Raw genomic sequence first — 99,894 nt, 5'->3', positions numbered from 1 at the left:
GGTGCCGTCGTCCCCGCCTGACGCTGCCGCGTCCATCGCATCCCGCCCCGCGGTCGTGACGATCGCGAACGCCCCTCGCATTCGGGGCGGGACGACTAGGAATATAATCTTGGTGGGGGAGGGAGTCAAGCGGGGTGACGGCGGCGTGCGCAGGGCAAGCGGGGGTAGCGATCGCGTGACAACGAGCACGATAGCGTGGAGCGCAAGATCAAAACAGACCGTCATTCCGGGGCGCGAGAGCGATAGCTCGAGCGAACCCGGAATCTTGCAGCACGCCCGGCGCTTGCATCCGCAGCGAGATTCCGGGTTCGCTCGGCCTGCGGCCTCGCGCCCCGGAATGACGGCCGGAGGTGGATGGGTGCTGTGCTGTGCTCAATGCCGGAAGGCACGCAGGAAAGCACGCAGGACGTGCCGGTCAACGACCGTCATCGCGGTGATGGCGTCCAAGGGCGAGGACCTCGACGCGGCGGGCAGCGATCAGTCTCGAACAAGCACGCAACTTCTCTCCGTCATGGCCGGGCTTGTCCCGGCCACCCACGGAAACCGGCACGGCATCGCTTGGGAGCGTGGATGGCCGGGACAAAGCCCGGCCATGACGTGTTGACCGAAGTGCCTCCGCAGCAGGTCAGTACGACGTGGTAGGGCGGCTTGTGTGCTCGCAGCCCATCCTTCGAGACACCCGGCTTCGCCCTGCGGGCTGCGCCGGGGTTACTCAGGATGACGGCGATGGTGGAGTGAGCGCAAGATCCAAATCAGGCTGTCATTCCGGGGCGCGAGAGCGATAGCTCGAGCGAACCCGGAATCCAGTATTGCAGGGCGGTGAGTACTGGATCCCGGGTTCATTCGCAGCTTCGCTGCTCATGCCCCGGGATGACAGCTTTGGAGGGATCCTCGCAATGACGAACTTAAGCAAACGTAGCCCGTTAAGCAAACGTAGCCCGGCTAAGCGAAGCGACATCCGGGGCCTTGGCCACCCTGGATATCGCTGCGCTGATCCGGGCTACAGGAGCGACCGTAGCCGTCGGCTTACGCCGCCAGCATGTCTTTCAGATCCTGCTCCGGCGAAGTGATCAGCTTCAATCCGAACTGCTGATTGAGGATGCCGACCAGGTTCGGCGTGAGAAAGCCCGGCGCGGTGGGGCCGACGCGGATGTCCTTGATGCCGAGCGCCAGCAGCGTCAGCAGGATCACGATCGCCTTCTGCTCGAACCACGACAGCACCAGCGACAGCGGCAGTTCGTTGACGCCGCAGCCGAACGCATCCGCCAAAGCCAGCGCCAGCTGGATCGCCGAATAGGCGTCGTTGCACTGCCCGACGTCGAGCAGCCGCGGAATGCCGTTGATGTCGCCGAACTCCAGCGAATTGAAGCGGAACTTGCCGCAGGCAAGCGTCAGGATGAGGCTGTCCTGCGGCACCGATTGCGCGAGCTCCTTGTAGTAGGAGCGCTCCATCTTGTCGCCGTCGCAGCCGCCGATCAGGAAGAAGTGCTTGATGTTGCCGGCCTTGACCTGATCGATCACCGCCGGCGCCGCCTGCATCAAGGCGTTGCGGGCAAAGCCCGTGGTGGTGTAGTGCGCAGGCTCGTCGGCGGCGAAGCCCTGCAGCGCCAGCGCCTTGTCGATCGCGACGGAGAAGTCGCTGCCTTCGATGTGCTGCACGCCGGGCCAGCCGACGATCGAGCGGGTGTAGATGCGGTCGCCATACTGCCCGACATTGGGATCGATCAGGCAGTTCGAGGTCATCACGATGGCGCCGGGGAAGTTCGCGAACTCCTTCTGCTGGTTCTGCCAGGCGGTGCCGTAATTGCCGACCAGGTGCGGATATTTCTTCAGTTCGGGATAGGCGTGCGCCGGCAGCATTTCGCCGTTGGTGTAGACGTTGATGCCGCGGCCTTCGGTCTGCTGCAGGATCAGTTCGAGATCGTGCATGTCGTGGCCGGAGACCAGAATGGCCTTGCCCTTGACGGCCTTCAGGTTGACGCGGGTCGGCTCCGGGTGGCCGAAGGTTTTGGTGCCACCTTCGTCGAGCATTTCCATGATGCGGTAGTTGAGATGGCCGATGTCCATCGCGCATTTGAACAGCGCGTCGATCTCGCCGGGATCTTCGCCGAGATACGCCATGAAGTCATGGAAGCGCGCATAGACCTCGACGTCGGTCTGCCCGAGCACGCGGGCGTGCTCCATATAGGCGGCGGCGCCCTTCAGGCCGTAGAGGCAGAGTAGCCGCAAGCCCAGCGCGTCCTCGCCGATCGACGCCTTGTCGGCGTTCAGCGCGACGCGGCCGGCCTGCGACAGGATCGCCGCGCGCTCCTCGGGCAGCTCGTAATCGGCGGCGAGCGGCAGCACCTGCGGCGTCACGCCCTGCTCGGCGCAGGCGGCGAGATAACGGCTGCGCAGCCGGTCGCGCAACGCGACGGCGCGGCGGCTGAACGCGATGATGCGCGCGGCGTCGAAATTGACGTTGGTCAGCGTGGCGAAGAAGCCCTGCGGCACATAGCCGTCGACCTCGTCGTCGACGACGCCGACGCTGCGCGCCGCCTTGGCGTACATCGACACGCTCTGCAACAGCCGCACCAGCATGTCCTGCAGGTCGGAGATCTCGGCGGTCTTGCCGCACATCCCGCGTTGATAGCTGCAGCCATTGCCTTTCGGCGCGCGAATGGTGTGTTCACATTGGATACAATACATCGGGCATTCCATGGGTGCGGGGACTGCTAGAAACGCAATCGCGCCAGAGGGTTATGGGGGCTTGCGGGGCCGGCCGGGGTTGCGGATGCGGTTATAGGCGCGCAAGCCGCCGGCTCTTTGTGCTGGCACAACCTCAGCGGCGAGAGCCGGCTGCGCGGGACGGCGACGGACGTCACTTCAGCGCCGTTAGGGGCGCCCTCTCCCCGTCATGGCCGGGCTTGTCCCGGCCATCCACGGAAACGGGCACGGCATCGCGTGTGGGCGTGGATGGCCGGGACAAGCCCGGCCATGACGTGGTGAGCGAAGTGCCTCGACGGCACGGCCATTAATGAGAAGTGCCCACCTCGGTTGCACGGCCTCGCAATGGGGAGCACGGCGCAAGTGCGCCTTCCCCACCCTCCATTCTACATTCTCACGGGAAGAACACGGCCAGCCACACCGTCGGCGGATCGGCTTGCGTCGCCTCGACGCGGTGGCGGGCGTGCGCGGGGATTTCCACCAGAGCGCCGGCGCGCAGCGCGATCAGCCGGTCGCCGTCCGCAAAGCGCAGCGTCGCCGCGCCCGCCAGCAGCACCACGACTTCGGTCTCGGCCTGGTCGTACCAGAACCCCGGCGGGCTCGCCTGCCCGGTCGAGACGATGCGCTCGAAGCGGACGTCGCCGCGGCTCAGCAACGTCTCCAGGCTTTCGTCCGGCCCCGGTGGCGGCAATGGGTCGAGCAGGTCTTTGACGATCATCCGCGCTCCTCGGTTCAGCCCCCTTGTTAGCACGGCGATCGCCGCGGCGCAGGCGGTCGCCCTGCCGCGCCGCAGCACGGCGACCGGCATTTTCCGCGCGGCGGGCGGCCGCCGCCGCCGACATCCGGCTATCCAAAGCCGCGAAAACTTGCCACAACATCGGCGTGGATTGGTGCGGAGGCGAGATGAAGCGCTATGTGATTTTCGCGTTGATCGGCCCGTCGCTCGGCGGCTTCCTGCTGCTGATCGCGACCACGGTGATGTCGGGCTATTGGGACAAGACCTCGCTGTCCGAAGTCGGCAAGCTGTTCGTGATCCTGTTCTCGACGCTGCAATACAGCTACCTGTTCGGGCTGTTGCCGTCGCTGATGATGGCGGCGATCGACGACATCCTGGCGCATGTCAAGGGGCTGCAGCTGCCGCTGCGGATGGCGATCGGCGGCGCCATCGGCTTCGTCGCCACCGCGCTGATGTATGGCGGCCGCGGCGCCGATAGCGGCGTCAAGCAGTTCGTGCTGTACGGGCTGGTCGGCCTGGTGCCGACGCTGCTGAATTCCTGGCTGTCGCGCAACGTCACGCCGAAGGAGGCGGTGGCCAAGGCGTGAGCCGCGTCGGGAGCAGACGGCGGCCGCGGCGACGCAAGTGAGGCGCATCTCAAGGCGATGCAAGTGGAGCGCATGCAGAGGGGATACAAGTCGTGCATCGCCGTCCGCCCATACCGCACGGCGGTATCGTCATGCGCTCGGTTCGGCGGCCGCTAGGCCTTAAGGCCGCGCCTTGCGGACTCGCTGCCTGAAAGCCCCCTGCCGCCACCCTCCGCGCCGAGGCTGCCGCGTCCACCGCACCCGGCCGGGAGGAGTGACGATCGCGAGCCGCCCATCGTTAAGTGGACCGGAATGAATAGGAATATAAGCATCGCTAGACACTTAGTCAATGGGACTTTTCTCGATTTTTCTCTCTGGTCGTCTAGTTCTACAAACGACGGTCACGCACCGACGCGAATCGCTACAGACCGCCATGGGCGGGCCGTTTATGAGCGGAGTTCAAGATGCCTAAGTTAGCTGGGGATCATTTAAGAGATCGCGTCGCCGGCCTGCTACGAGTGAAATTTCAAACGGTAGAAGTCGAAAAGCGGCTAAACACAACAACAGCGGATGTGTTCTTTGTTGATGATACGAGCCCGATATTTCCTCGCCGGATAGCGGTCGAAGCTAAAGATTGGAGCAAAGGGCTCACGAGCGCCGATATTGCCTCAATCCACACCCTCTATGCACCCGCATTGTCACAGCGGACGATCGACAATCTTTGGATCATCGGCAAACACCAGCTTTCCGGATCCCCCCGAGCATCCGTGGCATCTCTTACCAACGTGCAATATTCGACGTTCGAGGAATTTCGAGCGTCACTGATGAATTTTACCGCACTACTAAATCATAACATTCTTGCTTTTGAACAAAGCGATGCATCAAAATTCTTCGTCGATACACGAGTTCGGAATAGCGACAAAAAGCTATTTGACTATGTAATGAAATGGATGGAGCTCAATCGATCTGGCTTAGTCGTATTCGGCGGATATGGACTTGGAAAAACCACCTTCAGCCTCTACGTAGCAAGCATACTTTCAAAACGATACCTGGACGGCACATTCGATCGAATTCCCATTAGAATCCCACTAGGAGGGATGTACTCCAAGCAAGACGTGGTCGCTCTTATCTGCTCAGCTCTAAGCGGAGCCGAGAGTGGCGTTTCAGTCAAAGATTTTTCTTACACAATGTTTCTGGAGATGAGCCAGCAGGGACAATATTTGTTGATTCTAGACGGCTTCGACGAGATGCGCCATGCAATGGATCTAGAGGACTTTGTTTATACGTTCGAACAAATGAAGCCCCTTTTTTCCGGGAAGGCGAAAGTGATAATTTTAGGGCGCCCGGACTCCTTCCTCTCAAACCAAGAAGAGGAAAAGATCTTATCTTCTCTCTTTGACGGCGATTCCGAAAGACAAAAGCGACTACAGACCGTGGACGTAGCATTCTTCAATGGCCAGGAGACCGAGGCATATCTCGGCAACTTTCTCTCCAAAAAGAAGCCACCACTGTCCAAGGAGCAACACGCTAAATACACTTCGCTTCTCCGGCAACTTCCCGATTCTGACGCGAACATCCTTCTTCGACCTGTTCAACTGAAGATGTTCACATCGATAATTGACGAGCTTCTAGATCTAGACGCGCCCCTAACCAGATATGAGCTATACAGAAAGTTTATTTATGGCTTCATTGTAAGAGAGTCCAGAAAATGGGCAAGGCAACCTCCTGCGGAAGTACTCAACAGCAAGAGTCTGCGCGACGATCGAATGACCTTCATGCAATGGATGGCATGGTGGCTGCTAAACACCAAGAAAGAGAATCGGTTTTACGCTGAGGAAATCCCCATCGAAATAATCCCAGCCGGAATGCGAGTGAAACAGAACAACAATGCAGCAATCAGAGAAGCGCTAGTCGGATCAGTCATCGAGCCTGTAAATCAATCTGGCGTACTGAACAACAAGGCCAAGCGCTTCTATTACTTTCCTCACAAAAGCTATCTTGAATTCCTCGTTGCAGATTATTTTGAAAATGCAAGATTCAGACGCGACGACTATCGGGATTTTATGTCGAACGTGAATGCTGAGATTCTTTCTTTCATCGAAGAAGGCCCTGGAGGCGGAATTAGTAATCTTCGGGAAGGATTAATGCACGACTTGGGCGTAGTGGACGCGCGCATATTAGAAGTTTGCGCCAAAGATAAGAAGATCGCTTCAGAGGTCGGCGACACCAGAAGAGGAAACCGACATCAAAGCAATATCTACGCACACTATTTTTATCTACGAAAGAATGGATTAGACACAGAGCCATACCTACTGGCACGCCTTAGCGACTCAATTACATTGAATTCCGTTCTCGCGACCTACAATTGCATTGCAAACGAGACCCGGATTTCCGGCAGAACAACACTTGTGAAAGCTATACTAGCCAGTGCTATTACTGGCATTTCGCACCATAAAATCAGAAATTATTTGGAGAGCTCGCAGCCAATTGAATTTTATCAAGCCGACATTGAAGCCTTACGCGCTTCAGTTCTGTCGTCTTGTGTGAAATATCAACACCCAAAGAAACAATTCAGATTCTCCATAAGCGCCCTCCTAGTTCTAATTGAAAGGGCAGCTCGTGGATCGATGTTCGTTCATCTCCCCGACTCTGGATACCAGCTTGAAGAGATGCGATTTCTAGCAAACGAGATCCTGGAGACTATCGGGGCTCATTCAGCCGTACTAACTAGCCTTCTGAACAAGGGTGGGGCTAATGGAATCATTATCGCTGTCTCGCTACGGGGTGACGCCGCTGAACGGTTTGACTAGCAAGCGCAGCAAACGTAGCCCGAATGAGCGCAGCGATATGCGGGGCCGGGGCCCCGGATGTCGCTTCGCTCATCCGGGCTACAGGGCTGCGACAAGCGCGAGTGGGAGTGACCGTAACGCAAAATCGGCGGGCCTTGGCCCGCCGTTTTTGGATGGATGGCCGGGGCAAGCCCGGCCATGACAGTCAGTATTGATTGATCGTCTCAGTTATCCAAAAAGCTCCTGAGCTTCCTGCTCCTCGACGGATGCTTCAGCTTCCGCAGCGCCTTGGCTTCGATCTGCCGGATGCGTTCGCGGGTCACCGAGAACTGCTGGCCGACTTCTTCCAGCGTGTGGTCGGTGTTCATGCCGATGCCGAAGCGCATGCGCAGCACGCGCTCTTCGCGCGGGGTGAGCGAGGCCAGCACCCGCGTGGTGGTTTCGCGCAGGTTGCTTTGGATCGCGGCGTCGATCGGCAGGATCGCGTTCTTGTCCTCGATGAAGTCGCCGAGATGCGAATCCTCCTCGTCGCCGACCGGGGTCTCCAGCGACAACGGTTCTTTGGCGATCTTCAGAACCTTGCGCACCTTCTCCAGCGGCATACCGAGCTTTTCGGCCAATTCCTCGGGAGTGGGTTCGCGGCCGATTTCGTTCAGCATCTGCCGCGAGGTGCGCACGATCTTGTTGATGGTCTCGATCATGTGCACGGGAATACGAATCGTGCGGGCCTGGTCCGCAATGCTGCGGGTGATCGCCTGCCGGATCCACCAGGTGGCGTAGGTCGAGAACTTGTAGCCGCGGCGATATTCGAACTTATCGACCGCCTTCATCAGACCAATGTTGCCCTCTTGAATGAGATCGAGGAATTGCAGGCCGCGGTTGGTGTATTTTTTCGCGATCGAAATCACCAGACGCAAATTCGCCTCGACCATTTCCTTCTTGGCCTGGCGCGCCTCGCGCTCGCCCTTCTGCACGCCGTGCACGATCTTGCGGAATTCGCCGATCTCGAGCCCGGTGAGCGCCGCCAGCGACTGGATCTCGCCGCGCAATTCCTTGATGCGGTCCTTCTCGTGGGCGACGAAATTCTTCCAGCCTTTGGCGGACAGTTTCGACACCCGGTTGAGCCAGCGCGGATCGAGCTCCGAGCCCTGGTAGTTGCGCAGAAAGTCTTCGCGGGCGACGCCGTGGCTGTCGCCGAGCCGCAGCAGCCTGCCTTCGAACGACACCAGCTTCTTGTTGATGTCGTAGAGCTGCTCGACCAGCGAATCGATACGCGCCTGGTTCAGCCGCAGCGACTTCACCTCGACGATGATCTCGTCCTTCAGCTTCTTGTACTTGCGCTCCTGCGCCGGCGACAGCGTCTCGTTCTGCAGCTGGTTGGAGATGTCCTGTTCCTGCAGGCGGCGCAGCTTCTTGTAGTTCTCGGCGATCTTGTCGAAGGTCTCCACCACCTTCGGTTTCAGCTCGGCCTCGATCGCGGCGAGCGACATCTGGTTTTCGAACTCGTCGTCGTCGGCATCGCCATCGGCGGATTCCGCGCCGTCCTTGGTTTCGTCGGCGGCGGCCGCGGCGCGCGGCGGCGCGGCGCGGAACGGGGTCGGCTGCGGCGGCGCGGCCGGCGGTGCTGCGACCGCCTCCGGCCCATCGGCGGCTTCGCCGTCGGCGGCGGCCGGGGCTGCGATCAGCGCCGGGTTCATGTTGTTCTTGGCGTCCGGACCCGCATAGGTGGCTTCAAGATCGATGATGTCGCGCAGGAAGATCTTTCCTTCGTTCAATTCATCGCGCCAGATGATGATGGCCTGGAACGTCAGCGGGCTTTCGCACAGCCCTGCGATCATCGCCTCGCGGCCGGCCTCGATCCGCTTGGCGATGGCGATTTCGCCCTCGCGCGACAACAGCTCGACGGTGCCCATTTCGCGCAAGTACATGCGGACGGGATCGTCGGTGCGCTCGCCGGGCTCGGACTTCTTGGTTTCGGTGACGGCCTTTTGCGTCACCTCGACCAGTTCGTTATCGGGCTCTTCCTCGGCCTCTTCCTTGGAGTCGTCCTCGTCGCTGTCGGCGTCGTCGGCCTCGGACACGTTGATGCCCATGTCGGAGAGCATCGACATGATGTCCTCGATCTGTTCGGGCGAGGTGGTGTCGGAGGGCAGCACTTCATTGAGCTGATCGAAGGTCACGAAGCCGCGCTTCTTGGCCTGCTTGATCATCTTCTTGACGGCAGCGTCGGAGAGGTCGAGCAACGGCGACGGCGCGTCCGGGGCGTCCTTCTCCGGCGCGTCGACGACCTTGTCGTCCTTGGAATCCTTGGTCTGCAGCGTCTTTGCCTTGGTGGCCATTCAATGCTCCTGAAACGCGCTCACGCCGGGGGCGTCGCCCACCCCGCTATGAATTACACTCCGCCTTGACGCGGAAAGGGCGGCGCCCGACCGCGCCACCCCGAAATCAATCTCGCCGATGTCGCACGTTGAGAATTTTTCCCGCCGTTCGCCGGATCTCTCACCTAGCCGGAAGTGTTTAACTCTCGCTTAACCCTGTTTCTGCAGCCAAATCCCGGATTTGGCGAGTCTTTTTCCGGTTCCGGGGGCCGCCGTCAAGCTGCGAATCAGACGCTGCGCTGGAATCGGCCCGAGGACTCGCCGAAGCCCTCGATCAGCGCTTCGGTGCCGTCAACCTCCGCCAGCCGGGCCTTGACGTCGCGCAGCCAGCCAAAATTCGCTTCGCTCTGCTGGTCGCCCAGCGCCAGCTCGGCGTCCTTCAATTCCCTAAGTAATGAGTGCCACTGCCGATGCAAGGCAACCAATTGATGCCACGTCGAAAGAACGTCTTCCGGCGCCGCGCCGGGCGCCGCGGCCCACACATCGTTGGTCGTGATCGCGCGTTCAACGCGTTGAAGTTGCTCGGACAATCCTGCGGCCGCGAGATCGGCGCGGAGTTTCGCGCTGGGCTCGCCGGGCGCGGCGGTATGATGATGGTCGTTGGCGAAGGCTGCTATGATACCGGCGCGCAACCGATGCGCTTCCGGATGCGCCAGTTCCAGCGCCGCCACCTCCTCCAGCCGGTCGTCCAGCAGCCAGGGATGATTGATCAGGGTTAACAAAATCAGCGCCTCGCGGCGCGAGATCGCGCTGCGCTGGCCGCGCATGATCGGGCTGGAAGCGAGGTCGGGGCTCGCCACCTGGTAGGGGCTGCGGTTGATGGTCTGGCTGCCGGCCGACGCCGCGCCGCGGCCGAAGCGCGGCTGAATCCGGCCGGCGGCGCCCGGGGTAAAGGCGGACCGCTGCGGAAAGCCGCGGCCTGATTCGCCGCCGAAGCCGCCGGCCCGCGGCCCGCCGCGAGCGGCATAGCCGCCGCGACCGCCGAAGCCGCCCTGCGGCGCGAACGCCGCGCGCAGCCGCTCCGCCATGTCCTGGCGATAATAGCGCCGCAGCACCTCGTCGCGGATGCCGTTGGTGAGCTCGTTGATCCGCGCCTCGAGGGCGGCGCGGCGTTCCGGGGTGGCGAAGCTGCCGCTCTGGATCTCGCGGGTCCACAGCACGTCGGCGAGGCCGCGGGCCGAACCGATCACCTCCTCGATCGCGGCGCGGCCGCCGGAGCGCGCCAGATCGTCGGGGTCCTGGCCTTCCGGCAGCAGCGCAAAGCGCAGGCTCTTGCCCGGAGCGAGATGCGGCAGCGCCATGTCGGCGGCGCGCCACGCCGCCTTCTGCCCGGCCTTGTCGCCGTCGAAGCACAGGATCGGCTCGTCGGCCATCTTCCATAAGAGCTGCAGCTGGTTTTCGGTGAGCGCGGTGCCGAGCGGCGCCACCGTGGCGGCATAACCGGCGCCGACCATGGCGATGACGTCGACATAGCCTTCCACCACGATCAGCGGCGCGCCGTCATGTGCGGCGGCGCGCGCCACCGCGAGGTTGTAGAGATTGTCGCCCTTGTGAAACAGCGGGGTTTCCGGCGAGTTCAAATACTTCGCCGGAACGTCCTTTTCCAGCGCGCGGCCGCCGAACGCGATCACCCGGCCGCGCACGTCGGTGATCGGAAACATCACCCGGTCGCGGAACCGATCGAACGGCACCGGGATGTCTTCGCCTGCGATCAGCAGCCCGGCCTCGACCATGTCGTCGACCGGAATGCCGAGCTTGCCCAAATGCTCCTTCAGCGCGAAGCGTTCGCCGGGCGCATAGCCGAGGCGGAATTTCAACTGCGTGGCCGGCGACATCGCGCGGTCGGCGAGATAGCCGCGGGCGCGGGCGCCCAGCCTTGAGGCCAAGGTGTCGGCGAAGAACTTCGCCGCCAGATCCATCACGTCGTAGAGCGATTTGCGGCGTTGCTCCTGCCGCGCGGCGTCCGGCGTCACCGCCGGCAGCGGGACGCCCGCCATCTGCGCCAGCCGCTCCACCGCCTCGGTGAAGCCGCAGCCGTCGGTCTCCATCACGAAGCTGATGATGTCGCCGTGCTTGCCGGACGAGAAGTCGTGATAAAATCCCTTCTGGTCGTTGACCGTGAACGACGGCGATTTCTCCTGCTGGAACGGCGACAAGCCCTTCCACTCCCGCCCCGCCTTCTTCAATTTCACGCGGCGGCCCACCACTTCCGAAACCGGAAGCCGGGCGCGCAGTTCGTCGAGAAATTGCGGGGTGAAGCGCATCAGGGTTTTTCGGCTCGCGGGGCATGGCGGGCTGTCGCCAACCGATCATGGATATAGGGTTTGCGCCACGAAAGCGAAGGGCGGCGGACTTGTCCCGGATATACACAGGGGGACCGCACCGCCGTCAGGGCTCCTCGGCTCCCCGCTCCGTGCGACTGATGGTCACCAAGCGAAACTTCCCGCTGTCGTCATAGCCGCGCGCGCTCGGCGTGAGGCTGCGCCTCAGGCGCCTCGCTCACGCCGGCACCACCTCGTCGGTCACCACGACGAATTTGACGAGGTCCATGCGGCCGAAGCTGGTGGTCAGCGCCACGTCGGCGGCGTCGCGGCCGGTGCCCATCAGGATGCGGCCGATCCGCGGATGGTTGTGGCGGGCGTCGAAGGTGTGCCACTGGCCGGATAGATAGGCCTGAAACCAGCCGGAGAAATCCATCGGCGCTGGATCGCGCGGCACGCCGATGTCGCCGAGATAGCCGGTGCAATAGCGCGCCGGGATGTTCATGCAGCGGCAGAACGTCAGCGCCAGATGGGCGAAGTCGCGGCAGACGCCGGCGCCCTCTTGATACACGTCATGCGCCGATTTCATGTGATGGGCGTGCTGATAGCCGAAGGTGACGTGGTTGTGCACGAAGTCGGTGATCGCCTTGACGCGGGCGAAGCCGGGCGGCGTGTTGCCGAACAGCGACCAGGCGATGTCGGTGAGCTTGTCGGTCTCGCAATAGCGGCTCGGCATCAGATATTGCAGCATCTCGTCGGGCAATTGCTCGATCGGCACCTGCTCGGCGGTCGGCACCATCGCGTCGGGCAATCCTGAGTCGCGCACCAAGGCGTTGCCGTAGAAGGTGATGCCGCCGGCCGGCGCCACCAGCCGGCCGCAGACATTGCCGAAACCGTCGCGATAGAACCCGATCGGCACGTTGGGCTGCGTGACGATGGTCTCGGTGCCGACGATGTCGGCAAACCGCGACGGGTGAATGCTGAGCATGATCACCATCGGCGTCGGATTGATCGCCGCGTAGCTGATTTCGAACCCGACCTTGATTTCCATTGCTACTCCCTCTCCGGCTCGCCGGCTGAGACCACGCGGATGGTGACATCCATCCCGATGAATTCGTCGGCACCGCCGAGATAGCTGCCGTGCAGCGGGATCGCCTGGCTGGGATCGCGCGCCACCGCGACGCGCACCAGATCGCGGCTGCCGATGATGCCGTTGGTCGGATCGAACTCGATCCAGCCGGCGCTCGGCAGATAGACCTGCACCCAGGCATGCGTCGAACCGCCGCCGACATAGCCGTGCGCGCGATCGCCGTGCACGAACAGATAGCCGGAGACGAAGCGCGCCGCGATGCCGAGCCTTCGCAGCGCCTCGATCATCAGCAGCGCGAAATCGCGGCAGGTGCCGGAGCCGGTCTGCAGCGTATCGAGCGGATGCTGGGTGCCGCGCTCGTGCCGCTTGCGATAGCTGAACGAGGCGCGGATGCCGTGGGTCATCTCGCTCAAGATCTTGAAGGTCGGCGTCGGTCCGTCGGGGTCCAAGTAATTGCGCGCCCAGGCCGACAATTCGCCATCGGGGTCGCCATATTGCGGACGCACGAACTGCACCAGGTCGGGAAATTCTTCGTCGTCGTAGCGGAACGGATAGAAATAAGCGGCGTCGTCCGGCGTCAGCGCGAATTCGTCGGTCGGCTCGTGCTCGACGGTGGCCACCGAGTTGAAGGTCAGCGTGGTCGAGCGCTCGTCGAAGGTGGCGATGGCGACGCTGTTGCCGAACACGTCGTGGATCCAGCGCAGCGCCATCGGCGGCGGCGTAATATCCAACTGGCCTTTCAGCACCCGCAGATCGTGGCCGTCGCGCGGCCGCAGCATGATGCGGTGCTCGCCGAACGCAACGGGCTGCGAATAACGATATTCGGTCTTGTGATGAATGGTCAGCAGCGGCATCTTTGAAGCAATCATCTCGTGACTTTATGCCCTCAAATCTGTACCGATGCCTGCTTAATCGCAAGCCGATCTGCTGCTTCGACAGGCATCGTTAAGCCCATCATCCAGGACAATGCGCGTATGCCAGTTCTACGTTTCGGAACCGCGGATGTTCCGGTGATCGAGAAAAATCCGAATGGCGGCTCGCCGTTTCTTTTGACCTGCGATCACTATGGCCGGCTGATTCCGCCGCAACTCGACAATCTCGGCGTCGCGGCCAGCGAACTGACGCGCCACATCGCCTGGGACATCGGCATCGCCGGCGTCGCCGAGCGATTGTCGGCGGCGCTCGATGCGCATCTGATCGCGCAGCGCTATTCGCGGCTGGTGATCGACTGCAACCGGCCGCCACGCGCGGCGAGTTCGATTCCGCTGGTCAGCGAGGCGACCTTCATCCCCGGCAATCAGGGGCTGACGCAGGATCAGGCCGCGGAGCGCCGGCAGTCGATCTTCGATCCCTATCACCAGCGCATCGGTGAGGCGATCGACGCACGGCTCGCCGCGGGCCACGCCACCGTGCTGGTGTCGCTGCACTCGTTCACGCCGAGCTATGCGGGCGTCGCCCGGCCCTGGCACATCGGCACGCTGTACCACCGCGACACCGTGCTGCCGCCGCTGCTGCTGGCGGCGCTGCGCGAAGAGCCGGGGCTGGTGGTCGGCGACAACGAACCCTACGGCGTCGATGATGCCACCGACTACACGATTCCGGTTCATGGCGAGCAGCGCGGGCTGATCAACAGCGGCCTCGAGATTCGCCAGGATTTGATCGAGAGCGAGCAAGGCCAGCGGCAATGGGCGGAGCGGCTGGCGCGGGCGTTGACTGAGATCGAGGCTGCGCTGCGTGCGCGCGGGCTGATCGGCTAGTTGATCGATCCGCGAGGGGATGTACCGCGCATCTGGTCGATGCGGTTCGTCACAACGCGCCTGTCATCCCGGGGCATGAGCAGCGAAGCTGCGAAATGAACCCGGGATCCAGTAATCACCGCCCTGGAATACTGGATTCCGGGTTCGCTCGCCCTGCGGCCTCGCGCCCCGGAATGACGGCTGGTGTGGTTAAAGACGAACGAGCCGACTGCGATTCACCTTGCCCGCGACAGCGCCAGCCACAGCCCGCCGCCGATCATGAAGCCGCCGGAAATCCGCGACAGCAGCCTGGTGCGGCGCGCCGAGAAGAAATGCCGGGCACGCCCCGCCAGCACCGCGTAGATGCCGTCGGTGACGCCGGCGATCACCATGAAGGTGGCACCGAGCAGCGCCACCTGCGGGAAGTGATCCTTTTCCATGTCGACGAATTGCGGGATGAAGGCGCCGAAGAACACCAGCACCTTCGGATTGCTGAGCAGCACCAGCAGCCCCTGCAGGAAGAACCCGCCGCGCGGCGGCGGCGGCGGCGTGTCGGCCTCGAGCGCGTGCGCCGGGGCGCGGATCAGCGCGATGCCGAGCCAGATCAGATAGGCGGCGCCGGCCAGCCGCACCCAGTCGAACCAGTAGCCCATCGTCGCCATCAGCGAGGTCAGCCCGACCGCGACGATGCCGATCACGATGGTGAAGCCCAGCTGCGCGCCGGCGACGTTGGTCAGCGCCGGGCGGGTGCCGTGGCGCAGCCCGTTGGCGATCACCAGCGTCACCATCGGACCGGGCAACAGCGCCAGCCCGACGCAGGCGGCGACGAAGGCGAGATAGACTTGCAGCGACATGGGAAGCTCGGATGCGGGGGATCGAGCCGCGATTATGCATGGCCGCGGCGGCAATGAAAACCGCGGATTGCGCAGGGCGAACCAACGCTGAGGTTATGTGCCACTGCGCAAGGCTTGGTGTCCCGGTTCTGCGGAGCAACACCCTTCGCGTTGCTCCGCAGAACCGGGACCGTTCCAAGCGCTGTGGTCCGTTACGGCCCCGGATCTGCAGCGGACCACGCCGCAAATGCGGCGCGCTGCACTGCGTCCGGGGCACAAACGTCGCGCGCGCGACCCTGTCAGGCCGACCCGCCGGAGCGAACCGGGTCGCCGTCGCCGCGCGGCGCAGGCTCCGCCGGGCGCGGCATCGCGATCACGGTCCCGCCGCTTTGGCCGGGTTGCCGCGCCACGGGCTCCGTTTCTGCCGGCGCCACGACCGCGGCCACCGGCTCGACGATGCGGCGATACAGATGCCAGGTGGCATGGCCGAGCACCGGCAGCGTCACCAGGAGGCCGAGGAAATACGGCAACGCGGAGATCGCCAGCAGCAAGACGATGACCGCGGCCCAGCCGATCATCGGGCCGGGGCTGGTCACCACCGCGCGCACGCTGGTGACCATCGCGGTGACGAAATCGACGTCGCGCTCCAGCAGCAGCGGAAACGACACCACGGTGAGCGAGAACAGCACCAGCGCCAATGCTGCGCCGACGCAATTGCCGACTGCCAGAAACAGCAGTCCCTCATTGGTGGTCAGCAGCACGGTGAGGAATTCGCTCAGGCTGCCGAACGAGGCGTTGAGCCCGAGGATCAGCGCGATCAGAAGCCGCACCTGGTACATCCAGACGATGAACACGAACAGCGTGACGAACGCCATCCAGCCGACCTCGCCGCGACTGCGCACCGTCGACCAGATCGCCCGCAACGACAGCCGCTCGCCGGCCTCGCGGCGGCGACTGACTTCGTAGAGCCCGACCGCGACGAACGGCCCGATCAGCGCGAAGCCCGCCGCCAGCGGATAGGTCAGATAGACCATGCCGAAGGCGGTGACGCTGAGGGTGATGATGATGCCGCCGAGCGCGTAAATCGCGCCGAAGCCGAGGCCGTAGAGCGGCGCGGCCTGGAAATCGCGCAAGCCGCGGCTCAGTGCTTCCGCGACGTCGGCGACCGTGATGCGCCGCACAACGGGATCGACTTTGCCGGAGATCGAGGACATCGATTCCTCCCTGATTAGTCTTGTTGTTAGTCGCGATTGTTCGCCGGACGCCGCGCTGCGTCAATCACATGCTGATCGCAAATGCGTGTTGCTGCACCGCGGTGCGAGGCAATCAGTCCCGGGCGCGAAGTTCCCGGCGCAGCACCTTGCCGGTCGCGGTCATCGGCAACTGCTCGGCGAATTCGATCAGCCGCGGATATTCATGCGCGGCGAGCTGCACCTTGACGAAATCCTGGATGGTTCGCGCCAGCGCGTCGCTCGGGGAAAAGCCCGGGCGCAGCACGATCCAGGCCTTGATCGCCTCGGTGCGGATCGGATCGGGCACCCCGACCACCGCGGCGAAGGCGACTGCGGGATGTTTCAGCAGCGTGTGCTCGATCTCGGAGGGGCCGATGCGATAGCCGGCCGAGGTGATGACGTCGTCCTCACGGCTGACGTACCAGAAGTAGCCGTCTTCATCCTGCACGCCGAGATCGCCGGTCAGCAGGAACTCGCCGGCATATTTCGCCGCGGTCGCTTCGGGGTTGTTCCAGTAGCCCAGCATGGTGCAGGGATTGGGCTGCCGCACGCCGATGATGCCGCGCTCGCCGCGCGGCAGCTCCTCGCCGCTTAGACTGACGATGCGGACGTCGAAGCCGGGCGTCGGCTTGCCCATCGAGCCCGGCCGGATCGGGAATAATCGCGCGTTGTTGCCGACCACCAGATTGCATTCGGTCTGGCCGTAGATCTCGTGCGCGTCGATGCCGAACGTGGCGCGGACCCACGCCAGCAATTCGCCGCCGAGCGATTCGCCGCCGCTCAGGATGCTGCGCAGCTCGACGCCGGGATGGCTGACGCCGGCCTGCCGCATCAGTTTCAACGCGGTCGGCGGCAGGAACACGCAGCGCACCGCGTGTTCGGCCATCAGCCGCATCGCGGCCTGCGGCTCGAACTTCTTGGCGCGATGCCCGACCACCGGGACGCCGTGGTACCAGGCCGGAAACAGCGCGTCGAACAGCCCGCCGATCCAGGCCCAGTCCGCCGGGGTCCAATACACGTCGCCGGGCTTCGGGAAGAAGTCATGCACCATCTCGATATTCGGCAGATGGCCGAGCAATACGCGGTGCGCGTGCAGCGCGCCCTTCGGATTGCCGGTGGTGCCCGAGGTGTAGATGTTGATTGCGGGGTCATCGGCGGCGGTGTCGAGCGTGGCGAACGCGGCCGAGGCGTCGCGCAGCGCCGGCCAGAACGCGGTGGCGCCGGTTGCACCATCGCTGGTGACGTAGATGTGGCGCAGCTCCGGCAGCCGGTCGCGGATTTTTTGCAGCTTGGCATAGCCGCCGGCGTCGGTGACGATCGCCTTGGCGCCGGAATTGGCGAGGCGAAACTCCAGCGCGTCCTCGCCGAACAGCGTGAACAGCGGCACGGAAACGAGCCCAGAGCGGAACGCCGCCAGATGCGCGATCGGCAGCTCGATCGACTGCGACAGGAAGATCGCGACGCGGTCGCCACGGACAAGCCCGGCTTGCTGCAGCACAGTGGCGAAGCGCCGCGAGGCGTCGGCGATCTCGTCGAACGACAGCCGCGTGGTGGCGCCGTCCTCGTCGACATAGATCAGCGCGAGCCGGCCGGAGCCGTCGGCGTGGCGGTCGCAGGCGGCGGTGGCGATATTGAAGCGCGGCGGAATTTGCCAGCGGAAGTCGCGATACAACGTCTCGTAGTCCGAGGTTTCGGCGAGCATCGGGGCCTCCCAGAGACTTCTGTTTCTGCGCGCGGCTTGTGCCGCGCGTTCAGCCGTCATTCCGGGGCGCGGGCAGCGTGAGCCGCGCGCGAACCCGGAATCTTGCGCCGATGGCACGCGCAATGTCGGCGAGATTCGACTGTCGCGAGATTCCGGGTTCGCTCGCCTAACGGCTCGCGCCCCGGAATGACGGGCTTCAAACAGAGCCGCCCGCCGCTCTCGCGCCGCCGGCTAGCCGCCGGTCAGCGCGGCCTTCACCAGGCCGCTGGCCTTGCCGAAATCCATTTGGCCGGCGTATTTCGCCTTCAGCGCGCCGATCACCTTGCCCATGTCCTTGATGCCGGCGGCGCCTTGCTCGGTGATGGTCGCGGCGATCGCCGCCTTGACCTCGTCGTCCGACATCTGCTGCGGCAGATAGCCGGAGATCACGGCGATTTCGGCGCGCTCGGCGTCGGCGAGTTCGGCGCGGCCGCCCTTGTCGTAGAGCTCGACGGATTCCTGGCGCTGCTTGATCATCTTCTGCAGCACGCTGAGCAATTCGCCGTCGGTGAGCGGCGGCTTGCCCTGGCCGCGCGCCTCGATGTCGGCGTTCTTGATGGTCGAATTGACCATCCGCAGCGTCGACAGCTTGCGCTCATCCTTGGCCCGCATCGCGTCCTTGACGGCATTGTTGATATTCTCACGCAACATGAAAAACTCCTCTGGCAGCGCATCCGCGCCGTGTTGCGGCTGATTTAGGCCGTCCGGCGAAGTGTGACAACTCAGATCCGCAACCAGTCCAAGAGCGCCGCGGCAGTCTCCTGCGGCCGCTCCAGCTGCGGCAGATGCCCGCAATTGGCGATCGTCACCAGCTTGGCGCCTGAAATGCCCTCGGCCATTTCCACCGACAGCGCGTTCGGGATGGTGTTGTCCTGGTCCCCGGTCAGCACAAGCGTCGGGCAGCCGATCTTGGCCAGCGTGGCGCGGGAATCCGCGCGTCCCATGATCGCGGTGAGCTGGCGGGCGAACGCCTCGGGCCCGACGTCGGCGGCCATCGCCTCGACCTCGGCCAGCAACTCGGCGTCGTCATGCCGCGACGGATGCACGAAGCCCGGAAACAGCGCGCCCACCGCCTCGCTATAGCGGCCGGCGTTGATGCCTTCGATCTGGCGGCGGCGGCGTTCTTTGGCTTCGTCGCTGTCCGGCCGCGCCTGGGTGTTGAGCAGGGCGAGCTTCGCCACCCGCTCCGGCGCCTGCCGCATGATCTCCAAGGCGATGTAGCCGCCCATCGAATGCCCGGCCAGCGCGAAGCGCGGCGGCGCCTCGGCGAGAATCCGCCGCGCGATCGCCCCGATGGAGTCGTCGCGGAGATGGTTGGCGACCGTCACCGGGCCGTGGCGCCACAGCTGCGGGACCACCGGGGCGTAGATCCGCGGCGAGCCGCCGAGCCCCGGAACGAGCAGAATCGGCATCGGATTGTCCATTTGGCCTCCCGCACCGGCGAACTTTCGGCGAATCCGCCGGGTCGCCCGGCGGGGCAGCCTAGAGGGCAACGCTCCCCTGTCAAATCTCGCCGAAACCGGGAAATCCCCGGCTTCCGGCTTTGACGGGCGCGGGGCCGGGCTCTATGTAATGGGCTCATGACAACCTCAGAAACCAACAAAGCCTGGCCGGACCACAAACCGACCGCGCTCCTCGTGCTTGCCGACGGCACCGTGTTCGAGGGCTTCGGCCTCGGCGCGGAGGGCCACGCGGTCGGCGAAGTCTGCTTCAACACCGCGATGACCGGCTATGAGGAGATCCTCACCGATCCGTCCTATGCCGGGCAGCTGATCACCTTCACCTTCCCGCATATCGGCAATGTCGGCACCAACGACGACGACATCGAGACGGTGAACATGGCGGCGACGCCGGGCGCCCGCGGGGTGATCCTGCGCGCGGCGATCACCGATCCGTCGAATTATCGCTCCTCGCGGCATCTCGACGCCTGGCTGAAGGCCCGCGGCATCATCGGCCTCAGCGGCATCGACACCCGGGCGCTGACCGCGCTGATCCGCGGCAAGGGCATGCCCAACGCGGTGATCGCGCATTCCCGCAGCGGCGAATTCGAGCTGCACGCGCTGAAGGAGGAAGCCCGCGAATGGCCCGGCCTCGAGGGCATGGACCTGGTGCCGATGGTCACCTCCGGCCAGCGCTTCACCTGGGACGAGACGCCGTGGATCTGGAACGAAGGCTTTGGCCGGCAGACCGCGCCTGAATTCAACGTGGTGGCGATCGATTACGGCATCAAGCGCAACATTTTGCGGTTGCTCGCCGGCGAAGGCTGCAAGGTCACCGTGGTGCCGGCGACCACCTCGTCGGAAGATATTCTGGCGATGAATCCCGACGGCGTGTTCCTGTCGAACGGCCCCGGCGATCCGGCGGCGACCGGCCAATACGCCGTGCCGGTGATCAAGGACGTGATCGCGTCGGGCGTGCCGACCTTCGGGATTTGTCTCGGCCACCAGATGCTCGGGCTGGCCCTCGGCGGCAAGACCGTGAAGATGCACCAGGGCCATCACGGCGCCAACCATCCGGTCAAGGACATCACCACCGGCAAGGTGGAGATCACCTCGATGAACCACGGCTTCGCGGTCGACAAGACCACGCTGCCGGGCAATGTGCAGCAGACCCACGTCTCGCTGTTCGATGACTCGAATTGCGGCATCGCGCTGGCCGACAAGCCGGTGTTCTCGGTGCAGTACCACCCCGAAGCCTCGCCCGGCCCGCGCGACTCGCACTATCTGTTCAAGCGGTTTGCCGAGCTGATGCGGGCGAAGAAGAGCGCGTAGGCGTTTCGGCTGACTGCGGCGCCGCCGTCGCCGCGGCGCCGCCCCAATAACGACCGTCATTCCGGGGCGCGAGAGCGAAGCTCGAGCGAACCCGGAATCTCGCGGCAAGCGCAAGCATTCCCAGCAGCAAGATTCCGGGTTCGCTCGCCTGACGGCTCGCGCCCCGGAATGACGGCCTTGTTAGATCACCCGCCGTGCTGATCGCACGATGCGCCGCCGCCCTTGCACGAGCTTTTTGTCATCGCGAGTCGTCATCCTGAGGAGCCCGGCTGAGCTCGAAGAGCGAAGCCGGGCGTCTCGAAGGATGACCGGCCACGAGTGCCCGCAGCGCATCCTTCGAGGCCGCGTGGACGGCGCTTCGCGTCGTCCACGCGGCGCCTCAGGATGACGCCGTTGATGTCGAGGCGCCCAGCTGGGCCACCGACACTCCTCCTCGCCAAATTCGCTGGCGCCATGGCCCGCCATTTTGTATGATGACCATCATCATACCAGATCGCCATCATAACAAACCTCGGGAGCACGCCATGGACGACCGCCCCTCGCCTGTCAGCTACGACGTCACCCCGCCCCACATCATGGCGGCGATGCCGGGGGTCGCGTTCGTCCGCGCGATGTTCGACGGCCGGCTGCCGTCGCCGCCGATCATGCAGCATATCGAGCCGTTCGACTGCAGCGCCGAGCCGGGCGTGGTGGTGATCCACAGCACCCCCGCGTTCCGGCACTACAATCCGATCGGCTCGGTGCATGGCGGCTACGCCGCGACCTTGCTGGATTCCGCGATGGGGCTCGCGGTGCATTCGATGCTTCCGCCGGGCCAGGGCTACACCACGCTGGAATTCAAGGTCAGCTTCATCAAGGGCATGACCAAGGACAGCGGCGCGGTGAAGACCGAGGGCCGCACGCTCAATGTCGGCCGTCGCACCGCCACCGCGGAAGCCCGCATCACCGATGCGCAGGGCCGGCTGCTGGCGCACGCCACCACGACATGCCTGGTGTTTCCGCTTCCAACGGGAACGCCCAGCGGCGCCTGAGGTTAGTCCATTGAGACTGACCGGAGCCCAGATGAGCGAGACCCGCGACCATATCAAGCCGCAGACCTTCGTCTTCGAGGACGACGGGCTGGTTCCCAACAACGTACTGCCGCTGGTGATCTACAAGCGCGCGATCGAGGTGACGCGCGCCGATCCGGCGCAGTCGATCGAGGACGTGTTCGAGCGCAACGGCTGGGGCCAGCGCTGGCGCGACGGCATCTACGATTTCCAGCACTACCACGCCACGGTGCATGAGGCGCTGGGCGTGGCGCGCGGCCACGCGCTGGTGCTGTTCGGCGGCGAGCGCGGCGAAGCGGTGCAGCTCGGCGTCGGCGACGTCGCCATCCTGCCCGCCGGCACCGGCCACAAATGCCTGTTCGCCAGCCATGATTTTCAGGTGGTCGGCGCCTATCCGCCGGGCGACACCATGCAGATCACGCGGCCGACGCCGGACAATCATCGCCGGGCGAAGCAGACGATCCCGCAGGTGCAACGCCCCGCCAGCGATCCGCTGCTCGGTGAGAGCGGCCCACTGATGCGGCTGTGGCGCTGAGCCGCAGCATTCCGGCCGATGTCGCTTTCCCGCGCCCATACGCAACGATGCCCGGGACCAGCCCGGGCATCGTCAGAGAAGTGACGCCTGACGATTGTTGTTGTCGTTAGATCAGGCGGAAGGACGCGTCCTTACCCCTCGTTGCCGCCCTCCTGACGGCTAGCTTCGAACAGGAACCAGGTGCGCCGCTCGGTCTCGTCGATGAAGTTTTCCAACAGGCTGGCCGAGGCGACATCCTCGAGTTCGTCGATGATCTTGTGGGCGGCGCGCATCGCCGCGGCGACTTTCTTGTTGTCGTTCATCAATTCAACCAGCATCTGCTGCGGCGGCACATAGCCGTCGTTGTTATCCTGCAGGGTCTGCAACTTGGCGATGTGACCGATCGAGCGCAGCGTGGTGCCGCCGATCTTGCGAACCCGTTCTGCCAAGAGATCGGTGGTCGCCAACACCTGGTCGGACTGCTCGTCGAGCATCAGGTGATAGTCGCGGAAATGCCGGCCGCTGACATGCCAATGGAAATTCTTGGTCTTCAGATACAGCGCGAAGGCGTCGGCGAGCAGCACGTTGAGCGCCGCGGAAATCTTGTCGACCGCGGGCTGCGGCAGGTCGGAGGGGGTGTCGAGTTCAGCGGCGATATCGGATGATTTGGATTTGGTCACGAGTTACCTTCCTATTGACATGGTACAAAACGGAACATTCGGCGAGCGCGGCTGATCTCGCCGTCACCCGACCGAGCTATTGCGTCAAATTTCTCAGAGCAAGCCGACGCTTTCACAAGGCGTCGAAACGCTCTAGACCTCAACGTGCCAGGACATAGTGAGTTCCGTGAATGGAACAAGATTCCCGCGGCACTTTTTAAACGGGCAGGCATGATGGATGACTGGATCGACTATTACGACTCCACCCACACGATCTACGTCAGCAAACTGCACCGGGACGTGCATTTCCGTCAGATCGCCGAGGACATCGCGGGTTATATCCCCTCCCCCGACGCCACCGTGCTGGATTATTCCTGCGGCGAAGCGCTGTCGGCCGGCCGGGTCGCCGACGCCTGCGGCCGGCTGATCCTGGCGGAGCCGGCGCCCGGGGTGCGCGGCCGGCTGATCGCCCGCTTCGCGCCGAATGTGAAGATCCGGGTGCGCTCGCTGGACGATTTGCGCAACATGGAAGAGAATTCCCTCGATCTGGCGGTGATGAATTCGGTGGCGCAATACATGACGCCGCAGGAGCTCGACACCGCACTCACCGTGGTCGGCCGGTTGCTGAAGCCAGGCGGGCAGTTGGTGCTCGGCGACATTCTGCAGCCCGACGTCGGCATGGCGCAGGACGTCATCGCGCTGTTGCGCTTCGCGCTGGCGCACGGCTTTCTCGCCGACGCGCTGTGGGGCCTGGCGCGCACCGCGCTATCCGACTACCGCGAATTGCGCAGCAAGATCGGGCTGCGGCGCTACAGCGAGGCCGAGATGATCGGCAAGCTCACCGCCGCGGGCTTTGCCGCCTCCCGCGCGGCGCAGAATATCGGGCACAATCCGTCGCGGATGACGTTTGTGGCGAGGAAGCCGGGATAGATTCAGTCCGGTTGGGGACGGCTCATACACAACGCGTCCGTCATTCCGGATTGCGAGTTCGTTAGAACGAGCAAGTCCGGAATCCATATATTCCCTGCAGGGGTTAAGGATCCCGGGCTCTCTCGCAGCTTCGCTGCTCGAGCCCCGGGATGACGGCTTGTGATTGTCAGATGACTCAAATCACGATGCTGAGCCGCTTCGCGGCGCGGGTGATGCCGGTGTAGAGCCAGCGGGCGCGGCTTTCCTGGAATGCGAAGCTTTCGTCGAACAGCACCACGTCGTCCCATTGCGAGCCTTGGCTCTTGTGCACCGTCAGCACGTAGCCGTAATCGAACTCGTCATAGGGCTTGCGCTGCTCCCACGGGATCTGCTCGATCGCGCCGCCGAAGCAATCGCCGCGCACCGACACCTTGGTGACGCGGCCGCCGAAGTCTTCGTCGGGCGACAACCGCATGGTGATGATTTTCGATTTCGACGCCGCGCGCGCCTTGACCCGCCATAGCCCGCCGTTGAACAGCGCCTTCTTGCGGTTGTTGCGCAGACAGACCAGCTTGTCGCCGGCCACCGGCAACGGATCCTCGATGTCGAGCCGCAGCCGAAACCTTGTGTTGTAGGCGCGGCGCGTGTTGTTGCGCCCGACCAACACCTGATCGGCGTTCATCACCCGCTGCGGATCGAGCTCGGTGCGCGAGATCACCTCGCTCTCGCCGTAGCGGCCGATGTCGAGGTCGCGGCCTTCGCGCACGTCCATCGACAGCCGCACGATCGGATCGTCCTGGGCCTGGCGATGCACCTCGGTCAGCATCACGTCGGGCTCGCAATCGGTGAAGAAGCCGCCGCCCTGGATCGGCGGCAGCTGCGCCGGATCGCCCAGCACCAACAGCGGGCAATCGAACGACATCAGGTCGCGGCCCAACTCCTCGTCCACCATCGAGCATTCGTCGATCACGATCAGCTTGGCCTTGGAGGCCGGGGCGTCGTCCCACAATTCAAAGCTCGGCTGTTCGACGCCGCTCTCGCGGGTGCGGTAGATCAAGGAATGGATGGTGGAGGCGTTGTCGCAGCCCTTGTTGCGCATCACCAAGGCGGCCTTGCCGGTGAAGGCGGCGAATTTCACCTCGCCGTTGACGCCGTCGGCGATGTGGCGCGCCAGCGTGGTCTTGCCGGTGCCGGCATAGCCGAACAGCCGGAATACCGGCGGCGTCGAGCCGCGACCGGGCTTGGCCTTCAGCCAATCGGCGACGGCCTTCAGCGCGGAGTCCTGATGCGGCGTGAATGTGGGCATGCGGTCTCGGGGATGCGATCCCGGCAGGGAACTGCCGCGATTCGACTCCCGCAAGCTAACCATTCAGGCGGGCAGCGCAAGCCGCCGATCGGCACAACGACCGTTCCCCGGATGCAGCGCAGCGCGCCGCAGTTTGCGGCGTGGTGCGCTGCTGATCCGGGGTCGTTACGAACGCAGGTGCTCGTGACGGTCCCGGTTCTGCGGAGCAGCGCTGCGCGCGGCACCGCGCCCGGGACACGAGGCTGAGGGATGGACTCTTACTGCCAGCCGGGCACGCCGCGCATGTCGGGCAGATGGTGGGCGATGCCCTTGTGGCAATCGATGCAGGTCTTTTCCCCGGTGAACAGGTAACGCTGATGCGCGACGGAGGCGCGCGGCGACTGCTTGGTGATGTCCATCGACGCCGCGCTGTGGCAGTTGCGGCATTCCAGCGAATCATTGGCCTTGAACCGCGACCATTCGTGCATCGCCAGCTCCAAACGATTTTCGCGGAATTTGTCCGGGGTGTCGATCGAGCCGAACAGATGGCCCCAGACCTCTTTGGAGGCCTGCATCTTGCGCGCGATCTTGTCGGTCCAGTTGTGCGGGACGTGACAATCCGGGCAGCTGGCGCGCACGCCGGAGCGGTTCGAGAAGTGGATGGTCGGCTTCAACTCGGCGAACACGTTGTCGCGCATCTCGTGGCAGCCGGTGCAGAACTTTTCGGTGTTGGTGGCTTCCAGCACGGTGTTGAAGCCGCCCCAGAACACGATGCCGGCGACGAATCCCGCCAGCACCAGCGCGCCGAGTCCGAACACCGAGCTCGGCCGCAACAGCACCTGCCACAGATCCTTGATGAACTGCCAGGCCCGCGCCAGCAACGAGCGGCGCGGCGCCGAAGGGTCGATCGCAGTCATCGCCGGCCCCCGGGCGCCACGTGGCTCAGCACAGAATCAATGTCGGTGAAGTCGTTGCCGACCGGCGGCTTGGCGGTGTGCTGCGGCACGTGGCACTGCGTGCAGAAGTAACGCCGCGGCGACACCGAGGCCAAAAATTGCCCGTCGCGATCCATGAAGTGGGTGATGCTGACCATCGGCGCCTTGGATTCCGTGGTGCGGGCGCGGGCGTGGCACGACAGGCATTTGTTGCCGTTGACGTCGATCTGATAGCCCTCGGTGGTATGCGGAATCACCGGCGGCTGTTCCGGATAGTTGCGGGTTTCGCGTTCCGACGAATTGCGCTGCGGCGTCATCAGAGCCGCCGGGCCTTCTTCGTTGAGCGGGGTGTCGCCGCGCAGCCCGGACGAAACATTCTGCGCCAACAGCGAGGTGGAGGCCGCCGCCATCACGACGACCACAGCGAGCAGGAAGGATTTTCGGATCATGACGCGGTCACCCGTTCGATGCGCACCGCGCATTTCTTGTAGTCGGTCTGCAGTGAAATCGGATCGGTGGCGTCGAGCGTCACCTTGTTGATCAGTTGCGCTTCGTCGAACCACGGCACGAACACCAGCCCGCGCGGCGGCTTGTTGCGGCCGCGGGTCTCGACCCGGGTGCGGATGAAGCCGCGGCGCGACTGCACCTTGATCTCGTCGCCGCGGCGCAGCTTGAGATCGGCGGCGTCGTCGGGATGCATGAAGCAGACGGCTTCGGGGAACGCCTTGTAGAGTTCGGGGACCCGCCGCGTCATGGTGCCGGAGTGCCAATGCTCGAGTACGCGTCCGGTGGAGAGCCAGAACGGGAAGTCGGCATCGGGGGCCTCTGCCGCGGGCTCATACGGAAGCGCGAAGATCCGCGCGCGGCCGTCGGGGAAGCCGTAGAACTGCACCCCGGCGCCCTGCTTGACGTAAGGATCCGAGCCCTCGCGGAATCGCCAGCGGGTTTCCTGGCCGTTCACCACCGGCCAGCGCAGGCCGCGCTCGCGGTGATAATCGTCGAACGGCGCCAGGTCGTGGCCGTGGCCGCGGCCGAACGAGGCGTATTCCTCGAACAGCCCCTTCTGCACATAGTAGCCGAACGCCTTGGATTCGTCGTTGAGATAGCCGGCCTCGATGTCGGACGCGGGATACTTGTCGACCTGGCCGTTCCTGTACAACACGTCGTACATGGTCTTGCCGCGAAGCTCCGGCTTCTTCGCCAGCAGCTCTTCGGTCCACACCTCCTCGATCTTGAAGCGCTTGGCGAATTCCATCAGCTGCCACAGATCGGAGCGGGCCTGGCCGGGTGCTGCGACCAGCTGATGCCAGAACTGGGTGCGGCGCTCGGCATTGCCATAGGCGCCTTCCTTCTCCACCCACATCGCGGTCGGCAGGATCAGGTCGGCGGCGAGTGCCGTCACCGACGGATAGGCGTCGGAGACGACGATGAAATTGTCCGGATTGCGGAAGCCCGGATAGGTTTCCTCGTTGGCGTTGGCGCCGGCCTGCAGGTTGTTGTTGACCTGAACCCAATAGGCGTTGAGCAGGCCGTCCTTCAGCATCCGGCTTTGCAGCACGGCGTGATAGCCGGGCTTATCGGGGATAGTGCCTTCGGGCAGTTTCCAGATCTTTTCGGCGATGTCGCGGTGCTTCTTGTTGGTGACCACCATGTCGGCCGGCAGGCGGTGCGAGAAGGTGCCGACTTCGCGCGCGGTGCCGCAGGCCGAAGGCTGCCCGGTCAGCGAGAACGGGCTGTTGCCGGGCTCGGAGATTTTTCCGGTCAACAGATGCAGGTTGTAGGCGAGGTTATTGGCCCAGACGCCGCGGGTGTGCTGGTTGAAACCCATGGTCCAGAAGCTGGTGACCTTGGTGTTCGGATCGGCATAGAGCTCGGCCAGCGCTTCGATCTTGGCGGCGGGCACGCCGGAAATCTGCGACGCCTTCTCGATGGTGTAGTCGGCGACGAAGGCGGCGTATTCCTCGAAGCTCATGTCGGTGGCGTCGTTGGCCTTGGCGGCGCCGGTGGCCGCCTTCTGCAACGGATGCTCCGGGCGCAAGCCGTAGCCGATGTCGGTCTGGCCGCGCTTGAAGGTGGTGTGCTTGGCGACGAACTCCTTGTTGACCCGGCCGGTCTTGATGATGTGGTTGGCGATGGCGTTGAGGATCGCCAGATCGCTCTGCGGCTTGAACACCAGGCCGAGATCGGCGAGGTCGAACGAGCGATGCTCGAAGGTCGACAGCACCGCGACCTTGACGTGCGGCGCCGACAGCCGGCGGTCGGTGACCCGGGTCCACAACAACGGATGCATCTCCGCCATGTTGGAGCCCCACAGCACGAACACGTCGGCGGCCTCGATGTCGTCGTAGCAGCCCATCGGCTCGTCGATGCCGAAGGTGCGCATGAAGCCGGCGACCGCCGAGGCCATGCAGTGCCGCGCGTTGGGATCGATGTTGTTGGAGCGGAAACCGGCCTTGAACAGCTTTGAGGCGGCGTAGCCTTCCCACACCGTCCATTGCCCGGAGCCGAACATGCCGACGCCGCTCGGGCCGCGCTTCTTCAGCGCCGCCTTGAACTTCTCCGCCATGATGTCGAAGGCTTCGTCCCACGACACCGGCTCGAACTCGCCGTTCTTGTCGTAGCGGCCATCGGTCTTGCGCAGCATCGGCTGGGTCAGCCGGTCATGGCCGTACATGATCTTGGAGAGGAAGTAGCCCTTGACGCAATTGAGCCCGCGATTGACCTCGGACTTGGTGTCGCCGTGGGTGGCGACCACGCGGTTCTCCTTGGTGGCGACCATCACGCTGCAGCCGGTGCCGCAGAAGCGGCACGCCGCCTTGTCCCATTTCAGTTCGGAGACCGCGCGTTCGGTGACGAGATTGGCCGCGCCCGCCGGCATCGCGACGCCGCCGGCCAGCGCCGCCATTGCGGCGGCTTCAAGTTTCAGCACCTGACGGCGATCGAGTTTCGGAGTTGTCATGACGTTTCCTTGCCGCAGCAGAGGGTGAGCTGATTGTTGGAAGAGGAAGTGCGCCTAGCCGGCTTCGATGGCGTGGAACACCAAGGCGGCGGAATACACGTTGGGCAGCGCCGCGATGGCGTTGAGCGTCGAGCCGATCACGCCGGAATCCTCGGCGTCGATCACCACCACCAGCTTGCCTTGCGGATCGCGGGCGAACACTTCGCAGCCGGCGAAGGCTACGATCGCGGCGGCGACCTCGTCGAGCCGTTCCGGACGAGCCTGCACCAGGATGCTGGCGATCTCGCCGCCGGGCGGTCGCACCACGGCGTTCGGATTCTTGAAGCGGCCGGAGAACAGCGCGCGGCGATCGAGGACGGGATTATTTGGCACGGGAACCTCCGTTGGCAGGGCGGGCGTCACTTGGTCGGCGGACCGGCGATCGACTGATAGATCCACACGGTGAGCCCGTAGCTGCCGACGGTCGCGACCGCGAGCGCGGGCATCAACACAGCGACGAGCAGAAAGAAGGCGAACACCTCCATGCGTCGACGACGCAGGTGGGTGCCCTTGTCATGGCCAACAGCCGACATGGGTGATCTCGATTGAAATGTGAATGATTACGGCTTCAGGGCCGCGCCCGCGGGGACAATGCCCAGAAATTGCCCCCGGCGAGCTTGATCCAAATCAAATCCGCTAACAACTCGGTCGGCACCGAGGTGATCATGCTGAAATGATGCCATCAGGCGAACGGGAACTCGTCGACGACGCCGAACAATAACGGCGCGAGCTTGCGCTGCGACAACGACAGCGCACAACGTACAACGCGGCGCCCTGAACACGCAGCACAGAGCCCAGAGCACGGAGGATCAAGCACTGAGCCTCATGCACTGCGACCACGAATGGCCGCTGCATTTCAACGCGTCGTCCCTGCACAAGCAGGGACCCCTACGGCGCGGACTCTCATTTACAGCGGAGCGGAGGTTAGTTTTTCACCACGGACGCCAGGGGTGATGGGTCCCTGCGTACGCAGGGACGACCCGTTGAGAGCCATTGCCGGATCGCTGTGATCGCTGCCCGGCGACGCCTCGGAGGTTAGCGCGCGGCGGCGACCGCCTCTTCGGCCGGTTCGACGATCTCGTCGGTCCACACCTTGAAGCTGACCAGATGATTCGGCCCGAAGGTCTGGGTGATCGGCACGTCGGCGGCGTCGCGGCCCTGCGCGATCAGCACGCGGCCGAGCCGCGGCACGTTGTTGCGCGGATCGAAGGTGTGCCACTTGCCGCCGAGATAGGCTTCGAACCAGCCGGCGAAGTCGCCGACGCCCCACGGCTGCGGCGTGCCCATGTCGCCGAGATAGCCGGTGCAGTAACGCGCCGGGATGTTCATGCAGCGGCACAAGGTCAGCGCCAGATGCGCGTAGTCGCGGCAGACGCCGCGGCCTTCCTCATACGCCTCATAGGCGGTGCGGGTGGCGCGGGCGTGCTGATAGTTGAAGGCGATGTGGTGGTGCACGAAATCGCAGATCGCCTGCACCCGCGCCCAGCCGGGCGGGGTCTTTTCGAACAGTTTCCAGGCGATGTCCGACAAGCGGTCGGTCTCGCAATAGCGGCTGCCGAGCAGATACACCAAGGTGTCCGGCGGCAGGTCTTCGACGGCGTGCTGGATCGCGTCGGGAACCAGCGGATCGGTAACGCCGAGGTCGCGGACGATGCCGTCGGCGAAAAGCCGCAGCCGTCCGGGCGGCGCGACGATGCGGCTGCACCAATTGCCGAACATGTCGCGATAGGGCGTGATCGGCACCGCCGGCGTCACGGTGAGAAAATCCGGCACGATCACGTCGGAGGCGCGGGTGAAGTGCACGCCGAGCACCATGATCATCGGGGTCGGCTGCTGAAAATCGTAGATCATCTCGTAACCGACGCGAAGCTTCATGATGACTATCCTGCGTGACAAGGGGCGGTGACGACCGGCGGCCGCGCGCCCGACCCCGGATCAAGCGCACCGAGTATCAGCCGCGCCGATCGAAACCGCCATTTCGCGTTGAGTATCTTCAACAAATGGCGATAACAGGATTCAAAAGCAAGGCTTTTGCGGCGGCAAAGTGCGGTTCACAACATAGCCATGGCTATTGCGGGGGAAACGGCGCATGATCGCCGGGCGACATCCGCTCCGTTGCGCTTGCGATCACGCTGCCTCCGGCATGCAGGAAGGTCTTCATGACCATGCGATCGCGCCGCGAAACCATTACGTTCCGCAATCCGTTCCAGCTCGCGGGGATCGACCGCGTGCTGCCGGCCGGCGCCTACGAGGTCGTCACCGACGACGAGATGATCGAAGGCCTGTCGTTTCCGGTGTTCCGCCGCGTCGCCACCATGATCACCGTCCCGGGCGCGCCACCGCATCGCTCGTCGCTGGAACTGATCGCGATCGCCGCCGGCGATCTCGCCGAGGCGCGCCGCCTCGACGCGGTGGCGCAGCCGACGTGACGCTCCGCCTTCAACACTGAAGCTGTCCCGCGTCGCGCTCGACGCTCATCGAAAGGCCCGTACCATGCAGAATCTCTCTCCGCGCCATGTCCGCACCGAGGAATCGCTGCGGCTCGGCGTTGAAGCCGGCTGGTACAGCACCAAGGTCAGCGGCACCTTCGTCTCCGGCCCGCACCCGACCGAAGCCGCCTGCCGCACCCGGATCGACGAGATCGACCCGCCGCCGGCCAAGAAGAAGCGATAACAGGCGCCGCCGCCGGGCTCACGCGGCGACGCCCTGCGGCTTTTGCTCGACCACCCCCAAGGAGATTCCGATGGCGCTTACCAGCGGCAAGTTCCGCAGTTACGATTGCGACCGCTCGGTCGTGCTGTTTTCGATGATGGACGAAGCCACCGAGATCGATTGCGCGGTGTCCACCACCGCGATGGACGCGCTCGACGGCGCGGCGCGCACGCCCGCGAACCAACGCGAGCCGCAGTTCATGCGGCTGCGCGCCAGCATCGAGGCGCTGGCGGCGCAGAAGTTTTCCAAATCCGAACTCGAAGGCCATCCCGCCGGGATCATTCTGCGCAGCATCGACGTCCGCAAGTAGCGCGCAGCCCCGCGCGGCGGATTTGCGCTGGGACGCCAGGCGTCGCGGGGCTATAAGGGCGACCGCATTTGTGAATTTGCGGAGTGCTTGATGAAACGCGTCGCGACCTGGCTGTTCTACGCGATCGGCGCGCTCGCGATTGTCTATCTGGCGCTGTACGCCTACGCCGTGCTGACCGCGCCGAAGCTGACGCCGGGCGAGCCGATCCGGATCTTCCGCAATCCGAATGCGCCGGATTATTCGTGAGGCCGGCTCGTTGCCGATGGCAATGCCTCTTTCCATTGAGCCGATGCGCCTGACAAACCAGACATCGTCGTCCCGGGGCGCGAGCAGCTTTAGCTGCGAGTGAACCCGGGATCCAGTATTCACCGCCCTGGAATACTGGATCCCGGGTTCGCTCGTTCTTGCGAACTCGCGCCCCGGGATGACGGCTTCTTTTGGACGGACGCACCGAGCCATCGAATGCGCTGCATCCGGTGCACCATAAAGTCTGACTCTGCGAGCCGCTCCCGCGCCGTTACGCCGTCGCCACGAAAGCCCGGAATTCGCCGGAGCCGGCCGGCGTCACCGGCAGGCCGCCGTCGGCGTATTCGTTCAGCTTGTTGCGCAGGGTGCGGATCGAGATGCCGAGAATGTTCGCCGCGTGGGTGCGGTTGCCGAGGCAATGCTTCAGCGTCTCCAAAATCAGATCGCGCTCGACGTCGGCGACGGTGCGGCCGACCAGCGCGCGGGTGACCTGTTCGGCCGCGAGCGTCGCGTGCGCCACCGCCGGCGGCGTCTTGGCGAGATCCAGCCGATCGCCGTCCGGCGAAATGATCGCCTCCGGGCCGATCTCGTCGCCCTGCGCCATCAGCACCGCGCGGTGAATGGTGTTTTCCAATTCGCGGACGTTGCCCTGCCAGCGGTTGCTGCTCAGCACGCGGCGCGCATCCGCGGAGATCGGCCGCAGCGGCACGCCATTGGCGGCGGCGTATTTCTTGGCGAAATGCTGCGCCAATTCGAGAATGTCGGCGGGCCGTTCGCGCAACGGCGGGATCTTCAGATTGACGACGTTGAGCCGGAACAGCAGATCCTCGCGGAACGTGCCCTCGCGCACCACGTCGGCGAGATTGCGGTTCGAGGTGGCGATGATGCGGATGTCGATCGGCACCGGGCGGGTGCCGCCGACGCGGTCGATCACCCGCTCCTGAATCGCGCGCAGCAATTTCGATTGCAGCCGGACATCCATCTCGGAGATTTCGTCGAGCAACAGCGTGCCGCCGGTGGCCTCTTCGAACTTGCCGATGCGCCGCGCCACAGCACCCGTGAAGGCGCCCTTCTCGTGGCCGAACAGTTCGGATTCCAACAGATGCTCGGGGATCGCCGCGCAATTGATGCTGATGAACGGCTTCTTGGCGCGGTTGGAGCGGCTGTGCACGTAGCGCGCCAGCACCTCCTTGCCGGTGCCGCTCTCGCCGGTGATCATCACCGAGGCGTCGGAGCCGGCGATCTGCTGCGCCAGCTTGATCACCTTGGCCATCGCCTCGTCGCGATAGATCAGCTCGCGGGAATCATTGGCCACCGCGGCCAAGACCGCGGCGATCAGTTCCGGATCCGGCGGCAGCGGGATGTATTCCTTGGCGCCGGCGTGGATCGCGGCGACCGCGGCGCGGGCGTCGTTGGCGATGCCGCAGGCCACGATCGGCACGTGGATGTGTTCGGCCTCGAGCCGCATCACCAGGTCGCGGATGTCGAGCGCGACGTCGACCAGCAGCAGGTCGGCGCCCTTGCCGCCGCGCAGCACCCGCATCGCCTGCTCGTTGTTTTCCGAATGCGTCACCGAGGCGCCGTTGTCCATGGCGATCTTGGTGGCGGTCGTGAGCTGACCCTTTAACGTGCCAACGATGAGAAGCCGCATGGATGTCTCCTGTCAGTCTGCCGCGCCCGTCGCGCCCGGCCGGTTCATTTCCGTTAGGCGCGCTCGGCCTTGATGATTTCCGTCATGGTGACGCCGAGCTTGTCCTCGACCAGCACCACCTCGCCGCGCGCCACCAGGCGGTTGTTGACGTAGATGTCGATCGCTTCGCCGACCTTGCGGTCGAGTTCGAGCACGGTGCCGGGCCCGAGCTTCAGCAATTCGCCGACGTCCATCTTGGAACGGCCGAGCACGGCCGAGACCTGCACCGGCACGTCGAACACCGCTTCGAGATCGGCGGCGATCCGCGAGACCTGTTCGTCGTCGCTGTAGCCGACGTCGCCGAGCGGCGGCGCGTCGGTGGAATTGAGATCGGGCAACGGCACCTGGCTGTCATTGTCGGCCATCGTTCAAGTCCTCATTGTCCGGGGGGATCGTTGCGCGACGCCATGTAGCGTCCGACCAGTTCGCTGATTTTTGCCTCGGTGGCCGCGCGCTCCAAGAGCACGCCGCCGTCGGCCCATTCGATCTTGCAATCGCCGCTGGCGATCTCGGGCTCCGCCATGATCACCAGGCGGCCCTCGAAGCCGCTCTGCTTGGCGAGCCGTTCGATCCGCTCGTGGGCTGCGTCGTACAGCATGTCGTTGATCCGGATCACGATGTGCGGCGTCGACACCAACTGCCGGAAGCAATCGCCGATCAGCGCGGTGACTTCGGTGAGCGGCTCGGCCGCGATCAGGTCGCCGCACAATTTGCGCGCCACCGCCACCGCGACGTCGACCGCCTCGGTTTGCAGCCGCATCTCGACGCCGGAGAACCGCCCCGCGATGCCGCGGATCGAGATGGCGATTTCCTCCAGCGCCAGCGCCACGCGGCGGTCGCTCTCGGCCTTGGCCTCCTGCTGGCCGGCGTCGTAGCCGGCGCGATAGGCCGCGGCCTCCGCGGCCGCGACCTGCGCGGCGATCTCGGCGGGCGTCGCGGCCTTTTCGCGCGCCGCGTCGGGCGCGCCGAAATCAACATCGAACAGAAATTTTGCAGGAGCAGCCATCAATACACCAGTTCGTCGTCGGCGCGGTTCTTGGTCAGCACGATCTCGCCCTTGGCGGCGAGGTCTTTGGCAAGGTTGACGAGCAGCGCCTGCGCCTCGTCGACGTCGCGCAGCCGCACCGGGCCGAGCGCCGCCATGTCGTCGAGCAGCATCTTGCCGGCGCGGGACGACATGTTGCCGAGGAAGAACGAGCGCACCTCTTCGTTGGCGCTCTTCAGCGCGATGCCGAGCTTGTCCTTGTCGACGTTGCGCATCAGCGTCTGCGCCGAGCCGGCGTCGAGCTTCACGAGATCGTCGAAGGTGAACATCAGCGCCTTGATGCGTTCGGCGGCTTCGCGGTTGTCTTCTTCCAGCGAGGTGAGGAAGCGGGTCTCGGTCTGGCGGTCGAAATTGTTGAAGATTTCCGCCATCACCTCGTGGGCGTCGCGGCGCCTGGTCTGCGACAGGTTGGACATGAACTCGACCCGCAGCGTCTTCTCGACGCTCTCGATCACTTCCTTCTGCACCGCTTCCATTTTCAGCATCCGGCCGATGACGTCGAGCGCCATGTCTTCCGGCAGAATCGACAGCACCTTGGCGGCGTGTTCGGACTTCAGCTTCGACAGCACCACCGCGGTGGTCTGCGGGTATTCGTTCTTCAGGTAGTTGGCGAGCACCTCCTCCTGAACGTTGGAGAGCTTTTCCCACATGTTGCGGCCGGCCGGGCCGCGGATTTCTTCCATGATGCCGCTGACCCGGTCGGACGGCAGATACTTCTGCAGCAGCCGCTCGGTAGCGTCGAAATTGCCCATCAGCGCCCCGGACGCCGACATCCGCGACACGAATTCCAGCAGCAGGTCCTCGACCACCTCCGGCTCGATGGTGCCGAGCGACGACATCACCGACGACAGTTCGCGCACCTCGTCGTCGTCGAGCAACGCCCAGACCTTGCCGCCATATTGCTCGCCGAGCGCCAGCATCAGCATCGCGGCGCGCTTCGGGCCGCTCATCGGCTTGCTGGCGGGACGATTGCCCTGGCGCATCGCCAGATTGGCGACCACGCTGGCGATGTCTTGGTTGCTGGCGTTGACGGTCTGCGGAACGGCCATGTCAGGTCACGCTGGCTCCTGAAGCCACTGGCGAACAATGGCGGCGGTTTCGTTGGGGTTGCGGTCGGCCAGTTCGCCGACGCGGTGCACCGACTGGGCGTGGACCTGGCCTTGCACCTGGGCGATGTCGATCATGCTGGGGCCCGGCGCCGGCAGGGCCTGGCCGTCGGGGCCGACCACGTTGCCGCTGGCGTCGGTCAACGCCGGCACCGAGCCGAGGGCGGCGGCATCGGCCGCCAGGATCCGGCGCACCAACGGCCGGATCACCATGAACATCACCACCAGGCCGAGCAGCATCATCACCGCGAGCTCGATGACATACATCACATCATCCTTCGTGAACTGCACCATGCCGAGCAGGCCGCCCGGCTCGGCGACCGGCGGCACGCTCGGAGCCTCGGCGAACCGCAGGTTGACGACCTCGACCTGGTCGCCGCGCTTCTGATCGAAGCCGATCGAGGAGCGCACCAGCGCCGCGATGCGGTCGAGCTGCTCCTTGCTGCGCTCCTGATAGACCAGCTCGCCCTTGTCGTTCTTGGCGTAGATGCCGTCGACCAGCACCGCGACGGAGATTCGGTTGACCCGCCCGGCCTCGGTGATCTCGGTCTTGGTGACGCGCGAAATCTCATAATTGTTGGTTTCTTCGCTCTTCTTGGTCTGATCGCGGGCCACCGCGCCGCCGCCCTGCTGATTGCCGGGCAGTTCGTTGTTGACCGTGACCTGACCGTCGCTGGCACCGGCGGTCGCCGAGGATTCCTCGCGCGACTGGCTGGAGCGCAGCACCCTTCCTTCGGGATCGAACTTGTCGGAGGTCTGCGTGACCTTGTTGTAGTCGAAGTCGGCGGTGAGCTGGACCCGCGCCCGGCCGCTGCCTACCACCGAGGAAACAATCGCCTCGACCTGGTTACGCATCCGTTTCTCGAAACCGGCGCGGCGCTCGTCGCCGGTGGCGCCGTCGCTCGCCGGATCGCCGGCGGCGCCGTCGGCGAGCAGCTGCCCGGCCTCGTCGACGATCGACACCCGCTGCGGCTTCAGCCCGTTGACCGCCGAGGCCACCACGTGGCGGATGGCGCGGACCTGCTGCGGCTCCAGCGCGCCGCGCACCCGCAGCACGATCGAGGCCGACGGCTCCGGGGTCTCGCGCGAGAACAGCGGCCGCTCCGGCAGCACCAGATGGACGCGGGCCGCCTGGATGCGGTCGATGGCGCGGATGGTGCGGGCGAGTTCGCCTTCCAGCGCGCGCAGATGGTTGATGTTCTGCACGAAGCTGGTGGAGCCCAGCGCATCCGACTTGTCGAAGATCTCGTAGCCGACGCCGCCGCCCTTCGGCAGCCCGCCCTCGGCGAGCTTCATCCGCAGCCGGGTGACCTTGTCCTTCGGCACCATGATCACGCTGCCTTCGTTGCGCAGCTCGAACGGGATGCCCTGGCGCTCCAGGTCCTTGATGATGCCGGAGGAATCCTCGACGCTGAGGTCGGTGAACAGCGTCGTCATCTGCGGCGTGGTGACGCGCATGATCACAAAGGCGAAGAATCCGATCAGCGCAGCGGTGACGGCGATCATCGCCATCAGCCGGGCGGCGCCCAGACCTTTCAGAAAGCTCACCAGACCTTGCACCAACCAGCCCCTCAGCTTCGGCACGATCGCAGCCGACTAGGCAAATCTTGCCTATGGGATGGTTTCAATATCGTTAACGATCCTTAACGCCGGTAAAGAAATCCAGACGCAGCAAACCGGGCGTCCCTCGCGGGAGCCCGGTTGTCAGAGAACGCGACGATCTAGGGTTGAATTTATTGCCGGTATTGCTGGATCCGGGTGGTGCGCAGCCCGGCGAGACCATGCTGGTCAATGGAAAACTGCCAGGACAGGAATTCGTCGACGGTCAGCGTATAACGGCTGCAGGCTTCTTCGAGGGACAAGAGGCCACCGCGAACGGCGGCGACCACTTCGGCTTTACGGCGGATGACCCACCGTTTTGTCCCGGGCGCGGGCAGATCCGCAATCGTAAGCGGACTGCCGTCAGGCCCGATGACATACTTGACCCTCGGGCGATGGGGCTCTGTCATGGCGTACTCACAAACTCTCAACCACTCAACTCTGAAAACCAGAATACCCCCAGCGACTTAAAATTTGCCTAAGCGTCACACAGCAATTTGAATCTCGTTACGGCGACGCTACGTGGCCAAGATCAGGGCGCGCCGGCACCGACTATTAACCTTGCTTATCAAGTGATGAAGACGAAAGTTGTCGAAAGGTTAAGCCGCACGGGGGCGTTGCCGCCTCCTGGCAACGCGGATGCCACCGCCCCGCGGCTCGCGAGCCCGTTGGATGCGCGCCAAACACGCGGCGACGGCGCAGCGGACGGCGCCAAAGCGACCTGTCAAATCTCCTTGATGAAAACGAGTTGTTAGTTCGCGCGTAGCAACACGAAGTCGCGACGCTGCGTTAGAACATTCTTCGATCGCTGCGCTACAACATCCCCAAGCGTCATTCCGGGGCGCGAGCAGCGTCAACTGCGAACGAGCCCGGAATCCATAACCCCTGCAGGGGATATGGATTCCGGACTTGCTCGTTCTTCGACTCGCAATCCGGAATGACGACGGGACTTCGATTGGATGCTCAATCCCAACCGAACGAACGTCAGCGGATCGAGAACCGCACCGGAACCGTGAAGCTCAGCGATCGCTGCGGCATCTCCGGCGGAAACGCCGGCAGCGGCTGGGCGCGGCGGATCATCGCCATGGTCTCGGCGTCGAGCGACGCGGAGCCCGATGATCGAGCGAGCCTGGCGCCGAGCACCTGGCCGCCGCGGCCGACGGTGAAGCTCAGCATCGCGGTGCCCTGCACGCCGGCCGAGCGCGCCTCCGACGGATATTGCTTGAAGCGCTGCAGATGCGCGGCGAGCCGGTCGCGATACGACGGCAGCGCCGCGGCGGCCGCAGCGCCGGCGGTGGCCGCCGCGGCGGCGCGCGCCTGACGCGCGGCGGCCGGCGGCGCGCTGGTCTGCGGCGCCGGCGTCTCCGCCGGCTTCTTCGCCACCCGCGGCTCGCGTTTGGGTTTCTTCGGCTCACGCTGAGGCTGCTCGCGCACGATCTGCGTCGGCGCGGGCTTTGGCGGCGCCGGCTCGGCCTTCGGCTCCTGCGGCGCCGCGACGTCGGGCTTCTCCTGCACCGGCGTCGGCGGCAGCGCCTGCTCGGGGGGCGGCGGCGCCACCGGCTCCGGCTCGGGCGGCGGAGGCGGCGGCGCTTCGGCCTCCTGCATCTGCGGTCCCGGCGGCAGGTCGAGCGGCTGCAGCTGCGGCGCCGCGGAGGACGGCGCCATGTCGACCATGATCGCCGGGATTATCGCGCCCGGCGGCGGCGACGCCGTGTACCACGCGATCGCCGCCGCGATCAGCCCGACATGCAGCGCGACCACGACGAGCGCCGACAGCGCCCAGCGCCGCAGGCCGGAGCGATCCTCCGCAGTATGCAGCGTGAACGCGTTCAACTCACTCGCTTCGGCCATCGAGGCCCACCAGCGCGATCTTCAGATAGCCGGCGTCGCGCAACAGGTTCATCACCGCCATCAGCTCGCCGTAGCTCACCGCCTTGTCGGCGCGCAGAAAGATCCGCTCGTCCTTCTGGCCCTTGGTGGCGGCGTCGAGCGTGCCCGGCAACGCCTCGCGGGCGATGATATCTTCGCCGACCGCGACCGACAGATCCGGCTTCAAGGTGACGAACACCGGCTGCTCGGGCCGCGGCTGCGGCTCGACGGTGGAGGCCGGCAGATCGACGCCGAGATCGACGGTGGCGAGCGGCGCCGCCACCATGAAGATGATCAGCAGCACCAGCATCACGTCTATGAACGGCGTGACGTTGATTTCGTGGGCTTCGACGAGGTCGTCGTCGTCGCCGCCGCGCCTGCCGCCGCCGAGCCTCACGCCCATGATGCTGCGCCCATGATCACTATGCCCGTCCGAGCCGCGCGCCGCGGCGGCCCTTGTCGCGGCTGAGCAGCAGCAACAGCTGCGCCGAGGCGTCGCCGAGCAGCGCCCGATAGGACGCGATCACCCGCGCCAGATGATTGTAGATCACCACCGCGGGGATCGCGGCGACCAGGCCGAGCGCGGTGGCCAGCAGCGCCTCGGCGATGCCCGGCGCCACCACCGCGAGGTTGGTGGTGTGCGCCTCCGAGATGCCGATGAAGGCGTTCATGATGCCCCACACCGTGCCGAACAGCCCGATGAACGGCGAGGTGGCGCCGATCGTCGCCAGGATGCCGGTGCCGCGGGCGATCCGCCGCGACATCGCGCCCTCGACGCGTTCCAGCCGCAACGCCACGCGCTCCTTGAAGGCGTCGTCGAACACCCCGCCCGACAGGCTGGCCTCGCGCGCCGCCGACTGGATCAGCTGCGCCACCGCGTCCTCGGCGCCGGCGCAGTCCTGTTCGATGTCGGGCAGCGCGGTGTCGCTCTCGAGCTGCGTGATGCGCTGCAGCGCCAGCGCGCGTTCGCGGCGCAATTCGAGGGTCTTCGACAGCCACACCGTCCAGGTCGCCAGCGACGCCAGCGCCAGCCCGACCATCACCACCTTCACGACGATGTCGGCGTTCTGAAACATTCCCCAGGGCGACAGGTTGCGCGGCAGTGCGGCGACATCGACGGCGGCCAGCGCCAACGTCGGCAGGCCGGTCAGTGCCAGCGCCAACAACGCAGTACCGGCGCTGCGCAGCCGCCGGGTCGTCCGCGGCCGGAACTCAGTGCGGTCGGCCGACGGCTCGTGAACAAATCTCATGCGATGGAATCCAGTGACTGCGGCGAGAGGGACAGCGAAGGCGAAGGCCCCGAGCGGGACGCGACGACGACGGTTGAAAACTCAGCAAGAATACCGGCTTCTTCATGGTGATGAACAGCCCGGAAACACAAGTTCAACTTTCACCCGAGTGGTTTTTCAGGTACACACTTATTTATGATCAAGCAAACCGACGCGAAGCAGGGGAAATCAGGCGAGCGGCCGGCTACAACGAAATCCTGCGAGACAATCCCGGCGCAATTGCAGCCGCAGACCCTGGCGGCGCTCGACGAATGGGCGGCGCACAATCAGGTGTCCCGCCAAGAGGCGGTGCAGCGGCTGGTGCAGCTCGGGCTGTCCGTCGGCTCGCCCGGCAAGCCCGGCAAGGCGATCCGCAACGCCCGGGCGATCGAACTCGCCGCCAGCCAGATCGATAAGCTGATCGACCCGGAAGCGCCCTCCGAGGAGCGCGATCGCCGCATCCACCGGCTCACCGAAGGCCCGCCGGAATTCGTCGAGGCCAGGGTCGATCTGCCGAAGCGCCGGCGCTGAGGCGACACGCGTCGCCAATCGCCATCAAGGCCTCCCGCGCACGCAGGGAAGCGTGCCCCACAAAATTGTACGCGAACGAACTTGTGTCCCGGACACGGAGCAGCGCCTTGGCGCTGCGCCGTGAGCCGGGACCGTTCCAAGCGCTGCGTTCTGGTACGGCCCCGGCTCTGCAGCGCACCACGCCGCAAGCGGCGTAGTGCCCTGCGTCCGGGGCGCGCTTCCGTCATTTCGATCTATTCTAAAGACTTTTCGAGTTGGATTGATGCGCTTCAAGATTTCCCCCGCTGTCATTCCGGGGCGCGAGCAGCGTCAGCTGCGAGCGAGCCCGTAATCCATAACCACCGCAGGGGTTATGGATTCCGGACTTGCTCGTTCTTCGAACTCGCAATCCGGAATGACGGCCGCGTTTGGGTTGGATGCTTCAATCTCAACGAAATGCACTAACCGGCTTGATCGGCCGGAGCGCCGATCAAGCCTTGGCGTCGGCGCGCGCGAGCAGCGCCAACAGCCCCTGCAGGATCTGCAGCGGCGGCGGCGGGCATCCAGGAATATGCAGGTCGACCGGGATCACCGCGGCCACCCCGCCCTCCACCGCGTAGCTGCCGGCGAAGCAGCCGCCGTCGCGGGCGCAATCGCCCAGCGCCACCACCCATTTCGGCGAAGGCGTCGCCTCATAGGTCGCCTTCAAAGCGTCGCGCATGTTCTTGGTCACCGGCCCGGTGACCAGCAGCACGTCGGCATGGCGCGGCGAGGCGACGAAGCGGATGCCGAAGCGCTCGACGTCGTAATAGGCGTTACTGAGCGCGTGGATTTCCAACTCGCAGCCGTTGCAGGAGCCGGCATCGACCTCGCGGATCGACAGGCTGCGGCCGAGCCTTTGCCGCGCCAGCTCGCCGAGCGAGGTCGCGAGTTGCTCGACCGCGACCGGATCCAGCGCCGGCGCGGGCTCGGTATGCGGCCGGCGGAACAGGCCCTGAAACAACAGATCACGCATCCTGGCGTCCCCTCACAGATCCGGCCCGGAATAGGAGCAGTTGAACGATTTGTTGCAGAGCGGAAAGTCGGCGACGATGTTGCCCTCGATCGCGGCCTCCAGCAGCGGCCATTGGAACCACGACGGATCGCGCAGATGGCAGCGCGCGATCGCACCAGCGGCGAGCCGCAGCCACACCAAGATATCGCCGCGAAACCCTTCGACCACCGCGATGCCCTCGCCGTCTGCGGCGATCGCCGGCAGCGGCGCGAGCAATTCGCCGGCGGGCAGATTGTCGAGCAACTGGTCGATCAGCGCCATGCTCTGTTCGACCTCGCGAATCCGCACCCAGACCCGGGCGTTGACGTCGCCCTCGGTCAACACCGGCACCTCGAAGCGCAACTGATCGTAGGGCGGATAGCACAGCTGCCGCCGGGCATCGAAGGCGCGGCCGGAGCCGCGGCCGACGAAGCCGCCGGCGCCATATTGCGCGACCAGCTCCGCACTCACCACGCCGGTGCCGACGGTGCGGTCCTGCAGCGAGGCGGTCTCGTCGTAGAGTTCGACCAGCGCGGGGAGCTGCTGGCGGATCGACACCAGCGCGGCTTCGATGGCTTTGCGGCCGTCGGCGCCGAGATCGCGCCGCACCCCGCCCGGCACGATGAGATCGCGCATCAGGCGATGGCCGAAGGCGATGGCGGCGGCGCGCAGCACGTTCTCGCGCAGCACGCCGCAATGCGCCAGCATCAGCGCAAACGCCGCGTCGTTGCAGATCGCGCCGATGTCGCCGAGGTGATTGGCGAGCCGCTCCAATTCGGCCAGCAGCGCGCGCAGCCACACCGCGCGCGGCGGCACGGCGAGTTCAAGCGCGGCCTCGGCGGCCAGCGAGAACGCATAGGAATAAGCCACGGTGCTGTCGCCCGACACCCGGCCGGCGAGCTTAACGCCCTGCTGCAGCGAAGCGCCGCTCATCAGCCCTTCGATGCCCTTGTGGACATAGCCGAGCCGCTGCTCGAGCCGCACCACGGTTTCGCCCGAGGCGGTGAAGCGGAAATGCCCGGGCTCGATGATGCCGGCATGCACCGGGCCGACCGCGACCTGGTGCAGCCCCGCGCCATCGACCGGCAGGAACGGATACGGCGGCTGCGGCGTCGACGGCGTATTGGCGCCGAGCGGCGCGGTGACGCCCCATTGCCCGTGATCGAGCCACGGCCTTGAATCCGGCGAGCCGACCGGCTCGAGGCCGAACAGATCGTGGAGGCTGCGTTCCAGCCGCAGCGCCGGCGGATGCTGCGCGCCGACCGAGGGAAACCGCCCGCTCGGACAATTCAGGCTGATCACCGCGACCTCGGCGGTGGCCTGTTCCAGCAGCGCCATGTGCACCGCGCCCGCCTCGCCCCACAGCGCCAGCAGCGTCATCCGGCGCTCCGCGACCGAGGTGGCAGCGCCGCTCCACAGCACTTCGTCGACGATGATGCGCGGCCATGGCCGCTGCTGCGGCGCGAGGAGGCCTTCCCGCTTCAGGTCGCTCAGCGACGGCATGGGGTCCTCGCGCTATCCAAGGAGGTGGGCGACATGCTGAAACCAGACCACGATCGGCGCCGGCAGGTAAACGCCGGCGACCAGCACCAATGCGAGATGCGCGAACATCGGCAGATAGGACGCTTCCGCCGGCCGGGTCGGACCGCGCGGCTCGCCGAAGGCGACGCCGGTTAGCCGCAGCGTCAGCGCGCCGAACGCCACCAACAGGCCGAACACCAGCAGCAACGCCAGCAGCGGCTGCCGCGCGAAGGTCGAGCTGACCACCAGAAATTCACTCATGAAGATGCCGAGCGGCGGCAGGCCCGCGATCGCCACCACGCCGGCGACGAAACCCCAGCCGAGCGCCGGATGGGTCTCGGTGATGCCGCGGATCTCGTCGAGCGTCTGGGTGCCCTTGATCTGCACGATGTGGCCGACCGCGAAGAAGATCGCCGACTTGGTCAGGCTGTGCATCACCATGTGCAGGAGACCAGCGAAATTCGCCAGCGGCCCGCCCATCCCGAACGCGAACACGATGATGCCCATGTGCTCGATCGACGAATAGGCGAACAGCCGTTTGATGTCGCGCCTTCGATACAGCATGAAGGCGGCGAAGATCAGCGACGTAAGCCCCATCGTCACCATCAGCGTGCCCGGCGCCATGGCGCCGGGATTGGCGGTCATCAGCATCTTGAAGCGCAACAGCGCGTACAGCGCCACGTTCAACAACAGCCCGGACAGCACCGCCGAGATCGGCGTCGGGCCCTCGGCATGGGCGTCGGGCAGCCAGGCGTGCAGCGGCGCCAGGCCAACCTTGGTGCCGTAGCCGAGAAACAGGAACACGAAGGCGACGTTGAGCAGGGCGGCGTCGAACTGCGAGGCGCGCTCGATCAGCAGCGTCCAGATCATGGCGTCCTGGCCTTCGCCGATGATCGGCCGCGCCGCCATATAGACCAGGATGGTGCCGAACAGCGCGAAGGCGATGCCGACGCTGCCGAGGATGAAATATTTCCACGCGGCTTCCAGCGCCGCCTCGGTGCGATAGATGCCGACCATCAGCACCGTGGTCAGCGTCGCCACTTCGACCGCCACCCACATCAGCCCGATATTGTTCGACACGAACGCCAGATTCATGCCGAACATCATGGTCTGGTACATCGCGTGGTAGAACCGCAGATAGGCCGGGGTCAGCCGGCCGGTCTCGAGTTCGTGGGCGATGTAGCTGGCGCTGAACACGCTGGTGGTGAAGCCGACAAAGGTGTTCAGCACGATGAAGACGATGTTGAGGTCGTCGACCAGCACATAGGGCCCGGGCGTCGGGCGCGGCAGGATCAACAGCAGCACCGCGCAGACGAAGGTGGCGAGGCTCGCCAGAACGTTGAGCCGCGCAGTCAGCCGATAGCCCGGCAAGGCCGCCAGCAATGCTGCGGCGAAGATCGGGATCAGCACTACGCCGAGCACCGGGTTGAACGCCGCGAAATTCATCGGCGTTCTCCGCGGGATTCGTCGAGTGCGGCGACGTCGACCGAATCGAAGCGTTCGCGGATCCGGAACAGGAAGATGCCGATCACGATGAAGGCGATCAGGATCGAGAACGCGACCGAGATTTCGACCACCAGCGGCATGCCCTTGGCGCCGGTGGCGGCCAGCACCAAGCCGTTCTCCAGCGACATGAAGCCGACCACCTGGGAGACCGCGTTGCGTCGCGTCACCATCACCAGCAACCCGAGCAGCACCACCGACAGCGCGAAGGCGAGGTCTTCGCGTGCCAGCGCGTCGGCCTCGGCGGTGACCCGCAGCATCAACACCATCGACAGCGCCACCAGCCCCATGCCGGCCAGCATGGTCGGGCCGATGCCGACCGCGGTCTCGATGTCGCGGTGAATGCCGAGCTGGCGGATGATGCGATGCAGCGCCACCGGGATGATGATCGCCTTGAACACCAGCGCGATCGCCGCGGTGACGTAGAGATGCGGCGCGTCCTGGATGAAGGCCTGCCAGGTCACCGCCAGCGACAGCGTCACCGCGTGCAGCGCGAACACGTTGAGCAGCGAATAGAGGCGATCCTGATACAGCATCATGAAGCTGATCAGCACCAGGCCGCCGGCCAGCGAGTGTGAGATATCGAAATCGAGACTGTGCATCACAAGCTTTTCGATACGAACAGGAGCAGCGTGCCGAGCAGGCCGAGCATCAAAGCTGCGCCGAGGAATTGCGGAACGCGGAACACCCGCATTTTCGCGGTCGCGGTCTCGAACACCGCCAGCAGGAAGCCGGCGATGGTGACTTTCAAGAGATACATCGCGGCGCCGATCACATAGGACAGCGGCCCGGCGCCGAACACCGCAATTTCCCACGGGAAAAACAAACAGGCGATCAGCGAGATATACAACAAAAGCTTGAGGAAGGCGCCGAACTCGATCAGCGCCAGATGCCGGCCGGAATATTCCAGGATCATCGCCTCGTGCACCATGGTGAGCTCGAGGTGGGTCGAGGGATTGTCGACCGGGATGCGGGCGTTTTCCGCCAGCGCCACGATCACCAGCGCGATCATCGCCATGCCGAGCGAGACGCGGAGGCCGACCTGCGACGAGGCGATGAAATTCGCCACCGTGGAGAGCTGCGTCGAGCCCGCCACCAGCGCCACGCAGAACACGATCAACAGCATCGCAGGTTCAGCCAAGGCCGCGATCATCACTTCGCGCGATGAGCCGAGGCCGCCGAACGCGGTGCCGACGTCCATGCCGGCCAGCGCCAGGAAGAACCGCGCGGTGCCGAGCAGCGCCACGATCACGATGAGGTCGGCGGTCCAGTTGAACAGCAGCCCGGTGGCGAAGGTCGGCACCAAGGCGGCAGCGACCCAGATCGCCGCGAAGGTGAGATAGGGCGTGGCGCGGAACAGCCAGGAGGCGTTGTCGGCCAGCACCACTTCCTTGCGCAGCAGCCGCAACAGGTCGCGATAGGGCTGCAAGATCGACGGCCCCTTGCGGCGCATCAGCCGCGCCTTGACCTTGCGGATGAAGCCGGTGAGCAGCGGCGCCAGCAGGAACACCAGGAGCATCTGGATGCCCTGCACCAGGATGTCGGAGATCACGACCATATCGCGAGCACCAGCAACAGCGTGACCAGGGTGGCGAACACCAGGCTGAGATAGCCGCGGATCGTCAACAGCTGCCAGCGATCGAGCCTTTTCGACGCGGTGTCGACCGCGCCGGCGATGCGCCCGTACAGCGTTTCCCAGACCAGATCGTGGATCTCGACCGAGAACCGCGCAGGCTTCACGCTGCCCGGCGGCGGCATCTCGACGTGCTCGCGGGCGGCGAACAATAGCGTGCCGAATACCCGGCGCAGCGGCTGCGCGAAACTGTCCGGCGAATATTGCGCCTGCGGCACCGCATCGGAAAAGCCGCAGCCCCAGGCCGGGCCGCGGCGTACCGCGTGCGAGGAGAACCGCCGGATCGCCAGATAGCCGAGCGACGCCGAGATCGCGATGAACACCAGCACCAAGAGGCCATTATAGGAGCCGCGGCGCTCGGCGATCGGGATGATCGAGAGCCACGGTAAGTGCGATTGCGCGCCGAGCCGGCTGTCGAGGATCTGCTGCGTCACCGGCGACAGCGCGTCGATCACTAGGCCCGGGAAGATGCCGGCGAACAGGCACAGCGACGCCAGGATCACCATCGCGGCCAGCGAAAAGTGGTCGACCTCCTGGGCGTTCGCCGCCGCCTCGCTGCGCGGCCGGCTGAGGAAGCTGACCCCATAGGCCTTGACGAAACACGCCGCCGCCAGCGCCGCGGCAAGCGCCAGCAGCGCGCCGATCGCCGGCACCATGATCTTCAGGCCCCATTGCGGCAGGCTCGGGCTGAGCAGCACGGCCTGAAACATCAGCCATTCCGAGACGAAGCCGTTGAACGGCGGCAGCGCTGCGATCGCCACGCAGCCGATCAGGAAAACCACGCTGGTCACCGGCATGCGGTGGATCAGCCCGCCGAGCTTGTCCATGTCGCGCGCCCCGGTCGACACCAGCACGGCGCCGGCGCCGAAGAACAGCAGGCTCTTGAACAGCGAATGGTTGAAGACGTGAAACAGCGCCGCGGTGAGGGCCAGCGATGCGGCCAGCGTCTGGTTGTTGGCCTGAAACGCCAGCGCCAGCCCAAGGCAGACGAAGATGATGCCGATGTTCTCGATCGTCGAATAGGCCAACAGGCGCTTCAGGTCCTTTTCCAACAGCGCGTAGAGAATGCCCATCACCGCGGTGACGCCGCCGAGCGACAGCACCAGCACGCTGGCGGTCCAGTTCGGCGGTCCCAACAGATCGAACACCACGCGGATGAAGCCATAGACCGCGACCTTGGTCATCACCCCGCTCATCAACGCGGAGACGTGGCTCGGCGCCGCGGGATGCGCCAGCGGCAGCCAGACGTGCAAGGGCACTAAGCCCGCTTTGGAGCCGGCGCCGAGCAGCATCAGGATCAGCACCATTGTGGCTTCGCCCGGCGCATGCGGCATGGCGCGGATCGCCGCGAAGCCGTAGTCGCCGGCGGGACCCGCCAGCAGGCCGAATGCCAGCAGCAGCGCCAGCGTGCCGAAGCTCGCCATCAACAGATAGACATAGCCGGCGCGGGCGTTGCCGGGTTCGCGATGATGCGTCATCACCAGCGCCCACGACGCCAGCGACATGAACTCCCAGCACAAGAGATAGGAGAACGCGTCGTCGGCCAGCACCACCAGATTCATCCCGGCCAGGAACGCCGGAAAGAACGGCAGCACCCGCTGCGGCGCGTGCTCGTGCCGGCCGTAGCCCAGCGCATAGAGGCTGGCGATCGCGCCGCCGAGATTGACCACGGCGAGGAAGAACGCCGCCAGTGCATCGAGCCGGAAATGCGCGCCGAGCCACGGCAGGCCGATCGGCAGCACGATCTCGTCGGCGCCCGTGCCCGCGAGCAGGGCGCGCAGCGCGCCGATCAAAGCCAGCGCACAGACGATCAGGGTGGCGCCATAAACCAGCGCGGTGGCGGCTTTGGCGCGGCTCAGCGCCACGGCGAGCACGGCGATCCCCAGCAGGGCCGCGACGCAGACAAGTTGCGCGGCCACTGCGGTCAGCACCAGAGCGTCCTCGCAAGGCGCCGGGCACGCTCCGACCGTCCAGGCGCAGCACCGCATGCGTTCGCCCATAGCGGCGCACGCGCGTCGGCCATCCTGGTCAAGAACCGGCTCATGATGCAATTAACATGATGTCTGATCTATTAAACATCTTCTAGGGGCAAGCGAATCCGACTTTCGCAGCATGGCATCTTCCGAGGGGATTTTCTTGCGCTGGCGCAATCGAGCATCGGCGCCATATCACCGCCGGCCGCCCGTTGAACAGGAGAGGTTCCATTGCACCGTCAATGGGCATCAACGCTGCCTTTGTATGCAAACACCAGGCACGGCATGGGGCGAGCGAGTCGGCGGCTGATAGAATTCCACGATTGCCGCCTGATCAGTCTTGGCTGACCCTGGCACGATGTTTGCCAATCGTTCGCTGAAAAAATCCGTGGCGCGGCCGGCGTCCGCGATTCACCCGAGGGCCTCAACGGCCGCGCGCGGCGAGAGCGCCGCCCTCTTAACTTACGAGATCGTGAGTGACCGATGCGCCTGCCTGACCCTCTCGACGCCTATATCGACGCCGTCGGCGCCGCGCTGGCGCTGCCGATCAAGCCCGCCTGGAAGCCCGCGGTGCGCGCCAATCTCGAGATTACGCTGAAATTGGCGCGGCTGGTCGAAACGAATTCCCCCTGCCCGACGGCGTTGCAACAGGCCGGCGTGGCGTTGGCGCCGCGGCCGAAAGCCTCTCCATGAACGTCGGCAAGCTGACCCGCGCCGAGGACCTGCGCCGGCAACTCGCCGACGACATCGTGCGCGGCACGCTGCCGCCGGGATCGGCGCTCGACGAGACCGAGATCGCGCAGCGCTTCAAGGTATCGCGCACCCCGGTGCGCGAGGCGTTGCGGCAGCTCGCGGCCTCCGGCCTCGTGGAGTCGCGCGCACACCGCGGCGCGGTGGTGGCGCAGCCCTCGGCGCAACGGCTGGCCGGAATGTTTGAAGCGATGGCCGAGCTGGAAGCGCTGTGCGCCGGTTTCGCCGCCGAGCGGATGCCGCCGATTGAGCGCCAGGCGCTGCAGGCCACCCACGAGGAGGCGCGGCTCGTCAGCCAGGCCGGCGATCCGGATCGCTTCCACGAGGTCAACGAGCGGTTTCACAACGCGATCTATGCCGGGGCGCAGAACGACTACATCGCCGAAATGACGCTGGCGACCCGGGTGCGGGTGCAGCCGTTCCGCCGCGCCCAGTTCCGCAATCTCGGCCGGCTGGCGAAATCCCACGCCGAGCACGACCGCATCGTGCTGGCGATCCTGCGCGGCGACCGCAACGGCGCCGCCGCGGCGATGCGCGCCCATATCGATCTGGCGCGCGACGAATACGAACTCTACGCGGTGTCGGTGTAACGCCGCCCCGCCCTGTTCGGCCGAGGCGGCGTTGCACATTGCAGCGGGATCGCGCTTCTTCGAAACCTCATCCCGCAGCCAATCGATCAATCGTCGCGGACGTCCGGTCCGGGCCTTCGGCGCTGCCGTCGCCTGGTTACGACTGGCGCGGGCGGCGGATCCGGGTCGGCTGCTCGCACAACATCACGGTCGAACAGTCGTCGTCGGATTCGCCTTCGCCGAGCGCTGCACCGCAATGGCGGCAAGCGCGGATGCGGATCGCCGCCCCGGATCGACGCAGTTGGTAGCCGACGAAATCGACGACATTCTGCGCGCGCGTTGTTACTTTCTCAACCATGGCTGTCCTCGCTCTTGAGGCAGCTTTATCGCAGCAACAGTTCTGTCAATTGTTCAGTCGAACGCTCAAATTTTACCGTTGCCGACAACGCTTCGGTCGCACGCGATGCGGGTACTAAGCGCCTGCTACGCACCTATCCGAGATGTTTGTGGAAAAACTCCGCGGCGCGGCCCCAGGCCAGCTCGGCGGCTTCGCGATCGTGCACCGCGGCGCGCTGTTCGTTGACGAAGGCGTGGTCGGCTTCGTAGCGATAAAATTCGGCGGTCTTTCCCGCGGCCTTCATCGCGCTCTCGAAGGCGTCGACCAGTTGCGGCGTGCACCAATCGTCGCGCGTCGCGAAGTGGCCCTGCAGCGGCACCCGGACGTCGGCGGGCTTCGCCGCCTGCTCCGGCGGGATGCCGTAGAACGCCACCGCGGCGCCGAGTTCGGGAATCTTGCAGGCGCCGATGATGGTGACCGCGCCGCCGAGGCAGAACCCGGTCAGCCCCACCTTGGCGCCGTTGCGGCCGAGATATTGCGCCGCGCCGCGCACCGTCTGGGTGGTGGCATCGATGAAGTCGAGCGAGCCCATCTCTTTGTTGGCGGCCTCGGTGTCGTGATACGGCACCACCACGCCGTTGTAGAGATCGGGCGCCAGCGCATCGAAGCCGGCCAGCGCGAAGCGATCGGTGAGCCCCTTGATCTGCTCCGACAGCCCCCACCATTCCTGGATCACCACCACGCCGGGCGCGTTGCCCTGCGCGGCGTTGGCGAGATAGCCGTGGGCTTCCTTGCCGTCGGGACGCTTGAAGGTGATGTGGGTGCCCATGGGGTCCTCCGAAGATGTTTTGCAAAGCGATTTGCTTGAGTGCGATTTTGACCGCTGCGGCCGCCGGATGCAATCGCCACTGAGGCGCGATGGCGTGTCGATGCGTGGCCGAGCGCCGGCTAGCGCCGCACTACTTAACCTCTCCCCGCTTGCGGGGAGAGGTCGACCTGGCGGAGCGAAAGCGAAGCCGGGTCGGGTGAGGGGGCGCCTCAACATAACGAGGCGCCCCCTCACCCGGCGCGACAAGCTTCGCTTGTCACGCCACCCTCTCCCCGCAAGCGGGGCGAGGGGCCGACGCCGCGCCGCTCGGATCGAGTTCGACACAATCAGCGCGAACCGCTCATCCAACCGGGTCGGTCAGGCTCAGGGCCAGGGTCAGGAGCGCTGCCGAAATCGCAATGCCGGATTTCGGGCAACAAAAAAGCCCCCGCAGGGGCTTTTCCGTTTTTGCAGTGAGCGGCGCTTAGTGGGCGTCGGCCCAGATCCGCTGCTTGGTGAAGTACAACAGGCCGGACAGGATCAGCAGGAAGATCATCACCTGCAGGCCGAGCCGCTTGCGGGCCTCGAGATGCGGCTCCGCGGCCCACATCAGGAACGCAGAGACGTCGTTGGCGTATTGCGCCAGCGTCTGCGGCGAACCGTCGTCGAACGTGACCTGCCCCTCCGACAACGGCGGCGGCATCTTGATCGAATGGCCTGGGAAGTACTTGTTGTAATAGGAGCCGTCGGGCAGCGTGAAGCCTTCCGGCGGGGTGTCTTCGAAGCCCTGCAGCAGCGCGGCGATGTAGTTCGGGCCCTGCTCCTGGAACTGGGTGAAGAAGTCGAACACGAACTGCGGGAAGCCGCGCTCGTAGGAGCGAGCCTTCGCCATCAGCGACAGATCCGGCGGGGCGGCGCCGCCATTGGCGGCACGCGCGGCCATCTCGTTCGGGAACGGCGACACGAAGCGGTCGGCGACCCGGCCGGGACGGTCGAACATGTCGCCGGCGTCGTTCGGGCCATCCTTCACGGTGGCTTCGGCGGCGACCGCGGCGGCCTGCTCCGGCGTGAACGACGGTCCACCCGGATCGGCGAGGTTGCGGTAGGCCAACAGCTTCAGCGAGTGGCAGGCCGAGCAGACTTCCTTGTAGATCTTGAAGCCGCGCTGCAACTGCGCCCGGTCATACTTGCCGAACGGGCCCGCGAACGACCACTGCTGCGACGCCGGGATGTTCTCCTCGGTCGCGGCCTTGGCGTTCTGCAGGCCGCCCATCACCAGGGTGCCGGCCAATCCCAGCACCACGGCGATCGACGCCACGGTCTTGCCGAGGCTGCTGTCGGATTTCGACAGCACGTCGTCGGAGATCGAGTTCGGCAGCGGCAACGTCTTCTCCATCCGCGACAGCAACGGCAGCACGATCAGGAAGTAGGCGAAGTAGGCCGCGGTCAGGAAGCGTGCCAGGATGGTGTAGATGCCTTCCGCGGGCTTGCCGCCGAGCCAGCCGAGCAGGATGCAGACGACGACGAAGGCCCAGAAGAAGCGCTTGCCGAGCGGGCGATAGCGCGACGAGCGCACCTTCATGCTGTCCAGCCAGGGCAGGAACAGCAGCACGATGATGGCGCCGAACATCGCGACGACGCCGAGCAGCTTATTGGGGATCGAGCGCAGGATCGCGTAGAACGGCAGGTAGTACCATTCCGGAACGATGTGCGGCGGGGTCACGCCGGGATTGGCCTGAACGTAGTTTTCCGCGTCGCCGAGATAGTTCGGCATGTAGAAGATGAACCACGAGAAGAAGATCAGGAACACCGAGGCGGCGAACAGGTCCTTCATGGTCGCGTAGGGAGTGAACGGCACCATGTCCTTTTCGGTCTTCGGCTCGACGCCGGCCGGGTTGTTCTGGCCGGTGACGTGGACTGCCCAGACGTGCAGGATGACCACGCCGACGATCAGGAACGGCAGCAGATAGTGCAGCGAGTAGAACCGGTTCAGCGTCGGGTTGCCGACCGAATAGCCGCCCCACAACAGCGTCACGATGCTGTCGCCGACGATCGGGATCGCCGAGAACAGGTTGGTGATCACGGTGGCGCCCCAGAAGCTCATCTGACCCCAGGGCAGCACGTAGCCCATGAAGCCGGTCGCCATCATCAACAGGTAGATGATCACGCCGAGGATCCACAGCACTTCGCGCGGTTCCTTGTACGACCCGTAATACAGGCCGCGGAACATGTGGATGTAGACCGCGATGAAGAACATCGAGGCGCCGGCGGCGTGGGTGTTGCGCAGCAACCAGCCGAAATTGACGTCGCGCACCAGCGCCTCGACCGAGGTGAAGGCGAAGTCGACGTGCGGGGTGTAGTGCATCGCCAGCACCACGCCGGTGATGATCTGGATCACCAGCATCATCGACAGGATGACGCCGAACGTCCACCAGTAGTTCAGGTTGCGCGGCGTCGGAAAGGCAATGAAGGAGGAATGAACGAGGCCGACGATCGGCAGGCGGTCTTCCAGCCACTTCATGACGCCGGGTCGTGGCTGATAGGTCGAAGGTCCACTCATTGGGGCGATCCTGGAATTATTGCAGAGAGGCTGAGGGAAGGGCAGCGTCAGCCGATTTGAATCTTGCTGTCGGAGACGAACTGATAGGGCGGGACGGGCAGGTTGGCCGGGGCCGGCCCCTGACGAATGCGACCGGAGGAGTCGTATTGCGAACCGTGGCACGGGCAGAAGAAGCCGTCATACTTGCCTTCGTGCGCGATCGGAATGCAGCCGAGATGGGTGCAGATGCCGATCACCACCAGCCACTGCTCGTGACCCTCTTTGGTGCGGTCCTGGTCGGTCGCCGGATCGGGCAGGCTCGACAGCTCGACGGCGCGGGCCTCTTCGACCTGCTTGGCGGTGCGGTTCATGATGTAGATCGGCTTGCCGCGCCAGAACACCTTGATGTCCTGACCGGAGGCGATCGGCGCCAGATCGACCTGGATCGGCGCGCCGGCGGCGATCGTCGAGGCATCCGGGTTCATCTGCGCAACCAGCGGCCACACCGTGGCCGCTGCACCTACGGCGGCAACCGCGCCGGTGGCGATGTAAAGAAAATCACGGCGTGTCGGGTCCGACGAAGCCTCTGTGGTCACGATAAAAAGCCCTTTCTCGTCTCAAACCGGTCAAACCGCCCAGCCGGTTCGCATGATCAGTGCGCCCGGGAGCGGCTACGACATCCGCATCCCCGAGGGGAGCGGCAAAACGACCTATTGAACCGCAACGGCCTTTGGCACAGCGGTCCAGAATCGTTCTATTGGCACCCTTGCCCGGGGAGCGCAAGCCCGCTATCGACCTAGTCCAAATAGCTTGCCCGAAAACTACGCAGCCCAATGATTGGTCTCAGCTTTCGTGGCTGACGATGAAGGCGCAGCACGGAATGCGGATTGCACTCTTCCAACCCGACATTCCGCAGAATACCGGAACGATCCTGCGGCTCTGCGCCTGCCTTGATGTCGAAGCCCATATTATCGAGCCCGCCGGGTTTCCAATTTCCGATCGTCACTTCCGCCGCGCCGGCATGGACTATCTCGATCAGGTGACAATCATACGGCACGATTGCTGGTCGAATTTCGAGCAGTGGCGCGCTGCAACAGGATGCCGGCTGGTGTTGCTTACGACCAAAGGACTAACGCCCTATCTGGAATACCGCTATTCTGCGTCCGATGTGCTGTTGCTGGGGCGGGAATCCGTCGGCGTGCCGGACGACGTCGCCGCGGCGGCCGATGCGCGGCTGGTGATTCCGGTGCAGCCGGGGCTGCGTTCGCTCAACGTCGCGATGGCGGCGGCGATGGTGCTCGGCGAAGCGCTGCGGCAGACCACACCGGGCAGCGAGGTTTCGTGAGCTACGCCGTCAAGGAAATCTTCCTCACATTGCAAGGCGAAGGCGCCCATGCCGGCCGGGCGTCGGTGTTTTGCCGGTTCGCCGGCTGCAATCTGTGGAGCGGGCGGGAACAGGATCGCGGCGCCGCGACCTGCCGATTCTGCGACACCGATTTCGTCGGAACCGACGGCACGCTGGGCGGCCGCTACGCCTCGGCCGACGCGCTCGCCGATGCTATCGCCGGGCAATGGAGCGGCGACGACAAATTCCGCTACGTGGTATTAACCGGCGGCGAACCGCTGCTGCAGCTCGATGCCGCGCTGATCGCTGCGCTGCACGCCCGCGGTTTCAGCATCGGCGTGGAAACCAACGGCACGTTGCAGCCGCCCGACGGCATCGACTGGCTCTGCGTCAGCCCGAAGGCCGGCGCCGAACTGGTGCTGCGCCAGGGCCAGGAACTCAAACTGGTGTATCCGCAGCCGGGCGCCTTACCCGAGCGATTCGAAGGTCTCGGCTTCGAACGATTTTCGCTGCAGCCGATGGACGGCCCGGACGCCGCCGCCAACACCGCAAGCGCGATCGATTATTGCCTGGCGCATCCGCAATGGCGGCTCAGCCTGCAGACCCACAAGACGCTCGGCATCAGGTAGCGGCTCTTCGAGGGCGCAATTCCGTGGCGCCACCAACTCCGCACCGTCATTCCGGGGCGCGCGAGCGACAGCTCGCGCGAACCCGGAATCTCGCAACGGTCCGGCGCTCGCAACCGCAGCGAGATTCCGGGTTCGCTCGGCCTTTCGGCCTCGCGCCCCGGAATGACGATGTCTTTCTCATTGAGGGCGACATGCGCGTGCACGCTGAGGGCGGCAAGCCTGGATGTGACGCCGCCGTGTTCGGCTTGTCATGACGAATCGCTACCTTGAGCTCGCGTCAACAACCAACGCGAGGAGAGGCTCATGGAACTATCACCGGGCGACGTCGTGATGCTGAAGTCGGGCGGCCATCCCTTGACGGTGGCCGAGGTCAAGGATGACGCGGTGGTGTGCGTCTGGATGGGTGAGGAAGGCGATCTGTTCCGCGAGACGCTGCCGCGCGCGGTGCTGGAACGCGCCGACCTGCTGGCCGCGGAAGACGATGACGGCGACGACGAGCCGTCCGACGAGAACGAAGACGAGACCGAGGACGAAGACGACGCGCAGGACCACAGCAAGGTCGCCTAACCGCAACTGACGTCGCGCCGCGACGACGCCGGCCCGCGCGGCCGGCTGCTGTCGCGCATCAGACAAGGCCGTGTCCCGGGCGCGGTGCAGCGCGCAGCGCTGCTCCGCAGAACCGGGACCGTTACGAAGGCAGCATCCGTAACGGCCCCGGATCTGCAGCGCACCACGCCGTAAGAGCGGCGCGCTGCCCTGCGTCCGTGGCATGACTCTGCGTTCAGCGACCCGCGTAGCGACTCGGCATTCAGCGACCCGCGTTCAGCGACCTTGAGGTCAGTTCAACTATAATCGGTGGTCGCGGGTGAACCGCGCCACCGTCTGATCGGCGATGTGGGTCAGCGTCGATTCGTCGAGCGCGAAATCCGAGGCCAGCCAGGCGTCTTCGGCGAGCGCGATGATTTGGCCCAGCGCCGGGCCCTGCACCACGCCGCGGGCGATGAAATCCGCGGCCTTCAGCGGAAACGCCGGCGCCTGCCAGCGCTGCGGCAGCGTCACCAGATCGAGCCACGGCACCGGATCGGCGCCCTGCCCGGCGCGCGCCCAGGCCAGCATCATGCGATCGTGATAGCGGGCTTCGCCCAGCCGATACAGCCGCCGCTTGGCGAGCGTCTCCTCCATGCCGCGCAGCCGCCACCAGCGGTGGCCCATCGAATCCAGCCGCTTGCACTCGGCGTTCGACAGCCGCAGCCGCTGCGTCAGCCGCCGCGCATCCTCGGTCACCGCGACCGCCAGCGCGCCGAGCCGGCGGATCGCGTCGGGCGCCAGATCCAGCCTGCGCTCCGCGGCGATCATCGCGGCGAACGGACCGTGAAACGCGACGCCGCCGAACACCCGCAGCAGCAAGCCGGCCTCGCCCATCGCCGCCACCGCCGCGCAGGCGCCGGGCGCCACCATCAGCTTCAGCATCTCCATCCGCACCCGCTCGGCCGATAGCTCAGCCAGCCCGTCACGGCCGCGGATGCAGGAGAGGTAACCGTCGCGGTCCGGCGCGCCCGCGCCATAGGCGGCGTGAATCCGGAAGAACCGCAGGATCCGCAGATAGTCCTCGGCGATGCGCTGGTCCGGATCGCCGATGAAACGCACCCGCCGGGCCTCGACGTCGTCGAGCCCGCCGACGTAATCGTGCAGCGTGCCGTCGAGCGACACCGACAGCGCGTTCATGGTGAAGTCGCGGCGCTGCGCGTCGGCGGCCCAATCGTCGCCGAACGCCACCTTGGCCTTGCGGCCGAAGGTCTCGACGTCCTCGCGCAGCGTGGTGATTTCGAACGGCTCGCCGTCGGCGACCAGCGTCACGGTGCCGTGCTCGATGCCGGTCGGCACGCTCTTGAAGCCGGCCGCGTCGGCGCGGCGCATCACTTCATCGGGGAGCGCCGTGGTGGCGATGTCGATATCGCCGGTCGGCAGCCCGATCAGCAGGTTGCGTACCGCGCCGCCGACCACGCGCGCCTCGGCGCCATCCTGGTTGAGCAACGCCAGCACCCGTGCCGCGGGGCCGCAATTCCACGGCGCATCGTCAAGCCTTCGCACCGAACTCACGTCCCGCCTCCGTCACTTCTCGTAGCCCGGCACCAGCCGGCCGTTTTCAATATGCGCGGGAACGTAGGTCGCATTCGGCGGCGCCCCGGAGTAATGCGCCAGCAGCAGCAGGCTGACGATGGTCAGGACCAGCGCGCCCAACGCCAGCTTGCCCAACACATGCAAAGGCCACGAGGATTGCTTCAGCACGCCGGAGCGGCTCGCCAGCAGATAGAGCGCGTAGATCGCGAACGGGATCAGGAAGATCCCGATTTCGGTGAGCACCGGACGAATCATGGCAGATAAACCCGCTCGTACAGCACCCGCAGAATTCCTGCGGTGGCGCCCCAGATGTAACGTTCGGCGAACGGCATCGCGTAGTAGCTACGCTCGGCGCCGCGAAATTCCTTGCTGTGCAGCTGATGATTGGCCGGGTTCATCAGGAACGACAGCGGCACCTCGAAGGCGTCGTCGACCTCGGCCTTGTTGACGCGCAATTCGAAGCCCGGCCTGACCCGCGCCACCAAGGGCAGGATGCGAAAGCCATAGCCGGTGGCGTAGAGATCGAGATAGCCGATCGGATCGACATAGCCGCGGTCGAGCCCGATCTCCTCCCAGGCCTCGCGCAGCGCGGCGTCGCGCGGCGAGGCATCGATGGCGTCGATCTTGCCGCCGGGAAATGCGATCTGGCCGGCATGGTCGGTGAGATGCGCCGCGCGCATCGTCAGCAGCACGGTCGGCTCGGCATGGTCGACCACCGCGATCAGCACCGCGGCGGGACGGACCGGCCGCTCCTGCGCGATGATCTGCCACATCCGGTCGGTGCCGGCATCGCCGCTGGCGGGCACCAGGGTCGGATCGGTGAGCGCGGGCGGAACGTCGAACCCCAGCCGTTGCCGGGCGCGGCCGAAGAATTCCTCCGAGTCGATCCCGACGACGCCAGGACCGGTCTCCAGCACAGGCTCGTTCAAAGCGCTCCCCTCACCTGCTCCGCGTCGGCCATCGCAAAATACGCGCCGCCGGAAGCAATGCCAAACATCGCACGGCCATCGACCACCCGCTCCTCACCAATGTCAACCAGATCGTAATACAGCGCCCGCGTCACCTTGGCCCACAGTTCGGCGCGAACGTGCAGATACGGCATCAGCCCGCCGTCGGCTGCGACCTCGAACCGCAGCCGATGCTCGGCATCGCAGGTCACCCAGTCGTCGACATTGGTGCGAAACCGCAGCAGCGGTGCGTCGGCTTGGACCTCGCGGACCATCTCGACGGCGAGAAACGGCGCGTCGTCGACGGTGATGCCGACCTTTTCCACCGGCGTCACGAGAAAGTGCTTGCCGTCCTCGCGCTTCAGAATCGTCGAGAACAGTCGCACCAGCGCCGGCCGACCGATCGGCGTGCCGAGATAGAACCAGGTGCCGTCGCTGGCGATTCGCATGTCCAGATCGCCGCAGAACGGCGGGTTCCACAGATGCACCGGCGGCAGACCCTTGCCCGGCTTGCTGGCGGTGGTCGCCGCCGCGGCGAGGCCGTCGAGATTTTGAATCGGGCTCTGCCCTTGCTTCGCCATGGTTACCTGACCTGCTGTTCGAGTTTGGCACGATTGGTGCAAAGATCGAAACGCTCTAGGGTTGTCTAACTCTCCATATCGTGATGCGGTTCGCGGCTTTGAAGCCGCATAATGCGGTGAAAGTTTATCTCAACGAATACATGGCCTTCGTGTCTCTACGAGGCAGACGAAGGTGGCACGGCGCAGAGGCTGCGCCGCACGCAGGGAGTGACGGATGGCTGGCGCAGAGACTGTCGAGAAGCTGGAAGACGTGATCGTGCGCTCGGCCGAGCAAGTCTCGGGCGAAATCCGCATCGCCCGCGACGCCATCGCCACGGTGATCTTCGGCCAGGACAAGGTGGTGGAAAACACTTTGGTCACCATCCTGTCCGGCGGCCATGCGCTGTTGATCGGCGTCCCCGGCCTCGCCAAGACCAAGCTGGTGGAAACCCTCGGCACCACGCTCGGGCTGGACGCCAAGCGGATCCAGTTCACCCCCGATCTGATGCCGTCCGATATTCTCGGTGCCGAGGTGCTGGACGAGAGCGTCACCGGCAAGCGCTCGTTCCGCTTCATCTCCGGCCCAGTGTTCGCGCAGTTGCTGATGGCCGACGAGATCAACCGCGCCAGCCCGCGCACCCAATCCGCATTGCTGCAGGCAATGCAGGAGCAGCACATCACGGTCGCCGGCGCCCGCCACGATCTGCCGAAGCCGTTCCACGTGCTGGCGACGCAGAACCCGCTGGAGCAGGAAGGCACCTATCCGCTGCCGGAAGCCCAGCTCGACCGCTTCCTGATGGAAATCGACGTCGACTATCCGGATCGCGACGCCGAGCGCCGCATTCTGTTCGAGACCACTGGCGCCGACGAGACGCTGGCCAAAGCGGCGATGAGCGCCGAGACGCTGATCACCGCACAGCGGCTGGTGCGCCGCTTGCCGGTCGGCGATTCCGTGGTCGAAGCGATCCTCACTCTCGTCAGATCCGCGCGTCCCGGCCCCGACGGCGGCGCCACCGACAAGCTGATCGCCTGGGGCCCGGGCCCGCGCGCCAGCCAGTCCTTGATGCTGGCGGTGCGCGCCCGCGCGCTGCTCGACGGTCGCCTCGCGCCGTCGATCGACGACGTACTCGATCTTGCTGAACCGATCTTGAAGCACCGCATGGCGCTGACCTTCGCGGCGCGCGCCGAAGGCACCACCATCCCCGAGGTGATCCGTCAGCTGAAGTCGCGGATCGGTTGATGGCAGACGCCGCCGAGCGCGATCCACCGGAAGTCCTCGCCCTTCGACGCGCCGACGGCGAAAGCCGGAGTCTCGCCGCGTCGTTGCCGCGGCTGATGCTGGAAGCCCGCCGGATCGCCGCCAATGTGATCCACGGCGTCCACGGCCGGCGACGCGCCGGCGCCGGCGAAAGCTTCTGGCAATATCGCCGCTTCGTCTCCGGCGAGCCGTCGCAGAATGTCGACTGGCGCCGCTCGGCGCGCGACGATCATTTGTACGTCCGCGAACAGGAATGGGAAGCCGCGCACACTGTGTGGCTGTGGCCGGACCGCTCGCTGTCGATGGCGTTCGCCTCCAAAGGCGCGCGCGACTCGAAGCTCGAACGCGCGCTGATCGTCAGCTTCGCGCTGGCGCAACTGTTGGTCGCCGGCGGCGAACGGGTCGGCGTGCCCGGACTGATGAACCCGACCTCGAACAGCAATGTGATCGACAAGATGGCGCAGGCGATGCTGCACGACACCGGCACCCGCGCCAGCCTGCCGCCGTCCTTCGTGCCGGCGGCGCTGGCCGAGATCGTCGTGCTGTCGGACTTGTGGTCGCCGATCGCCGAGATCAGGACCATGCTGGCGGGACTGTCGGCGTCCGGCGCGCATGGCACGCTGGTGCAGGTGGTGGATCCGGCCGAAGAGAGCTTTCCCTATTCCGGCCGCGTCGAATTCGTCGACCCCGAGGGCGGCGAGATGATCACCGCCGGCCGCGCCGAGAAATGGGCGAGCGACTATGTGGCGCGCGTCGCCGCGCATCGCGACCAGATCCGCGCCGAAACCAACAAGCTGGACTGGCTGTTCTCCACACACACCACCAGCCGCTCCGCCGCCGAACTGCTGCTGTTCCTGCACGCCGGCATGACGGTGACCAAGAACAGCGCTCCGGGCGTCAAAGTGGGGCGCAGCGCATGATGGGTTTTCTGCCGCTGTCCTTCGCCGAACCGCTGCTGCTGCTCGGCCTGGTCGCGCTGCCGGCGCTGTGGTGGCTGCTGCGGGTGATGCCGCCGCGGCCGCGCCGCGTCAGTTTCCCGCCGACGCGCCTTTTGTTCGAGATCGCGCCGAAGGAAGAGACGCCGTCGCGCACGCCGTGGTGGCTGACCGCGCTGCGGCTGCTCGCCGCCGCCCTGGTGATCTTCGCCGCCGCCGGGCCGACCTGGAATCCGCCCGCCGGCGCCGCCGGCTCCAGCGTGCCGCTGGTGATCCTGCTCGACGACGGCTGGAGTGCGGCGGCGAGCTGGGACGCGCGGCTGAAGGCCGCCGACGAATTGATCGCGAGCGCCGAAAGCGCGCGCCGCGGCGTGGCTTTGGTGGCGCTCTCCGAAACTAACCGCGATCCGACGCTGCTGCCGGCCGGCACCGCGCGCGTCGCGCTGCGCCAGATCGCACCGAAACCCTATGCGGTGGAGCGGGTCGACACTTTGCCGACGCTGGAGCGCTTCCTCAAAAGCACCGGCGATGCCGAAATCGCCTGGCTGACCGACGGCGTCGACACCGGGCGCGGGCCTGACTTCACCGCGGGCCTCGCCAAGACGATCGGCGATCGCACGCTGACGATCTTCGAAGGCGCGGCGTCGCCGCACGCGCTGGCGGCGGCGGAGAACGCCGCGGCGAAAATGACCGTCAAGGTGCTGCGCGCCGGCCCCGGCAGCCCCGAGGCCGGCACGGTGCGGGCGCTCGACGCCAAGGGCGCGCCGATCGGCGACGCGCGCTTTACGTTCGCGCCGCAGGACAGCGACACCGAAGCCGCGTTCGAACTGCCGGTGGAATTGCGCAACGACATCGCAAGGCTGGAGATCGCCGGCGAGCGCTCGGCCGGCGCCGTGCAACTCCTCGACAAGCGCTGGCGACGCCGCGCCATCGGCATCGTCTCAGGCGCCAGCAGCGACACCGCGCAGCCGCTGCTGGCCTCGACGTTTTATCTGACCCGCGCGTTGGCGCCATTCGCCGACGTCCGGGTCGGCGAACGCGGCGCGCCGCAGCTGGCGATCGCGCAGTTTCTCGATCAGAAGCTGCCGATGATCGTGTTGGCCGACGTCGGCGCGCTGGCGCCGGAGATCCGCGACCGCATCAACGCCTGGATCGAGGCCGGCGGCGTGCTGGTGCGGTTCGCCGGGCCGCATCTGGCGCAGGCCGATGACGACCTGGTGCCGGTGAAGTTGCGCCGTGGCGGCCGCAGCCTCGGCGGCAGTCTCACCTGGGAGAAGCCGCAGCATCTGGCGTCGTTCGCCGCCGGCGGCCCGTTCGCCGGCCTCGCGGTGCCGGCCGACGTCACCGTCAATCGTCAAGTCTTGGCGGAGCCGGACGCCGTGCTCGCCACCAAGAGCTGGGCCTCGCTGGTCGACGGCACGCCGCTGGTCACCGGCGACCATCGCGGCAAAGGGCTGGTCGCGCTGTTCCACGTCAGCGCCGACATGCGCTGGTCCGACCTGCCGATGTCCGGCACGTTCGTCGAGATGCTGCGGCGGATCGTCGATCTGTCCGGCTATACCGCAACGCCCGGCGCCGGTGTCGCCGCCGAACTCAACGTCGCCAACGCGGCGCCGCTGCGCACCCTCGACGGCTTCGGCGCGTTCGGCCCGCCGCCCTCGACCGCCAAGCCGATGCCGGCGGATTTCCGCGACCGCGCCACGCTCGATCATCCGCCCGGCTTCTACGGCCCGGCCGACGGCCCGCTCGCGGTCAACGCGCTGGCGGCAGCCGACCGCATCGCGGCGCTCGACACCTCTGGTCTGCGCGCCCGCCGCGCCGGCTACAGCACCGCCGAGCCGAGCGATCTGCGCGGCATCCTGTTGTCGACCGCGCTGGCGCTGTTCCTGATCGACGCGGTGATCGTGGCGCTGCTCGCCGGCAGCCTCGGCGCGATCTTCCGCCGCCGCCGCGCCGCTGCGGCGGCGTTGCTGCTCGCCGCCGCCCTGGCCGCAGTTGCGCTGATGCCGACGCCGAGCCAGGCGCAGACCACCACAAGACCCGCCGCGCAGGGCGCCAAGCCGGCGCCAAAACCCGCCGACATCGCGCCCGGCAATGACGACTTCGCCATCAAGGCGGTGAGCCAGACCCGGCTCGCCTATGTGGTCACCGGCAATGCGGACGTCGATTCCATCGTCAAGGCCGGGATGAGCGGGCTGACGCTGTTCCTGGCGCAGCGCACTGCGCTGGAAGCCGGCGAGCCGGTCGGCATCGACCCGGCCCGCGACGAATTGGCGTTCTTCCCGCTGATCTACTGGCCGGTGATCGCAGGCGCCCCGAAGCCGCCGCAGGACGCCATCAACCGCATCGACGCCTATATGAAGCAGGGCGGCACCGTGTTGTTCGACACCCGCGACGCACTGGAAGCGCCGCCTGGGCCGAACGGCGAATCCCAGACCCCCGGCATGCTGACGTTGCGCAACATCCTGTCGTCGCTGGATGTGCCGGAACTGGAGCCGGTGCCGCGCGAGCACGTGCTGACCAAGACGTTCTATCTGCTGCGCGACTTCCCCGGCCGCTTCAATTCCGGACAGACCTGGGTGGAGACGCTGCCGCGCGACGAGGACGACGATGCGGCCTCCCGTCCGGCCCGCGGCGGCGACGGCGTGTCGCCGATCATCATCACCTCGAACGATCTCGCCGGCGCCTGGGCGATGCGCTCGGACGGCCAGCCGATGCTGCCGCTGTCGCCCGGCGAGCCGCGGCAACGCGAATTCGCCTTCCGCGCCGGCGTCAACATCGTGATGTACACGCTGACCGGCAACTACAAGGCCGACCAGGTCCATGCCCCTGCGCTGATCGAACGGCTGGGGCAATGATGATCGAAGCGATCCAGCGAGCACTGATTTCACCTCTCCCCGCGCGCGGGGAGAGGTCGACCCGGCGTAGCGCAAGCGAAGCCGGGTCGGGTGAGGGGGCGCCTGAGTTTAAACGAGACGCCCCCTCACCCGACTCGAACGCGCTATCGCGCATTCGAGCCACCCTCTCCCCGCAAGCGGGGAGAGGGAAAAATCGTAGCGCTACTCCTATCAACTTCGAAACCTGCGGTTCGCAACGAATGGTCCATCCCGCCGGATCTGGCGACGGCCGGTGCCGAGCGCGCAATGACGATGGAGCTAGCGCCTAATGCAATACGGCATCGCCTTCGCACCCCTCGTCCCGACGCTGGTGCTGTGGATCGCGCTCGGCGCGGCGCTGCTGATCGCGGCATTGCTGCTGATCGGCCGCACCCGCGGCGCGGTGATCCGGATCGCGGCGCTGGCGCTGATCGTGCTGGCGCTGGCCAATCCGTCGTTCACCCGCGAGGAGCGCGAACCGCTGTCGAGCGTCGCGGCCGTCGTCATCGACAAGAGCCCAAGCCAGAATTTCGGCACCCGCACCCAGCAGACCGCGCAGGCGCAAGAGGCGCTGGTCAATCGCTTGAAGCAGATTCCCGGGCTCGAAGTCCGCGTGGTCGAGGCCGGACAGGCCGACGGCGAGACCGACGGCACCAAATTGTTCGGCGCGCTATCGACCGCGTTGTCCGACGTGCCGACCGACCGCGTCGCCGGCGCCTTCCTGATCACCGACGGCCGGGTCCATGACGTGCCGGCCAATGCCGCGGCACTCGGCTTCGCAGCCCCGGTGCACGCGCTGATCACCGGCCGCCGCGACGAGCGCGACCGCCGCATCGCCATCACCGCGGCGCCGCGGTTCGGCATCGTCGGCCAGGTCCAGACCATCACCTACCGGCTCGACGACCAGGGCATCAGCAATGAGCGCGCCCGCGTCGCGGTGCGCCGCGACGGCGAGACGCTGAGCGAGCGCACCGTGCTCTCGGGCCAGACCGTCAGCGTCGATATCGAGATCAAGCACGCCGGCCCCAACATCGTCGAGATCGAAGCCTCGCCGATCGAGAATGAACTGACCCTGGTCAACAACCGCGCCGTGGTGGCGATCGACGGCGTGCGCGACAAGCTGCGTGTGCTGTTGGTGTCGGGCGAGCCGCATGCCGGCGAGCGAACCTGGCGCAATCTGTTGAAATCCGACGCCAGCGTCGATCTGGTGCACTTCACCATTCTGCGGCCGCCGGAAAAGCAGGACGGCACCCCGATCAACGAATTGTCGCTGATCGCGTTTCCGACCCGCGAATTGTTTCAGCAGAAGATCAACGAATTTCAGCTGATCATCTTCGACCGCTACGCCCGCCAGGGCGTGCTGCCGATCGCCTACTTCGACAACATCGCACGCTATGTGCGCAACGGCGGCGCGGTGCTGGTCTCGGCTGGCCCCGACTACGCATCCACCACCTCGATCTGGCGCACGCCGCTCGACAGCGTGCTGCCGGCCGAGCCGGTCGGCGTCACCGAGAAGCCGTTCTACGCGCATCTGTCCGACGCCGGCAAACGCCATCCGGTGACCCGCGGGCTGGAAGGCTCAAGCTCCGAGCCGCCGCATTGGGCGAGGTTCTTCCGCACCGTGGACACCCGCAACGCCACCACGCCGCCGGTGATGACCGGCGCCGACGGCAAGCCGCTGTTGCTGCTGCAACGCTACGGCGAGGGCCGCGTCGCGCTGCTGTTATCAGACCATATCTGGCTGTGGGCACGCGGCTATGAGGGCGGCGGGCCGCATCTCGACCTATTGCGGCGGATGTCGCACTGGCTGATGAAGCAGCCGGATCTCGACGAAGAGGCGCTGCGGCTATCGCTGCAGGGCAAGGATCTGCAGGTGACGCGGCAGACCATGGCCGACGCCGTGACCCCGGTGACGGTGACCTCGCCGTCCGGCAAGACCCGCGAACTCTCGCTCGCGGCCTCCGATCCCGGCGCCTGGCGCGGCCTGACGCCGGCCGACGAACTCGGCCTGTGGCAGGCCACCGACGGCACGCTGAAGGCGCTGATCAATGTCGGGCCGCTCAATCCGAAGGAATTCTCCGAAGTCACCTCGACCACCGAGGTGCTGAAGCCGCTGGCGCAGGCCAGCGGCGGCGATTCCCGCCGCGTCACTGATGGCGACAGCCTCGACATGCCGCGGATCGTGCCGGTGCATTCTGCAAGCGTATTCCGCGGCGACGGCTGGATGGGGGTGCGGATGCGCGACGCCAGCGTGGTCACCGGCGTCGGCGTGCTGCCGATCTTCACCGGACTGATCGGCCTGCTGCTGCTGCTCGGCGCCTTCGCGGCGACCTGGCTGCGCGAGGGGAAGTAACGCTCTTTGGTCTGATCAGAGCCGCGGCATCGCCGCGACGGCAGCAGGCTCCCTCGCCCCGCTCTTGCGGGGAGAGGGGTGGGGTGAGGGGCTCTTGCCGACCCTTGAAGAGTGAAGCTCGATCAACCGCAGTGCCAGGCCCCTCACCCGCCCCGGCTCCGCTGCGCTCCGCCGGGTCGACCTCTCCCCGCGCAGCGGGGAGAGGTGCCGCGCGGCAAGGTGAGCGCGCACAAGCGAACGCACCGGACGTGTAGCGACGGCGCTCCGCCACATTATGAGTTCGCCCTACTTCCCCGCCGCCGCCTTGCGCTCGACGAAGGTCTTGCCGCCCTTCATCTTGTGCGCCAGCGGCGCTTCGTTGATCTGGATCACCACGGCGTCGGCGTCGACGCCGAGATTCGTCACCAGCGCCTTGGTGATGTCGCGCATCATCGCGGCCTTCTGCTCGTCGCTGCGGCCTACGGCCATGTTGATGGTGATCTCGGGCATTGAAGTCTCCGTGGTTGGGCGCACCGGCTGCGGCGCTGGGATGGGATTAGCGCGTCTGCCATTGCCGCGCCACGGCGGCGAGATCGTCCGGCACGGCGGCGCGGATCGCCGACGGCGTGCGGGAAAATCGCGGCGCCGGCGCCGGCTGCAGCACGCCGTCGTGCGAAACGAAAGCGCCGCGCTCCGCCATATGCGGATGGTTCGGCGCTTCCGACAGCGACAGCACCGGCGCGAAGCAGACGTCGGTGCCCTCCATGATCGCGCACCATTCGACGCGGGTTTTTGTGCGAAACACCTCGGCCATCTTCTCTCTTAGAACAGGCCAATCCTTCGGGCTCATCTGCCGATCGAACGCCGGATCGTCGAGCCCGGCGAGCCGGCGCAGCTCGGCGTAGAACTGCGGCTCGATTGATCCCAACGCGATGAACGCGCCGTCCCGGCATTGATAGGTGCCGTAGAAATGCGCGCCGCCGTCCAACAGATTACTTTCGCGCGTATCCTTCCAGCGCCCGGAGGCGGCGAGCTCGCAGAACAAAGACATCAGCGACGCCGCGCCGTCGCACATCGCCACATCCACCACCTGACCCTGCCCCGACTTCTTCGCCTCCAGCAATGCTGCGAGCAGCCCGACCACCAGATACAGCGCGCCGCCGCCGTAATCGCCGACCAGATTGAGCGGCGGCACCGGCCGCTCACGCTCCCCGATCGCGGCCAGCGCACCGCTGAGCGCGATGTAGTTGATGTCGTGACCGGCGGCCCCGCTGAGCGGGCCGCTCTGGCCCCAGCCGGTCATCCGCGCATAGACCAGCCGCTTGTTGCGGGTGGTGACGACGTCGGGACCGAGCCCGAGCCGCTCCATCACGCCCGGCCGATACCCCTCGATCAGCGCGTCGGCGCCGTCGAGAAGCTTCAGCACCTCGGCGATACAGGCCTTGTCCTTGAGGTCGGCTGTGATGGTGCGCCGGCCGCGCATCATCACCGTGCCGCGCAGCCCCATCTGCTGCTCGCCGCGGCTCAGCGTGACGACATCGGCGCCCATGTCGGCCAGCATCATCGCGGCGAACGGCGCGGGGCCAAGACCGGCGAATTCGACGATGCGAAGCCCGCTCAGCGGGCCGGAGGCGGGCGGGCGTTCAAGCGGCGCGTCGGCCGCGGGCGGAGTCAAAGTCTCGGTCACGCGGACGCTTTCATGAGGCTCGCTCCTGCGGTTTCGCGGCATTCGCCGTCGCGTCGATTGTGCCGTCGGCTCAGCGCGCCGGCAAGCGCGACCTCGCCTGCGAAATTCCGTGCGCTGAAACGTCGCCGCCGAAATCACCTTTGGACTGATTGAGTTCTGCCCGGCGCGGCTTTATCGATAAGTGATGAGTTCGAAACACACCCTACGCCCCAACGTGTTGCCGTGGCCGCCGATGCTCTTGGCCGGCGCCGCGGTGGCGTCGATCCTGCTCGGCGGCGCGCTGCCGCTGCCGGCGCTGCATGAGACCTGGACGGTGTGGCTCGGCGGCGCGGTGGTGCTGATCGGGATCGCGCTCGACGTCTGGGCGATCGTCACCATGCGGCGCGCCGATACCAACATCCTGCCGACCCGCGCCGCCGATCTCTTGGTGACCTGGGGACCGTTCCGCTACAGCCGCAACCCGATCTACCTCGCCAATACCATCCTGCTGATCGGGATCGGCATCGCGGTCGGCAATTACTGGTTCATGCTGTGCGCCCTGGCGTCGGCGCTGCTGGTCGACCGGCTGGCGATCCGCCGCGAGGAGCACCACCTCGCCGCGCGCTTCGGCGCCGACTGGATCGACTATTCGCAGCAGACCCCGCGCTGGCTGTTCTAAAGACGTTTCGCGCGGGATTGATGCGCTTCCAATTCCCAGGCTGTCATTCCGGGGCGCGAGCAGCAACGCTGCGAGCGAGCCCGGAATCCATAACCCCTGCAGGGGATATGGATTCCGGACTTGCTCGGTCTTGCGACCTCGCAATCCGGAATGACGGCCGCGTGTGGGTTGGGTGCCTCGCCCAAGCGAGAACACGCGAGCCGGCGCCTGCTAACGCCGCGCCTGAAAGAAACTTCGCAGCAGTTGCGCCGAACGCGTTTCGCCGAGTGCCGAATACACCTCCGGCACGTGATGGCAGGTCGGCTGCGCGAAAAACCGCACGCCGGATTCCACCGCGCCGCCCTTCGGATCGGCGGCGCCGAAATACAGCCGCCTGATCCGCGCGAACGAGATTGCACCGGCGCACATCGTGCACGGCTCCAGCGTGACGTAGAGGTCGCAATCGACCAGCCGTTCGCTGCCGAGCGAGGCCGCAGCCTGGCGGATCGCCAGGATCTCGGCATGCGCGGTCGGATCGCGGTCGGTCAGAGTGCGGTTTCCGGCGCTGGCGATCACCGCGTTGTTAAGCACGATGACGCATCCGATCGGCACTTCACCGGCGTTTTGGGCGGTTTCGGCGGCTTTCAGCGCCAAATCCATGAAAGATGCTGCGGTCATGCCTCGTCTCGCCCGAAAAACTCTGCTAGGAACAACCATTCAGCAAAAGTGGATGCCGGTTTTGCGTGAGATTGCGCCTTGAACAAAGAGTGCGCGCTCCTGCGATCCCGTTGACGTCGCTGCCCGCCATTCCGGATATCGAAACGAGACCTTCATGCCCCGCGATAACGACAAAAACAACGGCCCCGCGCGCGGCCGGCGCGACCGCCCCTCCGGCGGCAAGGGCGCTGCCGGCGGCAAGGGCGCTTCCGGCGGCAAGGGCCGCTCCGGCGCCGCGCGCGGCCCGGAAAAGAAATTCGCCAAGCGCGCCGGCGCCACCGATGGCGCGTTCGGCGGCGAGAAGAAGAGCTTTGGCAGCAAGCCCTATGCCGGTCCCGGCAAGCCCTACGCCGGCAAGCGCGAAGGCCCGCCGCCGCGCCGCGACGACGATCGCGCGCCGCGCCGTGAGTTTGGCGATGCGCCGCGTCCGCGTTTCAACAAGGACGACCGCCCCGCCCGCAGCAGCGGGCCGCGCAAGGAATTCGGCGAGAAGCGCGCTTATGCGCCGCGCGAAGGCGGCGAGAAACGTCCCTATACGCCGCGTGGCGAAGCCGGCGGCGAAAAGCGGCCGTACAGCCCGCGGCCGCCGCGCGAAGGCGGCTATGAGAAGCGCCCCTACGCCCCGCGGGGCGATGCGCCGCGCGGCGAGCGGTCGAACTTCAACGATCGCGGCCCGCGGCAGGATCGCGGCGACCGGGGTGATGCGCGCCCGGCGCGGTTTGCCGACAAAAAGTTCGGCGACAAGAAGTTCGGCGAGAAACGTCCCTACACCCCCCGCGAGGGTGCCGGCGAAAAGCGCCCCTACACGCCCCGCGAAGGCGCCGGCGAGAAGCGGCCCTACAGCCCGCGGCCGTCACGCGACGGCGATCGGCCGTTCAGCGCGCGGCCGCAAGGCGAGCGCAAATTCGGCGGCGAGAAAAAGTTCGGCCGCGGCGCGCCGGATCGCGGTCCGCGCAAGGAGTTCGGCAGCCGGCCGGATCGCGGCACCGATCGCGGCGATGCCAAGCCGTGGCAGAAGCGCGACGCCTCGGCGCCCGATCATGTCGGCCGCAACGCCCGCCCGCCCCGCGACGGCGCAAGGACTTTCGACAGACCGGATTTCGACAGGCCGCGGTTCGATCGGCCGCGCGAGGAAGGCGCCGAGCGTCCCCGCTTCTCCCGCCCGCGCGAAGACCGTCCGAAATTCGACCGGCCGCGCGAGGATCGTGGCGATCGTCCCGGCCGCAGCGCCTGGCAGGAGCATCCGCGCTCCGAGCCCGGCGCCGCCGAGCGGCCGCGCCGCGACAATGAAGACGATAGCAAAGTGTTCGCCAAGCGCCCGGCGTTCGGCGGCCGCGGCGCGTTTCGCGAGCGCAAGCCGGAAGAGCGCCGTCCGCCGCGCCCGCCGGCGCCGAAGAAGGCCGGCGAGCGGATCGCCAAGGTGGTGTCACGCGCCGGGCTCTGCTCGCGCCGCGACGCCGAGGAATGGGTCACCCAGGGCCGCGTCGCGGTCAACGGCCGCATCATCAATTCGCCGGCGCTCGACGTCACCACGCGCGACGTCATCACCGTCGACGGCAAGCCGTTGCCGCTGCCGGAACGCACGCGGCTGTTCATGTATCACAAGCCGCGCGGGCTGATGACCACGCACGCCGATCCGGAAGGCCGGCCGACCGTGTTCGACCATCTGCCGGACGGGCTGCCGCGGCTGATCTCGATCGGCCGGCTGGATTTCAACACCGAAGGCCTGCTGCTGCTCACCAATGATGGCGGGCTCGCCCGCACGCTGGAATTGCCCGACACCGGCTGGCTGCGGCGCTACCGCGTCCGCGCCCATGGCGAAGTCACGCAAGGCCAGCTCGACGAGCTGAAGAAGGGCGTCGAGGTCGACGGCGTGAAATACGGCTCGATCGACGCCACGCTGGAGCGCGATCAGGGCGCCAATGTCTGGCTGGTGTTCGCGATCCGCGAAGGCAAGAACCGCGAAGTCCGCAACGTCCTGGCGCATCTCGGGCTCGAAGTGAACCGGCTGATCCGGGTGTCTTACGGCCCGTTCCAGCTCGGCGAGCTGGAAGAAGGCCAGGTCGAGGAGGTCAAGACCCGGGTGCTGCGCGAGCAGCTCGGCGAGAAGATCGCCGCTGCGTCGGGCGCCGATTTCGGCCGCCAGATTCCCAGCAAGGGCGACGTCGATCTCGATCCGGTGGTGGTGAAGAAGCCGGTGTTCAAGCGCGGCACGGTGGAAGACCGCAAGGGCCGCCGCATCCTGGTGCAACGCACCGGCAGCGAGGAAGCCCGCGCCCGCAACGAGGCCGAAGCCAACGGCTACGGCCCGCCGCGCCGTCCGACCCGCGGCTACAAGGGCAAACGCGACCTCAAGCCGCGCGACGAGTGAGAGTGGGCGTGAGTTTGACGTTGCAGTTTGCCACGCAGTCCGCTTCACCTCTCCCCGCTCTTCGCGGGGAGAGGTCGACCGGCGTAGCGCAGCGAAGCCGGTCGGGTGAGGGGCCTGGCACGGCTTTCAATTCGACGCCGGCATTCGCCGGTCGCTCGCCCCTCACCCCACCCCTCTCCCCGCAAGAGCGGGGCGAGGGAGCGCGCCCTGCTCGCGGCAGCGTCGCCGCTCAACTTCAATGCAATGGGACCTGCCTCTAATGCGCGTGGTGGGCGGACGGCTGAAGGGCCGCAACATCGCGTCGCCGACATCGCGCGACATCCGGCCGACGCAGGACCGCCTGCGCGAGTCGCTGTTCAACATCCTGATGCACGCCTACGGCAATCCGATGCTGGACGCCCGCGTGCTCGACCTGTTCGCCGGCACCGGCGCGCTCGGCATCGAGGCGGTCTCGCGCGGCGGCAAATTCGCGCTGTTCGTCGACAACGGCGCCGAAGCCCGCGCGCTGCTGCGCAACAATGTCGAGGCGCTGGGGCTGGGCGGCGTCACCAAAGTCTATCGCCGCGACGCCGGCAATCTCGGACCCGCGCATCCGGTCGAACCGTTCGCGCTGGTGTTCTGCGATCCGCCGTACCGGATGAAGCTCGCCGAGAAGGCACTGACGTCATTGCGCGACGGCGGCTGGCTCGTGCCGGACGCGCTGGTGGTGGTCGAAGAGGCCAAGGACGCTGCGTTCGTAGCCCCCGCCGGCTACGAGGAACTCGAACGCCGCGCCTATGACGACACCGAATTCACGCTGTTGCGGTTCGGGGCGTAATCCCTGCAACTTTTCTTGCGATGGCGGTGATGGCCGATGCGCCTCGGCGACGGCAGCGCGCTCCCTCGCCCCGCTCTTGCGGGGAGAGGGGTAGGGTGAGGGGCCGATGCAGACCCTCATAGACTGAGAACAATGATGAACTGATTGCCGACCAGCATGGGTTGAAGATGCTGAGATGCCGTGCCTGGCCCCTCACCCGGATCGCAAGAGCGATCCGACCTCTCCCCGCGAAGCGGGGAGAGGTGAAGAAGCGCCGGGGAACTTAAGTCAGATCCGCCGCAGCGATCCAGAACACTTCGGCCTCGGACTCTTCGGTGTCGAGCCACAATAGCGGCAAATCGGGGAACGCGGCGTCGATATTGTCGCGGCCGCGCCCGATCTCGCACAACAGCCCGCCCGTCGGGGTGAGGTGCTGCTTGGCCTCGGCGAGAATCCGCCGCACGATGTCGAGCCCGTCCGCGCCGCCGTCAAACGCCAGTTCCGGCTCGAACCGGCATTCGTCCGGCAGATCGGCCATGCCCTGCGCGTCGACGTAAGGCGGGTTGGAGATGATCAGGTCGTAGCGGGTATCGCCGAGCGGCTTGAACAGGTCGCCCTGATACAGCGTCACCCGATCCTCGAGTTCGTAGATGTCGATATTCTCGGCGGCGACTTCCAATGCGTCCGGCGAGACGTCGACGGCGTCGATCCGGGCATTGGGGAAGCGCTGGCTGGCCAGCACCGCGAGGCAGCCGGAGCCGGTGCACAGATCGAGCACGCTTTCCACCGCCTCGGGATCGGCAATCAGCGAGCCGTCCTCGCCGTCGAAATGCGAGCCGAGCAGTTCGCCGATGAAGGAGCGCGGCACGATCACCCGCTCGTCGACATAGAACGGCAGGCCGAGCATGTAGGCCTTGTTGACCAGATAGGCCGCGGGCAGCCGCGTCGTCACCCGGCGATGGATCACCTCGAGGATCTGCTGGCCCTCGGCCGCGGTGACCCGCGCGGCGGCGAACTCCTCGAAACGCTCAGGGTGCAGATACAGCGTATCGCAGACCAAGAAAGCGGCTTCCGCCACCGGATCGGTGGTGCCGTGCGCGAACGCCAGATCGGCCTCGGCGAAGCGGCTGAGCGCATAGCGGACGTAATCGAACAGCGTCTGCAACTCGCCCGGCGCGACCTTGGCGAATTGCGACAGCGGCTTGGCGGCGCGCGTCACCGCCGGCTTGGCTTTGGCGGTCGGCTTGGTCTTGGCTGCGGTCTTGCTCGCGGTCTTGGCCTTAGGAGCGGCCTTGGTCTTTGCCTTGGTGATTGCCTTGGCCTTTGTCGTCTTCGCCATCAAGTTTTGTCCCAGCGGGCTGCGGCCGCGTCATCGTGTTGTTGGGCGGCGACCCAGGTGGAGCCGTCGGCGTTTTCCTCGCGCTTCCAGAACGGCGCGTGGGCTTTCAGATAATCCATCAGGAATTCGGCGGCCTGGAACGCGGCCTGGCGATGCGCCGAGGCGGCCAGCACCATCATGATGTTGTCACCCGGCGTCAGCCGGCCGACGCGGTGGATCACCGTGACGCCGGTGAGCGGCCAGCGCGCGCAGGCCTCGTGGGCGTGGCGCTCGATCTCGGCCTCGGCCATGCCGGGGTAATGCTCCAGCGTCATCGCCGCGAGGCCGCCGTCGCCGCGGCAGATGCCGCTGAACGACACCACCGCGCCGATGTCGGTGCGGCCGGCGGTCAGCGTGGCGATCTCCTGCGCCAGATCGAAATCGGCGTGCTGAATCCGGATGCTGACGGGGATGCTCATCGCAAGGCTAACCGCCGGTCATCGGCGGGAACAGCGCCACTTCATGGGCGCCGGCGATCAGCGTGTCCGGCTTGACGTGGGTCTGGTCGATCGCGGCGCGGATCACGCCGGGCTTCTCGAACGCGTAAGCATAGGTCTCGCCGCGACCGGCGAGCCAGCCGATCAGTTCGCCGACGGTGCGGACGCTGTCCGGCGGATCCAGGTTTTCTTCGGCGACGCCGATGCGCTCGCGCACCCAGGCGAAATATTTCAGCTTCATGCCGCGTCCTCTTCGATGAGATGATGAATCCCGGCGCGGAAATAGTCGTAGCCGGTGTACATCGTGATCAGCGCCGAGATCCACAGCAGCAACAGCCCGATCTGGGTGTTGAACGGCAACACCTGGTCGCCGGCCTCGCCGGCCAGCAGGAAGCCGATCGCGATCAGCTGGATCGTGGTCTTCCATTTCGCCAGCCGCGTCACCGGGACGCTGACCCGCAGCGCGGCGAGATATTCCCGCAGGCCGGAGACCAGAATCTCGCGGCACAGGATCACGATCGCCGCCCACAGCGTCCAGCCGTGGATGATGCCGTCGGCCGCCAGCATCAACAGGCAGGAGGCGACCAACAGCTTGTCGGCGATCGGATCGAGCATGCGGCCGAACGCCGAATGCTGATCCCAGATCCGCGCGTAGTAGCCGTCGAGAAAATCGGTGACCGCGGCCATCACGAACACCGCCAGCGCCACCCAGCGCAACCACAGCGGGCCGTCCTGGATCGACTGCGCAAAAACGCACCCGACTACCACCGGGATCGCGGCGATCCGGGCGAAGGTCAACAGGTTCGGAAGCGAGTAGGTATGCTTCGCGGTGGTTCTGGTGGAAACGCTGTTCATCCGCCTTACCAATACTGCCCAAGCTTCAAGGTCAACCACTCGCCGATCCAAAAGGTGAGACCCGGCGCGCGCTGGTTTTAATCCGATCCCGCCACAATCCCTAGCCCGGCTGGGGGTGGAAATAGTCGAAAATCCGTTTGGCACTTTCGGCGCTGATGCCCGGGACCTTGCCGAGATCGCCGAGCGAGGCGCGCTCGATTTCCTTCAGGGTCCCGAAGTGGTGCAGCAAAGCACGTTTGCGTGACGGCCCAATGCCGGGGATCTCCTGCAGCCCGGCCTCGCGAATGTCCTTCTTGCGCAGCTTGCGATGCGACCCGATGACGAAGCGATGCGCCTCGTCGCGCAGCCGCTGGATGAAATACAGCACCGGATCGCGCGGCTCCAGCTTGATCGCCTCGCGGCCCGGCATGAACAGGGTTTCCCGCCCGGCGTCGCGGTCCGGCCCCTTGGCCACCGCCATTAATGTCACGTTCGACAGCCCCAACGCCTGAAAGATTTCCTGCACCGCGTTGAGCTGGCCGCGGCCGCCGTCGATGATCACGAGATCCGGCCATTGCGGCACCTCGTCGTCTTTCGGCTTGGCCGCCTCGCCCTCCTGCGGCGGCGCCAATAGCCGCTTGAAGCGGCGTTCCAGCACCTCGCGCATCATGCCGTAATCGTCGCCAGGCGTAATGCCTTCGGAGCGGATGTTGAACTTGCGGTACTGGTTCTTGATGAAGCCGTCCGGCCCGGCGACGATCATCGCGCCGACCGCGTTGGTGCCCTGGATGTGGCTGTTGTCGTAGACCTCGATACGCTTCGGGGTGTGCGGCAGCTTCAGCGTGGTGACCAGGCCCTGCAGCAGCCTTGTCTGCGTCGCGGTGTCGGCGAGCTTGCGGCCCAGCGCCTCGCGCGCATTGGTCAGCGCGTGGCCGACCAGGTCCTTCTTCTCGCCGCGCTGCGGCGTGAGGATTTCCACCTTGTGGCCGGACTTGATGCACAGCGCCTCGGCCAGCAATTCGCATTCCTCGATTTTGTGCGACAGCAGGATCTGCTTCGGCGGCGCCTTGTCGTCGTAGAACTGCGCCAGGAACGCCGCCAGCACCTCCTCGGCGGTGAACGTCTTTTCGGCGCGCGGGAAATACGCCCGGTTGCCCCAGTTCTGCCCGGTGCGGAAGAAGAACACCTCGACGCAGAAGTAACCGCCCTCCTGATGGATGGCGAACACGTCGGCTTCCTCGACGGTGCGCGGATTGATGCCCTGCTGCGACTGGATCGCCGACAGCGCCGCGAGCCGATCGCGGTACAGCGCCGCGGTCTCGTATTCCAGCTCGACCGCGGCCTTGTCCATTTCGCCGGCGAGTTCCTGCTTCACCAGCCGGCTGCGGCCGGACAGGAAGTCAGTCGCCTCGCGCACCAATGCGGTGTAGCCGGGGAAATCGATCTCGCCGGTGCACGGGCCGGCGCAGCGCTTGATCTGATACAGCAGGCACGGCCGGGTCCGGCTCTCGAAGAACGCATCGGTGCAGGAGCGCATCAGGAACGCGCGCTGCAGCGCGGTGATGGTGCGGTTGACCGCGCCGACCGAGGCGAACGGCCCGAAATAGCGCCCGGGACGCGACTGCGCGCCGCGGTGCTTGATGATCTGCGGCGCCCAATGGTCGCCGGTGATCAGGATGTAGGGAAACGACTTGTCGTCGCGCAGCAGCACGTTGAAGCGCGGCCGCAGCTGCTTGATCAGATTGGCTTCGAGCAGCAGCGCTTCGGTCTCGGTGGCGGTGGAGATGATCTCGACGCTGACGGTGGCGGCGATCATCCGCGAGATCCGCACCACATGCCCGGTCGGCCGCGCGTAGGACGCCAGCCGCTTTTTGACGTTCTTGGCCTTGCCGACATAGAGCACGTCGGAGGCGGCGTTCAGCATCCGGTAGACCCCGGGCGAAGTCGGCGCCAGCCGTACCGCCTGCGCGATCGCCGAGCGGCCGACCGCGAGCGGACCCGCCGGCACCTCGTCGGAGGCGTCGTCGGGAACCTGCGGCAGAACCGGCTCGTCGTCGTCCTCGGCGGCGAGGCTTTCGGTGGCGGCATCGATGTCGGGAGCAGCCTCGGCGGCGTTCGCGTCCGGCGGCGGCAAGGCCTGGCCGATCGCGACCTCGGGTTCCGGCGTAGCGTCGGCCGCAGCCTCGGGAGTGTCGATGGGGTGTTGAATCATCGCGCCAGATTTAAGCCTTCGCGGCTGCGACCGCCAGCGCACCGCCGCGCACGGAACTCGCGTGAACGCCTCATCGCAAAAGTAAGGACTTCTTAAACATCAATACTGGTCGATACCGAGGCCGCGGGGCGCTTTAACAACCGCTTAACCTAAAACTCTCGATAAATCTTAGCGGTAAAAGAGAGGATTTCGTAACCATCCGGTTCCTCTTTTGCCCGTCGGTTGTCCCAAGTCCGACGCAGCGTTAAGGAGTGTCGAGATGAGCAAGATCGCAGTTGCGACGGCGGCCCTGCTGGCCGCTGGTCTGGCCTCGGCGCAGGCGGCGGATCTGCCCTATGGCGGCTCGCGCGCGCCCTATACGGTCTACCAGCCGCTCAATGCCTATAGCTGGGCCGGCCCCTATCTCGGCGGCAACCTCGGCTATGCCTGGGGCAGCGTGCAGAACAACCCGACCGAGCCGTCGGGCGTGGCCGGCGGCGTGCAGGCCGGCTACAATTGGCAATCCGGCCAGTTCGTGTTCGGCCTCGAAGGCGACATCGCGATCAGCGCCGCCGACGACCGCTTCGCGTCGTGGAAGTTCTCCAACCCGTGGTTCGGCACGGTGCGCGGCCGGGTCGGCTACAGCTTCGACAACCTGCTGGTGTACGGCACCGGCGGCCTCGCCTTCGGCGAACTGAAAGGCGAGCGCTTCGGCGCCTCGGAGTCCCACACCAATGCCGGCTGGACCATTGGCGCCGGCGCCGAATTCGGCCTGAGCCAGAATTGGAGCGCCAAGGTCGAATATCTCTACGTCGATCTCGGCAGCAGCAATTTCGGCATTACCGGCGTGCCCAACAGCTATCAGTTCGGCGTCGTCAGAGTCGGCGTCAACTACCACTTCTAAGACAACCCTTCGTTACAAGAAACTCAACTGAAACGAACTCCCGGCCGTTCTGCGGCCGGGATTTTTTTGTGGCGTGCGTTGGGATAGCGGGCGAGCCTCTGCAAAGAGGGCGGAGATGATCAGGCCTTTCGCCCGCCCCGTCATGGCCGGGCTTGACCCGGCCATCTACGCCCGCGAGCAACGCCTTGCTTGTTTCCGTGGATGGCCGGGACAAGCCCGGCCACGACGCGGAGAGGTGGTCGATCTCCGAGATGCCGCCGATGCAGCACGCCTGATTGAATTTATGCGCGGCTGCTCAGCCGTTCAGGACACTACCAGATTGACCGCCTTGGGGCCCTTGCCCTTCTTGTCCGGCTCGACTTCGAAAGTAATCCGCTGTCCTTCGATCAGATCCTTCAACCCGGCGCGCTCCACCGCGGTGATGTGCACGAACACGTCGCGACCGCCGTCGTCCGGCTTGATGAATCCGTAGCCGCGCTCGCCGTTGAAGAACTTGACCGTTCCCGTCATCGCCATCGGGAAAACTCCCTTCCCCCGCATTGCTTCCCCCGCCGCGCGCTCGCGCGTCGGCTCGACCGGTCATTGCGCTTTGTCGGAAAGCTGGGCCATGCGAGCGGGGCAGACGTGTCGCCTGCCGGTTCAAAGGCGCCCTCGGGCCGTATCACTCCGCCGCCCCCATTTGCGGAAGCGGAACGTCAAGCCAGTCCAATAGTCGTAAGCATAATACGGTTCATTGCGGATTGCCTACCGTCAGTTGCGACTTTTCGCATCTGACCGAGATACCTGCTTAAGGCTTGGCCACTTAAGGCTTGGCCACTTCCAGCCTGAAGCGGCCGGCGCCGCCCTGGCCGAGCGGCTTTTCCAGCTCGGGCAAGATGATCTTCAGCTCGGCGGCGAGCGTCCAGGGCGGGTTGACGATCAACAGCCCGGTCGACACCAGGCCGCCTTCGGGACTTTGCGGCGCGACGCTGAATTCCAGCCGCAGGCAGCTGCCCGGGGTCGGCGCCCGGCTCGCGAGGTCGGCGACGTGGCGCGCCAGCCCGTCGGTCGCCCGCCGGCTTTTCACCGGGTACCAGATCACGTAGCAGCCGCTCGGCCATTTCGCGAAGGCTTCGGAAAACCCCGCCGCGACCCGCTCGAACTCGTCCTTGCGCTCGTAGGGCGGGTCGATCAGCACCAGCCCGCGGCGCTCCTTCGGCGGCACGAAGGCCGGCAGCCCGACCCAGCCGTCGAGATCCACCACCTTGGCCTGGGGGTCGCGGTGCAGCGCCTTGATCAGCCGCTTGCGCGCGGTGAGTTCGACCTCGCAGGCCACCAGGCTGTCCTGCGGCCGCAGCAGCGCGCGGGCGATCAGCGGCGAACCCGGATAAGCGGTCAGCTCGCGCTGCGGGTTGAAGGCGCGCACGATGTCGAGGTATGGCGCCACCAGCGGCGCCGCCTTCTCGGAGAACCGCGCCTGCATGATCCGGGCGATCCCGGTCAGCCATTCGCCGCTGCGGCTCGCCTCGTCGCCGGTCAGGTCATAGACCCCGGCGCCGGCATGGCTGTCGATCACCCGGAACGGCGCGGGCTTGTCCTGCAGATAGGTGAGGATGCGCACCAGCACGAGGTGCTTGATGACATCGGCGAAACTTCCGGCGTGAAAGGCGTGGCGGTAATTCATCGCGAAGCAGTAGCGCGGTTTTGGCGACCGGGGAAACCGGTTTTGCAGCCATCGGCCCGCTCTCCAGGCTCCGGACGGTGTGGGCAGCGCCGCCGCCTCGCCAGACGCGCCGGCTTAACCGGCCGTTAGGGCTGTTTCCGCCGCCTCCCCGGCCCGGCGGACGCCGCGCCGATCGCATGCTCCGCAGCCGCCGGGCGACGCCGCGCTCGTTCTCCGCGCGGCGGCCGTGAGGGGTTAACGCGCTGTTTAACCGCCGGTGCTAGTTCTGGACTTCTGAGGAAGGCAAGTCGTTCTCACGGTCTTGTCTTCAGGTGTGTCGGCCAAACCGGCAGTTGTTCATTGATTTTCGACGCACCTCTGTCGTGCGCGGTGGGAGTTCAAGATGGCGGTCGACCTATCGATGCCGGTTCTGGTGGTGGATGACTACAACACCATGATCCGCATCATTCGCAATCTGCTCAAGCAGCTGGGCTTCCAGGATATCGACGACGCCAGCGACGGCTCGGCGGCGCTCGCCAAGATGCGCACCAAGAAGTACGGCCTGGTGATCTCGGACTGGAACATGGAGCCGATGACCGGCTACGACCTGCTCAAGGAAGTCCGCGCCGATCCCAATCTGGCGATGACCAAGTTCATCATGATCACCGCGGAATCCAAGACCGAGAACGTGATCGCCGCCAAGAAGGCCGGCGTCAACAACTACATCGTCAAGCCGTTCAACGCCGCGACGCTGAAGACCAAGATCGAAGCCGTATTCCCGGATCACGTGCCGGCGTAACAGTCTGGAAGCTCGCCGCAAATGCGGCGATTCTGTCCGTCACTTCGCTCACCACGTCATGGCCGCGCTCGTCGCGGCCATCCACGCCCCCGCGGGAGGCCTTGCCTGTTTCCGTGGATGGCCGGGACAAGCCCGGCCATGACGCGGAGAGGTCGGTGACTTTCGCAACGTCACCGGTGCAGAGCCGGCTCCCATGAGGAAGTAGGGCCTGCGTGGCTTGGCCCCACCCTACCAGCGCAATTCGCGGGTCAAGGCCCGCGGCGGGTGGCCGAACAGTTCGCGCACCTGCAACGCATCCAGCCCGTCGAGCCCCTCGAACGCCTCGGCGTGAATGCCTCGGGTCACGAACAGGCAGTCGATGCCGAAGCCCTGCGCGCCGGCCAGATCGGTGCGCACCGAATCCCCGATCGCCAACACCCTGTTCAACGGCACCGGCGCGCCGCGCAGCGCCTGCGCGATCGCCAGCGTGCGCTCGTAGATCGGCCGGTGCGGCTTGCCGTAGAAGATCACCTCGCCGCCGAGCTCGCGATACAGTTCGGCGATCGCGCCGGCGCAATACACCAGCCGGTCGCCGCGCTCCACCACGATGTCGGGATTGGCGCAGACCAGCGTCAGCTTGCGCTGCAGCGCCTGCCCCATCATCACCCGATAGTCTTCGGCGGATTCGGTCTCGTCGTCGAACGGCCCGGTGCAGACGATATAGTCGGCGCTCTCCAGCGGCGCGAACACCGGATCGAGCCCGCGATAGATCGAATTGTCGCGCTGTGGGCCGAGCCAGAACACCGACTGGCCGCTGCGTTCGGCGACGAAATTGCGGGTCAGATCGCCGGACGAGACGATCGCGTCATAGCTGTCGTCGGCGACGCCGAGCTTGCGCAGCTGCCGCTGCACCGAAGCCGCGGGCCGCGGCGCGTTGGTAATCAGGATCACCGTGCGGCCCTCCGCGCGCGCGGTCTTCAACGCCGCGCAGGCCTCGGGGAAGGATTCCAGCCCGTTGTGCACGACGCCCCAGATGTCGCTGAGCACGACGTCGACGTCGGCCACCAGCTCGCTGAGATGCTCGATAAAACGCAAGGTTGTCATCGGCTGCTGCGCGGCTCAGTTCGGGCCGGCGGCGCGGCGCACCAGCGCGGCATTGCCGGTGACGCGCTTCGGTTCGATGCGGCCGATCTCCGTCCGCGTGGCCTTGCCGATGTCATTGCTGCCCCGTTGTTGCTGGTCCGGCGCGGTCGCCGCATGGCCGGCGGTGGCGGCGTCCGGCCGCAACGGACGCGGGGCCGCGAACAGGAAGCCCTGCCCGAACCGCACGTCGAAATCCAACAGATCCAGCACCGCGCGCTCGCCCTCGATCCGCTCGGCGATCAGATCGATGCCGAACCGCCCGAGCAGGTCGGACAGATCCGCCGGATGGATGTTCGCCGCCGGCGTCTCGCTCTGCAGCATCAGCGCCGCCGGCACCTTGATGAAGCGCACGCCGCGGTCGGCGAGGTCGCGCGGATCGAACCGCAGATCGGTGACGTGATCGATCGAAAAGCGATAGCCGCGCTGCGCCAAGGCGGCGACGTGTTCGATCTCCATCGGCCCCAGCGCGCGGAACGCGTCCTGCTTGAACTCGATGATGAAGGAGCCGGCCTGCGCGCGGTTGGCCTCGAGAAACTCCAGGCATTGCCCGAAGGTGTCGGCGTCGGCCAGCGTCGAGGCGGCGATGTTGCAGAACACGCCGACCTCCTTGTTGCGCACCATCAGCCTTCGCAGCACCTGCATGCAGCGCAGCAGCAGCGCGTGATCGATCTTGCCCATCAGCTGCGCGGCCTCGGCGGCGGGCAAAAATTCCTCGGCGGTCAGCACCTTGTCGGCGTCGTCGCGCAGCCGGGTCACCGCCTCGTAGAACCGCACCTTGCGCTGCGGCAGCGAGACGATCGGCTGCAGATAGATGTCGACGCGGTTGGCCTCGATGGCGTTCTTCACCGCGGCGACCAGCTGCGGCTCGCTGCGCGGCGCCGGCGGCGACACCGCGGCGGGTTCGCCGGCCGGCTCGGCGATCACGGTGCGGGCGATCTGCGCGGCGACCGGCTCGGCGTCGCGCGGCGGCACCACGATCGGCGGCGCCTCTCGTCGGGGCGCCGGCGGCTCCGCACGGACGGGCGCTGGCGGCGCGGCCGACAAAAGATCCTCATGGCCGGCGACGGTGTTGGCCAACTGCTTGACCATGGCGCCGAGTTCGCTGATTTCGTCGCGCACGATCTGGATCTGGTCCGGGCCGTGAGCGGCGGGAGCGCCCGGCGCCCGGCCCTCCAGCGCCGACAGCCTTCGGCTGAATTCGGCGACCTGGCGCGCCAGCTCGGCGATGCCACGCGACAGATCGGCGACCTGGCCGGAGACGTCGCTGCGGTCGCGCAGCCGCATCGCCACCGCGTTGTACAGCACCAGAAAGGTCAGCGTGGTCATCGCCACCAACGCCGATTCGCCGAAGCTGAACCGGGCCATCGAATACAGCACCATGCCGAGCGAGGCCGAGACCAGCACCATGCAGATGGCGATGAATATCGTGGAAATACGGATCATCGAACGCGGACGTTTCTCCGAGGCATCGCCCGGCCAGGTGGATGAACGCTGGCCATCAAACCATGCCCCAAATGACAAAAGCCGCGCATTCCGGTGGTTAACCGGCCTCCACTTACGGACTGCGCAGCAGACGCAACTGTTGCGCCATCATTGGTGATTCGGCGGACGTGTCCACAGCTTTCGTCCGCCGGCCACAGGAGCTTCAGGCGACCGCGCGAATGATCCTGGACAGCTTCTCGGCGATTTCGCCGATCTGCTCCTCGCTGACGATCAACGGCGGCGTCAGCGCCAGGGTGTCGCCGGAAATCCGCATCATCAGATCGAACTCATGGAAGCCGCGGTTCAGCGCGTCATAGCCGCGGGTGCCGGGCGCATCCGCGCGCGGCGCAAGGTCGATGCCCGCTGTGAGACCCACGGTGCGGATGTCCACCACATTCGGCTCGTTCTTCAGCGACATCATCGCCTGCGCCATGACCGGCTCGAGCTTCAGCGATCGCTCGAACAGCTTTTCATCGCGGTAGATGTCGAGCGTGGCGAGGGCGGCGGCGCAGGCCAGCGGATGCGCCGAATAGGTGTAGCCATGGTACAGCTCGCAGGCGTGTTCCGGCCCGGTCATGAAGGCGTCGTGGATGGCGTCGCGCACCAGCACGCCGCCCATCGGCACCGCGCCGTTGGTGACGCCCTTGGCGAAGGTCAACAGATCCGGCGTCACCCCGTAGCGCTCCGAGGCGAAGGCATAGCCGAGCCGGCCATAGCCGGTGATCACCTCGTCGAAGATCAACAGGATGCCGTGCTTCTGGGTGATCTCGCGCAGCCGCTTCAGATAGCCCTTCGGCGCCGGCAGCACGCCGGTGGAGCCCGACATCGGCTCGACGATCACCGCGGCGATCGAATTGGCGCCGTGCAGCGCCACCAGACCCTCGAGGGCCTCGGCGAAATGCGCGCCATACTCCGGCTCGCCGATGCTGAAGGCCTGCTTGGCCCGGTCATAGGTGGCGGGAAGATGGTCGACACCGGCGATCAGGCTGCCGAACATCTTGCGGTTGGCGCCGATGCCGCCGACCGCGGTGCCGCCGAAGCCGACGCCGTGATAGCCGCGCTCGCGGCCGATGAAGCGGGTGCGCCCGCCCTCGCCGCGGATCTGGTGATAGGCCAAGGCGATCTTCATCGCGGTGTCGGCGGCTTCGGAGCCCGAGTTGCAGAAGAACACCTGCTCAAGCCCCGCGGGCGCCAGATCGACGATCCGGCTGGCGAGCTCGAACGCCTTCGGCTGGCCGAACTGGAACGGCGGCGAGAAATCCAGCTCCTCGGCCTGCTTGGCAATCGCAGCGGAAATTTCCTTGCGGCCGTGGCCGGCGTTGCTGCACCACATCCCGGAGGCGCCGTCGATCACCTTGCGGCCGTCGCTGGTGACGTAATGCATGTCCTTGGCGCCGACGATCATCTTCGGCGCCTGCTTGAACGAGCGGTTCGCGGTGAACGGCATCCAGAAGGCCGCCAGATCGTTCGGCACATTGACGGCGGGCGCGGAGCTTTTGTCGAGCATTGGGATCCTCATGGGGGGCGCGGGGCGCATCGGGCCAAGCAGGCCGGCGATCGACGCACAGGCTATCAGCTTCGCGGGCCCACGGAAACGCCGCCAGCCCATCTATTTCGGCGGGGCATATATCCGCTGCGAACGCGGCGGATTTGCGCCGGATCAGACAACCCATGCTTGCTGTGCGCGGGGTCGGCTGCTACCAACCCGGCCTCAGATTGAAGGCGACCATGGCTGAAAAACCCAAAAAACCCCAGAAACTCCGCGCCCGGCTGCCCCGCGGCCTCGCCGACCGCGGCCCGGCCGAACTGGCGGCGACCCGCGCCATGGTCGAGACCATCCGCGCGGTCTATGAGCGCTACGGCTTCGAGCCGGTGGAGACCCCGGCGTTCGAATTCACCGACGCGCTCGGCAAGTTCCTGCCCGACCAGGACCGCCCCAACGAGGGCGTGTTCTCGTTCCAGGACGACGACGAGCAGTGGATCTCGCTGCGCTACGACCTGACCGCGCCGCTGGCGCGCTATGTGGCGCAGAACTACGGCACGGAGAACCTCGTTCTCCCCTATCGAAGCTACCGCTTCGGTTACGTCTATCGCAACGAGAAGCCCGGCCCCGGCCGGTTCCGCCAGTTCATGCAATTTGATGCGGACACGATCGGCACCGCGCAATCTGGACCTTCGGCTGCGGCTGCCGACGCCGAGATGTGCATGATGGCTGCGGACACGATGGAAGCGCTGGGCATTCCGCGCGGCAGCTATGTGGTGAAGGTGAATAACCGGAAGGTGCTCGACGGGGTGATGGAGAGCATTGGCCTCGGCGGCGAGGAGAATGCGGGGCGAAGGCTTACGGTGTTAAGGGCGATCGATAAGGCGGACAAGTTTGCGGCTGCGGAAGTTGAGAAGCTACTCGGAGTCGGCCGATGGGATGGCGGCGAAGAGGGGAAAGGCGACTTCACAAAAGGTGCAGAATTAAGCCGTGCGCAAATCGCTAGCTTCGCCATCTTCTTGACGTATCGTCCGGCCCAGGTTGTTCCGGTCGAGCAATCAAACGGCGCGATCGAAATTAGAATGAAAACTGTTGTACTGCTCAAAAACGGGCAGACAGAGTACCGTGATCCGGACAACAGCAATACAATTGAGAATCTCAAACTACTCCTGCCAAGCCATCCTCTAGTCGATGCAGGCGTGGCAGATCTCGTTGCAATAAATGATATCATCGATAAGTCGGGCTATGGTGATCGGGTGATTATCGATCCCTCCGTCGTCCGCGGCCTCGAATACTACACCGGCCCGGTCTACGAAGTTGAACTCTTGCTCGACACCAAGGACGAGAAGGGCCGCCCGGTGCGGTTCGGTTCGGTCGGCGGCGGCGGGCGCTATGACGGCCTCGTCTCGCGCTTCCGCGGCGAGCCGGTGCCGGCCACCGGCTTCTCGATCGGCGTCTCGCGCCTGCAGGCCGCATTGACGCTGCTCGGCAAGCTCGACACCAGGCCGCAGCCCGGCCCCGTGGTGGTCACGGTGTTCGACCGCGACCGCGTTGCGGACTATCAGAAGATGGTCGCGCGCCTTCGCGCGGAAAACATCCGCGCCGAGCTCTATCTCGGCAATCCGAAGAACATGGGCAACCAGCTCAAATACGCCGACAAGCGCAATTCGCCTTGCGTGATCATCCAGGGCTCGGACGAGAAGAACGATCCCGACGGCGCGCAGATCATCGTCAAGGACCTCATGCTCGGCGCCGAACTGGCGTCGCTGGAAAAGGACCGCGAGGAATATCTGCAAAAGCAGGCCGAGGCGCAGCGCAAGGTGCCGGAAGCCGACCTCGTCGACGAGGTCCGCCGCATCCTCGCCAAGCACGACGTGCGCTGGAGCTAACGCCGGGCCGGCGGTTCGCAAGCGTCCAAACCAAAGTAAGCCGTCATTCCGGATTGCGAGTTCGTAAGAACGAGCAAGTCCGGAATCCATACTCCCTGCGGTGATTATGGATTCCGGGCTCGCTCGCAGCTAAAGCTGCTCGCGCTCCGGAATGACGGCGTTGTATGCTCGAACGCATTACTTCGCCGGCAGCACCGTGCCCTCCACCGCGCCGAAGCCGATGCGCAGGCCGTCGCGTTCGCACCAGCCGCGCAAGGACACCGAATCGCCGTCCTCGAGAAAGCTACGCCGCTCGCCGCCCGGCAACGCCAGCGGCTCGGCGCCGTTCGAGCTGATCTCCAACAGGCTGCCGCGCTCCCGCGGCCCCGGGCCGCTGATGGTGCCGGAGCCGAGCAGATCGCCGACCCGCATCGCGCAGCCGCTTGAGGCATGGTGCATCAGCTGCTGCACCGACGACCAATACATATATTTGAAATTCGTAGCGCAGATCGTGGCCGGCGCCGCCATCGCGGGCGTGCGCAGATCAACCTGCAGCGCGAGGTCGTAGTTGTTGGCCCCGCGTTGCGCCAGATAGTCCAGCGGCGCCGGTTCCTGCGCCGGCCCCTGCACCCGAAACGGCTCCAGCGCCTCGCGGGTCACGATCCACGGGCTGATCGAGGTGGCGAACGCCTTGCCCTGGAACGGGCCGAGCGGCACGTATTCCCATTGCTGGATGTCGCGCGCGCTCCAGTCGTTCAGCAGCACGAAGCCGAAGATCATGGCTTCGGCCTGCGCCTCGCTGAGCCGCTCGCCGAGCTCGGACGCTTGCCCGATCACCACGCCGATTTCGAGCTCGAAGTCGAGCCGCCGGCTCGGCGCAAAGCGCGGGCCGGCGTCGCCCAGGTCTTTCAATTGCCCATGCGGCCGGCGGATCGCGGTGCCGGACACCACCACCGTCGAAGCGCGGCCGTTGTAGCCGATCGGGATGTGCAGCCAGTTCGGCAACAACGGATCGGCCTTGTCGCGAAACAGCGCCCCGACATTTGTCGCGTGCTGTTTCGACGAATAGAAATCGGTGAAGCCCGCGACCTGCAGCGGCAGATGCAGCGTCACGTCGCGTTGTGGAATGATTGCGCGGGCGCGCAGCGCGGCGTCGTCGCGCAGTTCCGGATTGTCATGGCGCAGCACTTCGCTGATTCGCGCCCGCGTCGCCGACCACGCCTCCAGCCCGAGCGCCATGAAGCCGTTGATCGCGCCTTGCGCGAACACATCGCCCGGCACGTCGAGTAGCCCCGCGCTCGCTAACGCTGCGAGATCGAGCACGAACTCGCCGATCGCAACACCAATGCGCGGCGACGGCTGCGAGGCCGTCGAAAACACGCCGTAGGGCAGGTTCTGGATCGGAAAATCCGAGCGCGGATCGACCGTAACGAACGAACGCAGACTGGGATCGTTGGGATGCATCACGGCCGAGTCGGATCGAAGCGCTTTTGCAGCCCGCGCCAGCACTCGGAATAATCACTCTGCAGCGTGCCGGAGGTCGCCGCGTGCGCGGTGACGCGCTGCGGATAGCGGGTCTCGAACATGAACGCCAAGGTGCCGGTGAGCTTCACCGGCTTCAGCTCGCCGTTCGAGGCATGATCGAATGCGTCGCGGTCCGGGCCGTGCGGCAGCATCATGTTGTGCAGCGACGCGCCGCCGGGCAGAAAGCCCTGCGGCTTGGCGTCGTACACGCCGTAGATCAGCCCCATGAATTCCGACATGATGTTCATGTGATACCACGGCGGGCGGAACGTATTCTCCGCCACCATCCAACGCTCCGGGAAGATCACGAAGTCGATATTGGCGGTGCCGGGGGTTTCCGACGGCGAGGTCAGCACGGTGAAGATCGACGGATCGGGATGGTCGAAGCCGATCGCGCCGACCGGCGAAAACGTCCGCAAATCGTATTTATACGGCGCGTAGTTGCCGTGCCAGGCCACCACGTCGATCGGCGAATGCGGCAGGCTGGTCTTGAACAACGCGCCGCCCCATTTGACGAACAGCTCGGTGGGTTGATCGCTATCTTCATAGGCCGCCACCGGCGTCAGGAAGTCCCTCGCGTTGGCCAGGCAATTGGCGCCGATCGGGCCGCGCTCCGGCAGCGTGAAGGCGCCGCCGTAATTCTCGCACAGATAGCCGCGCGCCGGCCCGTCGATCAGCTCGACGCGGAATTTGACGCCGCGCGGGATCACCACGATCTCGCCGGGCTGTGCGCTAATCACGCCGAATTCGGTGACAAGCCGCAGGCCGCCCTGCTGCAGCACGAACATCAACTCGCCGTCTGCGTCGTAGAAATGCTGGTTCACCATCGACGCGCTGATCAAGTACATGTGCGCGGCCATGCCGGCTTGCGTATTGACGTCGCCCGCCGTGGTCATGGTCTCGACACCTTGCAGAAACGTCTGCGCGGCTTGCGGCAGCGGCGGCGGGTCCCAGCGCAATTGCGCGATCGGCATGTCGTGCTCATGGCAGGGCGCGGAGCGCCACAGCCCGGCCTCGGCTTTCTCGAAGCGGCCGGAGTGCTGCACCGAGGGCCGGATCCGATACAGCCAGGAGCGCTCGTTACTGCCGCGCGGCGCGGTGAACGGCGAGCCCGACAATTGCTCGGCATAGAGCCCGTAGGGCGCGCGCTGCGGCGAGTTGCGCCCGAGCGGCAGCGCGCCGGGCAGCGCCTCGGTTTCGAACGAATTGCCGAAGCCCGACATGTAGCCCGGGGTGATGCCCTGCGCGGCGCGATTGATGATCTCAGGAGCGGTGGTGATGTTCATGGCATCCTCCGTGTGGTTTGCGGATCATCCGCCTTGCAGCGCCGCCCACATCTCGCGGTCGCGCTCCGCGGTCCAGATCACCGGGTCTTCGATGCCGGAGGCTTCGTCGAAGGCGCGCGAGACGTTGAACGGCAGGCAATGTTCGTAGATCGCAAAGCTGGAAAACTTCGGATCCATCACCTCGCGGCACGCCGCCATGGTGTCCTTCAGCGGACGGCCCTTGGCGACCGCGAGTTCGGCGGCGCCATACAACGAGCCGACGAAGTCGCGGGTCATCGCGATCGCCTCGCGGGTGGTGTCGAGGCCCGTCAGCGCGGCGCCGCGGCCGGGCGCGATCGCCTTCGGGTTGAATTCGCGGATTTCGTTCAGCGTGCTCGGCCAGTCGCGCAAGTAAGCGTCGCCGCAATAGCACGCCGAATGATATTCGATCAGGTCGCCGGAAAACATCACCTCGGCGTCCGGCACCCAGGCGACGATATCGCCGGAGGTGTGGCCGGCGCCGAGCTGCAGCAGCCGCACCTCGCGCTTGCCGAGATAGATCGACATCTCGCCCTCGAAGGTCAGCGTCGGCCAGGTCAGTCCGGGAATGCTCTCGGCGTCCTGAAACAGCCGCGGAAACCGGCCGAATTCGGAATCCCAATCCTGCTGGCCGCGCTCTTCGATCAGCCGATGAGTTTCTTGCGATGCGACGATGCCCTGCGCGTCATAGGCCGAGGCGCCGAGCACGCGCACCGCGTGGTAATGCGACAGCACGACGTATTTGATCGGCTGGTCGGTGACGGCGCGGACCCGCTCGATCACCTTGCCCGCCATCGCCGGCGTCGCCTGGGCGTCGAACACGATGCAACCGTCCTCGCCGACGATCACCGCGGAGTTCGGATCGCCCTCGGCGGTGAAGGCGTAGAGATCGGGGCCGATCTCCGAAAACGTGATGGCCTTCTCCGCCATGTCGGTGGTGGATGCGAAACCTTTGGTCATCAGGTGTCATTCCTTTACGACGTTGAATTTGATAGCTGCGGCGCGGCAGCTCTTCCCTCGCCCCGCTTGCGGGGAGAGGGTGGCCCGGCGAAGCGGAGCGAAGCCGGGTCGGGTGAGGGGGCGTCGCGTTTGAACTCTGGCGCCCCCTCACCCGACTTCGCCGCGCTGACGCGCGTCAAAGTCGACCTCTCCCCGCGCGCGGGGAGAGGTGAAGGCGGTGCTCGGACAGCAGCTTTTCCACGCAGCTTGCTTCATCGAAGCCTCATCCCTCCCCCACCACGCCGCGCTTCGCCAGCTCCACCGCCTCGCGTAGCACGCCGAGATCGCCGATGTGGTTGGCGAGCGTCAGCACCAGGGCGGCGTCGAGTGCGGCGCTCTGCTCGTCGCTGAGCCCGCGATGCGCCTCGACGATCAGCCGATAGGCGGCATCGGGGTCGGCGAAATTCGACGTGGTCGACAGCGTCATCGCGCGTTCTCGGCGTTCGCTCGGACGACCAGCTTGGCGCACGGCCTTCGCCACGGTTGCGGCCGGCTCCCTCGCCCCGCTCTTGCGGGGAGAGGGGTGGGGTGAGGGGCTCTGCTGACCAGCATCGTCCAACGATCACTCGGGCGCACTGCCAGGCCCCTCACCCGATCCGGCTTCGCTAACGCTACGCCGGATCGACCTCTCCCCGCGGAGCGGGGAGAGGTGAGGCCGCGCGCGCGGCGCGGCTGAACCAATGTCGCGAAAGGATGCAGCAAATTCCTCATGCTTGTCCCCTCGCCCGCGCCAGCGCGGCGTCGAGCGCGGCCGGCGTCGGTTGTTTGAAGCGCGCGGCGACGTAACCGTCGGGGCGCAGCAGATAGGCGGCCCCCGGCGACGCATCGTAACGTTGCGCGAAATGCCCGGCGTTATCGCGCAAGGGCGCGTCGCGGCCGATCCGGATCTCGCCGACGCCGTCCGGCAACGCCGCGCCGTTGGCGGCGTGCAGCAGCGTGAAGCCGCGCCCGGCGGCAACGAACGCATCGCTGAGATAGCAGGCGGCGCCGTCAGTGCGCGCCAGCGGCGCGTCGATCATAGACGCGCCGGGCTTTGGCCCGCCGGCCCACGCCTCGGCATCGGGCGTCGACAGCGGACTATCATAGACCGACGGCACCGACAGCCGTCCGGCATTGACCATGCGCTTGGCGAAATCCGCCTCCTTGGCGAGCTGCAACACCGCGCCGCGCAGCCTTCGTTCCTGCGCCGAGTGCGGTGCGATGAAATCGGTCGAGCGGGTGGAGGCGCGGATGTTGTCGTCGGCGGCCTGGCCGCGCTCGACGTCGTAGCTGGAAAGCAACGCGGCGCCAGCCTTCCCGCGCAATACCAGATCGAGCTTCCAGGCCAGATTCTCGCCGTCCTCCAGCCCGGAATTGGCACCCCGGGCGCCGAACGGCGACACCTGATGCGCGCTGTCGCCGGCGAAGATCACCCTGCTGTGCAACAGCCGCTGCATCCGCCGGCATTGGAATTTGTAGACCGAGATCCATTCGAACGAGAAGTCGCCATGGCCGAGCATTCGCTCGATCCGCGGCCGGACGTTTTCCGGCTGGCGTTCGACCGCCGCATCGGCGTCGGCGCCGATCTGCAGATCGATGCGCCAGACATTGTCCGGCTGGCGGTGCAGCAGCGCCGACTGCCCGGAATGGAACGGCGGGTCGAACCAGAACCAGCGCTCGGTCGGAAACTCGGCCTGCATCTTGACGTCGGCGATCAGGAACTGATCCTCGAACACCTCGCCTTCGAACTCGGCGCCGACCAGGCCGCGCAGCGCCGAGCGCGCGCCGTCGCAGGCCACCACATAGTCCGCAGCCAGCCGGTACTCACCGTCCGGCGTCGCGATGGTCAGCACCGCGTGATCATTGTGCTGCGCGAGCCCGGTCACCTTGTTGCGCCAGCGCAGGTCGATGGCCGGCAGCTGCTGCACGCGGTCGAGCAGGAAAGCCTCGGCGTAGTATTGCTGCAAGTTGATGAAGGCCGGCATCTTGTGGCCGCTCTCCGGCAATAGATCGAACCGATACACCATGGCGTCGCGCAAAAAGATCTTGCCGACCTGCCAGATCACGCCCTTGTCGAGCATACGGTCGGCGACGCCGAGCCGGTCCCAGACTTCCAGCGAGCGTTTGGAAAAGCAGATCGCGCGCGAGCCCTCGCCGATCCGGTCGGCGTCGTCGAGCAGCACTACGGATTGACCGCGCTGCGCCAGATCGATCGAAAGCGACAGCCCGACCGGACCCGCGCCGACCACCACGACGGGGTGCCGCGCGGGATCATGCCGATCCTGATCGGGATGGCGTCGATAGCCGAACGCGGCCGGCGCCATCGTTCAGGCCCGCTCGCGCTGCAGAACCGCAAACGCCGTCATTGAAGTTTCCACCCTGTGTTGGTCTTAGTTTTGATGCATCTTGGCCGCAGAAGCCGCGCGACGCAACCGCGGCGTCGGCCGGCCGGCGCGGTTGACGGCGCCGGGCGGCGCCGTTTGATAATGCCGGTTGCGTCACGTAAGCTCACCGCGCCGCAAGCCGTTCGGCGCCCATCAGTTTGGACCCGCGTCGAATGAGAATTGGCCTCGCTTTGGTTGCGATCCTGTCCCTGGCGATGTCGCCACTCACAGCTTGGGCCGCGGAGCCGGGCGCGCGGGTAGCGCTGGTGATCGGCAACGCGAAATATCCCGATAGCGACCGGCCGCTCAAGGAACCGATCAACGACGCCCGCGAGCTCGGCGAGGAATTGAAGCGCGCCGGCTTCGACGTCGAGGTCGGCGAGAATCTGGGCGGCGAGGCGATGCGCCGCGCCTTCGATCGGCTGTACGACCGGGTCAAGCCGGGCTCGGTGGCGCTGTTGTTCTTCAGCGGCTTCGGCATTCAGTCCAATCGGCAGAGCTACCTGATCCCGGTCGACGCGCAGATCTGGACCGAGCCCGACGTGCGCCGCGACGGCGTCAGCCTCGAAACCGTGCTCGGCGAGATCCACAGCCGCGGCGCCGGCATCAAGGTGGCGCTGCTCGATGCGTCGCGGCGCAACCCGTTCGAGCGCAGGTTCCGCAGCTTTTCCGCCGGGCTTGCGCCGGTGATCGCGCCGAACGGCAGCCTGGTGATGTATTCGGCGGCGCTGAGTTCGGTGGTCAGCGACAATGGCGGCGAGCACGGCCTGTTCGTGGCCGAATTGCTCAAGGCGCTGCGCGCGCCGGCGCCGAGCGTCGAGGACACGCTGAACCGCACCAGGCTCGCCATCAATCGGGCTTCGAAAAGCGAACAGGTGCCGTGGGTGTCGTCGTCGCTGACCGAAGAATTCTCGCTGGCGCCGCGCCCCACCGTGGCGCTGAACGCGCCGCCGCTGCCGCCGAGCATCGAACCGCCGACGCCCGCCGCGGTGCCGGCGCAGCCTGCGCCGATCGAAATCGCCAAACCCGCAGCGCCGCCGCCCGCCGCCAAACCGCCGGAGCAGCCCGCCGCCGCACCGCAGGCCGCGCCTGACGGCAACAGCAGCGAATTGGCGCTCGCCGAAGACCCCACCATCAAGGCGCTCAGCGACAAGCTCGCCGACAATCCGGAGGACGCCAACGCGCTGTATCGCCGCGGCCAGGTCTACGCCAGCAAGGGCGCCTATGCGCTGGCGGTGCAGGATTTCGACGCCACCATCAAGCTCAACCCGCGCGACGTCGAGGCCTACAACAATCGCTGCTGGGTGCGCACCGTGATCGGCGACCTGACCGCCGCGCTGAAGGACTGCAACGAGGCGCTGCGGCTGCGGCCGAATTTCGCCGATGCACTCGACAGTCGCGGCCTGGTCAACCTGAAGAACGGCCAGACCAAGAACGCGATCGCCGATTTCGACGCCGCGCTGAAGATCGATCCGCGGCTGACCTCGTCGCTATACGGCCGCGGCCTCGCCAAGCAGCGCAATGGTGCGGCCGCCGAGGGCGATCTCGACGTCGCCAATGCCAAGGCGATGGACCCCAACATCGTGCAGGAATTCGCCGGCTATGGCGTGCGCTGAGCAATTTGATACGTCGCGGTTCGACCGCGCCGGCGACCGCCACCCGGCGTTTTTTGTCGGGCATCTCTTGGCCGGTGTTGGGCCGCTGTGTAGATTGCCGACGCACACCGCCGCATGCCAGACTTGTTGACGGGGTTTCGATGCTGACAGTTCCGAGACCCGCTCTGCCCGCGACTGAGCGTGAGCATGCGTTCCGATTTCCATCCTCGATCGCAGTCGCGATGCTGTCCGCCTTGCTATGCCTCTCCGCAGTCGCGCGCGCAAACGCCCAGGCCGACCAGCCTGCGGCCACTGCCCAAGTGATCGTCGCCCGCGCCGGCAACGCCTGCTTCTCCGACATGGTGCGGGTCACCGGCTTTGTGGTGCCGCGCCGCGAGGCCGTCGTCGTTGCCGATCAAGAAGGATCGCGCGTCACCGAGATTCTGGTGCGCGAGGGCGACAGCGTCACCGAGAACCAGGAGCTGATCCGGCTCACCGGCGCAAAGTCGCTGCGCGCGCCGGCCGCGGGCCTGGTCACCCAGATCGCCACGCAGGTCGGCGCGCCGGCCTCGCCGCAGGCGGGCCCCATGCTGCGGATCGCGGTGAAAGGCGAGGTCGAACTCGACGTCGAGGTGCCGGGCATTCACGCGCTGAAGCTCTCGCCCGGCGCGCCGGCGCGGATCTCGCGCGACGACGGCGCTGACCTGGTCGGCAAGGTGCGGCTGGCGGCGCCGCAGCTCGACCGCGCCACCCAGCTCGGCCACGTCCGGCTGTCGCTCTCCAACACCCAAGACCTCAAGGTCGGCACTTTCGCCCGCGCCACTATCGACGCCAGGCGCAGCTGCGGCGTGGCGATCCCGCGCACCGCGGTCGATCGTCTCGCCGTGCAGGTGGTGAAGGGCAACGTCGTGGAGACCCGCAAGGTGCGGGTCGGGCTCACCTCGGACAGTTCGATCGAAATTCTCGAAGGCCTCAAGGAGGGCGACCTCGTGGTCGCCGACGCCGGCACTTCGCTGCACGACGGCGACACCATCAAGCCGCTGCTCGCCGACGACCTCGAGCGGACGCGGGTGCGCTGATGGCCCGCATGAACATCTCGGCCTGGTCGATCCGCCACCCGCTGCCCTCGATCGTGTTCTCGATCATCCTGTTGGCGCTGGGCTGGGTCTCGTTCACCAAGCTCGCGATCACCCGACTGCCGAACGCCGACATTCCGGTGATCTCGGTGTCGGTGTCGCAGTTCGGCGCAGCACCGGCCGAACTCGAGGCGCAAGTCACCAAGACCATCGAGGACGGCGTCTCCGGCGTCGAAGGCGTGCGCCATATCGCCTCCTCGATCACCGACGGGCTGTCGCTGACCACCATCCAGTTCGCCCTTGAAACCAACACCGACCGCGCGCTCAACGACGTCAAGGACGCCATCACCCGGGTGCGCAGCCAACTGCCGCAGAACGTCAACGAGCCGCTGATCCAGCGCGTCGACGTGATCGGGCTGCCGATCGTCACCTATGCGGCGATCTCGCCCGGCAAGACCCCCGAACAATTGTCGTGGTTCGTCGACGACGTGGTGAAGCGCGCGCTGCAGGGCGTGCGCAACGTCGCGCAGGTCGAGCGGATCGGCGGCGTCGAGCGCGAGATCCTGGTCTCGCTCGATCCCGACCGGCTGCAGGCCGCGGGACTGACCGCGGTCGATGTCAGCCATCGGCTGCGCGGCAGCAATGTCGACCTCGCCGGCGGTCGCGCCGAAATCGGCAGCAACGACCAGGCGATCCGGACGCTGGCCGGTGCCAAGACCCTGAACGACCTCGCCGGCACCATGATCAGTCTGCCGGCCGGCGGCGAGATCCGGCTCGACGACCTCGGCACCGTCACCGACACCATCGCCGACCGCCGCACCTTCGCGCGCTTCAACGGCGAGCCGGTGGTGGCGCTCGGCATCAAGCGCTCCAAGGGCGCCAGCGACGTCGTGGTGGCGGCCGCGGTGCAGAAGCGCATCGACGCCTTGAAGGCGCAGTATCCCGACGTCGACCTCAAGCTGATCGATACGTCGGTGGACTACACCAAGGGCAATTACGAAGCCGCGATCTCGACGCTGTTCGAAGGCGCGATCCTGGCGGTGATCGTGGTGTTTTTGTTCCTGCGCGATTTCCGCGCCACCGTGATCGCCGCGATCTCGCTGCCGCTGTCGATCTTCCCGGCGTTCTGGGCGATGGACCTGCTCGGCTTCTCGCTGAACCTGGTGAGCTTCCTCGCGATCACGCTATCGACCGGCATCCTGGTCGACGACGCCATCGTCGAGATCGAAAACATCGTCCGCCACATCCGGATGGGCAAATCGCCGTATCGCGCGGCGCTCGAAGCCGCCGATGAAATCGGGCTCGCGGTGATCGCGATCTCGCTCACCATCATCGCGATCTTTGCGCCCGCCAGTTTCATGTCCGGCATCGCCGGGCAGTTCTTCAAGCAGTTCGGCATCACCGTCTCGGTGCAGGTTTTCTTCTCGCTGCTGGCGGCGCGGTTCGTCACCCCGGTGCTGGCGGCGTATTTCTTGAAGGATCATCCGCACGACGACAAGCCGCCCGGCCTAGTGCTGCGCACCTACACAAAACTCGTCACCTGGTCGGTGCGGCATTATTTCATCACCGTGCTGCTCGGCGTCGGCGTGTTCGCCGCCTCGATCGCCAGCATTCAGCTGTTGCCGCAGGGCTTCCTGCCGGCGCAGGATTCCGCGCGCTCCCTGCTCGCGGTGGAATTGCCGCCGGGCTCGCAGCTCGCCTTCACCGAACAGACCACCGAGGACATCGTGGCGCGCCTTCGCAAGCGCCCGGAAGTGCGCAGCGTGTTCGTCGACGGCGGCCGGGTGCCGCCCGGCATTTTCGAGGTGCGCCGCGCCGCGCTGATCATCAACTACACGCCGAAGGGCGACCGCTCCATCACCCAGCGCGAGCTCGAGCTGTCGATCGGCAAGGAGCTCGAGGCGGTGCCGGACATCCGCTACTGGTTCCTCGACGAGAATGGGCTGCGCGCCATCGCGCTGGTGGTCACCGGGCTCGACGGCAACGTCGTCGGCAACGTCGCCCAGGAGCTTGCGAGCCAGATGAAGCGGATTCCGACCATCGCCAATGTGATCTCGGAAACCTCGCTGGATCGCCCGGAATTGCGCATCCTGCCGCGCGCCGATCTCGCAGCACGGCTCGGCGTCTCCACCGAGAGCCTGTCGGAAACCATCCGCGTCGCTACCATCGGCGACGTCGGCCCGGCGCTGGCGAAATTCGACGCCGGAGATCGGCTGGTGCCGATCAGGGTGCAGCTCGCCGACGGCGCCCGCGGCGATCTGCAGGTGCTGGAGCAATTGCGGGTGCCGACCGGCGGCGGCCGCGGCGGAGTTCCCTTATCGGTGGTGGCCGACGTCAAATTCGATCAGGGCCCGACCAGCATCAACCGCTACGACCGCGAGCGCCAGGCCACCGTCGCCGCCGACCTGGTCGGAACCGCGGCGCTCGGCGACGCGCTGAAGAAGATCTACGATCTGCCGGTGATGAAGACGCTGCCGAAGACTATCAGCGTCAAGCAGTCCGGCGACGCCGAGAGCCTCAACGAATTGTCCGACGGCTTCGCAACCGCAATCTCGGCCGGGCTGATGATGGTCTATGCGGTGCTGGTGCTGCTGTTCGGCACCTTCCTGCAGCCGATCACCATCCTGTTCTCGCTGCCGCTGTCGATCGGCGGCGCCATCGCGGCGCTCTTGATCACCGGCAAACAACTCACCACGCCGGTGTGGATCGGCATTTTGATGCTGATGGGCATCGTCACCAAGAACGCCATCATGCTGGTGGAGTTCGCGGTGGAATCGATCCGTAACGGCGAGCAGCGCGAAGCCGCGATGATCGACGCCGGCATCAAGCGGGCGCGGCCGATCGTGATGACCACGGTGGCGATGGTCGCCGGCATGATGCCGAGCGCTTTGGCGTTCGGCGCCGGCGGCGAATTCCGCTCGCCGATGGCGCTGGCGGTGATCGGCGGGCTGTTGTTCTCCACGGTGCTGTCGCTGATCTTCGTGCCGGCGATGTTCATGCTGATGGACGATATCGGGCAATTGTCGTGGCGCTTCGGCAAGCGGCTGCTCAACACGCATCACGACGAAGCGGCGCCGCCGGCCGCCCCGGTGGCGCAGCCGGCCACGCCCGGCTATGTGGACGATCCGAGCGCAGCGAAAGCGCCGCCGCGCTGGCGGAAGTAATGCACCGTCGTTCTGGCGAAGGTAGTGAGTAGAATCGCAACGCCGCGCCACCGGCAGCGCGCTCCCCTCCCCCTTGCGGGGAGGGGTTGGGGGTGGGGGGGCGCGGTCGGGTCCCGCTAATCGGCGTTCGGTCGCATCGCGTCGGCAAGCCAACTATCCATCAGAGGGACAAGCGTCGTGCTCGGAGCCCCCCACCCCCGACCCCTCCCCGCAAGGCAGGGGAATCGCATGTGGGAATTTGTAAGCTGTTGCGAAGCGGAGGGAAATTGATTCTGAAGGAGGCTCCCGATTCGGATGGAGCAGCCGATG

The 99,894-nt window shown here is 65.9% G+C and carries 89 protein-coding genes and 1 pseudogene; 30 read left to right on the top strand and 60 right to left on the bottom strand.

Annotated features, from left to right (window positions below):
- Positions 1–1,026: 1,026 nt before the first annotated feature.
- Together hcp and HNR60_RS15710 are read right to left on the bottom strand one after the other, a co-directional pair.
- Complete coding sequence (gene hcp / locus HNR60_RS15715) at positions 1,027–2,688, bottom strand: hydroxylamine reductase (protein WP_184259116.1); 1,662 nt, start codon at positions 2,686–2,688, stop codon at positions 1,027–1,029.
- A gap of 412 nt (positions 2,689–3,100) precedes the next feature.
- Positions 3,101–3,424, bottom strand: a complete 324-nt coding sequence (locus HNR60_RS15710) for a cupin domain-containing protein (protein WP_184259114.1) — start codon at positions 3,422–3,424, stop codon at positions 3,101–3,103.
- Between the two features lie 185 nt (positions 3,425–3,609).
- Here HNR60_RS15710 and HNR60_RS15705 point away from each other — a divergent pair, with 185 nt between their 5' ends.
- The gene (locus HNR60_RS15705) at positions 3,610–4,029 is read left to right on the top strand and encodes a DUF5413 family protein (protein WP_184259112.1); all 420 of its coding nucleotides are present in this window, start codon (positions 3,610–3,612) and stop codon (positions 4,027–4,029) included.
- 443 nt (positions 4,030–4,472) lie between these two features.
- Positions 4,473–6,818: an NACHT domain-containing protein gene (locus HNR60_RS15700; RefSeq protein ID WP_184259109.1), complete on the top strand. Its 2,346-nt coding sequence runs from the start codon at positions 4,473–4,475 to the stop codon at positions 6,816–6,818.
- Positions 6,819–7,021: 203 nt separating this feature from the next.
- Here HNR60_RS15700 and rpoD read toward each other — a convergent pair whose 3' ends face one another.
- The 4 genes from rpoD to HNR60_RS15680 form a co-directional block, all read right to left on the bottom strand.
- Positions 7,022–9,136 carry an RNA polymerase sigma factor RpoD gene (gene rpoD, locus HNR60_RS15695; protein ID WP_184259107.1) on the bottom strand — a complete coding sequence of 705 codons (2,115 nt, stop codon included), beginning with the start codon at positions 9,134–9,136 and terminating at the stop codon, positions 7,022–7,024.
- 266 nt (positions 9,137–9,402) lie between these two features.
- Positions 9,403–11,439: a DNA primase gene (dnaG, locus tag HNR60_RS15690; RefSeq protein WP_184259105.1), complete on the bottom strand. Its 2,037-nt coding sequence runs from the start codon at positions 11,437–11,439 to the stop codon at positions 9,403–9,405.
- A gap of 235 nt (positions 11,440–11,674) precedes the next feature.
- Positions 11,675–12,487: a transglutaminase-like domain-containing protein gene (locus HNR60_RS15685; RefSeq protein ID WP_184259103.1), complete on the bottom strand. Its 813-nt coding sequence runs from the start codon at positions 12,485–12,487 to the stop codon at positions 11,675–11,677.
- Positions 12,488–12,489: 2 nt separating this feature from the next.
- Positions 12,490–13,380, bottom strand: a complete 891-nt coding sequence (locus tag HNR60_RS15680) for a transglutaminase family protein (protein WP_184259138.1) — start codon at positions 13,378–13,380, stop codon at positions 12,490–12,492.
- 120 nt (positions 13,381–13,500) lie between these two features.
- On the opposite strand from HNR60_RS15680, the gene HNR60_RS15675 reads away from it, so the two are divergent.
- A complete protein-coding gene (locus HNR60_RS15675) occupies positions 13,501–14,283 on the top strand; it encodes an N-formylglutamate amidohydrolase (protein ID WP_184259101.1) in 783 nt (260 codons plus the stop codon).
- Between the two features lie 215 nt (positions 14,284–14,498).
- On the opposite strand, the gene HNR60_RS15670 is transcribed toward HNR60_RS15675, so the two are convergent.
- The 5 genes from HNR60_RS15670 to HNR60_RS15650 form a co-directional block, all read right to left on the bottom strand.
- On the bottom strand, positions 14,499–15,116 hold the full coding sequence (locus HNR60_RS15670; RefSeq protein WP_184259099.1) for a LysE family translocator: 618 nt from the start codon (positions 15,114–15,116) through the stop codon (positions 14,499–14,501).
- A gap of 278 nt (positions 15,117–15,394) precedes the next feature.
- Entirely contained in the window at positions 15,395–16,309 is a 915-nt protein-coding gene (locus HNR60_RS15665; protein WP_184259097.1) for a DUF2189 domain-containing protein, read from the bottom strand.
- A gap of 112 nt (positions 16,310–16,421) precedes the next feature.
- Positions 16,422–18,029 carry an acyl-CoA synthetase gene (locus HNR60_RS15660; protein WP_184259095.1) on the bottom strand — a complete coding sequence of 536 codons (1,608 nt, stop codon included), beginning with the start codon at positions 18,027–18,029 and terminating at the stop codon, positions 16,422–16,424.
- A gap of 231 nt (positions 18,030–18,260) precedes the next feature.
- Complete coding sequence (locus HNR60_RS15655; RefSeq protein WP_184259092.1) at positions 18,261–18,719, bottom strand: GatB/YqeY domain-containing protein; 459 nt, start codon at positions 18,717–18,719, stop codon at positions 18,261–18,263.
- 71 nt (positions 18,720–18,790) lie between these two features.
- A complete protein-coding gene (locus tag HNR60_RS15650; protein ID WP_184259090.1) occupies positions 18,791–19,492 on the bottom strand; it encodes an alpha/beta fold hydrolase in 702 nt (233 codons plus the stop codon).
- Positions 19,493–19,648: 156 nt separating this feature from the next.
- Between HNR60_RS15650 and carA the strand changes: the two genes are divergently transcribed.
- The 3 genes from carA to HNR60_RS15635 all read left to right on the top strand — a co-directional run bounded on the left by carA (position 19,649) and on the right by HNR60_RS15635 (position 22,423).
- Positions 19,649–20,839 carry a glutamine-hydrolyzing carbamoyl-phosphate synthase small subunit gene (gene carA / locus HNR60_RS15645; RefSeq protein ID WP_184259088.1) on the top strand — a complete coding sequence of 397 codons (1,191 nt, stop codon included), beginning with the start codon at positions 19,649–19,651 and terminating at the stop codon, positions 20,837–20,839.
- A gap of 524 nt (positions 20,840–21,363) precedes the next feature.
- On the top strand, positions 21,364–21,870 hold the full coding sequence (locus tag HNR60_RS15640; protein WP_184259086.1) for a PaaI family thioesterase: 507 nt from the start codon (positions 21,364–21,366) through the stop codon (positions 21,868–21,870).
- Between the two features lie 31 nt (positions 21,871–21,901).
- The gene (locus tag HNR60_RS15635) at positions 21,902–22,423 is read left to right on the top strand and encodes a hypothetical protein (RefSeq protein ID WP_184259084.1); all 522 of its coding nucleotides are present in this window, start codon (positions 21,902–21,904) and stop codon (positions 22,421–22,423) included.
- Positions 22,424–22,554: 131 nt separating this feature from the next.
- On the opposite strand, the gene HNR60_RS15630 is transcribed toward HNR60_RS15635, so the two are convergent.
- Positions 22,555–23,082: a ferritin-like domain-containing protein gene (locus HNR60_RS15630; RefSeq protein WP_184259082.1), complete on the bottom strand. Its 528-nt coding sequence runs from the start codon at positions 23,080–23,082 to the stop codon at positions 22,555–22,557.
- 213 nt (positions 23,083–23,295) lie between these two features.
- On the opposite strand from HNR60_RS15630, the gene HNR60_RS15625 reads away from it, so the two are divergent.
- Positions 23,296–23,991 carry a class I SAM-dependent methyltransferase gene (locus tag HNR60_RS15625; protein ID WP_184259136.1) on the top strand — a complete coding sequence of 232 codons (696 nt, stop codon included), beginning with the start codon at positions 23,296–23,298 and terminating at the stop codon, positions 23,989–23,991.
- A 175-nt stretch (positions 23,992–24,166) separates the two neighbouring features.
- On the opposite strand, the gene HNR60_RS15620 is transcribed toward HNR60_RS15625, so the two are convergent.
- The 7 genes from HNR60_RS15620 to HNR60_RS15590 all read right to left on the bottom strand — a co-directional run bounded on the left by HNR60_RS15620 (position 24,167) and on the right by HNR60_RS15590 (position 31,063).
- Positions 24,167–25,276 carry an ATP-dependent DNA helicase gene (locus HNR60_RS15620; protein WP_184259080.1) on the bottom strand — a complete coding sequence of 370 codons (1,110 nt, stop codon included), beginning with the start codon at positions 25,274–25,276 and terminating at the stop codon, positions 24,167–24,169.
- A 257-nt stretch (positions 25,277–25,533) separates the two neighbouring features.
- Positions 25,534–26,172 (bottom strand): NapC/NirT family cytochrome c, encoded by a 639-nt coding sequence (locus HNR60_RS15615; protein WP_246432968.1) that lies wholly within the window; start codon positions 26,170–26,172, stop codon positions 25,534–25,536.
- Positions 26,169–26,639 carry a nitrate reductase cytochrome c-type subunit gene (locus tag HNR60_RS15610; protein WP_184259078.1) on the bottom strand — a complete coding sequence of 157 codons (471 nt, stop codon included), beginning with the start codon at positions 26,637–26,639 and terminating at the stop codon, positions 26,169–26,171. Before HNR60_RS15610 ends, HNR60_RS15615 begins: the two co-directional genes overlap by 4 nt.
- On the bottom strand, positions 26,636–29,149 hold the full coding sequence (napA, locus tag HNR60_RS15605; RefSeq protein ID WP_184259076.1) for a nitrate reductase catalytic subunit NapA: 2,514 nt from the start codon (positions 29,147–29,149) through the stop codon (positions 26,636–26,638). The genes HNR60_RS15610 and napA overlap by 4 nt, the downstream gene beginning before the upstream one ends.
- Before the next feature lie 54 nt (positions 29,150–29,203).
- Entirely contained in the window at positions 29,204–29,521 is a 318-nt protein-coding gene (locus tag HNR60_RS15600) for a chaperone NapD (protein ID WP_184259074.1), read from the bottom strand.
- 26 nt (positions 29,522–29,547) lie between these two features.
- The gene (gene napE, locus HNR60_RS15595; RefSeq protein WP_184259072.1) at positions 29,548–29,721 is read right to left on the bottom strand and encodes a periplasmic nitrate reductase, NapE protein; all 174 of its coding nucleotides are present in this window, start codon (positions 29,719–29,721) and stop codon (positions 29,548–29,550) included.
- A 502-nt stretch (positions 29,722–30,223) separates the two neighbouring features.
- Positions 30,224–31,063, bottom strand: coding sequence for a transglutaminase-like domain-containing protein (locus HNR60_RS15590; RefSeq protein WP_184259070.1), 840 nt, complete (start codon positions 31,061–31,063; stop codon positions 30,224–30,226).
- Positions 31,064–31,347: 284 nt separating this feature from the next.
- Here HNR60_RS15590 and HNR60_RS15585 point away from each other — a divergent pair, with 284 nt between their 5' ends.
- The 4 genes from HNR60_RS15585 to HNR60_RS15570 all read left to right on the top strand — a co-directional run bounded on the left by HNR60_RS15585 (position 31,348) and on the right by HNR60_RS15570 (position 32,456).
- Positions 31,348–31,617: a hypothetical protein gene (locus HNR60_RS15585; RefSeq protein ID WP_184259068.1), complete on the top strand. Its 270-nt coding sequence runs from the start codon at positions 31,348–31,350 to the stop codon at positions 31,615–31,617.
- A gap of 64 nt (positions 31,618–31,681) precedes the next feature.
- Positions 31,682–31,861 carry a hypothetical protein gene (locus HNR60_RS15580; protein WP_184259066.1) on the top strand — a complete coding sequence of 60 codons (180 nt, stop codon included), beginning with the start codon at positions 31,682–31,684 and terminating at the stop codon, positions 31,859–31,861.
- 70 nt (positions 31,862–31,931) lie between these two features.
- Positions 31,932–32,210 (top strand): DUF1488 family protein, encoded by a 279-nt coding sequence (locus HNR60_RS15575; protein WP_184259064.1) that lies wholly within the window; start codon positions 31,932–31,934, stop codon positions 32,208–32,210.
- A gap of 90 nt (positions 32,211–32,300) precedes the next feature.
- Complete coding sequence (locus HNR60_RS15570; RefSeq protein ID WP_184259062.1) at positions 32,301–32,456, top strand: hypothetical protein; 156 nt, start codon at positions 32,301–32,303, stop codon at positions 32,454–32,456.
- 271 nt (positions 32,457–32,727) lie between these two features.
- Here HNR60_RS15570 and flbD read toward each other — a convergent pair whose 3' ends face one another.
- The 9 genes from flbD to exbB form a co-directional block, all read right to left on the bottom strand.
- A complete protein-coding gene (gene flbD / locus HNR60_RS15565; RefSeq protein ID WP_184259060.1) occupies positions 32,728–34,107 on the bottom strand; it encodes a sigma-54-dependent transcriptional regulator FlbD in 1,380 nt (459 codons plus the stop codon).
- 53 nt (positions 34,108–34,160) lie between these two features.
- Positions 34,161–34,511, bottom strand: a complete 351-nt coding sequence (gene fliN, locus HNR60_RS15560; protein ID WP_184259058.1) for a flagellar motor switch protein FliN — start codon at positions 34,509–34,511, stop codon at positions 34,161–34,163.
- Between the two features lie 11 nt (positions 34,512–34,522).
- The gene (locus HNR60_RS15555; RefSeq protein WP_184259056.1) at positions 34,523–35,152 is read right to left on the bottom strand and encodes a FliH/SctL family protein; all 630 of its coding nucleotides are present in this window, start codon (positions 35,150–35,152) and stop codon (positions 34,523–34,525) included.
- Complete coding sequence (gene fliG, locus HNR60_RS15550) at positions 35,152–36,240, bottom strand: flagellar motor switch protein FliG (protein WP_184259054.1); 1,089 nt, start codon at positions 36,238–36,240, stop codon at positions 35,152–35,154. The genes HNR60_RS15555 and fliG overlap by 1 nt, the downstream gene beginning before the upstream one ends.
- 6 nt (positions 36,241–36,246) lie before the next feature.
- Complete coding sequence (gene fliF / locus HNR60_RS15545; RefSeq protein ID WP_184259132.1) at positions 36,247–37,857, bottom strand: flagellar basal-body MS-ring/collar protein FliF; 1,611 nt, start codon at positions 37,855–37,857, stop codon at positions 36,247–36,249.
- A 173-nt stretch (positions 37,858–38,030) separates the two neighbouring features.
- Complete coding sequence (sciP, locus tag HNR60_RS15540; protein ID WP_002714638.1) at positions 38,031–38,306, bottom strand: CtrA inhibitor SciP; 276 nt, start codon at positions 38,304–38,306, stop codon at positions 38,031–38,033.
- Positions 38,307–38,880: 574 nt separating this feature from the next.
- Complete coding sequence (locus HNR60_RS15535; RefSeq protein ID WP_184259052.1) at positions 38,881–39,747, bottom strand: energy transducer TonB family protein; 867 nt, start codon at positions 39,745–39,747, stop codon at positions 38,881–38,883.
- Positions 39,731–40,168: a TonB system transport protein ExbD gene (exbD, locus tag HNR60_RS15530; RefSeq protein ID WP_184259050.1), complete on the bottom strand. Its 438-nt coding sequence runs from the start codon at positions 40,166–40,168 to the stop codon at positions 39,731–39,733. Before exbD ends, HNR60_RS15535 begins: the two co-directional genes overlap by 17 nt.
- 19 nt (positions 40,169–40,187) lie before the next feature.
- Positions 40,188–41,015: a tonB-system energizer ExbB gene (gene exbB, locus HNR60_RS15525; RefSeq protein WP_184259048.1), complete on the bottom strand. Its 828-nt coding sequence runs from the start codon at positions 41,013–41,015 to the stop codon at positions 40,188–40,190.
- Positions 41,016–41,189: 174 nt separating this feature from the next.
- Here exbB and HNR60_RS15520 point away from each other — a divergent pair, with 174 nt between their 5' ends.
- Positions 41,190–41,564 (top strand): hypothetical protein, encoded by a 375-nt coding sequence (locus tag HNR60_RS15520; protein ID WP_184259046.1) that lies wholly within the window; start codon positions 41,190–41,192, stop codon positions 41,562–41,564.
- A 469-nt stretch (positions 41,565–42,033) separates the two neighbouring features.
- Here HNR60_RS15520 and HNR60_RS15515 read toward each other — a convergent pair whose 3' ends face one another.
- The 6 genes from HNR60_RS15515 to hyfB are packed head-to-tail and all read right to left on the bottom strand — an operon-like array spanning position 42,034 to position 49,161.
- Positions 42,034–42,558: an NADH-quinone oxidoreductase subunit B family protein gene (locus HNR60_RS15515; protein ID WP_184259044.1), complete on the bottom strand. Its 525-nt coding sequence runs from the start codon at positions 42,556–42,558 to the stop codon at positions 42,034–42,036.
- A gap of 12 nt (positions 42,559–42,570) precedes the next feature.
- Positions 42,571–44,079, bottom strand: coding sequence for a hydrogenase large subunit (locus HNR60_RS15510; RefSeq protein WP_184259042.1), 1,509 nt, complete (start codon positions 44,077–44,079; stop codon positions 42,571–42,573).
- A gap of 12 nt (positions 44,080–44,091) precedes the next feature.
- Positions 44,092–45,543 carry a hydrogenase 4 subunit F gene (locus HNR60_RS15505; RefSeq protein ID WP_184259040.1) on the bottom strand — a complete coding sequence of 484 codons (1,452 nt, stop codon included), beginning with the start codon at positions 45,541–45,543 and terminating at the stop codon, positions 44,092–44,094.
- A complete protein-coding gene (locus tag HNR60_RS15500) occupies positions 45,540–46,202 on the bottom strand; it encodes a hydrogenase-4 component E (protein WP_184259038.1) in 663 nt (220 codons plus the stop codon). The genes HNR60_RS15505 and HNR60_RS15500 overlap by 4 nt, the downstream gene beginning before the upstream one ends.
- Positions 46,202–47,158 (bottom strand): respiratory chain complex I subunit 1 family protein, encoded by a 957-nt coding sequence (locus tag HNR60_RS15495; RefSeq protein ID WP_184259036.1) that lies wholly within the window; start codon positions 47,156–47,158, stop codon positions 46,202–46,204. The genes HNR60_RS15500 and HNR60_RS15495 overlap by 1 nt, the downstream gene beginning before the upstream one ends.
- Positions 47,149–49,161 (bottom strand): hydrogenase 4 subunit B, encoded by a 2,013-nt coding sequence (gene hyfB / locus HNR60_RS15490; protein ID WP_184259130.1) that lies wholly within the window; start codon positions 49,159–49,161, stop codon positions 47,149–47,151. Before hyfB ends, HNR60_RS15495 begins: the two co-directional genes overlap by 10 nt.
- A 534-nt stretch (positions 49,162–49,695) precedes the next feature.
- Between hyfB and HNR60_RS15485 the strand changes: the two are divergent.
- Both HNR60_RS15485 and HNR60_RS15480 read left to right on the top strand, forming a co-directional pair.
- Positions 49,696–49,844, top strand: a pseudogene (locus HNR60_RS15485) (DUF4089 domain-containing protein); the annotation flags it as partial.
- A 51-nt stretch (positions 49,845–49,895) separates the two neighbouring features.
- Positions 49,896–50,546, top strand: coding sequence for a GntR family transcriptional regulator (locus tag HNR60_RS15480; RefSeq protein ID WP_184259034.1), 651 nt, complete (start codon positions 49,896–49,898; stop codon positions 50,544–50,546).
- A 136-nt stretch (positions 50,547–50,682) separates the two neighbouring features.
- Here the strand turns inward: HNR60_RS15480 and HNR60_RS15475 are convergent, their stop codons facing one another.
- From HNR60_RS15475 to petA, 4 genes are all read right to left on the bottom strand, one after another.
- Positions 50,683–50,883, bottom strand: a complete 201-nt coding sequence (locus HNR60_RS15475) for a hypothetical protein (protein ID WP_184259032.1) — start codon at positions 50,881–50,883, stop codon at positions 50,683–50,685.
- Positions 50,884–51,016: 133 nt separating this feature from the next.
- Positions 51,017–51,691 (bottom strand): dienelactone hydrolase family protein, encoded by a 675-nt coding sequence (locus tag HNR60_RS15470; protein WP_184259030.1) that lies wholly within the window; start codon positions 51,689–51,691, stop codon positions 51,017–51,019.
- Between the two features lie 463 nt (positions 51,692–52,154).
- On the bottom strand, positions 52,155–54,230 hold the full coding sequence (locus HNR60_RS15465; protein WP_184259028.1) for a cytochrome c1: 2,076 nt from the start codon (positions 54,228–54,230) through the stop codon (positions 52,155–52,157).
- Positions 54,231–54,277: 47 nt separating this feature from the next.
- Positions 54,278–54,805 carry a ubiquinol-cytochrome c reductase iron-sulfur subunit gene (gene petA, locus HNR60_RS15460; RefSeq protein ID WP_184259026.1) on the bottom strand — a complete coding sequence of 176 codons (528 nt, stop codon included), beginning with the start codon at positions 54,803–54,805 and terminating at the stop codon, positions 54,278–54,280.
- A 284-nt stretch (positions 54,806–55,089) separates the two neighbouring features.
- Between petA and HNR60_RS15455 the strand changes: the two genes are divergently transcribed.
- The 3 genes from HNR60_RS15455 (at position 55,090) to HNR60_RS15445 (ending at position 56,750) form a co-directional block, all read left to right on the top strand.
- Entirely contained in the window at positions 55,090–55,554 is a 465-nt protein-coding gene (locus tag HNR60_RS15455; protein WP_184259126.1) for a tRNA (cytidine(34)-2'-O)-methyltransferase, read from the top strand.
- The gene (gene queE / locus HNR60_RS15450) at positions 55,551–56,183 is read left to right on the top strand and encodes a 7-carboxy-7-deazaguanine synthase (protein ID WP_184259024.1); all 633 of its coding nucleotides are present in this window, start codon (positions 55,551–55,553) and stop codon (positions 56,181–56,183) included. The genes HNR60_RS15455 and queE overlap by 4 nt, the downstream gene beginning before the upstream one ends.
- 303 nt (positions 56,184–56,486) lie before the next feature.
- The gene (locus HNR60_RS15445) at positions 56,487–56,750 is read left to right on the top strand and encodes a YodC family protein (RefSeq protein ID WP_184259022.1); all 264 of its coding nucleotides are present in this window, start codon (positions 56,487–56,489) and stop codon (positions 56,748–56,750) included.
- Between the two features lie 279 nt (positions 56,751–57,029).
- On the opposite strand, the gene HNR60_RS15440 is transcribed toward HNR60_RS15445, so the two are convergent.
- From HNR60_RS15440 to HNR60_RS15425, 4 genes are read right to left on the bottom strand one after another with little or no spacing between them, the layout of a single operon-like run.
- Positions 57,030–58,283, bottom strand: a complete 1,254-nt coding sequence (locus HNR60_RS15440; RefSeq protein WP_184259020.1) for a tRNA nucleotidyltransferase/poly(A) polymerase-related protein — start codon at positions 58,281–58,283, stop codon at positions 57,030–57,032.
- Between the two features lie 12 nt (positions 58,284–58,295).
- The gene (locus HNR60_RS15435) at positions 58,296–58,559 is read right to left on the bottom strand and encodes a DUF6111 family protein (protein ID WP_184259018.1); all 264 of its coding nucleotides are present in this window, start codon (positions 58,557–58,559) and stop codon (positions 58,296–58,298) included.
- Complete coding sequence (locus HNR60_RS15430; RefSeq protein ID WP_430694956.1) at positions 58,556–59,191, bottom strand: NUDIX hydrolase; 636 nt, start codon at positions 59,189–59,191, stop codon at positions 58,556–58,558. Before HNR60_RS15430 ends, HNR60_RS15435 begins: the two co-directional genes overlap by 4 nt.
- A gap of 38 nt (positions 59,192–59,229) precedes the next feature.
- A complete protein-coding gene (locus tag HNR60_RS15425; protein WP_184259014.1) occupies positions 59,230–59,832 on the bottom strand; it encodes a DUF1285 domain-containing protein in 603 nt (200 codons plus the stop codon).
- A gap of 214 nt (positions 59,833–60,046) precedes the next feature.
- On the opposite strand from HNR60_RS15425, the gene HNR60_RS15420 reads away from it, so the two are divergent.
- The 4 genes from HNR60_RS15420 to HNR60_RS15405 all read left to right on the top strand — a co-directional run bounded on the left by HNR60_RS15420 (position 60,047) and on the right by HNR60_RS15405 (position 67,233).
- Positions 60,047–61,051 carry an AAA family ATPase gene (locus HNR60_RS15420; protein ID WP_184259012.1) on the top strand — a complete coding sequence of 335 codons (1,005 nt, stop codon included), beginning with the start codon at positions 60,047–60,049 and terminating at the stop codon, positions 61,049–61,051.
- The gene (locus HNR60_RS15415) at positions 61,051–61,989 is read left to right on the top strand and encodes a DUF58 domain-containing protein (RefSeq protein WP_184259010.1); all 939 of its coding nucleotides are present in this window, start codon (positions 61,051–61,053) and stop codon (positions 61,987–61,989) included. The genes HNR60_RS15420 and HNR60_RS15415 overlap by 1 nt, the downstream gene beginning before the upstream one ends.
- A complete protein-coding gene (locus HNR60_RS15410; protein ID WP_184259008.1) occupies positions 61,986–64,862 on the top strand; it encodes a DUF4159 domain-containing protein in 2,877 nt (958 codons plus the stop codon). Before HNR60_RS15415 ends, HNR60_RS15410 begins: the two co-directional genes overlap by 4 nt.
- Before the next feature lie 307 nt (positions 64,863–65,169).
- Positions 65,170–67,233: a hypothetical protein gene (locus HNR60_RS15405; RefSeq protein ID WP_184259006.1), complete on the top strand. Its 2,064-nt coding sequence runs from the start codon at positions 65,170–65,172 to the stop codon at positions 67,231–67,233.
- A 285-nt stretch (positions 67,234–67,518) separates the two neighbouring features.
- On the opposite strand, the gene HNR60_RS15400 is transcribed toward HNR60_RS15405, so the two are convergent.
- The gene (locus tag HNR60_RS15400; protein WP_184259004.1) at positions 67,519–67,722 is read right to left on the bottom strand and encodes a tautomerase family protein; all 204 of its coding nucleotides are present in this window, start codon (positions 67,720–67,722) and stop codon (positions 67,519–67,521) included.
- Between the two features lie 46 nt (positions 67,723–67,768).
- A complete protein-coding gene (locus HNR60_RS15395) occupies positions 67,769–68,899 on the bottom strand; it encodes a CaiB/BaiF CoA transferase family protein (protein WP_347339349.1) in 1,131 nt (376 codons plus the stop codon).
- A gap of 184 nt (positions 68,900–69,083) precedes the next feature.
- Here HNR60_RS15395 and HNR60_RS15390 point away from each other — a divergent pair, with 184 nt between their 5' ends.
- Positions 69,084–69,557 (top strand): methyltransferase family protein, encoded by a 474-nt coding sequence (locus HNR60_RS15390; protein WP_184259002.1) that lies wholly within the window; start codon positions 69,084–69,086, stop codon positions 69,555–69,557.
- A 210-nt stretch (positions 69,558–69,767) separates the two neighbouring features.
- Here HNR60_RS15390 and HNR60_RS15385 read toward each other — a convergent pair whose 3' ends face one another.
- Complete coding sequence (locus HNR60_RS15385) at positions 69,768–70,214, bottom strand: nucleoside deaminase (protein ID WP_184259000.1); 447 nt, start codon at positions 70,212–70,214, stop codon at positions 69,768–69,770.
- A gap of 154 nt (positions 70,215–70,368) precedes the next feature.
- Here HNR60_RS15385 and HNR60_RS15380 point away from each other — a divergent pair, with 154 nt between their 5' ends.
- Together HNR60_RS15380 and rsmD are read left to right on the top strand one after the other, a co-directional pair.
- Positions 70,369–72,624 (top strand): pseudouridine synthase, encoded by a 2,256-nt coding sequence (locus HNR60_RS15380; RefSeq protein ID WP_184258998.1) that lies wholly within the window; start codon positions 70,369–70,371, stop codon positions 72,622–72,624.
- Between the two features lie 259 nt (positions 72,625–72,883).
- Complete coding sequence (rsmD, locus tag HNR60_RS15375) at positions 72,884–73,441, top strand: 16S rRNA (guanine(966)-N(2))-methyltransferase RsmD (RefSeq protein WP_184258997.1); 558 nt, start codon at positions 72,884–72,886, stop codon at positions 73,439–73,441.
- 262 nt (positions 73,442–73,703) lie between these two features.
- On the opposite strand, the gene prmB is transcribed toward rsmD, so the two are convergent.
- The 5 genes from prmB to uvrC form a co-directional block, all read right to left on the bottom strand.
- On the bottom strand, positions 73,704–74,759 hold the full coding sequence (gene prmB / locus HNR60_RS15370) for a 50S ribosomal protein L3 N(5)-glutamine methyltransferase (RefSeq protein WP_210313585.1): 1,056 nt from the start codon (positions 74,757–74,759) through the stop codon (positions 73,704–73,706).
- Positions 74,759–75,217, bottom strand: a complete 459-nt coding sequence (locus tag HNR60_RS15365) for a molybdenum cofactor biosynthesis protein MoaE (protein ID WP_184258995.1) — start codon at positions 75,215–75,217, stop codon at positions 74,759–74,761. The genes prmB and HNR60_RS15365 overlap by 1 nt, the downstream gene beginning before the upstream one ends.
- Before the next feature lie 7 nt (positions 75,218–75,224).
- Positions 75,225–75,476, bottom strand: coding sequence for a molybdopterin converting factor subunit 1 (moaD, locus tag HNR60_RS15360; protein ID WP_184258993.1), 252 nt, complete (start codon positions 75,474–75,476; stop codon positions 75,225–75,227).
- Positions 75,473–76,090 carry a CDP-diacylglycerol--glycerol-3-phosphate 3-phosphatidyltransferase gene (pgsA, locus tag HNR60_RS15355; RefSeq protein WP_184258991.1) on the bottom strand — a complete coding sequence of 206 codons (618 nt, stop codon included), beginning with the start codon at positions 76,088–76,090 and terminating at the stop codon, positions 75,473–75,475. Before pgsA ends, moaD begins: the two co-directional genes overlap by 4 nt.
- Before the next feature lie 100 nt (positions 76,091–76,190).
- Positions 76,191–78,281: an excinuclease ABC subunit UvrC gene (gene uvrC, locus HNR60_RS15350; RefSeq protein WP_184258989.1), complete on the bottom strand. Its 2,091-nt coding sequence runs from the start codon at positions 78,279–78,281 to the stop codon at positions 76,191–76,193.
- A gap of 259 nt (positions 78,282–78,540) precedes the next feature.
- Here uvrC and HNR60_RS15345 point away from each other — a divergent pair, with 259 nt between their 5' ends.
- A complete protein-coding gene (locus HNR60_RS15345; protein ID WP_184258987.1) occupies positions 78,541–79,164 on the top strand; it encodes an outer membrane protein in 624 nt (207 codons plus the stop codon).
- A 303-nt stretch (positions 79,165–79,467) separates the two neighbouring features.
- Here the strand turns inward: HNR60_RS15345 and HNR60_RS15340 are convergent, their stop codons facing one another.
- Complete coding sequence (locus HNR60_RS15340; protein WP_184258985.1) at positions 79,468–79,680, bottom strand: cold-shock protein; 213 nt, start codon at positions 79,678–79,680, stop codon at positions 79,468–79,470.
- A 286-nt stretch (positions 79,681–79,966) separates the two neighbouring features.
- On the bottom strand, positions 79,967–80,827 hold the full coding sequence (locus tag HNR60_RS15335) for a 23S rRNA (adenine(2030)-N(6))-methyltransferase RlmJ (protein ID WP_184258983.1): 861 nt from the start codon (positions 80,825–80,827) through the stop codon (positions 79,967–79,969).
- A gap of 382 nt (positions 80,828–81,209) precedes the next feature.
- Between HNR60_RS15335 and HNR60_RS15330 the strand changes: the two genes are divergently transcribed.
- On the top strand, positions 81,210–81,605 hold the full coding sequence (locus HNR60_RS15330) for a response regulator (RefSeq protein ID WP_184258981.1): 396 nt from the start codon (positions 81,210–81,212) through the stop codon (positions 81,603–81,605).
- Between the two features lie 228 nt (positions 81,606–81,833).
- Here HNR60_RS15330 and HNR60_RS15325 read toward each other — a convergent pair whose 3' ends face one another.
- The 3 genes from HNR60_RS15325 to aptA all read right to left on the bottom strand — a co-directional run bounded on the left by HNR60_RS15325 (position 81,834) and on the right by aptA (position 85,716).
- Entirely contained in the window at positions 81,834–82,688 is an 855-nt protein-coding gene (locus HNR60_RS15325; RefSeq protein ID WP_184258979.1) for a TIGR01459 family HAD-type hydrolase, read from the bottom strand.
- A gap of 15 nt (positions 82,689–82,703) precedes the next feature.
- Positions 82,704–84,170, bottom strand: coding sequence for an EAL domain-containing protein (locus HNR60_RS15320; protein ID WP_184258977.1), 1,467 nt, complete (start codon positions 84,168–84,170; stop codon positions 82,704–82,706).
- A gap of 202 nt (positions 84,171–84,372) precedes the next feature.
- On the bottom strand, positions 84,373–85,716 hold the full coding sequence (gene aptA / locus HNR60_RS15315; RefSeq protein ID WP_184258975.1) for an omega-aminotransferase AptA: 1,344 nt from the start codon (positions 85,714–85,716) through the stop codon (positions 84,373–84,375).
- 221 nt (positions 85,717–85,937) lie between these two features.
- Here aptA and hisS point away from each other — a divergent pair, with 221 nt between their 5' ends.
- Positions 85,938–87,581, top strand: a complete 1,644-nt coding sequence (gene hisS, locus HNR60_RS15310; RefSeq protein WP_184259120.1) for a histidine--tRNA ligase — start codon at positions 85,938–85,940, stop codon at positions 87,579–87,581.
- 177 nt (positions 87,582–87,758) lie between these two features.
- On the opposite strand, the gene fahA is transcribed toward hisS, so the two are convergent.
- The 5 genes from fahA to HNR60_RS15285 form a co-directional block, all read right to left on the bottom strand.
- Positions 87,759–89,024, bottom strand: coding sequence for a fumarylacetoacetase (gene fahA, locus HNR60_RS15305; RefSeq protein ID WP_184259117.1), 1,266 nt, complete (start codon positions 89,022–89,024; stop codon positions 87,759–87,761).
- Complete coding sequence (hmgA, locus tag HNR60_RS15300; RefSeq protein ID WP_184258973.1) at positions 89,024–90,370, bottom strand: homogentisate 1,2-dioxygenase; 1,347 nt, start codon at positions 90,368–90,370, stop codon at positions 89,024–89,026. Before hmgA ends, fahA begins: the two co-directional genes overlap by 1 nt.
- 24 nt (positions 90,371–90,394) lie before the next feature.
- The gene (locus tag HNR60_RS15295; protein ID WP_184258971.1) at positions 90,395–91,348 is read right to left on the bottom strand and encodes an MBL fold metallo-hydrolase; all 954 of its coding nucleotides are present in this window, start codon (positions 91,346–91,348) and stop codon (positions 90,395–90,397) included.
- A 262-nt stretch (positions 91,349–91,610) separates the two neighbouring features.
- Complete coding sequence (locus tag HNR60_RS15290; protein WP_184258969.1) at positions 91,611–91,814, bottom strand: DUF2783 domain-containing protein; 204 nt, start codon at positions 91,812–91,814, stop codon at positions 91,611–91,613.
- Positions 91,815–92,094: 280 nt separating this feature from the next.
- Positions 92,095–93,690, bottom strand: coding sequence for an FAD-dependent oxidoreductase (locus tag HNR60_RS15285; protein WP_184258967.1), 1,596 nt, complete (start codon positions 93,688–93,690; stop codon positions 92,095–92,097).
- Positions 93,691–93,923: 233 nt separating this feature from the next.
- On the opposite strand from HNR60_RS15285, the gene HNR60_RS15280 reads away from it, so the two are divergent.
- The 3 genes from HNR60_RS15280 to HNR60_RS15270 all read left to right on the top strand — a co-directional run bounded on the left by HNR60_RS15280 (position 93,924) and on the right by HNR60_RS15270 (position 99,585).
- Positions 93,924–95,366, top strand: a complete 1,443-nt coding sequence (locus HNR60_RS15280; protein WP_184258965.1) for a caspase family protein — start codon at positions 93,924–93,926, stop codon at positions 95,364–95,366.
- A 221-nt stretch (positions 95,367–95,587) separates the two neighbouring features.
- Positions 95,588–96,424, top strand: a complete 837-nt coding sequence (locus HNR60_RS15275) for an efflux RND transporter periplasmic adaptor subunit (RefSeq protein ID WP_184258963.1) — start codon at positions 95,588–95,590, stop codon at positions 96,422–96,424.
- Positions 96,424–99,585 carry an efflux RND transporter permease subunit gene (locus HNR60_RS15270; protein WP_184258961.1) on the top strand — a complete coding sequence of 1,054 codons (3,162 nt, stop codon included), beginning with the start codon at positions 96,424–96,426 and terminating at the stop codon, positions 99,583–99,585. Before HNR60_RS15275 ends, HNR60_RS15270 begins: the two co-directional genes overlap by 1 nt.
- Positions 99,586–99,894 lie beyond the last annotated feature (309 nt).

Source organism: Rhodopseudomonas rhenobacensis, from assembly GCF_014203125.1.
Lineage (GTDB): Bacteria > Pseudomonadota > Alphaproteobacteria > Rhizobiales > Xanthobacteraceae > Rhodopseudomonas_A > Rhodopseudomonas_A rhenobacensis.
Note: the sequence above shows the minus strand (reverse complement) of the source record. Positions and strands in the feature narration are given on the sequence as shown.

Excerpts from the sequence above, each read along its gene's own strand:
- hcp (WP_184259116.1), bottom strand. The coding sequence starts at position 2,688 with ATGTATTGTATCCAATGTGAACACACCATTCGCGCGCCGAAAGGCAAT.
- HNR60_RS15710 (WP_184259114.1), bottom strand. The coding sequence starts at position 3,424 with ATGATCGTCAAAGACCTGCTCGACCCATTGCCGCCACCGGGGCCGGAC.
- HNR60_RS15705 (WP_184259112.1), top strand. The coding sequence starts at position 3,610 with ATGAAGCGCTATGTGATTTTCGCGTTGATCGGCCCGTCGCTCGGCGGC.
- HNR60_RS15700 (WP_184259109.1), top strand. The coding sequence starts at position 4,473 with ATGCCTAAGTTAGCTGGGGATCATTTAAGAGATCGCGTCGCCGGCCTG.
- rpoD (WP_184259107.1), bottom strand. The coding sequence starts at position 9,136 with ATGGCCACCAAGGCAAAGACGCTGCAGACCAAGGATTCCAAGGACGAC.
- dnaG (WP_184259105.1), bottom strand. The coding sequence starts at position 11,439 with ATGCGCTTCACCCCGCAATTTCTCGACGAACTGCGCGCCCGGCTTCCG.
- HNR60_RS15685 (WP_184259103.1), bottom strand. The coding sequence starts at position 12,487 with ATGGAAATCAAGGTCGGGTTCGAAATCAGCTACGCGGCGATCAATCCG.
- HNR60_RS15680 (WP_184259138.1), bottom strand. The coding sequence starts at position 13,380 with ATGCCGCTGCTGACCATTCATCACAAGACCGAATATCGTTATTCGCAG.
- HNR60_RS15675 (WP_184259101.1), top strand. The coding sequence starts at position 13,501 with ATGCCAGTTCTACGTTTCGGAACCGCGGATGTTCCGGTGATCGAGAAA.
- HNR60_RS15670 (WP_184259099.1), bottom strand. The coding sequence starts at position 15,116 with ATGTCGCTGCAAGTCTATCTCGCCTTCGTCGCCGCCTGCGTCGGGCTG.
- HNR60_RS15665 (WP_184259097.1), bottom strand. The coding sequence starts at position 16,309 with ATGTCCTCGATCTCCGGCAAAGTCGATCCCGTTGTGCGGCGCATCACG.
- HNR60_RS15660 (WP_184259095.1), bottom strand. The coding sequence starts at position 18,029 with ATGCTCGCCGAAACCTCGGACTACGAGACGTTGTATCGCGACTTCCGC.
- HNR60_RS15655 (WP_184259092.1), bottom strand. The coding sequence starts at position 18,719 with ATGTTGCGTGAGAATATCAACAATGCCGTCAAGGACGCGATGCGGGCC.
- HNR60_RS15650 (WP_184259090.1), bottom strand. The coding sequence starts at position 19,492 with ATGGACAATCCGATGCCGATTCTGCTCGTTCCGGGGCTCGGCGGCTCG.
- carA (WP_184259088.1), top strand. The coding sequence starts at position 19,649 with ATGACAACCTCAGAAACCAACAAAGCCTGGCCGGACCACAAACCGACC.
- HNR60_RS15640 (WP_184259086.1), top strand. The coding sequence starts at position 21,364 with ATGGACGACCGCCCCTCGCCTGTCAGCTACGACGTCACCCCGCCCCAC.
- HNR60_RS15635 (WP_184259084.1), top strand. The coding sequence starts at position 21,902 with ATGAGCGAGACCCGCGACCATATCAAGCCGCAGACCTTCGTCTTCGAG.
- HNR60_RS15625 (WP_184259136.1), top strand. The coding sequence starts at position 23,296 with ATGGATGACTGGATCGACTATTACGACTCCACCCACACGATCTACGTC.
- HNR60_RS15620 (WP_184259080.1), bottom strand. The coding sequence starts at position 25,276 with ATGCCCACATTCACGCCGCATCAGGACTCCGCGCTGAAGGCCGTCGCC.
- HNR60_RS15615 (WP_246432968.1), bottom strand. The coding sequence starts at position 26,172 with ATGACTGCGATCGACCCTTCGGCGCCGCGCCGCTCGTTGCTGGCGCGG.
- HNR60_RS15610 (WP_184259078.1), bottom strand. The coding sequence starts at position 26,639 with ATGATCCGAAAATCCTTCCTGCTCGCTGTGGTCGTCGTGATGGCGGCG.
- napA (WP_184259076.1), bottom strand. The coding sequence starts at position 29,149 with ATGACAACTCCGAAACTCGATCGCCGTCAGGTGCTGAAACTTGAAGCC.
- napE (WP_184259072.1), bottom strand. The coding sequence starts at position 29,721 with ATGTCGGCTGTTGGCCATGACAAGGGCACCCACCTGCGTCGTCGACGC.
- HNR60_RS15590 (WP_184259070.1), bottom strand. The coding sequence starts at position 31,063 with ATGAAGCTTCGCGTCGGTTACGAGATGATCTACGATTTTCAGCAGCCG.
- HNR60_RS15585 (WP_184259068.1), top strand. The coding sequence starts at position 31,348 with ATGACCATGCGATCGCGCCGCGAAACCATTACGTTCCGCAATCCGTTC.
- HNR60_RS15580 (WP_184259066.1), top strand. The coding sequence starts at position 31,682 with ATGCAGAATCTCTCTCCGCGCCATGTCCGCACCGAGGAATCGCTGCGG.
- HNR60_RS15575 (WP_184259064.1), top strand. The coding sequence starts at position 31,932 with ATGGCGCTTACCAGCGGCAAGTTCCGCAGTTACGATTGCGACCGCTCG.
- HNR60_RS15570 (WP_184259062.1), top strand. The coding sequence starts at position 32,301 with ATGAAACGCGTCGCGACCTGGCTGTTCTACGCGATCGGCGCGCTCGCG.
- flbD (WP_184259060.1), bottom strand. The coding sequence starts at position 34,107 with ATGCGGCTTCTCATCGTTGGCACGTTAAAGGGTCAGCTCACGACCGCC.
- fliN (WP_184259058.1), bottom strand. The coding sequence starts at position 34,511 with ATGGCCGACAATGACAGCCAGGTGCCGTTGCCCGATCTCAATTCCACC.
- HNR60_RS15555 (WP_184259056.1), bottom strand. The coding sequence starts at position 35,152 with ATGGCTGCTCCTGCAAAATTTCTGTTCGATGTTGATTTCGGCGCGCCC.
- fliG (WP_184259054.1), bottom strand. The coding sequence starts at position 36,240 with ATGGCCGTTCCGCAGACCGTCAACGCCAGCAACCAAGACATCGCCAGC.
- sciP (WP_002714638.1), bottom strand. The coding sequence starts at position 38,306 with ATGACAGAGCCCCATCGCCCGAGGGTCAAGTATGTCATCGGGCCTGAC.
- HNR60_RS15535 (WP_184259052.1), bottom strand. The coding sequence starts at position 39,747 with ATGGCCGAAGCGAGTGAGTTGAACGCGTTCACGCTGCATACTGCGGAG.
- exbD (WP_184259050.1), bottom strand. The coding sequence starts at position 40,168 with ATGGGCGTGAGGCTCGGCGGCGGCAGGCGCGGCGGCGACGACGACGAC.
- exbB (WP_184259048.1), bottom strand. The coding sequence starts at position 41,015 with ATGAGATTTGTTCACGAGCCGTCGGCCGACCGCACTGAGTTCCGGCCG.
- HNR60_RS15520 (WP_184259046.1), top strand. The coding sequence starts at position 41,190 with ATGATCAAGCAAACCGACGCGAAGCAGGGGAAATCAGGCGAGCGGCCG.
- HNR60_RS15515 (WP_184259044.1), bottom strand. The coding sequence starts at position 42,558 with ATGCGTGATCTGTTGTTTCAGGGCCTGTTCCGCCGGCCGCATACCGAG.
- HNR60_RS15510 (WP_184259042.1), bottom strand. The coding sequence starts at position 44,079 with ATGCCGTCGCTGAGCGACCTGAAGCGGGAAGGCCTCCTCGCGCCGCAG.
- HNR60_RS15505 (WP_184259040.1), bottom strand. The coding sequence starts at position 45,543 with ATGAATTTCGCGGCGTTCAACCCGGTGCTCGGCGTAGTGCTGATCCCG.
- HNR60_RS15500 (WP_184259038.1), bottom strand. The coding sequence starts at position 46,202 with ATGCACAGTCTCGATTTCGATATCTCACACTCGCTGGCCGGCGGCCTG.
- HNR60_RS15495 (WP_184259036.1), bottom strand. The coding sequence starts at position 47,158 with ATGGTCGTGATCTCCGACATCCTGGTGCAGGGCATCCAGATGCTCCTG.
- HNR60_RS15480 (WP_184259034.1), top strand. The coding sequence starts at position 49,896 with ATGAACGTCGGCAAGCTGACCCGCGCCGAGGACCTGCGCCGGCAACTC.
- HNR60_RS15475 (WP_184259032.1), bottom strand. The coding sequence starts at position 50,883 with ATGGTTGAGAAAGTAACAACGCGCGCGCAGAATGTCGTCGATTTCGTC.
- HNR60_RS15470 (WP_184259030.1), bottom strand. The coding sequence starts at position 51,691 with ATGGGCACCCACATCACCTTCAAGCGTCCCGACGGCAAGGAAGCCCAC.
- HNR60_RS15465 (WP_184259028.1), bottom strand. The coding sequence starts at position 54,230 with ATGAGTGGACCTTCGACCTATCAGCCACGACCCGGCGTCATGAAGTGG.
- HNR60_RS15455 (WP_184259126.1), top strand. The coding sequence starts at position 55,090 with ATGCGGATTGCACTCTTCCAACCCGACATTCCGCAGAATACCGGAACG.
- HNR60_RS15445 (WP_184259022.1), top strand. The coding sequence starts at position 56,487 with ATGGAACTATCACCGGGCGACGTCGTGATGCTGAAGTCGGGCGGCCAT.
- HNR60_RS15435 (WP_184259018.1), bottom strand. The coding sequence starts at position 58,559 with ATGATTCGTCCGGTGCTCACCGAAATCGGGATCTTCCTGATCCCGTTC.
- HNR60_RS15425 (WP_184259014.1), bottom strand. The coding sequence starts at position 59,832 with ATGGCGAAGCAAGGGCAGAGCCCGATTCAAAATCTCGACGGCCTCGCC.
- HNR60_RS15420 (WP_184259012.1), top strand. The coding sequence starts at position 60,047 with ATGGCTGGCGCAGAGACTGTCGAGAAGCTGGAAGACGTGATCGTGCGC.
- HNR60_RS15415 (WP_184259010.1), top strand. The coding sequence starts at position 61,051 with ATGGCAGACGCCGCCGAGCGCGATCCACCGGAAGTCCTCGCCCTTCGA.
- HNR60_RS15410 (WP_184259008.1), top strand. The coding sequence starts at position 61,986 with ATGATGGGTTTTCTGCCGCTGTCCTTCGCCGAACCGCTGCTGCTGCTC.
- HNR60_RS15405 (WP_184259006.1), top strand. The coding sequence starts at position 65,170 with ATGCAATACGGCATCGCCTTCGCACCCCTCGTCCCGACGCTGGTGCTG.
- HNR60_RS15400 (WP_184259004.1), bottom strand. The coding sequence starts at position 67,722 with ATGCCCGAGATCACCATCAACATGGCCGTAGGCCGCAGCGACGAGCAG.
- HNR60_RS15390 (WP_184259002.1), top strand. The coding sequence starts at position 69,084 with ATGAGTTCGAAACACACCCTACGCCCCAACGTGTTGCCGTGGCCGCCG.
- HNR60_RS15385 (WP_184259000.1), bottom strand. The coding sequence starts at position 70,214 with ATGACCGCAGCATCTTTCATGGATTTGGCGCTGAAAGCCGCCGAAACC.
- HNR60_RS15380 (WP_184258998.1), top strand. The coding sequence starts at position 70,369 with ATGCCCCGCGATAACGACAAAAACAACGGCCCCGCGCGCGGCCGGCGC.
- rsmD (WP_184258997.1), top strand. The coding sequence starts at position 72,884 with ATGCGCGTGGTGGGCGGACGGCTGAAGGGCCGCAACATCGCGTCGCCG.
- prmB (WP_210313585.1), bottom strand. The coding sequence starts at position 74,759 with ATGGCGAAGACGACAAAGGCCAAGGCAATCACCAAGGCAAAGACCAAG.
- HNR60_RS15365 (WP_184258995.1), bottom strand. The coding sequence starts at position 75,217 with ATGAGCATCCCCGTCAGCATCCGGATTCAGCACGCCGATTTCGATCTG.
- moaD (WP_184258993.1), bottom strand. The coding sequence starts at position 75,476 with ATGAAGCTGAAATATTTCGCCTGGGTGCGCGAGCGCATCGGCGTCGCC.
- pgsA (WP_184258991.1), bottom strand. The coding sequence starts at position 76,090 with ATGAACAGCGTTTCCACCAGAACCACCGCGAAGCATACCTACTCGCTT.
- uvrC (WP_184258989.1), bottom strand. The coding sequence starts at position 78,281 with ATGATTCAACACCCCATCGACACTCCCGAGGCTGCGGCCGACGCTACG.
- HNR60_RS15345 (WP_184258987.1), top strand. The coding sequence starts at position 78,541 with ATGAGCAAGATCGCAGTTGCGACGGCGGCCCTGCTGGCCGCTGGTCTG.
- HNR60_RS15340 (WP_184258985.1), bottom strand. The coding sequence starts at position 79,680 with ATGGCGATGACGGGAACGGTCAAGTTCTTCAACGGCGAGCGCGGCTAC.
- HNR60_RS15335 (WP_184258983.1), bottom strand. The coding sequence starts at position 80,827 with ATGAATTACCGCCACGCCTTTCACGCCGGAAGTTTCGCCGATGTCATC.
- HNR60_RS15330 (WP_184258981.1), top strand. The coding sequence starts at position 81,210 with ATGGCGGTCGACCTATCGATGCCGGTTCTGGTGGTGGATGACTACAAC.
- HNR60_RS15325 (WP_184258979.1), bottom strand. The coding sequence starts at position 82,688 with ATGACAACCTTGCGTTTTATCGAGCATCTCAGCGAGCTGGTGGCCGAC.
- HNR60_RS15320 (WP_184258977.1), bottom strand. The coding sequence starts at position 84,170 with ATGATCCGTATTTCCACGATATTCATCGCCATCTGCATGGTGCTGGTC.
- aptA (WP_184258975.1), bottom strand. The coding sequence starts at position 85,716 with ATGCTCGACAAAAGCTCCGCGCCCGCCGTCAATGTGCCGAACGATCTG.
- hisS (WP_184259120.1), top strand. The coding sequence starts at position 85,938 with ATGGCTGAAAAACCCAAAAAACCCCAGAAACTCCGCGCCCGGCTGCCC.
- fahA (WP_184259117.1), bottom strand. The coding sequence starts at position 89,024 with ATGCATCCCAACGATCCCAGTCTGCGTTCGTTCGTTACGGTCGATCCG.
- hmgA (WP_184258973.1), bottom strand. The coding sequence starts at position 90,370 with ATGAACATCACCACCGCTCCTGAGATCATCAATCGCGCCGCGCAGGGC.
- HNR60_RS15295 (WP_184258971.1), bottom strand. The coding sequence starts at position 91,348 with ATGACCAAAGGTTTCGCATCCACCACCGACATGGCGGAGAAGGCCATC.
- HNR60_RS15290 (WP_184258969.1), bottom strand. The coding sequence starts at position 91,814 with ATGACGCTGTCGACCACGTCGAATTTCGCCGACCCCGATGCCGCCTAT.
- HNR60_RS15285 (WP_184258967.1), bottom strand. The coding sequence starts at position 93,690 with ATGGCGCCGGCCGCGTTCGGCTATCGACGCCATCCCGATCAGGATCGG.
- HNR60_RS15280 (WP_184258965.1), top strand. The coding sequence starts at position 93,924 with ATGAGAATTGGCCTCGCTTTGGTTGCGATCCTGTCCCTGGCGATGTCG.
- HNR60_RS15275 (WP_184258963.1), top strand. The coding sequence starts at position 95,588 with ATGCTGTCCGCCTTGCTATGCCTCTCCGCAGTCGCGCGCGCAAACGCC.
- HNR60_RS15270 (WP_184258961.1), top strand. The coding sequence starts at position 96,424 with ATGGCCCGCATGAACATCTCGGCCTGGTCGATCCGCCACCCGCTGCCC.